Origin of the sequence: Mycoplasma sp. (ex Biomphalaria glabrata), assembly GCF_001484045.1 — a bacterium.
GTDB lineage: Bacteria > Bacillota_I > Bacilli_A > Mycoplasmatales.
Window position 1 is genome coordinate 281,625 of the sequence record NZ_CP013128.1, and the last position, 115,343, is coordinate 396,967.

Below are 115,343 nucleotides of genomic sequence, written 5' to 3' on the forward strand. Positions count from 1 at the left end.
CATTCATTGTACCTGATTATCAAGAGAATCTTCAAATCCGTGAACACTCATACGATTTTGCTTATTAATAATCATAATATTGTCATTTTCATAAATCACATCAACATTTTTTAAAGTAGTTGGTTTAACTAATCGCTCCGTATAATAGTTATGAGATTTCAATTCGTCGATTATTTCTAGTTGGTCATTTTCTTGAAGAAAATATTTTTGATCATTAATTTTTTTTCCATTAATAGTAATTTTCCCTTTACGTATTAATTTGTAAATTAAAGATAAACTAATTGTTTTTATCTTTTTTCTTAAAAATTTGTCTAAACGCTGGTTAGCATCATTCTTTGTTATTATCAATTTCATATTTATGTTGTGTAAGTATTCACTAATACCATTATATTTCATATCGAGTGGATAGGTATAGAATATAATGTATTTCTATTCCCAAGCATATAAGCGCCAATTAATGGAATAGCTGTTCCCATATAATCAATGATATATTTAAAATCACTTGAACCAACATGCATATTCGAAAAATATAGTAAGCTACACACTGCTCCAATTGTTCAATTTCAACTTTTCTTTTCATTTCCGAAAATAGCAAAAATTCCTTCACGAGTAGCTAATTCTTCCAAAACAGGAGCAACTAAAGTCGTCAACATAACCATCGGAATTGCTCCAGCTAACGAACCTTTTAATAATTTATCGATAGTATTCTGGTTAGTGTTACCTCCGTCATTAGAACTTAATTGAGTTATTCCGATTTTTCCAAACAAAATTGTAATTATGTATGCTGAAACAAAACCGCCACCCACAATCATTAGATAATAACCTATGTTTTTGGGATTTTTAAAACCAATAATAGTTTCTTTATATTGCTTACGAATATTATCGAATAAATAAAAACCAAGTATGGCTGCTCCAATTTCTCCCAACACTTGAACTCATATACTAATAATATTCGCATCATCATTACTAAAACCTAACATTCCGATTAGCAACATTATCATAAAAATAATTGGTCCCATAAATAATGAAAAAAAAGCAAAAAAAGTATAACCCGTCTTTAAAATAATATTCCCTTGCAAGATAACTAATGCAATAAAAGATAAAGAAGTTGTAATCATTGTCAAAACCATCGTAAATAAATCACGGTCATCAGGTGAAATATGTATTGCATATGAAAAAATAATGTTCACTAAAATTGGACAAAAAATTGTTAAAAAAATAAATATAATTCGACTAATTTTATGAAAACCATAATGATTTAATTTGCTTAATGTAATATTTAAATAATCATCGTTATTATGATTTAATTGTTCTATCATACTATTTCCAATCCTTTCTCTTTCAATTCATTTAATTTTTGTTTTGATAATTCGCTAGACAAACCAGCAATTAAATTTATGTTGGTGGTTACTTTATAACCAAAGTTTATTGCATCACTTATTGTTGAACTAACACAATAATCTGTAGCTACTCCAACTATTTCTAGTGTTTTAACTTTTTTACTTTGTAAATACTTGTTCAATCCTGTTTCATGAATTTTATCATTATCTAAAAAGGCACTAAATGAGTCTACATTTGGCAACAGGCCCTTATTAATAATTTTTGACCACGGTTTATCAATTAATAAAGGAACAATATCGGCCCCGATAGTATTTTGAACACAATGAATTGGTCACATAATGTGTCTAACACCATTTATTTCAATTTCCTGAAATAATTCATCCTTTGATCTAGCAAAACAAATGTGATTTATTGGGTGTCAATCACGTGTTGCAATAATTAGTTTTCCATTATTTAGGTACTCATCGATGCGGTTGGCAATTTTATTTATAATTGATTTTGCTTTCGGAACTCCTAGTGGACTTCCATCCATAAAATCATTTTGCATATCGACAACTATTAAGGCATCTTTTATCATATAAATCCTTAAAAAATGGAGCAGGTGAAGGGAATCGAACCCTCAACTACAGCATGGCAAGCTGTTGTTTTACCACTAAACTACACCTGCAAAAGAGACTTTGACGTGTGCGCAATGTCTCTATCATTATATTAAAATATTAAATTATTTCAAATAATGGTTCAGTACCTTCTGTTGAAATTTTTTTGTCAAACAAAAAGTTAATTTTTTTACCTTCTAAACCTTCATTCATTGCAATAATTGGCGTTTGAATAGAAGTTGCTTTTTTCTTTAAAAAATTTAAATCAATTTCAGCAATTTTGTCACCTTGCTGAACTTTTTGCCCTTCGGAGACTAAAATATTGAATCCTTCTCCATTTAATTTAACTGTGTCTATTCCAATGTGAATTAAAATTTGAACTTTCCCTGCTTGAATATTAATTGCGTGTTTTGTTTCAGCGACCATTGTTACCTCACCAGTAACTGGTGCTAAAATTTCCCCAGTCGATGGTGTGAAAATAATTCCATCTCCCACCATTTTTTCTTTAAACACTTCGTCAACACATTTCGTCACCAAATCAACTGTACCTTTACCTGGTGCAAAAACTTTAACCGTTGTTGGTGTTTTTTTAAAAAAACTAAATAACCCCATTTTATTAACTCCTTCTCCTAAATACTATCATAATAACTTTGATATTTAACCTTAATTATTGATGCTAAATTACCATAAATTATTTGAATTTCATTTTTTGAACGATTAACTCCAAAAGCACTTACTTTTGACGCTCAGTTACCTTGTTCGACTTTACTTGCATCAATAACTGTAATTCTTAATCTTGATGCACAATTTGATATTGCCTTAATGTTACTTTTTCCACCTAAGCATTTTGTTAAAACTTCAAATTTTGCTTTATCATCTTCTGCTGAACTAACTTTCTTTCCGGATTTAGTTGCTTGATATTCAGCTTTAGAAGCTAATTTTGCTCCTTCAGCTCTTCCTGGTGTTGGAATGTTTTTCTTTGTTATATAAAAATAAAAACAAAATAATAAATAACAGCGTATGGAATACCAATTACAAATACTCATCAGAAACCAGTATTTAGGTTTTGACCCGGAACAACAGAGTGATTAAACATCGGTAATACTCCATAAACTAATAAATCAACTGCTCCACCTGATAATGTCATTCCAATATTTGCACCCAATAAGTTCATTAGCATAAATGAAATACCTGCCATAATCGCATGAAAACCAAAGAAAAGTACTGGTGCTAATAACAAGAAAGTATATTCAATTGGTTCTGTAATACCTAATAAAAATGATGTAGAAGCAGCAGAGATAATCATTGTTCTTGCTTCAACTCTTTTTTCTTTAGGTGCAGCCATGATCATCGCATAAGCAGCTCCTGATAAACCAAATATCATAAATGGATATTTACCTTGCATAAAACGACCCAAATTAAAATTTAGTCTTTCACCGTTATGAGTAAAATAAAAATTATCTGCTGTTCTAAATGGAAAACCTAATTGTTGAAAAGTAAATCACATTTTACTATCACCTTGTCAATTATAATTTTTGTAATCCAATCCTAATGACTGAAGGTAAGCGGCAATAGTTCCTTCATCTTTTCCATTAATTCAAATATGATCAACATTCGGATCTAATGAACCACCAGCACCAGTTCATCATAATGGTGCATAAAATACGTGATGTAGCCCAAAAGGTACTAAACATCTTTCTAATATACCAAAAATCAGCGAGTCTAATCCTCCTGGTAATTTACCAGAATTTTCACCTACTCAATTTAAACCGATTGAAAATAGTGGTCAAACCAATAAGAAAGCTATTCCGATAAGCGCACAAACCGGAATAACAATGATTCCAACAAATCTTTCTCCCGAAAAGAATTGAATTAAAATTGGTAATTGTGTTGAGTTAAAACGGTTATATAACTTAGCGACCACCCCACCAATTACCATACCCCCAAACACACTCGTTTGAACTTGTGTAATTGAACCAACAAAATTAGAGGCAATTTGATTACTTAAATCTTTATAAAAGAAAATATTATAAAGTGTATCACTAGCTCCTGGAGTTACTGGTTTAATAAAAACAGATTGAGCATAAGCAAAAGCAAAGTAACCTAAAGCTGCTGCAAACGCTGCATAAGCTTTCTCATTAGCGAAACTCATCGCTATTCCGATCGCAAAAAATAATCCCAGTGAATCAAATAAAAATTGGCCCAGATTTTGGATTTCTGTTCCAATATCTGCGCCAACAGATCCCTTAGCGACATTATTAACGATTGTAGCACCAATTCCTAGGAATAACCCAGCCAATGGCATAATCGAAACGGTAACAAATAAGCCTCGAGAAAATTTATTTAGTATTTCACGAAAAGAAAAATTGCTGTTTTTTCAAAAAACTAATTTTTGAATTTTAGTATTCATAAAATCCCCTTATCACGAATAATTTTATTTTAGCACTAAATACATTAAATAATCATAATTTTTATAGAAAAGCATTAATTTATGCAGTTTTAAAAATTAGTTGTTAAAAAATTAGTTGTTTAATGAGTTTGCAACAGAAATACTACAACAGAACCAACTACAAAATAGAAAGCCAACATAATATATAAAGTTGGTTTATTTTTTTTATAAAACCCTCAAGTAGCTTTTTCTACTTGTGAAGATAATCTTTTAGCATTTGCTGCTTGTGTGTATTTGTAAGCAAATCAAATTCCTGTCATTAAGCAAAGAATTGCTGAACCTGTATATCATCCATTAAAACTGAAATTAGCCAAAATACTATTTAATATCACTCAAGAAATCCTTTACTAATTTTTCTACTTCAGAAGCTGAATCTAAAGTAATGGCTTTTTGTGCTAATTCAACACATTTTTTGTAATTTAATTTACGAATTAATGAACGTGTTTTCAAAACTAAACTAGTTGATACTGAAAATACATCTAATCCAAGTCCTAATAAAAGCGGGATTGCTAATCTTTCTCCACCCATCGATCCACAAACGCCTGCTTCACGATTTTGAGAATGAGCACCATCAATTGTCAATTTTAATAATTTAATAATAGATGGATTTAAAGGTTGGTATAAATACGAAACTTTTTCACTCATACGGTCAGCTGCCATAGTGTATTGAACTAAATCATTTGTTCCTACAGAAAAGAAATCTGCATGTTTTGCTAAATTAGATGAGTGAATAGCTGCTGCTGGAATTTCAATCATAATACCTAGTTCAACTTTTTCATTAAATAATTGTTTTTCACTCTTCAATTCTTGCTTACATTCTTCTAATAATGCTTTAGTTCCTTTGATTTCATCAACATTAGAAACCATTGGTAACATAATACGAATGTTTCCATAATGACTTGCTCTTAATAAAGCTCTTAACTGTGTTTTAAATATTTCTTTATTGTCTAAGCAAAATCTTAAAGCACGATATCCTAAAAATGGATTTTCCTCATGAGGGAATTGAAAATAATTCAAGTGTTTATCGCCACCTATATCCAATGTTCGGATAATAACTGGTTTCCCATTCGATATTTTTGCTACATCACGATAAACTTCAAATTGTTCATCTTCAGTTGGTCAATGTGTGTTGTCCATATATAAGAATTCGGTTCTAAATAATCCAACACCCTCAGCACCATTTTCATAACCGTTTTCAGCATCTTTAAAATTACCAATATTCGCTTCAACTTTTACTTTATGACCATCTAAAGTGATTGAAGGTTCATTTATTAATTTTTTTAACTCTTCTTTATCTTTTTTAGCTTGAGCTATTTTTGTTCGGAACTCACTAATAATTTCATCACTTGGATTAATAGTGATTTCACCGATTGTCGCATTTAAGGCAATCAATTCGCCATCCTTAATTTCCAAACTTGAATTTTTAGCACCAACAATAATTGGTATATCTAAACTTTGTGCAATAATAACAACATGAGATGTTTTTGAACCAACTTCATTAATAATTCCTTTAATGTATTTAGGATCAAAAGCAACAGTATCGCTCGGAGTAGATTCGTTAGCAACTAAAACTACTTCTTCATTAATTGATGAATAGTCTTTTAATTGTTTGCCTTGTAAAACCATTAATACTTGGTTAAAAACGTCTTTAACATCTAATGCTCTCTCTTGTAAATATTTATCGTCAATAGCCATTAGTAATTCTTGATGTTTTTTAGAGATTGAATCAATTGCTTTTTCAGCATTATAATGATGTTCTAAAATTAATTCATTTAAGTCTTCTTCTAAAGTCGGATCTTCAAGAACTTGTAAGTGACCTTGTAAGATTTCTGCTTTGTCTCCTAATTTATCCCTATTTGCTTCATATTTTGCCAAAATTATTTCTGAAACTTGTTTAATTGCCTTTTCAGCACGAGCGCGTTCACCCTTAGCATCCTGTTTTGCAATTTTTTTTTCGCTAATAATAATTTCTTCGTGCTTAATAACAAAAGCCTTAGCTAATGCTAAGCCTTGATAAGCACCTATACCTGTTATTTTCTTCATTAATTCCTCAACTAATTCTTAAATTAAATTATTTTGTTTTAAAGAAGCAACGATTCCTTCTAATGCTGCTTCAGCATCATCTCCGCTAGCTTCAATTTCTACAGTTTCGCCTGATTTAACTCCTAGTGTCATAACACTTAAGATTGATTTTAAGTTAGCTCTTTTTGATTTATAAATCATTTCAATTTTTGATTTGTATTGACCTGCTGCTTTAGCTACGATTGACGCTGGTCTAATATGTAAACCGCTTGGATCGATAATTACTACTGATTTTTTCATTCTAAATTCCTCCATAATGCAATATTTTAAGAATATAAAAAAAAACGCTCGTTTCCAAATAAAAATTTTAATACAAAGGTGATAAGATGCGAATTATCCATTTTCTTAAAAAACCTAAACGGAATAATATCAACTTTTCCTCGGTAATTTGAGAAGAACTACGCAGTAGTGTCTCAAATTTTTCAGATATTTCTTGGTTAACCTTCGAACTATAAAAAAACCCTGTCAATTCAAAATTTTGATAAAAACTTCTGTTATCAAAATTTAAACTTCCTAACAGCGAAAAATCTTTATCAATTATTATTATTTTACTATGGACAAAAAGATTTTGAGTTTCATAAATTTCAATTCCATATGGAATCAAAATTTTATAAGTTTCTCTCGTTGCATCAAGTATAATTTTTTTATCTGGTAATGATGGAGTTATCAAGCGAATTTTAACACCTCTCATTGATGCATTTTGTAATGCTCTTATAATTTCATCTGGACAAATTAAATAAGGAGTGCTTATATCTATTGAGCCGATTGCATTATTTATTAGTGACAATAATACTTCCATAATAATTGAATTTTTATAAATCGGTCCTGATGGAATAAAAGCTAAATAACCAGAATTTCCTTCATCATTACTCAATTTGGCCATCGATTTTATAGGAATTTTCGAAACTGAAGTTCAATCGTATATATAAATTTTTTCTAATTGATAAACTCCGTTACCAGTTATTTTTATAAAATAATCTTCTCAATAACCAAACTTAGAAGTAATTGAGGCATATTCATTTCCGAAATTTATTCCTCCAAAAAATCCCACTTGTCCATCAATAATAATAATTTTTCGGTGATATCGATAATTTAAGGTTGTACCTAACAAAAATTTACTTTTAAGAGTAAATTCGCAAACATCAATTCCGCTTCGACGCAATTTTATTAAATTAATTTGTGAAATATCTGAGTAACTACCAATTCCATCATATATTAGATAAACTTTCACATCTTCTTTAACTTTTTTTTCTAGAATATTTAGCAAAGTATCAAAAACTAAACCATCAGAAATAATGTAAGCTGATAAAAATATTTGTTTTTTTGCTTTCTCTAAAGATTGAAAAATTTCTAAATAAGCTTCATTACCATTCTTTAAAATTTCATAATCTTTTAATAATTGAAATGGTGAATCAGTTAAAGATGTAATATATTCAAATTGTCTTTTATAATAAGTGGATAAATTCTTGTGTTCAATCAAATTATCGTTTTGTTCTCATTCTTTAGCTCGTTGTTTGGTAAAAGAAGATTTTTGTTCTAAAAATCTTTTTTGATTAATGCGATAAGCGAATTTTCGTCCAAATAGGAAATAACTAATTGCTCCAAAAATTGGTACTGCAAAAATGATAATTGTTCAAGTAATTTTTGTATCATGTCTTCTGTCGGAACTTAAGATAATAAAACTTAGAATAATATTTAGTAAGTAGACAATTATAACAATATAAAATGGTGAATTAATGTAGCTATCAATAAAATAAACTAATAACATTAAAATAGTTATAAAAAAAGTTAACAACAATGATGTTATTAAAATCATTCGAAATTTTAACAAGCAATCGCCCCTATCATCTTTTATTTTAAATTGTTTTTATTGTTTAATTAAAAATAAAAAATGGCGGAACAGGTGAGATTCGAACTCACGCGCCGTTTAACCGACCTATTTTCTTAGCAGGAAAACCTCTTAACCACTTGAGTACTGTTCCACAATAAGCAACTTTATTGCTTTTAATATATTATAGTATTTCGAACGCTAATTCAATCATGGTGTTAAGTTTTGTTTCTCGTTCTTCTTTTGAAAATTCATTTCCTTTTGAAATCAAAGAATCGCTAACAGTTAACAAAGTGACTGCATTTCTATTCAAAAAAAACGCATTTGCTTGTAATGAGAAAGATTCCATTTCCACGACATCCGCATTTTTTAAATTTCTCGTAACTCCATCTAATGTATAAAAATTTTCTGAACAAAAAATGTCAACAAATTTTAAATTGGGTTTTTTACTTTTAATACATTCCAAATATTTCTTATCTACTACTATTTCATGAAGATCGAGATTTGCAAAATCCTTAGCGTAAGAGGAATTTGACATTGTTTTTTTTCCGATAACTACATCGCCTATTTTTACATCTTTATTAATTGTTCCGCATGTCCCTATGCGAATTATTTCTTCAACATCATAAAACTTAAATAGTTCATAACTATATATACCCATGCTCGGAATTCCCATACCACTAGCAATGACAGACACTTTTTTACCATTATATGTTCCTGTATAACCTAAAATATTTCTTGTTCTATTTATGCAAACAGGATTTTCTAAATATTTTTCAGCAATATATTTTGCACGAAGTGGATCACCTGGCATGATTACTTTTTTAGCAATGTCATCTTTTGTAAAATCTAAATGAAATGTCAAATTAACTCCTATACTCCTTGCAAGACATGGAATACGATCATTGAAATCGAAAAGAAAACGGCCGTACTAATGGCATCTGTTAAAGTCGTTAATAACGGTGCTGCCATTACGGCTGGGTCTTGCTTAATTTTATGAGCTAAAATTGGTAAAGAAGCTCCGACAAATTTAACGATTGAAACGATGACCATCAATGCTAATGTTGTTGAAAGCATACTTTTTCAAGCATCGACATCTATTCCTAAAAATCCATGATTAGGTGCTGGAGGATTATGTATTGAAAGAATGTAATAATAAGCTAGCATTCTTAAAAAATTAAAAAATGATAAAAAGATCCCAACAAAGATTGATGTCTTATATTCTTTAACAACTATTTTTCAATAATCTTTAATTGTTATTTCACCAAGCGCTAACGCTCGAAGAACAACTGTACTACTTTGACAACCAGCATTTCCAGCTGTTCCCGAAATAACTGGTAGAATTGGAACTAAAATAGCCGTAAAGATTGTGTCATGAAGAAACGAAATATTGCGCAGTACAGAGTCGCTTTGGTATACATTAGCAAATATTTGCAAAACAGTTTGACTCAGAGTTGCTGAAACCATTAAAAAAACTAATCATTTTAAACGAGATTTAGCCATGCTAAATGGACCAATTTGCAAATAATTTTTATCTGCTATCTCTGCTATCGGAGTAATACCAGCACCTTTTTCAAAGTCCTCAGTAACCTCTTCTTCCATAATTTCTCAAACATCATCGTAACTAATAATACCAACTAGTCTTTTCTTTTCATCAACAACTGGAATTTCATCTATTTCATATTTTTGGAACATATTTGAGACAACTTCGCGATCATCATTTGCAAAAACATATAATGGGTTTGGTTGCATGATTCCTTTAATTGACTCTTGTCTACTTGCAAAAAAAATATCTTTTAAATTAACAACCCCTACTAATTCTTCATTCTCATCAACAACATAATAAGAATTTAAAGCATGACAAAGTTCAGGTTCATTTTTGATTTTTTGAATTGCGTCACGTATTTTATCTTTTGTATTTAATGAGACAAATTTTACATGAGAATATGAACCTGCAGATTCCTTTGGGTATTTTAAAAATTCGCGTAAATGTTTTGCTGTTTTTGTATCACATGAATCAAGAATTTTACCTACTAGATTTTCTGGTAACGTTTCTAACATGCCAACAATGTCACTTGTTCTAATAGATGCAACCGTTAATTTAATTTCGTCACGTGTCAAGCAATCAATAATTTGTTGACGTAATTCGTCATTTAAATCCATAAAAATTTCAGCAGTAACTGATGGTTTCAATGAACGGAAAACAAATAAAATATCAATTAATTCAAAATCATTTAACACTTCTGAAACATCAACATAATTGTTATCTTCAACAAACGCTCTTAAGGCATTTATATCACGATTCTCAATTAAACCATGCAAAGATTTAGTTAATTCTTTTTTATTATTAATGTTCTGCATTTTTAGTCACTCTTAAATCGCTATCTGAATATCCAATATGACGATAAATCACGTTTACTAAATCCATAAAGTCATCAACAGCAATTAATGTTCCTTTAGTGGCGTAAGAAATTTGTCCTGTCGTTTCACTAACCACAATGGGTAAAGCATCATATTGTTCGCTCAAACCAATTGCTGCACGGTGACGAGAACCGTATTTTGAAGAGATTTTTTTATTTGTTGTTGGCAAGTACGAGCTTGCAGAAATTATTTTATCGCGATCAATAATGATTGCTCCATCATGCAACGGAGAATTTTTTTGAAAAATTGCCAATATCAATTGAACATTAACATCTGAATTAATAATTACTCCCAAGTTAACAAAGTTAGCTAGTGAATTTTGTTTTTGCACAACAATTAAAGCTCCTAATTTTTGAGCAGATAGCTCACGTGTTGATTCAGCGATTCTTAATGCTATTTGGCGTTTGATGCTAATATAATTTTTGCGAGATGATAAATTTTTTACTCTTGTTAAAATTCTATTTAAAGAATTTCCTATCAACATTACTACGAGAATGGAAAGCGTAACACTTGAAATAACTATAATAACAATTTCATTTGACATGCATTCCCCCAATAAATAATTACCATTTAACTACTTTATAATAAATAAAATACTTAAATGGTGGAGATGATGGGATTCGAACCCATTTCTACCTAGCAATTCATATAAAGCTCTACAGTTTAGTTTTATTTTTCAATTTAATTTTAAGAAGATATAAAAACTAACTTTTTAAAATATAGTCATAAATGTTTTGTAATTAGATGACGCTAATTACAATGATCCTATTAAAGACAGACCTAATAATTCTCATAGGCATAAAATTATTAGACCATTTCTTAATTTTTTAATTAAGCTGCGAATGCGCAAGCTTGGCTATTTCTAGCACTTAAGAAATTTACAAAATTAGATTTTGCAGTTATATTTTTTTTACCTTTAGGTTTGTAAGACCACTGCTCTTCATACTTCATGCTAAATATCAACTCCTAAAACATCCCCATTTAGCATACTCAGTTACTAACATTTATAAAATATATGCAAATAACCTATAATATATTATATAAAAAATGGTTACTTTCCAAAATTAATAGTGTATTTAATTTCGGTTTAAACGATCCAAATCGCGTTTTTTAATCGTTTCACGCTTATCATGTATTTTTTTTGGACGAGCTAGAGCGATTTCAATTTTTATAAGGGAATTTACAAAAAAAGCTTTTATTGGAATAATTTGAAGCTTCTTAACTTTTGCTTCATGCTCAAATTTCAATATCTCTTGTTTATTTAGTAATAATTGCCTTGTTTGGCGTGGTTCATGGTCAAAAAAACCTGATTGATAATGGGCAATGTGGGTGTTTAGTAAGAATGCTTCACCATTCCTAATAGTTACATAGGATTCACTTAAATCTATACCATTTTTTGCAATAGATTTAACTTCTGAACCTTTTAGAACTACGCCTGCATTTATAGATTCTAAGATTTCATAATTAAAATATGCATTTCTATTTTTTGCAATTAATCTCATTTTTTCTTGTTTTTATCAAAACTTCTTTTATTATCTCTTCTATCTGATTTTCCAAATTCACGACGTTCTCCGAAATTGCGTCTTGGACGATCACCAAATGGTTTTTCTCGATCAAAACTTCTTTCTGGACGATCACCAAATTCTCTTTTGTTTTCTAAATTTTGCTCTCCATTATTTGAAAAATTATTTGTTGAATCTAAATTATCACCAAATGGTTTTCTTGGATAATCATTGCGGTCTCTATATTGTCTTGGTCCGCGATTTCTATCACGTCTCTTAAAATCGTTATTATTATCACGATTAAATCTGTTGTTTTTGTTATTTGTCATTTTATTATGTAATTCGAGTTGTTCTGTTAAAACTAAATCGATTCTCCCTTGTTGTTTTATAATTTGTAAAATACTTACTTCTACTTCGTCACCAATTTTTAGTACTTTTCCATGTTTCTCACCAGTTAATTCCATCTTAGCTTCATTAAAAATATATCTATCGTCATGCATGTTTTTTAAACTTATTAAACCTTGCGCAATTCCGTTGATTTCAACAAAAAATCCAAATGCTGTAATTGTAGATATAAATCCTTTGCATGATTGGTGTTTAAATTTGTTCATGTATTCAGAAATTTTAATTTCTTTAGTTTTTCATTCGCACTCCATCGCTCTAGTTTCAGTTTTGTTACACTGTTCACAAATAGATAACATTAAGTCGCGATCGTTTGCAAAAATTCCAGTTTCTTTTTTTGTTAATGCATATTTTAGTAAACGGTGAACAATTAAATCTGGGTAACGACGAATTGGTGAAGTGAAATGAGTATAGTTTTTACTAGATAAACCGTAGTGACCTATGTTTTGAATGTCATAACGAGCTTTTTCCATGCATCGTAATATTAAATTGGCGAAAATATTATAATTTGGGCGATTATGAATTTTGTCACATAGCAATGTTATATCTTTTTGTGGGATGTGGTTACGTTCTTTTTTATTTTCCCCAATAATTTCGATTATTTGATTATAATTCTTAATTTTTTTAGCACTTGGTTCATCGTGAATACGATAAATTGAATTAAACTTACTTTTTGACAAAAAAGTAGCTGTTGCTTCATTGGCTAAAACCATGAATTGTTCAATCATTTTCTCAGCATCTTTTCTTACACGATTAACAACGTCAATTGTTCGTCCTGTCTGATCAAGAATAACTTTAGATTCGGCAGCTTCAAAACTAATCATGCCATTTTTTTCTTTATCAATTCTTACTTTTTCATAAAGTTCGCGAGCAACATTTAACATTTTTGTTAATTCCGGTGTATATAATTCTTGAATATTACCCTCGAACAATTCATTAACTTCATCATAATTTAAGCGATGATGAGAATAAATAAATGATTTATAAATTTTATAACTTTCCATTTTTCCATTTTCATCAACTATAATTTCAGCAGTCATAGTTAATTTTTTTGTATTCGGATTTAAACTACATAAATCATCACTTAATTCGTGAGGTAACATTGGCACAACTGAACCAGGAATATAAACACTTGTTCCGCGTGTTAGAGCATCACTATCAATAGCAGTACCTTCCTTTACGTAATGACTTACATCCGCTATTGAAACATTTAATAAATATTTTTCTCCCTGTTTTTCAATATAAATTGAATCATCTAAATCTTTAGCGTCTTTTCCATCAATAGTAACCAATAACTTATCTGTTAGATCAACGCGATCTTGTTCATCAGCTACATTGTATTTCAAATTCTTAGCATAATTAATGGTTTCATCTGAAAAATCCGTTGGAATATCTGATGCATATACAACACTAAATATGTCCACGCCTGGGTCATTTACATTACCTAAATCTCTAATAATGTCACATGTAATATTTTCATTATTAAATGAAACTGGGCGAACAATTATTTTGTTTTTTTCGCGAATTTTTTCAATTCCTTTTACTATCAATGGTAAAGGAATTTTTGCGTCATCTGCTTCAAAAATTTTATTGCCGTCTTTATCTTTTTTAACTATTCCTGCAATTAATCTAACATTACGGTTAATAATTTTAGTAATCTTAGCCGCTAATTCTTCTGGTTTTCTTTCATCTTTTATCAATACAGCTTCAACTATGTCTCCACTTCATGCACCATTTACATTCATTGGAGCAACAAAGAACACCTTATCACTATCTGGAGTTGAAATAAAACCAAACTTTCTTTCTTTTAATACAAAACTACCCGTTATTATATCGTCTACTTTGTACTCTTTATTATCTTTCATTTCTAACCTCTAAATCGAAATTATACTAAATGCTAAACAAATGGACACTATAAAAGTAAATAAAAGAAATAACACTCCTAAATAAAATGTAATTTGATTCGTTTTCTTTTCTGGAATACTTTCTTTGGAATTTTGGAAAAGGTTAGAATCTGATGTTCCTGTTAAAGTTCCACCTAATCCTTGAGCCTTTCCACCTTGTAATAAAACTATGATAACAATAATGATACTTATTATAATTAAGATAATTTGTACTAGTAGTCCTACTTGCATTTAACTTTCCTATTCTCAAACTTTCATATACATTTTAAACTATTTTTAACATTATTCCTATGAATAAATCTATTGACTTTTGTTATATATCTCATTTATCTTTCTTAAAGAGTAATTTACAACTTCCTTAGAAATGTTTTCGCCATATCTTTCATTGTATAAATTGGCAATTTCTTGATTAGATAATTGATTATTTTCAATTTTTAATTGAATAATTTTTTCATCTTTTTGACTAAAATGATTTTGTTTGTTTTTTGCAATAATTTGTTTTCACATTGAACTATACTTAACAGATGCTTGTATAGTTTTATTTTGGTTACTTATGTCTATATTATTTAATCGATTAACACTTGTATATAAATCTCTTTCTATACGTTTTTCCTCATATTTAAACATACATTCAAAACAACCTAGGAATTTTAAAAAATCTGAAATATCCTCTGCTCGCTTGATATAAATAATGTCTTTATTTTGGCGATTAAATTTTTTAAAATTGAAATTTTTCTTCATAATTTCTACATACTTTTCTGAGTCATTTAAGTTACTGATTTGAATTTCAAGATGATAAAATCGTGAAGATGGAGAATTGATACTTCCTCATGCTAAAAAAAATGCAATAGATCATTCATAAATTTCTCTTACTTCATTATTTTTTTATTTTTGATAGTAATGTTATTTAGTTTTTGTTCTAACGACTCAATGTTTAAAAGGTATAGCAAATAATTTTTGTGCTGTTTTACTCCTGTTGTTTCAATTAATAAGTCTTCAATGATGACTTCCGGAAAATATTTTTTTGTGGAAGCGTATAAAAGTTTTATTAATTTGTGCAAACTAGATTTTATGCAAATTTTCGTTTTTCCGTTTTCGATCACAATAGATGCAAAAGCTTTAACAATTTTTAGAAAAAATTCTACATTAAAATCTTTATCAATTTTTGATAATATTTCTTGTTTAACTTCTTGAGTAAAAGACAATTTATTGTTATTCATTTAATGAGTGAATTATTTCTTGTGCAGCAATTGCTCCATCAGCAACAGCTGTTGCTATTTGACGCAAACTTTTTTTAACTACATCTCCGCCAGAATATAATTTTTTAACATTAGTTTCCATTTTTTCATTTACAATTATGTAATTATTTTCATCCAAAATATTTAAATCCTTGAGAAAATTCGTAGCAGGAATAGAACCAATTAGCGGGAAAACAATTTCAATCGGAATTTCTTTTTCAATATTATCCAAAATATTTTTAACTTTAAGAGAAATTATTTCTTTACCATTTCCAACAAATTCGGTAACAATTGTGTTTGTTATCATTTCGATTTTATGGTGTTTCTTGACTTTTTCAACGACCATTTTATCAGCACGAAATTTATCTGTTCGATGGATTAAATAAACCTTTGTTGCAAAAGAGGTTAAATAAAGCGCCTCTTCTAATGCTGAATTACCTCCACCAACAACAATCATTTCTTTATTTTTATACAAAGCTGCATCACAAACTGCACAATATGAAATCCCTTTTCCGTAATATTCTTCCTCGCCCGGAACTCCCAATTTTCTCTCCGATGTTCCCGTTGCAATGAATATCGACTTAGTAATAATACTCTCACCTGTTGTTGATATTATAAAATTGTCATCTTTAGATTTTTCAATTTTTTCAACAAAATATGGTTGATAATCAACTTCCAACTCCTGAATTTGGTCAAACATTATCATAGATAACTCCGTACCATCAATTTTTTTGACACCAGGATAATTTTCCACTCATGAAGTTTTTACCATTTTGCCACCCGGTGCACTTCCTTCAATAATTGCTACTTTTAAATTTCCACGTAGTGCATATAGAGCACATGTCATTCCGGCTGGTCCAGCACCAATAATAGCTAAATCGTATAACAAACTATTCCCCTTTTAAAATCTTGTCTAAATTAACATTACCTATTTGATTATCTATGTCATTATTTGAACTTGTTTCAATGCCTGCGGTTGATTCAATTTTAGGTTTTAATTTTACTAATAAAATTTTACCTAAATCGATCTTAATTTTCATTTCTTTTCTATATGAAATATTAGAAATAATTCTTAAATTATATTTTTTAAATACATTTACAATAATAATTCCAATAATTCCGATAATTAAAAAAACACAACTTAAAAAAATTGAAATTGGAAATCCGCCAATTCTCATAATAAAATCAGAGTATCTAAAAGGTTCTAAAATTAATCTTGCACATCCGTATCAAGCAAAGTAAGCAAAGAATAAACTACCATTTACATTTTTAAATAATTTTATTTTCGGTAATATAAAAACTATAACAATAAACCCAATTAAATTTGTAGAACTTTCTATTAGGAATAATGGTACACGAACTATTCCTGATCCCTCTCATGGCAAATGTAAATAATTTTTAATAAATGGTGGCAATCATGACCAATAATGATTAGTATCTATTGGTCCCAAAATTTCCTGATTAAAGAAATTTCCTCATCTCCCCAAAGCTTGTCCTATTAAAACACCTGGCATTATAGCATCGGCATATTTTCAAATAGAAACTTCGTATTTTCTAGAGTAATGACGAAATCAAATAAATCCTGAAATTAATCCTCCAATTACTCCACCCTCAATAGCAATTCCTCCACGAGAAATATCTAGAACTTGCATAAAATTGCTATATTGTGATAAATCTCCTAGAACATATCATATTCTGGCAAAAATGATTGAAGTCGGTAAAAGCACATAGATAAAATTTTCTACAGGTTTAGTTGGAAGTTGTAAACGTTTTGTGCGTCAAATTGCAATTCCATAAGCAGTTATAAAAGCTAAAAAAATAAAAATTGAATATCAAGAAATATTCCATGAACCTATTGAAAATGCTATTTTTATATCACTTAGAAACATAATATGCATATTCTATATGTTTTTTAAAAAAAATAAAAATTAGTCTTCTAATTCTTCATTCATTAATTTGTTCAAATTATCAGTCAATTCTTGAACAGAATTATATCCTTCATCCTGAAATTTTTTATGCAAAACAGCAGCCTCGACAATAGCTCACATCAATCTACCTTCGGTGACTGGTAAGCGGTAATAAGCAATTTTTTCATCTAAAAGTTTTTTAGTTTCGTACTTATAATTAACTCGTTCAACTTCATTCAATTCAGTACTTTTAACAAGTTCAATAATAATATTGACATGCGTATCCTCAATAATTTTTTGCGAACCATACATTTTTTTTAAATTAATAATTCCTATACCACGAACTTCAATTAAATTAGCTATGCTTTTTGGAGCACGAGCAGATAAACCTTGAGTTCCGTAATAAACTATAGTTCTATCGTCGCTTACAAAATAATGACCACGATGTATTAATGATAGAGCCAACTCACTTTTCCCAATTCCGCTTTCACCTTGTATAATCACACCCTGATTAAAAATATTCATACATGTGCCATGAATTTCATCAGTTTGACCAATTCGTTCATTCAAAAAAGGGATCAATTTAAATGCTAATATATATGTTCTATCTGAATAATAAAAAACTGGTATATCGTATTTCTTAGCATGCTCTAAAACTAAATTTTCATATTTAAACCTCTTGCAACAAATAATGCAGGGGGGTTTTAAATTAAATAAATTTTCAAGCATTTTTTCTTGTGAAAATTTTCTATCAAAAATTCCGTGTTGAGATAATCTTTCAAGATATTCATTTTCAGTTTGACCTAAAACAACTACACTATCAATTGTTTTGTGTAAACTAACATTAACAAATTCCATTCCTATTCTCTTAACGTTCGTATAAATAATTTTATTTTTTTGATGATGCTCTGAATAAAAAAGTGGTTCAAATTGCATGTAATTTACTACATCTCGCAAGGGAACAAATTTTTTAGAAACAGTTTTATTGGTATTATTTTTTATCGATTTCATTACAATTAAATTTTATATAAGAATTATCGTTGTTTATTCAAAACACTCCTAATAAATTGACCAGTAATTGATTTCGGATTATCTGCAATTTCTTCAGGCGTTCCTTGGGCAACAACTATCCCACCTAATCTACCACCTTCAGGACCCATATCAATAACGTGGTCAACACATTTAATCACATCAAGATTGTGTTCAATAACGATAACGGAATCTCCGTGATCAACTATTCTTTGTAAGATTTTTAATAACTTGTTAATATCTTCAAAATGCAATCCTGTTGTTGGTTCATCTAGAACATAAACTGTTTTACCTGTTGCTTTTTTTAAAAGCTCAGATGCTAATTTAACTCTTTGGGCTTCCCCGCCTGATAATTCTGTAGCTGGTTGACCTAACTTTATATAACCTAAACCTACATCACATAATGTTTGAATACCATTTTTTAATTGAGGGTGGTTTTGAAAAAATTCTAATGCTTCTTCAACAGTTAGTTGTAAAACATCATATATATTTTTACCTCGATATTTAATTTTTAACGTTGCTTCATTAAATCTTTTCCCATGACATTCCTCACAAACCACATAAACATCAGGTAAAAAATGCATCGAAATTTTTAAAAATCCTTCTCCACAACATCTCTCACATCTACCACCAGCAACATTAAAAGAAAAACGACCTTTAACAAATCCTTGAGCTTTTGCTTCAACAGCATTAGCAAATAAATCTCGAATGTAAGTAAATAAATTAGTATATGTTGCTGGATTAGATCTTGGAGTTCTTCCTATTGGATCTTGCGAAATATTTATAATTTTATCTATTTGATCTAACCCTTTAACTGAACTATATTTTCCTATATTAGAAACTTTTAAGTGCAAACTTTTCTGGACAGCTTTTGTAAATATTTCATTAATTAATGTAGATTTCCCTGAACCGCTAACCCCTGTAACGGCAACAAATCTTTTTAGAGGGATTTTAACACTTATATTTTTTAAATTATTTTCTTGACATCCAATTAATTCTATATATCTAGTTGGTTCAATTCTTCTTTTATTAGGAATTTCGATTTTCTTTTTACCAGATAAATATTGACCAGTTATTGATTCATCACTATTCAATATTTCTTCATACGTCCCAGAGAATACTACTTTCCCACCATGAACTCCAGCACCTGGACCAATATCTATTACATGATCTGCTTCTAGCATCGTTTCTTCATCATGCTCAACAACAATAAGTGTATTCCCTAAGTCACGCATTTCCTTTAATGTTTTTATCAATTTACCGTTATCACGCTGATGAAGTCCAATTGATGGTTCATCAAGCACATATAAAACTCCTGAAAGTTGTGAACCTATTTGAGTTGCTAATCTAATTCTTTGTGATTCCCCGCCTGACAATGTCGAGGAATTACGACTTAATTCCAAGTATGTTAAACCTACATTATTTAAAAATAATAAACGTGATTCAATTTCTTTTAAAACTAAATTAGCAATTTGTTGTTCTGTTTCCTGTAATTTTAATTTTTGAAAAAAATTAAGACATTCTTCAATTGTTAAATTTGTTATTTCTCAAATATTAAGTTTATCAATTTTGATTGTTAATGCTGACTCGTTTAGTCTTTTTCCGTTACATTGTGGACAAATTTTTTCTGATAATAAATTAGTATAGTATTCTCTAGCTTGCTGAGAATTCGTTTCAAAGTATCTTCTTTCGATTTTCTTACCAATTCCTTCAATTAAACCAGTTCTTGAAACGCTTGAACGATTAGAAATTACTTGATAAGTAATTTCTTCGTTCGTACCCTCCATTATTATTATTCGTTCTTTTTCAGTTAATTCATTGTATGGTGTATCAAGAGATATGTTGTAATGATTACAAACTGCTGCACACATTTCATATTCATAACCAGTAATTAAATCTTTTTCATTTTTGATAAAAGGAATCGCTCCGCCCTTAATACTCTTATCCGGAAATTCAACAATTTTTTCCTCATCATATTGAAGAATTGCTCCAATACCATTGCATTTTTGGCAAGCACCAATTGGAGAATTAAAAGAAAACAAGCGAGGTTCAAGTTCGGGTAAAGAAAATCCGCAAACCTTACAGCTATGATGTTTTGAATAAAGTTTATCTTCTTTTGTATCAACATTCGAAACCAATAAATAACCTTTAGAGTATTGAAAACCGACTTCTAGCGCTTCAGATAAGCGAGCAATATTGTCATCTGTTTTGTCAAGAATAACACGATCAACCACAATTTCGATATCATGTGATTTATTTTTTTCTAAATTAATTTCGTCGTCAAGAGAATAAATATTTCCATTAATACGAACTCGTAAAAATCCATCTTTTCTTAGATTATCCAATTCTAATTTATGAGTCCCTTTTTGTTTTTTAATAATAGGTGACAAAATTAAAATACTTGTTCCGTTTTCGTAAGTCAAAATTTGTTGTAAAACTTCTTTAGATGTTTGTCGCTCAATTAAGCCGTGACCATGTGGACAATATGCTTTACCAACGCGAGCGAATAATAATCTCAAATAATCATAAATTTCTGTCGTTGTTCCGACAGTACTTCGGGGATTATGAGATGTTGTTTTTTGGTCAATCGAAATAGCTGGAGCTAAACCACCAATGTAATCCACATCTGGTTTATCTGCCATTCCTAAAAATTGACGTGCATAAGTACTTAATGATTCAACATAACGACGTTGACCTTCAGCATAAATGGTATCAAAAGCTAGTGAAGATTTTCCTGAACCACTTAAACCGGTAAAAACGATTATTTTATTTTTCGGGATAGTAATATCAACATTTTTAAGATTATGAGCACGAGCCCCTTTAATTGTGATAAAATTTTGATTATTTATTGCGTTTTGCTTCATCATATACAACCTTAGAAGCCATTATAATTCCTGTATTATAAATATCTTGTCATGTAGCTCCACGAGATAAATCACTAATTGGTCTTCTTAAACCTACAAGAACTGGTCCTAATGCTAAAAAACCACCCAACTGCTGAGCAATTTTGTAACCTATATTTCCAGCATTCAAATCTGGAAAAACAAAAATATTTATTTTTCCTTCCATTTTTGAAGTTGGGAATTTTTTCTTTCTTGTAGCAAGATCAAATGCGGCATCGAATTGCATTTCACCTTCGATGTTATCGGAAATTGATGTTTCTTTTAGTAAAGAAACTGCTTTTTGTACTTTTTCAACTTCTAGAGATTTTGCTGAACCGTTTGTTGAAAAACTTAATAAAGCTGCTTTTTTAGGGATATTAAATATTGAACCGAAATCAAAAATTTGCTGGGTAATTTCAACCAAATCTTCGGAAGTTGGATTAATATTTGCTGAAACATCACCAAAAACATATAACTGTTCATTTTTATTAAGAACCATGCAAGATGATGCTTTTTTAAAATTAGGGGTTGTTCTTGTGACTTGAAAAGAGGCACGGATAATATCACTTGAAGGATAAGATGATCCACCAACAAACGTGTCAGCTTCACCAATTTCAAGAAGCAACAAAGCAAAATATATTGGATTTTTCATTAATTTTTCTAATTCTTCGATTGTGTTTTTATTTTGACGAATTTCTTTAAATTTTTCCAACATTTCATTATGTTTTGAATAATTATTTGGATCAATAGTAATTAGTTTAGGATGCTTCTTACTTGTTATTAAAATTGGAAGATAAATGTTTTCATTCAACGCTAATTCGCAAGCTTTAATAACTCTATCGTCTTCTCCATCCGGAAAAACGACTTTTACTTGTCTCCTGCCTAAAATTTTTTCATTAATACTTCTATCTAGAAGTTGAATAAAATTCATAATACTCCCTTTATGTTAAAAATAGATACAACAATACAATTATATTATTTAATTTATTATTTGTTAATTACTTTTGGGACTGTATGTTGAGTTGGAATTGATGATAAAGCAATAGCTAATAAAAATACGAACATTAAGATTCCAATTAAAACAATATGTTCAATTATTGAGTTTGTAATAACTACATCAGAATGTAAATTAAAGATGTAAACAGTTAAAGCGATTAAAACAACTATTGGAATAATTAATAAAAGAATCATCGCTACTCAAAATGGCGTCTTTGTTAAGAAATACTTCATTAAAGAATAAGCTATTATTGATAAACCGATTGCTCCAATTGTTATTGCGATAGAAATTAAAAAAACATTTAATTGTAAACTTCCCATATCTGCCGTGAAATTTGTTGTTAAATTGCTAATTCAAACAAAAATAATCCCAGCAATCAAGAACAATGCAAGTGATATTTCAATAATTGGACCAGTTCTAAAAACACTTCGAATGTTTCCGAATAGTAAAAAATATTTTATTTTCCTAAAAATGTAAATTAGGAAAATATTTTGAAAAATTACTAAAATTAATAACAAATTACATATAATTCAGAAATTAATCTCATACATCAAAATAATTACTAAATTTGTAGCAAAAAAAGTTGACAAACCAAAAGTTAATAATAGGAATACAAGATAAGAAATTATTCGTTTTGATTGAAATTTTTCCCTTAAATTATCTAAAACACCGTGAAAAATAAATGAAATGACAAAAACTAATGCAACTATCAATGACGCTATAATACCTATAGCTATTATGCTAACTTTATGTAATGATGCAATCATATCTGGAAGTAAATAAAATCATATTGGTCCGTTTTGTGGATTGTATGCTTTATTTAAGTACGTTGAAATTGAATTAATTCCTAATTCCCCTGCTGTATGTCCAACAACTAAAGCGAACAACAATGAAGATAATAATCCAAAAAAAATAGCAAACAAGGAAATAATTACTGAAGTACAATTTACATCTTGGTTTTGGTTTGAAAACTTAGAAAAAGAAGTTATCGCACCAGTTCCTAAAATAAATGTTAGTAGCGATTGACTAAATGCATCTTGTCAAATGTCAAATTTTGTCAAGTTATCCCACTTAGAGGTAAAAAAATAATCTACTCCATTAATTGAGCCGTGCTGAATAAATAAAAAAGCGATTAATAAAACTGTTACTCCAAATAACAAAAACGCAAATAACGTTCCAATTCATTGTAATCCTTTTCTCATTCCAATTAAGGCAAACAAGAAAGTTAAAACAATAACACCAAGAACAGCAAAAATAGCAAATTCACTAATGTTATTAATAGTATCGCTATTTGTTGCAATATTAAAATAAGAGGTTTTTGAAATAAAATTATTTGAATCAAATGAATTAATAAAACCAACAACTGCTCATCCAACAACTCCAACCAAATAAATTCCAATTAATCATGATGTTAATGTTTGAATTCATCCAAGTATTTCAAAACGATTAGCTATCCTTTTGAAAGCTGTTGTGATAGACGATTGTTCTCTTTTACCAATATTAGTTTCTAAAATTACCATCGGAATAGTTATAAAAACTATACCCACTATAAATGGAATAAAAAAGACTACCCCATACTTTGCAATTAAATCAGGAAATCGAAATAATTCAATTCCCATTACTAAAACCATTAATGAACCTACAAGACCAAATTTCGTCATTTTTAATTTTGTCTTTACTTTTAGTAAATTATTAATAATTTGCATCATCTTCAATACCTTTTAAATTTGGTGAAATTTGTTCCAATCTTCGATCAACATCTTTTTTAATTTCTGTATAAAAATCATTTACTACCTGATCGTTTATTGGTTTTTTTGACATTTTATTATTTACAAATGCAACATAAAGCGCTATATAGGTACTTACAAGAATAAGTGTTATTCCCCCTAAAATAGTTAATCACAATAAAGCTTCTAATTTCATAATTCTTTTTCTATTATACTAATAAGTACTCTCTTTTTAATTTATTAAATTTAAGATTTTGAGTTTCTTTCACTTTCTAATTCTAAAATTACATCACGTAAATTAGCTGCTTCTTCAAATTTTAATTCTTTTGCTGCTTGTTTCATATCGTTTTTTAATGTTGCTATCAACTGATCGATCGACTTCGTTGAAATTTTCTCGTGAGTTAAATATTTTTTGATTGTTGCTGATTGAGATTGTTCAACATGTTCTAGTGTTGAAATTTTCTTAATGATAGTTCTAGGAACAATGCCGTTTTCAATATTATATTTCTCTTGAATTTTTCTACGGCGATTAGTTTCATTAATAGCATTAGACATCGATTCTGTCATTTTATCTGCATATAAAATGACAGTTCCATTGATATTTCTTGCAGCACGACCAATAGTTTGAATTAAGCTTTTTTCATTACGCAAAAAACCCTCTTTATCCGCATCAAAAATTAGAACCAAAGAAACTTCAGGTAAGTCAATCCCTTCGCGAATCAAATTTATACCAACAACACAATCGTACTTTCCTTTTCTTAAATCATTTAAAATAACCAATCTTTCTAAAGTTTTTAATTCACTATGAAGATAATGTGATTTAATTTTATTTGTAATTAAGTACTCACTTAATTCTTCTGCTAATTTTTTTGTTAGTGTTAGTAGGAAAACACGCTCATTTTTAGCTATTCTCGCTTTGATTTCTTTTAGAGCATCTTCTAACTGATTTCCTTTGTTTTTAACTTTAATAACTGGATCCAAAAGACCTGTTGGACGAATAATTTGTTCTACAAATTTATTATCAACCAAATTTAATTCATAATCACCTGGAGTTGCACTTACGCATATTAATTTTTTCAATACTCCCATAAATTCGTCAAAAGTCAAAGGTCTGTTGTGAGCTGCACTTGGCAAACGAAATCCGAAATCGATTAATGTTTTTTTACGGGACATATCGGTGTTTGACATTCCACGAATTTGCGGTAAAGACATATGTGATTCATCCACTACCATCAATCAATCTTCATCAAAATAATCAAATATTGTAAATGGTCTTTCACCTGGTTGTCTAAATTCCAAATGCATTGAATAATTTTCTACTCCATTGCAAAAACCAAATTCTCTTAAGTTTTCTATATCGAATTTCGTTCTTTTTAAAATACGTTCTGCTGCAACCAAATCATTTTTTTCACGATAATAGATAACACGTTCTTCTAATTCTTTTTCGATATTTTTTAAACTATCTTCAAGTGTTTTTTCGCTTGAAAGGTAATCCTTGGCCGGGAAAATTGTTGTTGAGTTTAACTTACGAATAACACTATTTGTAAAAACATCTACCATAGAAATATCTTCAATTTCATTACCAAATAAACTAATACGGATATTATGAAGATCAGTTCAAGATGGGAAAATTTCAATAACGTCGCCGCTTGAACGGAATAATCCTCGCTTTTTTTCAATATTATTTCTTTGATAACCCATTTTTACAAGGGATTTAAAAAAATCATTTTTATTAATGTGTTGATTTTTATTAATTATCTGAACATATTTGCTATATTCTTGAGGACTAGGAACAGAATAAATAGCGGCAACTGAAGCGATAACAATCACATCTTTTCGTCCTATTAATGAATTCATAGTACTTAAACGCAACATTTCAATTTCATCATTTTTTTGCATTGTTTTATCAATAAAAAGATCAATAGATGGTTTATACGCCTCTGGTTGATAATAATCAAAATAACTTACAAAATACTCTACTGCATTTTCAGGAAATAATTCCTTAAATTCCGAGTATAATTGCCCTGCGAGTGTTTTATTGTGTGCCAAAATTAGTGTTGGTTTTTGCAACTGTTGAATAACGTTAGCAATAGTAAAAGTTTTTCCGGTTCCCGTTGCTCCTAAGAGTACCTGCGCGTTGGTAATTTTTAAATTATCAACTAATTGTTGAATTGCTTGTGGTTGATCTCCGGAAGGTTGAAAATTAGTCTTTAACTTAAACATTACCCACCAATTTTTACAATACGTTGTGTTTCTTGTGTTGCGGTTGGTTCTGGTTCTGGAGTTCTAGCGCCTGGAGTTCCAAAATTAAATAAAGTTCTAATAATATCAATGGCCATGTCATAACGCATTTTGTTAAAAATTAATGTACTTTCTTCAATGTATTGTTGAAGTGGATTTTTTTGAGCATAACCACGTAAATAAATTCCATAACGCAGTTTAGTCATTTTATCTATATGATAAGTTCAAAATTTATCTAATGTTGAAATTAAAACTGATTTATGAAAGAAATTTAAAAAGTCTTCAGGTAAAGTTGCAATTCGATTATGATAAATATCCATTAATTGGTTGAAAATTATATTATTTAATCCAGTATAACTAGCATTTATAGCATCTTCCTCAGAAACGTAAAATTCTGGTAAAACTTCACGGAAAGAACTAATTAATTTGGTGTAATCAATTTTATCTCCTTCTTCCGTTCTAATGATAGACTCTTGCGACTTGTGAGAAATAATTAATTTCAACATTCTTTCTACTTTTGCATCCAAACTCTTACCAAGCAAAATTTGATCACGTTGGTCATAAATAACTTCTCTTTGTTTACTTAAAACATTATCATACTCTAACAAATTTTTTCTTGAGTCAAAATTTAAACCTTCAATACGTCTTTGAGCGTTTTCGATAGCTTTAGATAATAATTTACTACGAATCGGTTCATTTCCTAATTTTGCAAACAGTGCTTTAAAACGGTCACTACCAAATCGCATTAATAAATCATCTTCAACTGATAAATAAAAGCGACTTTCACCAACGTCACCTTGACGTCCACTACGACCTCTTAATTGATTATCAACTCTTCTTGATTCATGACGTTCCGAACCGATTACAAATAATCCGCCCAATTCTTTAACTCCTTCACCAAGTTTAATGTCTGTACCGCGACCAGCCATATTTGTTGAAATAGTAACTGTACCTTTTTTTCCGGCATTAGCAATAATTTCAGCTTCTGTCATGTGATTTTTAGCATTTAACACATTGTGCTGAATATTTTTTTCTGTTAACATTCTTGAGATTAATTCCGATACATCAACATTAGCCGTTCCAACAAGAACCGGTTGTCCTTTTGAATGTAACAATTCAATTCTTTTAATCATAGCCTCATATTTAGCCTTTAGATTTCCATAAATTAAATCATTACGATCCCTACGAATAATTGGGCGATTAGTTGGTACGCAAATTACACGCGTGTTGTAAATACTTCTTAATTCATCTTCTTCGGTTTTAGCTGTTCCAGTCATACCACAAATTTTCTTATATAAACGAAAATAGTTTTGATAGGTGATAGTTGCCATTGTTCTAGTTTCTGGTTGAATTTCCACATTTTCTTTGGCTTGAATAGCCTGTTGTAAACCATCACTATATGATCGCCCAATCATAATACGTCCTGTAAATAAATCAACTAGTAAAATTTCCCCATCGCGAACAATATATTCAACATCTTTTGTAAACACATAGTTTGCTCTCAAAGCATTGTGAATAAAATGCAATAATTCACTATTCTCAACATCATATAAATATTTCAAATTAAAAAAAGATTCAGCTTTTTCTTGACCAGAAGAAGTTAATGTTATTCCTTTAGATTCGTCATCTTTTCAGTAATCGCTACCTATTAAGGTTTTTGCAAATTTATCTGTTCTTTCATAATAATTAGCCGAAACTTTCGAACCACCTGAAATAATCAATGGTGTTCTTGCTTCGTCAATCAAAATAGAATCCGCTTCATCAATTAATGCAAAATTCAAGGGACGTTGTACTTTGTCTTCAAAATTTCTTACCATATTATCACGCAAATAATCGAATCCGACCTCGGAGTGAATTGAATATGTAACATCCTTGTGATAAGCTTCTTTTTTTTGTTCTTGCGTTAAAGATTGAGCATTAATTCCAACCGTTAATCCTAAAAATTCCAAAATTTTACCATACGTTGTCGCATCACGATCTGCTAAATATTCGTTAACTGTAATAACATGAACTCCACGACCCGATAAAGCATTTAGGTAGATTGGCATAATACTAGTTAAAGTTTTACCTTCACCAGTTTTCATCTCAGCAATATCACCATGATGCAATATTATAGCACCCATAACCTGTACTTTATAAGGGAATTCTCCCACTATTCTTTTTGAGCCTTCACGAGCAACAGCATATGCTCTTGGCAACATTTCGGATAAAGATTTACCAGATTCCGCTTCGCGACGAAATTTTTCAGTTTCATTCTTAAGAGCTTCATCAGAAAAACGACTATATTCTTCGCGATATGAATCCACTTTTTCATAGATCTCTGTTATTTCCTGAAGAATTTTTTTATCTTCATTAAAAAGTTTTTTAAAAAAAATCATAATCGCCTTTCTATCACTAATTATTATTGTATTATTTCTAAATTAAAAATAGTGAAATTATAAAAGACCCAGATAAATAAGCGAATGAAGTCGTAATAATTCCTAAAAATAAACCGTAGTGTCATGTTTTTGTTATTCTTAAAACTTTTTTTCAGTTAATCAATGTTGTTACAAATAAAACTAAAAAGAAACAAATAACATAAATAATTAACTTAGCAATTCCTTCTTGTGTAATATTAACAAAAGGCATTAGAATTTACCTTTTTTAACATTAATTTGGGAAGTAAAATACTTAATTTGAGAACGAATCAATATTTCATCTTCTTTATTTTTAATATCGTTTAATTTTCTTTGCTCTAATTCCAAAAGTTTTGAAGCGCGAAGTTCATCTACATCTTTTTCATAAACAATTTCATCTGTCAAAATACGGGCACTATTTGGTTCTAAATATAAAAAACCATTCGCAATAACTGCAACAAAAATCTTCTCTCCTTGAGAAAATTTTAAAACTGATGGTTCAATCGGAGCAATAATTGGAGCATGATTTGGTAGAATTCCCGAATACCCATCACTTGTTTTGACATTTAATGAAGTTACTTTTCCTTCGAAAAATATTCCCATTGGTGAAACTATTTTTAAACTAAATTCCATAAATTATTTTCCTAGTTTTGTAGCTTTTTCGATTGCATCTTGAATTGTTCCGCAATATAAAAATGCTTGCTCAGGAAGTTCATCGTGTTTTCCATCAAGTATTTCTTTGAATCCTTGAATTGTATCGTTAATTTGAACGTACTTTCCTTTATTTCCTGTAAATTTTTCCCCTACATGGAATGGTTGTGAAAAGAAGTTACGAATTCGTCTTGCTCGAATAACTGTTTTCTTGTCTTCTTCTGATAATTCATCAATACCAAGAATAGCAATAATATCCTGCAATTCTTTAAATCTCTGAAGAATTTCTTGCACCTTGTTACTTACATCGTAATGATCATCTCCGACAATTGTTGGATCTAGCATTCTTGATGTTGAACTTAATGGATCAACAGCAGGGTAAATTCCAAGTGAAGATAACCCGCGATCTAGAACCGTTCTTGCATCTAGATGTGTAAAGGTTGTTGCAGGAGCTGGGTCTGTTAAATCATCAGCTGGTACATATACAGCTTGAATTGATGTAATAGAACCATTTCTTGTTGATGTAATTCGTTCTTGTAGTTTACCCATTTCAATCGCTAAAGTTGGTTGATAACCTACAGCGGAAGGCATACGACCTAAAAGAGCTGAAACTTCCGAACCTGCTTGTGTAAAACGGAAAATATTATCAACAAACAATAAAACATCTTGATTAAATTTATCACGAAAGTGTTCTGCAATAGTTAAACCTGTTAAGGCAACACGCATTCTCGCACCGGGAGGTTCATTCATTTGTCCAAACACTAATGATGTTTTATCAATAACTCCACCTTCAATCATTTCGTGATATAAATCATTCCCTTCACGGGTTCTTTCACCTACTCCAGCAAAAACCGATAATCCTCCGTGCTCTGTCGCAATATTATGGATTAATTCTTGAATTAAAACGGTTTTTCCAACACCAGCTCCACCGAATAAACCAATTTTCCCACCTTTTGCATATGGACACATTAAATCAATAATTTTAATTCCTGTAACCAAGATTTCAGCACGTGTTGTTTGTTCTTCAAATGAAGGAGCTTCTCGATGAATTGGCATTCTTAATGCGTCTGCTGGAATAGGATTTTTTTCATCAATAGTTTCACCTAAAACGTTAAAGATTCTTCCAAGAGTAATTTTTCCAACAGGTACAGTAATTGGTTGTTGAGTATTTAGGACTTTCATTCCTCTAACCAAACCTTCGGTTGGACCCATAGAAATACATTTAACAATATCATCACCGACATGTTGAGCTACTTCTAAAACTATGTCAATAGAACTATCAATAATTCTTAGAGCATCGTTTAATGATGGCAATTGACCTTGTTCAAATTTAACATCTACAACCGGACCAAGTACTTGAATAATTGATCCATAAATTTTATTTTTTTAGTTTCTTTCATTTCTTACTCCTTATAGAGCTTCTGCTCCACCAACAATTTCCGAGATTTCTGTTGTGATTTTTGCTTGTCTTGCTCTATTATATTCAAGTTCTAATTTTTCTTTTATTTTATTAGCATTATCTGTTGCTGATTCCATAGATTGGCGACGAGACGCTTGTTCTGAGACTTCCGATTCTTTAACAAAACCGTAAATTGAACTATTTAAATAAATAGGCACCATTTTTTGAAGAATTAAACCAACATCCGGTTCAAACTCAAAAATCGTTCCTTCTTTTTGATTATTTTTAATATCTTTTTTTAAAGTTTCCTGATCAATTGGTAATATTTGAACAATTGTTGGTTCATATAAAATTGAATTAATAAACTTGGTGTAACAACAATGGACTTGGCCATATTCTCCCTTATAAATCAACGATAAAATGTTAACAGCTATGACACGAATTTCAGAAAAACTAATAGCATCAACTTTTAAATTAATATTTTCAATAATCTTGATATCGTTGTTTTTGCAAAACATTTTTGCTTTTTTTCCGATAGGAACAACTATATCTTTATCTTTATTAATAACTTTAAGAAGTTTTTTAAATAAATTATTGTTATATCCGCCGCAAAATCCTAGATTAGAAGAAACAATAATAAAAATTTTTTTATCATTTTCGGGTAGAAATAATTTTTTATTTAAACCCCTAACCTCATTAATTTTTACTTGTGAAAAAATCTTTTGAATAGTATCAAATGAAAAACTAAAATAATTTTTTTTGAATCTAGTTCACGTTTTAATTTTTGTAATTTGGCAGTCGAAACTAGTTCCATAGCTCTGGTGATTTTATTAATTGATTTAATCGAAGAAATTCGACGTTTAATCTCTAAACTGTTTGATGCCAAAATTTTCCTTTCCTATTTTTTTGTTATAGTTGCCGCTAATTTAGTTTCTTTTTTTAAGTCTTCAATTGATGGCAAGTTATAGTCTGAATAGTTTTTAATTTTTGAAATAAATTTCAAAGTTACTTTTTTGATTTCATTATGGAAAGCTACTTGTAGTTCCGGCGTGTATTCTTTTACTTTACGTAATTCATTAGTTAAAGAAGAATCATCAAATGAATTTAATAGTTCATCTTTGTAGCTTCCAATTTCATGAATTGGAATATATTTTACATATTTATACTTAACCGTAAATAATATAATTGATTGAAGAATTTGATCAATTGGACTATATTGTTTTTGTTTTAAAATTTCAATAACTCTTTGTCCATGTTCTAAAACTTCTTTCGTTGCTGAATCTACATCACTACCAAATTGAGCGAAAGCTTGTAATTCATTATATTGTGCTAATTCTAATTTTAATGATGAAGCGACTTGCTTCATACATTTTATTTGCGCAGTTGAACCAACCCTAGAAACAGAAATACCACTACTAATCGCTGGGCGAATTCCTGAATTAAAGAAGTCAGAAACTAGGAAAATTTGTCCATCAGTAATTGAAATAACATTAGTTGGAATGTATGCAGAAATATCACCTGCTTGCGTTTCAATGATTGGTAAGGCGGTAATTGAACCACCTCCATAATTTTCGTTTAAACGAGCTGCTCTTTCCAATAATCTTGAATGTAGATAGAATACATCTCCTGGGTAGGCTTCACGACCTGGAGGTCTTCTTAAAAGTAATGATACAGTACGATAAGCAACAGCATGTTTTGATAGGTCATCATAAATTATTAAAACATCTTTCCCATTCTTCATTCATTCTTCTGCAATTGTTATTCCAGTATATGGTGCTAAATATTGCAACGGAGCTGATTCTGAAGCAGTTGCTGAAACAATAGTTGTATATTCTAAAGCATTTTTTTCTTTAAGTTTTTGCACTATTTGAGCGATTGTTGAATTTTTTTGACCAATAGCAACATATACGCAATTAACATTTTTACCACGCTGATTGATAATAGCATCAATGGCAATAGCAGTTTTTCCTGTTTGACGATCTCCAATGATTAATTCTCTTTGTCCCTTACCAATAGGTACGATAGCATCGATTGCCATAATTCCGGTTTCCATTGGTTCATTAACTGATTTTCTTGTCATAACTCCAGGCGCAATTTTTTCAACTTGTGAATGTTTTGATGCTTTAATTAAACCCAAACCATCAATCGGTTCACCAATCGCATTAATAACTCTTCCTAATAATGAATCTCCAACCGGAATTTCAACAACCTTATTAGTTCTTTTAGCTATTTGACCTTCTTTTATTTTTGTATCATCTCCAATGATCATTACAGAAACTGTTGATTCTTCTAGATTAGCAACCATTCCATACACATCATTCCCAAGATCTAATAATTCCCCCATCATAGCTTTATCTAAGCCATAAATGGAAGCAATTCCGTCTCCAACACTAATGATTTTCCCTTGTTCTGACGTATCTACGTTATTTTTATATTGATTAATTTGTTCTTTTATAATCGCAACTATTGATTCTAATTCTTTCGCCATATTAATCCTTTCTTAATAATTCAGTATGGATTGAATTTATTTTATTTGAAATCGTGTAATCTAAAACTACATCCTTAATAACAACTCTAATTCCTCCGATTATTGATAAATCAATATGAGGAATTAAATGAATTTGTTTTCTAAAACGTTCTGAAACTGCTTTTTCAATTTCTTTTTGACGTTTTTCTGTTATTTCATATGCAACATACATGTGACCAACATAAACATCATTTGCTTCATAATATTCATGTAAAAAATGATTCAAAATTTCAGTTAAACACAAAAATTTATTACTTTTCATTAAAATTATTAAAAAATAATAAAAATCCTCGTCAATACGATTTTTAAACGCTTTTTCTAAAAATTTTTCTTTTTGTTCTTTTGATAAAAAGGAAGAGTTAATGAATTCTAAATAATTAGAGTCAATAATTTTTAATAAACTAACAATAGTTTTATAAAAAACTTTAGTCTTATTATTTTCGCGAGCAATTTCAAACAAAGCAAATCCATATGCCTTTGCAACTTGTTTAATCATTAATAATTCCCTCGTACTTCATTAATAAATGAATCAACCATTTTTTCATCAATTTTTATGTCAATATTTTGTGCAATAACTTTTTCAGCTATCAATTTAGCAACTTCAACAACTTCTTTTTTTGTTTCTTGTTGAAGTCGTAAGCGATTTCTTTGGATGTCGCTTTCTGTTTCATCCTTCAAACGTTCACAATGTTCATGAGTTTCTAAAATTAATTTATCTTTTAGTTTCATTGAAGAAATTCTTGCATCTTCAATAATTGATTTAGCTTCTTTTCTTGCGTCTTCAAGCAATATTTTGCGCTGATCCTCTAAGTTTTGAGCTTCTAATTTAGAATTCTCTGCATTTTTAATTGTTGAATCTATATATTCAGTGCGATCATTTAATGATTTTTTAAATGGTTTTCAAACTCATTTAACAACTGCTAGTAAAATCACTCCTGTCGCAATAATATGTGATATTAATGTAGTTAAATTCGGAAATAGATTATTACTAATATCTGGAATATCTATTAAAAAAAACATTACCTATCCTATTTTGAATTTGAACTTGGTCCATAAACGAACATTAAGATCAACGCTGTCAATAATGAGTAAATAGCACCAGATTCAGCAATAGCAGCACCAATAATCATAATCGTACGAACTTTTGGTGCAGCTTCTGGATTTCTACCAATAGCTTCTGATGCTTTACCAGCTGAGAATCCTTGTCCAATTCCAGCACCTAAACAACCAGTTGTAGCCATACCAGCACCCATACCAACTAATCCTCTATTATCAATGTTAATGTTGTCATTAAACACTATTGGTGCATTTGCAACAATGTCCCCCACATTTACTAAATTGATTAATGTATCTAACATTTTATCTCCTTTTTTCATTAAATATTAATAGTTTAACACTATTTGCTCCATTAAAAAAATATCTTATATTTTTCTAACCACATCAACCGATTCATCAATGATTTCAGACGATTTACGTTTAATTAAATTAAATCTACGTTTATGTTCTGATTTTTCTGAATCATGATGTTCTGCTTCTTGACCAATATATGATAAAGTTAAAATCATAAAAATATACGATTGGATCAACCCATCAAAAATATCAAAATAAAAGTGTAATGGTGGGGCTAATAGCCCCCCTAAAATATTGATTGTTAGATCTGTATCATATGGGTTTTTTGAGTCAGTGTTATTAATAAAATTATTATAGGTATTAATCGCTCAATTACTATTAATACGAATTCCTGCGTTTTGAGTCATTGCATAAAATAACGAAAGAATCGTTGCGCCAGCTGTTAAATTTCCAAAAATTCGAAATGTTATCGAAATTAAAGGAGCAAATTGAGTTAATAAATCTAATGGATTTTTTATAAATTTTGTAATAAAACCTAATTTTTGAAAACGTATTCCACAAACATAAATACCTACAAAAGTTACAATTCCTAAAGAGAAAATGATTGTATAATTTGTAGCAATACTATCAAATCCCAGTAAAGTTATTACATTACCTATTCCTAAATACAACACCAAATAAATAGCATACGGGGTAAATCAACGAAAACGAGTTCCCATTACTTCAATAACAGTTTTTTCCATTGATGAAGTAAAATTTTCCATTAATAAAGTAAAACCAGATGGTGCTTGATTTGGTTCTAATTTAGCTAAATTACTTTTATATTTTCAAGCCGCTGTCAATATAATTATTGTTGTGATAATTAATGTTAATAATTGTGGTTGTAAAACGGAAATACTTTGTAAAAAATTAGTCATATTCTTTTTCAGTTATACTTTCTTCGTCCTTGGTGTTCATGTGACCTATTTGAGAAAATTGTTCATCAAATATATAAAGCACAATAATTATTATAATAATGATACTAATTTCTATTAAAAAACCAAAAAGATTAAAATAGTCAGGTAATAAAACTATAGGTAGCAATAATAACCCGCAAAAAATTAAGTTAAAAAATACAAACATTCAATAAAAATGTTTTGCAGATTTTGGTCTTATTTTTGCTTCCTTAATAAAAATATCTATCACAAATCTACTTATTAATCCACGGATAATTCCGATTGCTCCACCTAATAACCCACCTAAAATTCAAGAATAATGAACAATATCGACCAATCATAAAATGAAAAAAATTAGTGTCACAACTGCAACACTAATTAAAACATATAAATTAATTTGTTTTTGAGTAAGTAATTTTTTATTTTCCATTATGAATTTAGAGGAAATTTTCTTGTTAATTCTTGCACTTCTGTTTTTAATTTTTTTAGAATTTCTTCATCGTTACCACAAGATAAAGCTCTGTCAATTATATCAACTACCTGAGAAAATTCCTTTTCTTTAAAACCACGAGTTGTCATAGCTGGAGAACCTACTCGAATTCCGCTAGTTTTCATTGGACGTTCTGTATCATTTGGCACAGAATTTTTATTACATGTAATATTAATCGAATGTAAAAGATTTTCTGCATCCTTACCTGTAATTCCATATTTTGATTTAACATCAATTAAAACTAAGTGATTTTGCGTTCCTTTACCAACAACACGGTAACCTCTATTAAGAAATTCATTAGCCATGATTTTTGCATTTTTAACAACTTGTTCTTGATAAATTTTGAATTCAGGTTTTAATGCCTCGACAAACGCAATAGCTTTACCAGCAATTAAATGCATTAATGGCCCTCCTTGGTTTCCAGGAAAAACAGCCGAATCTACCGCCTTCGCTAATTCGGCTTTACATAGTATAATTCCTCCTCTTGCACCTCTCAAAGTTTTGTGAGTAGTTGATGTAACTATATCTGCATAGGGAACAGGAGTTGGATGAACTCCTGCCGCTACTAAACCCGCTATATGAGCCATATCCACCATTAAATATGCTCCAACTTCATCCGCAATCTCACGGAATTTTTTAAAATCAATAATTAAAGGGTATGCGCTAGCTCCAGCAACTATAACACGTGGTTTATGTTCATGTGCTAATTTTCTAACTTGCTCATAGTCTATTTCATCTCTATCATTTAATCCATAGGCAATAGCATTGTATACTTTTCCACTAAAATTCAATGCAAAACCATGCGTTAGGTGACCACCAGCATCTAACGACATTCCTAATATTGTTTCTCCTGGTTTCAATATTGAGGCATATGCGCAAGCATTAGCCTGACTACCAGAATGTGGTTGAACATTTGCATGTTCACAACCGTAAATTTTTTTCAAAGCCTCAATTGCAAAAGATTCAACTTTGTCAACATATTCACAACCTCCATAATAACGACGGTTTGGATAACCTTCTGCATATTTATTAGTTAAAATGCTTCCACTCACTTTTAAAACGTCATTACTTACAAAATTTTCACTAGCAATTAATTCTATATGTGTTTCTTGTCGTGTTTTTTCTTCTTGAATGTATCCATATAATTCATTAATTGTAAAATTCATAATCCCTACCTTATTTGCTTTGTTGTTCCGTCTTCCTTCAATTCTAAAATAGTTGAAGGATTATTAAAAACAAAACCTATTTCATTATAAATTAGAAAATCAATTGATTCCTCGAAATTTTTCATTAGTTCATTAATATTATTTATTGGCTCTTCGCCAGATAAATTACAACTTGTTGATACTAACGGGCCCGTTCTTCTTAGAAAGTTTTGCAAAATTCTATTATCCGGAACTCGAACACAATCAATATCACCATTCCATTTTTTTAAGAGAAAGCTATATGGTCCTGGTCAAAAAGAATTCAATGTGGTAATTTGATGTTGATTTAAATCGAAATAAATAATTACTTCTTCAATCGAAGAAATTAAAATAATAAATTTCTTATTTTTGTCTCTATTTTTAATCTTGCAAATTTCTTGAAGTGATTTTTTATCATCTCACGAACATGAAAACCCAAAAATAGTATCTGATTGAAGAATAAATGGTTTATTTTTAATTAATTTGATATCAATGTCGATAATATTATATTTTTTCATACTAGTAAAAATCTACATTTCCCTAAGTCGTCTCTTAAGAAATTATAATTAAATTTTCTCCTAGTTAATAATTTTATTAAATCTCTTTCCTGATCATAACCTATTTCAAAAGCTATTAAAAATTTATCATTATTCATTACTCTTTTATAATTACGTAGAACTTCTTTATAAAAATGTAAATGATCGTTATTCTCAGGAACTAATGCGTAATATGGTTCATATTTAATCGTTTCTATACTAATTTCATTAGGATTTTTAATGTATGGTGGGTTGCAAACCAACACATCAAAATTATATCTTCCAACAAATTTCTCTAAAATGTCTGATTGAACAACACCTACATTTTTTTTTCTAACTAACGATTGAAGATTTTTATTAGCTACTTGTAAAACTTCATCATATTTATCGCTCAAAAAAACATCTCTACATTCCACTCTATTAGCGATTGAAATTCCGATGTTCCCGCAACCTGTGCACAAATCTAGAACTTGAGGTTTATGGAAGTTTTGTGCAATTAATTTAACTACTATGTGAACCAATTCTTCCGTTTCTGGGCGAGGAATTAATGTTTTTTCGTTAACATAAAAATAATCGCTGCAGAAAAAAACTTGGTTTGTGATGTATTCGATTGGGTAATTGACTTTTAGTTTTTGGAAAGAATTATTAAATAGGTCAATATTAAAATTAATTTTTTCTTCTCTTTTAATTCAAAATTCCTCTAAATTAATTTTTTGGAAATAGCAAATTAACTTCTTTAAGTTAGTTGTGTTTTGAATTTGGGGTTTTAGATCGTTATACAAATCTAAAAGATTTTTATATTCCAGATTTTTCAAGCATTTCTCTTTGGTCAAAAGCCATTAGTGAAGTTATTATCTCGTCAAGATTTCCTTCCATTACTATATCTAATTTATTTAATGTTAGGTTAATACGGTGATCAGTTAAACGATTTTGGGGATAATTATATGTTCTAATTTTTTCAGCTCGCATTCCTGAACCAACAGCTAATGTCCGAATATCATGAATTTTCTTCGCCTCTTCTGCCTTTTTGGTTTCATAAATTTTACTTCTAAGCATACGCATAGCTTTTTCTTTATTATCGTGTTGACTTCTTCCATCTTGACTTGAAACTACAACTCCTGTTGGCATATGTGTAATTCGTACCGCAGAATCTGTAACATTAATATGCTGTCCACCAGCTCCTGATGCGCGGTATGTATCAATTCTTAAATCTGAAGCATTTATTTTTACATCAACATCCGTTGCCTCAGGCAAAACGGCAACAGAAGCTGTAGAAGTGTGAACTCTTCCCTTGTTTTCTGTTGCTGGAACTCTTTGAACACGATGGACACCTGATTCATATTTTAATTTTTTGTAAACATTTTTACCTTTAATTAAGAAAGATATTTGACTAAACCCACCAGCAGGAGAATCATAAGCTTCTTGAACTTCGATTTTTCAATTTTGAGTAGCTGCATACTTAGAATACATATCGAATAAATCACTAGCAAAAATGTTTGCTTCGTCTCCACCTGCAGCGCCTCGAATTTCAACAATTACATTTTTATCGTCATCAAGATCTTTAGGTAATAGTGAAATTTTAATCTCTTCCTCTATTTCTTCTAATTTATGAGGTAATTCTTTTAATTCTTCTTTCGCTAGTATTGATAACTCTTCATCACCAAGTTCTAAAATTTCCTTGCATTCAGCAACATTTCGTTCAATATTTAAATATTTCTGAAAAAGAAGAGCGACTTCTTCAATTTCTTTAATTTTAATATTAATATCTTTTACTTTTGTGAAATCCGAAATTATAGATTCATTTTGTAAATCATTTTGGAAATGTAAATAATTTTGAAGGATAGTGTTTAATCTATTTTTTAAAGCGTTATTCATATTTAAGCTAATAAAATTCAACATAATACAAAAAAACAAGCATTTGCTTGTTATTTTGTATTATATTTTTTGTTAAATTTTTCTACTCTACCAGCGACATGGTTGTAAGTTCTTGCTCCTGTATAGAAAGGATGGCAATTTGAACAAATATCAATAGATAACTTGTTCTTAACTGATTTAACGTCATGACATTTTCCACATGTTGAACATGTTACTTTATGGTCGATAGTTTGTGGGTGAATATTTTTTTTCATTTTTACCTCCTGTGAATGCTAAAGAATATTGCTTTAAAACAATATACTATAAAAATTTAACATGTTTTACAAAAATTGTCAATTTCTAAACATCAAAGGTGTCCTTATTTTCGTGATGACCCAAAGTTTTTCCTGAACTAATTCTTTTAGTTTCGTATTGCTCATGAATTTTCATTCATGCGTAATAAAAAACAACAAGTGCAGCAAGTGTAAAAATTGTAAATGTCAATCAAGTAAAAAATGCAGGTTCGATGTTTTCTGATTTCGATCATGGATCGAGTGGAATGTTTTTATCGGTAAAAATATATTCATTCTTAATTTGCGAAAAAACAATAATTAATAAAGAATTAGTGTTGTAATATGGAGTTTTATCAGTAGTATCGTTAAAGTCACTTAGTCCTGAAATATATTGCTGAATTCTAGTTTTTTGCAATAATGCATATGCCCGGTCAGAATCCCCTAAATTGTCTAATAAAAAATATAAATAATTTATAGAAGTATCATTGTTGCTATTAATAATATTAAATAAATTATTAATAACATTGTCTGAAAATGTCGAAATGCGTTGTTCAGTTGATGTTATTTGGTCTAAATTAATTAACAATTTGCTAAACATTTCAGTTTGATTTGCCCGATAGTAGTTTTGTAGTGATGGTAAGAATGCAATCGAATTATTTGTTCATGAACTTGTTTGTGAAAAATCTAATTCACCTCTTGTCAAGAAATTAGCAAATTGAAAATCATTTAAATTTGATGCACTACTAGGATCATTAGATGGATTTATATTCATTTGTATATATTCATAAAATTCTGAGTTATTAGCTAATACACTTGGTCTAATAAAATTTTTAAAAGATGAATCAGGAAGTGGTCGTAGATATGCGTTATAAAAAAAAGCAGTTGTTGAATTTTTTTCTATTAAAACATTATTGTTTTTACTTAATTGTGATGATCAATAAAAAGCATTTTTTAGATTATTAAAAAAAGAATTAATATAATTTATTGTTTTTGTTTGATTATTATTTTTACTAAAATCTGAATTAATAGCAACATTCCCAAGCGAAGGATCAGTGTTTAACGTGTTAAATAATAATCATCACGATGGATAACTAGATAAATATGTATTGTTCGGTTGAACAAAAAAATTCACGATTGTTTGAAAATTAAATTGATTGTTATCGTTATAATTCGAGAAAGTATTAGGGGTAGTATTTTTAATACCCATTTCTTGACAAATTTTTTCTACACTACTTATTATTGACTTTGTATTATTACTTACATAATTGGCATCATTAACATTTGGACCTGATCCGTACAAACTACTAAAAACCGGTGTTCCAAAAAAATTAGCATCCCCGAATAAAGAATTTCATGCACTACCTGTATAAGTAATTATTCCCTTATTATCAACTTTAAAAGTAACTCCTGGTGCGCTAAATAAAGTTGTTTCTATTCCGATTCAATCTGTCAAAATATTCGCCTCCACCGAACCAGGGTTAGGGGTTGGATTATCTAAAATTTGAATAATTTCGTTTTTGAATCGATCATCTGCTGGTAAATATGCAAAATTAACAAAATTAATAAATCAATATTGCAAGATTTTCGCCATATTTAAATCTGTAGGAATATTTTTATTTATGAATGTTTGATAATCATTAAATGGATAATTAATGGATTGCGTTAAATTGTCTCTTTTTTCATTTTGATTAAGTTTGAAATTCATTAAGGATGATGACGTTAAAAAAATTAACGCTATTCCTAATAATTTTTTTGTAACCAAAAATTTTTTCATAATTAGATTTTATCTTTTTTTAAACAAAAAGTGCCTTAGGTACTTTGTATTTAATTAATTAAGCTTTGTTGTCTGAACCAAATAATTTGATTTTTTCAATTATAACTCTTTTTGTTTCTTTAATACCAAAACCTATAATTTTACGTGGGTCATAGCCTTTATCTGCTTGATCCATTTTATTAGCAAAATATTTATTTAAAGCATGAGCAAAAGCATCTTGACATTCCGTATTTACATTAATTTTTGACTGTCCTGATTTAATCGCTTTAACTATATCAGCATCTGGAATTCCACTTCCACCATGTAACACTAACGGAATATCTGCTTTAGAGGAAATGGTTACCATTTGCTCGAAACCTAATTTTGGAGCTCCATTATAATGACCATGAACACTTCCAAGAGTTGCAGCCAAGAAATCTATTCCACCTTCTTTAGCCATTCTAATACATTCATTTTCATCTGCGTAAGTAGCAGCACTTCCGCCGTGAACGCCATCTTCTTCTCCAGCAACTAAACCTACTTCACCTTCAACAGAAATCCCTTTTGGTTTGCACATTGCAACAACTTCTTTCGTGATTCTAATGTTTTCATCAATTGAGAAATGAGATCCATCAATCATTATTGAGCTAAATCCAGCATCTACTGCTTTTTTAGCAGATTCAATTGATGATCCGTGATCTAAATGAACAGCTACAGGAACAGTTATATTTAAATCGATCATTAAATTAGTAACAATTCCAACAACTGTATTATAACCTCCAAAATATTTAGCAGCTCCTTCACTAACACCTAAAATAATTGGAGAATTTGTTTCTTGTGCTGCTTCTAAAGCGGCTCTCGTTCACTCTAAGTTATTAATGTTAAATTGACCAACAGCATATTTTCCTAATTTTGCTTTTTTTACCATTTCAGCTGCACTTACGTAATTTTTAATTCCAAAATCTTTAAATTTTTTCATATTTTTCCTTTTTACTTAATTTCTTATAACTTTCTATATTGTATAATAGAAGCGCTAATTTTTATACTTCATTTTTAATGAAGCCTTTACTAAACCAATAAATAATGGATTTGGGTTAGTTAAATTATTTTTAAACTCAGGGTGATATTGTGATGCTATAAAAAATGGATGATTTTCTAACTCAACAATTTCACATAAATGATTGTCTGGATTTATTCCAGAAAAGATCATTCCATGTTTTTCAAATTCTTTAATGTATTTTGAATTAACTTCATAGCGATGTCTATGACGCTCTTGGATTATTTTCTGGCCATAACATTCATAGGCTAAGGAATTATTTTTTAATTCACAATTATAATTCCCTAATCTTAAAGTTCCACCTTTTTCATCTTGTTCAGATTTCCCCCTAATTATATGAACAATAGGGTGATCTGTTTCTGGATCGAATTCAGTAGAATTAGCAGTTTCATAGTTTAATATATTTCTAGCAAATTCCACTAAGGCTAATTGCATCCCTAAACATATTCCCAACATCGGAACATTGTTTTCACGAGTATATTTAATAGCTAAAATTTTACCTTCAACACCTTCATAACCAAATCCACCAGGAATGATTACACCATCAACATTTCTAAATTGTTCTTGAATGTTAGAATTATTCAATTTTCTTGCATTAATCATTTTTATTTTAACTTTTGCTAAGTTATGGAAACCGGCAATTTTGGCAGATTCAATGACAGATTTATAAGCATCTTCTAGTTCAATATATTTACCAACTAAACCAATTGTAATTTCTTTATTCAAATTCTCAATTTTATTTATTAATGAATACCAATTATCTAATTTAATTGGATTATTCAATAAACCTAATCTTTCAATAACACGTTGGTCAAATTCTTGATTATGTAAATAAATTGGAATTTTGTAAATGTTGTCCACATCAATAGCTTTCATCACACAATTTGTTTGAACATTACAAAACATAGAAATTTTTTCTAAAACCTCATTTTCCAAATCCTCTTCACATCTTAAGACCAAAATATCGGGTTGAATACCAATTCTTCCTAACTCTTTTACAGCAAATTGTGTTGGTTTTGTTTTAATTTCATTGTTAACACGAATTTTTGGAACTAAGGTTACAAAAATAAACATAACATTTTCGCGTCCCTTTTCTAAATAAATTTGACGTGCAACTTCAACGAATGGATAAATTTCAATATCTCCTACCGTTCCACCAAATTCAACTATCAAAACTTCTGATTTTGATTCCTCAGCTGTGCGATAAATATTATTTTTAATTTCATCTGTGATATGAGGAACAACTTGAATTGTTTTTCCTAAAAAAGTTCCTTTTCGTTCTTTAATTAAAACATCATAATATATCCTACCTGCTGTGATGTTAGAATTTTTGGTTAATTCAACAGATGTAAAACGTTCATAGTGTCCTAAGTCTAAATCTGTTTCTCCGCCATCTTTGGTTACAAAAACTTCCCCATGTTGATATGGGTTCATAGTTCCTGGATCGATATTTAAATATGGATCGCATTTCTTATTAAAAATAGAAATACCACGAGCTTTAAGTAATGCTCCCAAACAAGAACTAACTATTCCTTTTCCAAGAGAAGATACAACTCCCCCTATAACAAAAACGTATTTTTGATTTTGTTTACTATTCATCATCTTCGCCTGATGTTGTTGAATTATCTTCAAATCCATCTAGCATTTCAGATGCTGTTGTATCCGATAAGTCTTCATCGTCTATTTTATCTAAATCGTCATATTCACCAGATGAAACTACAACATCATCAAGAACATTGTTAATATTTTGGTCAATAGTTTCGTCTAAATCGTCTTCAAAAATAGTTGTTGTATCAATGTGGTCATAAATTGATGATATTTCCATTTTGACATCATCAAATTTATAATTTTTTCTTAAACCTCAATTGTTATTTCCGCGCATTACAAATCTTTTATCTAAAAGCAATGTCATATAAAAAGCATTAATTTCATCTGAGTTTTTTGGTAAACCTAATTCTCTAGATACCAATTCTCATAATTTATAAAACTCAATCGGAGTTTTCTCGCGTTCTAATAATTTATACGCTATATCTTCGTATCTACTCATTCTTTTTTCTCCCTACATTTCAATTTGTTTATTTAAACATAAAATTATAAAAATTTCATCTAATAACTTTTTAATTATATAAATAAAATTCAATTTTTTATTAGTCTTAATTAAATTATTTTCGTCAATAATTTTTGTATCTGAATAATATGAATGAAACATTTTTGAAAAATTACTCAAGTAATGAAATAGATAATGGGGGTCATTATCCTTTATACATTTGTCCAAAACTTGATTAAAATTAGACATTTCCAAAATAATTTCTTTTTCTTTTTGTAATTCTATTAAATATTCATTAGTGAAACTAAAGGAATTTATTTTTTTTAATAATTTCAAACAACGAACATATGCATAACAAAAATAATAATATGGATTTTCGTTACCTTTAGAAAAGGCAATATTCATATTAAAATCTATTTTAGATGTTAATGGTTGTGATATAATCATGCATTTTGTAACATCAGCGTTAACTTCACTAACTAAATCTCTAAAATACACGCTTGTTCCTTTTCTTTTTGACATTTTGTATTCAGAATCATCTTTAATTAATCTAACCAATTGCATTTCGCAAATTTCTAATTTGGCTGAATTATAACCCAGCATTTCTATACTAGCCTTTAATCTAGGAATGTAACCGTGATGATCTGCTCCAAAGATATTAATATATTTGTCAAAATTTTGACTAAATTTTCAATCATGTAGTGTTATGTCATTCACAAGATATGTGTATTCACCATTTGATTTTTTTAATACGCGATCTTTGTCATCACCGAAAATAGTAGTTTTTAAAATCAATGCATTATCATTTTCATAAGTAAATTTATTTTTGGATAGTTTTTGCAAAATTAATTTTGAATTTTTTTCTAATGATTTTTCCGAAATTCAATTTAAGTCATCAATAAAAAGACCAATACTTAATAAATCTTTTTTTATTTCCCTTAAAAAGAATCCATAACTAAAATCTAAAATTTGTTGGTGTATAGTTGCGGATAATCTATTTTTGTTTGCAAAATCGATATCCAATAAAGATTCATTGTACTTTTCAAAAAGTTTTTTTGCGCACTCACTAATTTCCTCACCTTTGTAATAATCTTTCATCGTTTCTTCATCAAGTGTTAGGTGATTATTACATTGTTCAATGGCATATTTTATATAAACGCTATTTACAAGATTATTCATTTGAGCGCCTGCATCATTAATGTAATAACATTTAGTAACGGAATAGCCTTTTGTTTCATAAAGTTTAGATAATATTAGCGAAATAACAGAGTTTCGCGCATGACCTATATGTAAATATCCTGTGGGATTTGCTGATACAACTTCAATCATCAATTTCTGATAATTTTCAATTTTGTTTATTTTGATGTTTTGATTTTTATCTAATATTGATTGCAAAAGTTCATTATAAAAACTATTTGTTAAAAAAAAATTTATAAAACCTGGTCCAGCAATTTCAATTTTTTCGAAACAATCACTTTTTTTTAGTTTTTCGACAATAATATTTGCAATTTCAATTGGCTTCTTATTGTTATCTTTGGCAATTAGTAAAGCTATATTTGATGATCAATCGCCCTGTGATGAAATTTTAGGAATGTCTAATTTAATTTTTGAAGGGATTGACTTTAAATTTGATTTTTCGCAAGCTTCTAAAATTAAAAATTCAATTTTATTTTTAGCCATATAACGCCTCATTATAGTAAAACATCATCTCAACTTTATCAGTTTCTGATTTTAATTGACCTAAAATTTTACTTTCCTCGTCAATTCTTTTAATGTCTTTCGTATTTGTCATAATCAAAATATTCTCTTTTTCAGAACAATAGTTTTTATAAAAGTTGATTTCGGGAATACCTTTTGTAATAAAATACTTATAATTATCGCCAAATTTTTCCTTTAATAATTTTGATTTTTCCGCATAAATTTTATGGTTAAATTTTTCAGCCACAAAGAAATTGTGTCTCTTGAAAGTAGAAACTAAAATTTTTAATACCTCATCATTTTCCTCTTCTAAATTATTTATGTAAGTAAAAAAAACAAAGTCATCTAATTTTAAATAGTTATTAAGTTCAATATCTTTTCCATTTAATAGCGGTTCTATTAAATGATAATCATTTTTCAATTTGAAACCTAAAGACACTATATCCTTTAGTCTTGTAATTATTTGCACAAAATGTTGTTCTGTGCGAAGAGATTTTGGATGAAAATATATTTGTTTATAAGCAAAGTATCTTGCAAGAAGATAGTTTTCAATTGATGGTATTCCTTTTTCGGTAATAAATAAGTCTGATTTTTCGTATTTCAAACATCGCAAAATCCACTCTAAATTCAATTCACCATAACCTGTATTAGTATAATAACTATCACGTAACAAGTAATCCAGTCGGTCAACATCAAGTTCAGAAGAAATTAACTTACAAAAAGCTTTATTTTCATACTCTTTATTAATTAATTTAATAATATCGTTTAAAAAGTCTGCCCCAAAATTTTTAACAATAACGTGATGAATTTCGGTGTCTTTTGAAAGAATTATTTTTTTAGTTCAATCTTCATGGTGTTGGTTAGAAATTAATTCAAAATTATGAGAAAGTGGTCCATGACCTATATCATGTAGTAGAGCCGTGCACATTAAAAGATTTTTTTCATAATCTGTTCAATCGTTGCCTATATACTCAGTCACAAGTTTTCGCATAATTTCGTAAGCGCCCAAAGAATGCGCAAAACGAGTGTGAGTAGCTGATGGATACAAAAAACTACCTAAACCTAGTTGTGTAATGCGACGTAATCTTTGAAATTCTATTGTATCTATAATATCTCGGATTTTTTTGTCAAAAATAATAATATTTTTGTGAATTGTACATCGGATAATATCACAATTATTAATTAACATTACTTAAACCCTTCAAATTATTAACGACTCTTTCTTTTCCCAATACAAAAATCGTTTTAGCTAGTTCTGGTCCGTGTTCCCTATTAGTTAATAATAATCTCACTGACATAAATAACGGTTTTCCTTTTAAATCTAAATTAGTTGAACATTCCTTGATCAAGGAAGAAATATTTATTTCATTTCAATCCATTTTTGATAAATTATTCTCTAAATAATCTTTAATTTCATTTCACTTTGGATTAACATCATTCAATAAATTTAAAATTTTATTTTTATCTACGATATTTTTTTCATCTTTATAAATTCACTCAGTCAATTTTTTCAAATCATTAAAGCAAGAAATTTCTCTTTTATACAATAATGCAATCGTAGGAGTTAATTCAATATCAGGCAAATATTTTAAAGACTCTGTGACATATTCAGCATCAGACATTTTTTTAATATACTCAGTATTAATTCAATTTAATTTTTGAACATCAAACTTTGAAGGTGATTTACTCAACCTTTTTTCGTTAAATTCATTAATAATTCTTGTACTTGTCATTATTTCTTGAGTATGTTCAGGAGATCATCCAAGTAGTGCTAAGAAATTAAAAATTGCAGATGGTAAATATCCGCTGTTTTTATATTGTTCAATAAATTGCATCAATGATTCATCGCGTTTTGAAAGTTTTTTACCTTCACTATTTGTTATTAATGTTAGATGACCAAATATTGGTGGTTGTCATTTCTTAATTTGGTAAATAGCCAATTGTTTGGGAGTATTGGCAATATGTTCTTCTCCGCGGAAAACATGAGTGATTTCCATTAAATGGTCATCAATGACTACAGCAAAATTATATGTTGGAATTCCATTACTTTTTATAATTACATAATCATCAATATCATTTGAATTAATCGAAATTCTACCTCTAACCACATCATTTCATACAAATTCCAAATCTTTTTGAATGTTTAGGCGAATTGTTGGTTTTATTCCGATTTTTTTTCTTTCTTTAATTTCCTCTGTAGATAATTTTAAACAAGCTTTATCATATCTAAATGAGAAGATGCCTTTTTTCTCAGCAATTTCTCTTTTCTTATCTAATTCTTCTTCAGTACAAAAACAATAATAAGCATGACCTTGTTCTATCAATTCTTCAGCGTATTTTAAATAAAGATCAAATCTCTCTGATTGAATGTAAGGACCATGAGATTGATTTTTTGTTCTAATAGATTCATCTGCAATTATTCCTAATCATTCCAAATTATCCAGCTGAGAGTCTATACCTGTTGCAACATTTCTTTTAACATCTGTATCTTCAATACGAATTAAAAAATCACCATCATAATGTTTAGCAAATAAATAATTAATTAATGCTGAGCGAGCTCCTCCGATGTGAAGTTGCCCTGTTGGACTTGGTGCATAACGAACTCTGATTTTTTTCATACGAATATTATTATAAAGGTTTTATTAAATATTTCATATCAACACAAAGTCTAGCAATAAATGATGCTAAATCAATATTTGAAATTAAAGGAACTCCATTAGCTATGGCAAATTGGCGCATTTCCTGTAAATTTTTTCTAGATTTGCTATTTGATGAAGGGGTATTAATAATAAAACTTAATTTTTCCTTACTAATTAAGTCAATAATGTTGTTATCTTTTCCTAATTTCTGCACTACAGTTGTTTTAATGCCATTATTTTTAAGATACGTATGTGTCCCAGGTGTTGCATATATTTTGTATTGCAATGAATCTCATAATTTAGCAGATTCTAGAATTTTTTCGTGATAAGAACTATGACAAGAAATTATTATTGAATGATGTTTTAATAAATCCTGTCCGGCACTTAATAGTGCTTTGTATAAAGCCTTACTAAAATCAATATCTATTCCGATAGATTCACCTGTTGATTTCATTTCTGGTCCTAGCAGTAAATCTGAAATTTTTCATAATTTGGCAAAACTAAATACCGGTCCTTTTATGTAAAAAACACTATGATCCTCGGGAGCTATATTTTTAATCATATTTTTAATTTTTTGTCCCGCCATTACTTTAGCTGCCATTTCAATAACATTAATTTTTCTAGCTTTACTTATAAAGGGAATTGTACGACTACTTCTTAAGTTAATTTCTAATAAATAAACTTTTCCGCCATCAACAATTAATTGAGCATTCATTAATCCAATGACATTTAATTCCTGACTTATCTTTTTCATATAATTTACAATTGTCGACTTATCTTTTTCTGAAATAGAAATAGTTGGATAAGTTGTTGTCGAATCCCCACTATGAACTCCCGCTCTTTCAATGTGTTCCATAATTCCAGGAATAAAGATATCCTTACCGTCAGATACAACGTCAACCTCTACTTCAATACCATTAATATATTTATCAATTAGGATTGTTAAATTTTTATTCGTTTTAGAAGGTTTAATATTATTTAGATATTCTAGATCTTCATCACTACGAAGAATTTCCATTGACTGCCCGCCTATAACGTAACTAGGTCTTGCCATGACTGGGTAACCAATTTTTTTAACAATTTTTTTAGCATCTTCAACACTTTTCGCATGTCCGTGCTCTGGCGACAAAATGTTCAATTTATCCAATACTTTAGCAAATTCTTCACGGTCTTCTGATTTGTCAATATTTTCTAATGATGTACCTAAAATTAAAACATCCTCATTTATTAAATATTTCGTTAAATTTAATGCGGTTTGACCACCAAATTGTAACACAACAGAGTTTGGTTTTTCTAATTGAATAATGTTCATCACATCTTCATAAGTAATAGGTTCAAAATATAATTTATCAGCGATAGTATAATCTGTCGACACTGTTTCAGGGTTATTATTAACGATAATAACCTCGTATCCTAACTTTTTAAAAGCTCATATGCTATGTACTGTTGAATAATCAAATTCAACTCCTTGACCTATTCTAATTGGTCCAGATCCGATAATTAAGATTTTTTTGTTTTTGGAAACTACTGATTCGTTTTCTAATCCATAAGTTGAATATAAATATGGTGTAGTTGCTTTAAATTCAGAAGCGCAAGTATCAATAATCTTGTAAACTGGTAAAATTTTGTTATTTTTTCTTAAATGAAAAATTTCCTTTTCCGTTGTTTCCCAAGAACATGCAATAAAATGGTCTGATATACCGTATTTTTTTGCCTCTTTTAATATTTCTAAATTATTCTTATTTCCTTCAACTAACTCTGTTAAATCCACAATTTTACGGAATTTATTTAAGAAATATTTTGTAATTTTAGTGTTTTGATAAATTTCCTCAACCGTTACACCTTTTTTTAAGGCAGCAAAAATTTGATAAATTCTATATCCATTAGGAATATTTATTTGTTTTAACAATTCTTCTTTTGATAATTGGAGAATTTTTGAATCTCATATAAAATCTTGTTCTATTTCCAGTCCGCGAATTGCCTTTAAAAAAGATTCTTCAAAGTTACGACCAATTGCCATTACTTCACCAGTTGCTTGCATTTGAGTTGAAATAATATTTTTTTCATTTCTAAATTTATCAAATGGGAATCTAGCTAACTTGGTAACAATGTAATCGATTGCTGGTTCTAATGATGCTTTAACGTTTTTATTTTTATCGTTATAAACTATTTCGTGGAGATTTTTTCCAATTGCAATTTTTGCTGAAATTTTAGCAATTGGATATCCTGTTGCTTTAGAAGCCAATGCACTACTTCTAGAAACACGTGGATTAATTTCAATAACATAAAATTTTTCACTATATGGGTCTAAAGCTATTTGAACGTTACAACCACCTTCAATTTTTAAATGTTTAACTATTTTTAAAGATGCATCTCTTAAAATTTGATATTGCTTATTAGTTAAAGTCAATGATGGAGCAACAACCATTGAATCACCTGTATGGATACCAACTGGATCAATATTTTCCATGTTACATACAATGATTGCGGTGTCATTTGAATCACGCATTACTTCGTATTCAATTTCTTTATAACCATAAATCGATTTCTCTACTAGACATTCACCAATTGGTGATAATCTTAATCCTCCACTCAAAATCTCATGTAGTTCTTCTTTTGTATTTGCAATTCCTCCGCCGGCTCCGCCCATTGTGTATGACGGCCTAATAACAACAGGTAAACCGATTTCTTCAATGAATTCCTCAGCTTCTTCTATACTCTTTACAACAGAAGATGGAGCTACGCTTATATTAATATCTTCCATTGTTTTTTTAAAAATTAAACGATCTTCTGCTGCTACGATTGCATCGATACTAGTTCCTAAAATTTTAACGTTATATTTTTCAAGAATTTTTTCTTTATGCAATTTAAATGTCAAATTTAAAGCAACTTGACCACCTAAAGTTGGCAAAATAGCATCTGGTCTTTCGCGTGAAATAATTCATTTAACGAAATCAACTTCTAATGGTTCCATGTAAACTTTAGAGGCAATTGTTGAATCTGTCATAATTGTGGCAGGATTGGGATTAACAAGAATCACTTCATAACCTTCTTCTTTTAAACTTAAACAAGCCTGTGTTCCACTATAATCGAATTCTGCGGCCTGTCCAATAATAATTGGTCCAGACCCAATAACAAGAATTTTTTTAATATTTTTTGTCATTATTTCATCTCCTTTATAAAGTTGATAAAATCATCAAAAATTACTCCGGCGTCATTTGGTCCTGGCGCTGATTCTGGATGAAATTGTGTACAATAAATTTTTTTAGTTTCTGAATATAATCCTTCAACTGAATCATCATTAACTGATGAATATAAAATTTTAATATCTTTTGGAAGCGTAGTTTCGTCAACTGCATAATTGTGATTTTGACTAGTTATAATTACTTTATTTGTTAAATTATTAATCACAGGATGATTAGAACTATGATGCCCATATTTCAATCGATAAGTTTTAGCGCCCAAACTCAAACCGATTAATTGATGCCCTAAACAAATTCCAATAACCGGTTTTTTCCCTAAAATGCTTTCAATTTTATTTACTCACTCTTTTAATTCTGCAGGATCTCCCGGTCCATTACTTAAAAAAACCCCATCAAATTCTGGATTCATTAACTCTTTTGCTGTGACATTTGGCGAAAAAATAGTAGTTTCCACGTTATGCTTGTGAAATTCTTGAACAATATTTTTCTTTGCCCCGAAATCTACAAAAGCAATTTTCAACAAAGTGTGTTTTGGTTTTTCCTCTTTTCAAGTTCTATTTGTTACTTTTGAAACGTGCGATGATGGATTAAATTTTTTAACTTCTTCTAAAATAGCATGAGTGTCAGCATCTATTTCGCAGATGCATCCTCTCATGCTACCTTTTTCACGAATAATTCTTGTCAAAGCTCTCGTATCAATACCTTCAATTCCAACAACATTATTATCTTCTAAAAATTTATCTAAGCATAAAATAGAATCAAAATTAGAATAATTCTTTTCTACTTCCTGAACAACAAATCCGGCTACCTGGATTTTTTCGGATTCCATGTCCTTTTTCGTTATTCCATAAATACCTAAAACAGGGAACGTCATTACTAATATTTCTTGGTTATAACTAGGATCAGTTAATGCTTCTTCGTATCCCACTAGTGATGTATTAAAAATAAAATCACCAAAAGTTATACCTTTTTTTCCAAAAAAGAAACCTTTCATTTCAGTTCCATTTTCCAATATAATTTTTGCATCATGTTTTCTCATTTGAAAACTCCTTGCCATGATTACTCTATTAAATATATCATTTTCGATGCTAATTTTTTATAAATTTTATTTGTTCATTGATAATCATTATTTCAGGAATACCAAAAAATGTTTTTTGCAAGAATGGAGTATTCTTTGATTTTGATTGAATAGTTCCTTCTGAAATTATTTGTGAATCGCTTAAATTTATTATTAATAAATCTGCTACTTCATTTAATTTTATTTTCCTTTCTTGATTAAAAAATAATTTTGAAGGTTTATTTGTTATATGCTCAATTAGACATTCCAACGAAATAATGTTTTTTAAAACCAACTCAGTGTAAATGGCTGAAAATAACCATTGAACACCGATTATCCCGTATGCAGAATTGCAAGGTTCTTTATCTTTATCAATATTAGTGTGAGGAGCATGATCTGTTACAATTGCATGAATATGTCCTTTTTTTAGAGATTCAATAATTTTTAGTCTTCAAGATTCTAAACCTAATGGTGGATTCATTTTAAAATTTGGATTTCATTCATTGATTTGACTTGCTGATAGTAATAGATGATGAGGCGTAACCTCCATCGTAACATTCATTCCCTTTTTACGATATTTGTTCACAATTTCAATCGTTTTACTTGTCGAGATATGCTGAATGTGTATATTAGCATTAATTTTTTCGTTTAATTTTAAATCTCTTTTTACTAATTTAGTTTCATATTCTTCCGTAAAAAATGGCAAATTGTTTTTAAGTGAATAAGGTGTTTGGTATGACCAAGCAGAATTTTGATTGCTCATCGATTCTTCATGTAATAACAATAGTACCCCATGTTTTTTTGCTTCACAAAGTGCTTGTTCCATTATTTCTTCATGATTGATAGGTTTACCGTCATCTGTAAAGAAATTAGTAAATTTTTTAAGTTTGCTAAAATCAACTAACTCTGTTCCTTTAAGTTCTTTTGTAATGTTGGCACACTGATGAATAATTACATCATTATTTCGCAGTGCCGAGTCCACAATTTTAAAATTTTCAACACTATCAGGAAAAGGTAATACATTACCCATAGCAATTACTTCTCTCACTCCACCGTGCAAACATGAATTTATAAAAGTTTCCAATGTTTCTTTATACTCCAAACCAGGGTTTCTAGTATGAACATGTCCGTCCACAAATGTTCTTGTGATTAATTTTTCTTCACAATTTATTATTTCTGGATTATCTTGAGGGATAATAATGTCTTCAATTTTTTGTATTTTCCCATTTATTATCAAAATATCCTTTTTCACAAGTTTTTCCTGATAATAAATAAGACCATTTTGTAAAAGTATTAATTTATTTTTTTTATTTGCATACTCTAAAATTGCAATTCTTGCAAAAACCCCATTTTCAACTTGATTTAGTATTCTACTTTGTTTTGAATACAAAATATCAGATTCAATTTCAACATCTCGATTAACAGGACCTGGATGAAGATAAATAGCATTTTCTTTCAAAAATTTTAATGAATTTTTATTCAAACCATATTTTTTGTTATATTCGTCAGTAGAATATTTTTCATCATGTCTCTCGTGTTGAACTCTCAAAAAAACGATGACATCAAAATTTTTCATTTGTTCTAAATTATCAATTTTTTCGTATAAATTTGATGTAAATTCTTCAGGACCAAATGTAGAAACACTCATTTTTAATTTTTTCATGACTTCATAGTTAGATTTAAAAACACGGGAATGCTTAATATCTCCTATAAAAAGAATTTTTAGAGATTCTAAATAACCAAAGTGTTCATATATAGTAACTACGTCTAATAATGATTGAGAAGGATGATTTCCGGTACCATCTCCAGCATTAATTAAAGAAATATCGTTAATTTTCAATAAACTGTTATATCACTCATTTTCTTGGCTGCGAATAATGAAATTGTTATACCCAATTTCCTTTAAATTTAACACAGTATCTTCGAGTGTTTCATTCTTTTGAAATGAAGAATTAGCAATCTGTAAATCAACCGAATACATACCTGTTTTATGCTCAGCCATTTTAAAAGATAAATGAGTTCGTGTAGATGGTTCTAAAAATATATTACAAGCTGTACTATTTTTCAAATTTGGAATTAAATCTTGATATTGTTTTAATTCTAATGAACGATTTATTAATCCTTGAATTTCCTTTAATGTTAAATCCTGTAATTTAAGAAAGTTCATATTAACCTTTTAAGTGAGTTAAGAAGTTGTAAACTTCTTCTACTTGGCTCTTACTAAAGTTTTTATTAGCTTTTAGCGACTCTACCAATATATCTGAATCCACTAATGAATAAGATTGTATATTTAATTCTTTAAAACAATTTCTTGATTTTAATAAGTTATATGTGAAAATTGATACAGCACCTATAACATTGTAGTTGTGCATGTTCATTTCTTCAACAACAATCTTAACACTCTTCCCTGTTGAAATTAAATCTTCTACAATAACTATTTTGTCATCATTTTCAATTTTTCCTTCAATCATATTCTTTTTACCGTGTTCTTTTTGACTTGTTCTTGAATATGCAAATGGTAACTCTAAAATGTCTGCAACTAATGCTCCATGGCCTATTCCAGCCGTCGCTACACCTACTATTTTTGTAACCTCAGGAAATTTTTCTTTAATTAAATTTGCCAATGAATTTTCAATAATATTTCTTTCTTTTGGGTAATTAAATATTAATCTATTATCTATATAAATTGGTGATAAAATACCACTAGTTCATCAGTATTTATTTTCTGTATTGATAGAAATTGCTCCAATATTTATAAGAATGTTAATTATTTCTGATTTATTTTTTATCATGTGCTGCTCCTATTGCTTCACTAATACTTTTAAAATTATACTTCACTAATACTTTTTCTAAATTAGAAATTATTTTTTTCATGCATAAAGGATCAATAAAATTGCATGTCCCGATTTGAACTAAACTAGCACCGGCCATTAAGTATTCTAAAACATCATATTCATTTTGGATTCCTCCAACACCAATTATTGGAATTTTGACATTTTCATAAACCTCATAAACATATCTTAATGCAATTGGTTTTATTCCGGGTCCACTATATCCGCCAAATTTATTAGCCAAAAATGGTTTTCTATTTGCTAAATCTATTCTCATTCCCTTAATTGTATTAATCAACGTTATACCGTTTGCTCCGTGTTTTTCAGCAATTTTAGCGAGTTCAACAACATCGAAACCTTCAGGGGAAATTTTAACAATTATTGGTTTTAGAGTTGCATTTCTACATAATTTAATTAGTTCAGAAAATATTTCTTCATTCGCCATATAACTTATTCCAGTTTCTACATTTGGACAACTTGCATTAATTTCATAGGCATCGATAAAATCGTACTTTTCTAATTTTTTAATAACTTCGGAAAATTCACTAATTTTTTTACCTGTAACATTAATAATAATGTTAGTGTTAATTGTTCTTAAAAAAGGTAAATCTTTATTAATAAAAAAATCAACTCCTGGATTTGCCAAACCAATAGCATTTAGCATTCCGAGTTCTGTATCACAAACTCTTGGATGAGCATTGCCTTTTCTTGGGTCAATAGTCACAGACTTAGTCATAACAGCTCCAAGCTCACTAATATCGTAAATTTTGTCAACTTCTTTGCCGCTATTAAACGTCCCGCTAGCAGGCATAATCGGGTTTTTGAATTCTATTCCGAAAACGTTACTACTTAATTTTTTATTCATACTAATAAATTACTTCTCCTATCTCAAAATTCAAATCTTCACAAACTTTTCTTTCGCCACTTTTTGTAGAAATATTGCAACCATTACAAATTCCAAAACCACACGCCATGTTGTTTTCAAACATCAACGTCCCTTGTTTTTCATACTTTAATAATAATTTATCAACCAATTCTGTAACTTTTTTCCCACCACAAAAATATACGTAATCAAAATTATTTATATTTTTTTCAAGAAACTCTAAAATATTGCCGATAAATGTTGCTTTTGGAGTTGTTTCATCGCATAAAATTTCAACATTTTTAGTAATTTCTTTAAAATCTTGAACAAATGCAATTTCATTTGGTTTTTTATAACCCAAAGCAACAGTTACATTATTATGTTCTTTTAATGATTTTGTTAATTCATAAATGGATGCTATTCCGACACCGGCACCAATAATAAAAACGCGCTTATCTTTAACCAAATTTGATGGTTTTCCAAGAGGTAATAAAACTTCTAATTCAGAATTTTTTTGAAATTTACTTACTATTTCCGATCCTCTACCAAAAATTTTAATCAATATTACAAATTTTGTTGGAGAAATTACTTGATAAAAAGCAAAAGGAATACCTAAAAAATGTCCCTTGCAAAATACACTTAAAAACTGTCCCGGGAAAGATTTAAATGGTTCGTTGGTTTGGATTTCAATTTTATAAAACCCATTTTCTTCGTTATTGCTAATTACTATTGCGGCTAATTTCTTAATCATTATTAAATTCCTTACTAATTGATAAATATTTGTAAAGTGGATTTGGATGCTGTGTAATCGGTCTTCCAACCACTATGTAATCTATATTTTGATCTCGTGCCTCAGATGGAGTCATTATTCTTTCTTGATCGTTTTGAGCATCTTCGATTTGGCGAATACCTGGACAAATTGTTTTTAAATTCGGATAATACCTTTTAATCATTTTCGATTCCTGAGGACTACAAACTATTCCGTATAACTTACTAATATCTGTATTTGTTAATTGGTGTGTTATCGAATTTTGAATATCTAATTTTGTTTGATAATAATTTATGTAATCCGCTTCTTTGATTGAAGTTAACACAGTTACAGCGATGACATTTAAATTTTGAGGATTAAATATTTTATTAGATATTAAAGAGGATAAATGAATAGTTAGTAAGTCTGGTTCGTAGTATGTTAATGCTTTAATTGCTTTATTAACAGTATTTGGTATATCATGCAACTTAAGGTCTAAAAAAATCTTATGTCCTTCATTTTTTAATTCTTGAATTAAATCAAGACCCTCGCTATATATTATTTCCATTCCTAATTTAAGAAAAACTTTTTCGTCACCCAATTTATTTAAAAAAAAATATAGTTCTTGTTTAGATGAAAAATCGCAACTAATTATCACATTTTTTCTATTATTAACCATCATTTTTAACTCCTTTATTGAGATGTTTTCTGTGTTGTAATTCTTTCGAAAGACTCGAAATCGTCACTTCCTGATTCCTTATTTGAAATATTTAATTTTCTATTATCAAAATGCATTTTAAATTCTAATTTCTTATAATACTTTATTTTCATTTTAGATTCAAAAAAACTAATTTGCATTTTACTTATTAATCTCATAAAAATGTTTTGATTTTTTAAAGAATTATTAAATTTTTTTGATAATTTTTGATAATTGATATTTTCATTCGCTGTAGCATGTTTTAAGGCTTCAATAGTAAGTTGTTTTTCATAGTCATTAAATGCCTTTTGAACCACTCGAATTAAACACACAACTGATAATAAATTAATTAAAAAACATAATGCAACTGCTGCATCAGCGAAGGTAAAAATATTTGGTGAAATTTTTTGAATCAAAGGCGATGTACCGATTGATATTAAAATAAATAATTTTAAAGTAATGCTCGCATATTTTTGATGAATATTTGATTTTTTTCTAAATAAAAAGGCAGTAGTTAATTCAGTAATTATTATTCCTCCCAAAGTTACTCCTAGGCCACATGTAAAGAATAGTAATGTAAATAATATCCCAAAGATACGATTAAATACTCTACCAATTTCTAAATTGTTAGAAAAAATATTATTAATACAATAATTAATAAAATTTTGTTGATTCTGTGTATTTGAACCATCAAAACCTAAATTACTTTGAATTCAGTTTGGACTTAATTGTAAATCTGTTTTTGCTTTCATAAATAAAATGCTAAAAAATATACCCATAATCCCACAAATTACAAAAGTATCAACAAATATCGCTAGAGCTTGTCCAAAACCCATTTTAACGGGATGATCTAATTTAGGAATTGCGGCTATTTGAGTTGTACTTCCTTGTCCTGCCTCGTGAGCAAACAAACCTCTAGAAATACCTTGCTGAATTGTGACACCGATAGCTGCAGCACAAAATGCTGAAGGATGATTTGGATTAAAAGCGGATTCGAACATATCTTCTATTGCAGATGTGAAATAACTAAAATTAGCAATAATCGTTGTAACAATAATGACTGCAGCGATAACTAAAACGATTGGTAACATTTTTGATAAAAAATCTAATGTATGTTTTATTTCTCCCTTGAAAATTATGAAGGCTACAATTAATAAATATATGATAACAATTATTCAGGGCATTAAACTTCCGATTAATGAATTATCTACATGGGCTGTTATACCATTTTGAGATGCTTCAATTTGATGGAAAAAAGTCAAATATAATTGGTTAGCGATAGTTCCTGTTGCAGAGGAAATGATGAAGAAACCTTTTGCTAAAAAAGAAGCTATAGCATAAGCTATGGCAAGAATTTTTCAATTCTTACCTAAACCTTTGATTATGTAATATGAAGTTCCTCCTCTAAATGTTTTTGGATTTGTTGGATCTTTTTCATGAAAAATTTGAGCAAGTGTACATTCTGCAAAAGATGTTGACATGGATAAAAATCCCACAATTATTATTCAAGGAATTGCACCAAATCCACCAATCATTAAAGCTATCCCAACGCCAATAACATTTCCTAATCCAAAACGAGAAGCCAGAGAAGAAATAAATACTTTAATCGGAGAAACTTTTTTTTCAAAATGATTTTCTGTGATTGAAAACGATTTGTACATTTGGCGCATTTTTGTAAATTGAAAAAACTTGAAAGTTATTGTTAACAACAATGACACACCTAAAATTATTCCGGCATAAATTCAACCGTTGGTAAATTTGGAAATTTCTATAAAAATATCTAAGGATAACTTATGAATAATCCACCCCAACGTTCTATATAATAAATTATATTATGTTTACTTCGCAAACGCCACAAAACATTTAATTTTGATTATTTTTTTTAATTAGCACAATCGCTTGTGCTTGGATAATTTTTGGGAAATTATCCTCTGTTGTGGTGAATTTTATGTTCACTCGTTCTATAGGAATATCTAAAGATCTAGCGATATTTTCAATCATTATTTCGCGATACTCAAATAATTTAATGGCATCTCATATTATTAATGAATCAATATTTAATATTTCATATTTTTCTATAAATAGCATTTCTCGTATTTTTGCAAGCATATCATATCCAATAATTTCATTTTCTGAAATAGTTCCATTAAAATGTGTTCCTAGATCACCCTTTCCAAGGGCTCCAATAATGCTTTCAACAATTGCATGAATTAATATATCTCCATCTGATTCAGCAATAATACTTTTCCCACATTGAAAAGTTACCATTCCTAGCTTTATTTCGCCATTTTCGTTATCAACTACATTATGAATATCGTGAGACTGACCTATTTTAAACATTATTTTTTAAAGTGAAAGTAACAAATGTCACCATCTTTTACTCTGTATTCCTTTCCCTCTATTTTTATTAATCCTTTTTCCTTAAGAAGTTTGGGATCATTATTTTCTATCAAATCTTTAGCGTTAAAAATTTCTCCCTTAATAAAACCTTTTTCAATGTCGGTATGAATTCTTCCTGCGCATTCCTTAGCAGTCATTCCTCTCGTGAATGTTCAAGCATGAACCTCTTGTTGTCCACATGTGTAGAAAGTTTGTAAATCGAGTAATTCAAATGCTTTTGCGGTTATTTTTGGAAAAGCACTTTCTTTCATTCCATATTCTTCCATAAACATCGCTTTATCTTCTTCCGATTCAATCGCAAGCAATTCGTGTTCAAATTTTAAGACGGCAGGAACATAACTAAAATTATTCGCCTTTAAATAGTTTGTTAATTCAACATATTCTTTCATGGATTCTAAATTAGTTCAATTGTCTTCATGAACATTTATTACAAAAAATTTCGGTTTATTAGTTAATAAACTTAATGATTTAATGTGCATTTCCTCCTCTTCTGAAAACTGGTTCCCTCAAATTAATTTTTCTTCTTCTAAAATTTTTCTCGCTTTTACAAATGCCTCGTATTTAGAAATCACTTCTTTATCAGCAGCATTTTTAGCTTTTCTTTCAATTTTTTGAATAGCATTATTAACAGTTTCCATATCAGATAAAATCAATTCAAATGAAATAATTTTCAAATCATCTAAAGGATTGATTCTTCCTTCAACGTGTAGAATATCTTTATTTTCAAAACATCTAACAACTTCACAAATCGCATCAACTTCGCGAATATTAGATAAAAATTTGTTTCCTAATCCTTTTCCTTCGCTAGCTCCTTTAACAAGTCCAGCAATATCTACAAATTTAATTCAATTAAAAATAACCTTCTTAGGTTTATAGATAGATTCTAAAAAAGCAATGCGGTCATCTTTAATTTCAATCACACCCACATTTGGTTCAATAGTTGCAAAAGGATAATTAGCTATTTCAACAGCTGATTTTGTTATTGCACTAAATAAGGTACTTTTACCTACATTCGGTAATCCGACAATTCCAATATTAATTCCCATAAAATTCTTCTAATAAGTTTAACTTTTTTAATAATTTATTCAAATTATCTTTATTGCGAAAATTTATTATTAATTGCTTATCAGTAATTTTAGTTTTAAATGATATTTTTTTAGAAATTGAACTTGATAAGAAATCATAATCATGATTAAGTTCTTGTTTTGGACTATTTTTTTTAGATTCTAATAATTTATAGCCTTGTACAATTTGTTCAACTTCGCGAACAGTTTGTTTTTTCTCTTTAGCATTGCGTGCAATTTTTATAGCTAATTCTTCATCAGAAATTGCCATAATTGGTTTGACATGACCCATCGTTAAATCACCCATTTCTACCATATTTTGAATTTCTAAGTGTAAATTTAAAATTCTTAAAGTGTTGGCAATGTGAACTCTGTGCTTTCCGACTGTTTTCGCCAATTCTTCTTGTGTTAAAATTAATTTTTCCATCATAGATTTATAGGCCTTAGCTTCTTCAATAATATTTAAATCTTGTCGTTGAATATTTTCAATTAAGGATATTTCCATCATTTTTTTGTCATCTATATCCAAAACAATAGCTGGAACTTCTTTTAAACCTACTTTTTTTGCAGCGCGAAATCTTCTTTCCCCTGCCACAATATAGTAAATGTCATTTAGTGTTTTTCTTAAAAGAATTGGTGTAAATATTCCATGTTCTCTTATGCTATTTGCCAATTCATCAATTTTTTCTTCATCAAAAAACTTTCTTGGTTGATAAGGATTTCGTTCTATTTTTTCAATACTCATTAATAATTTTTCATGTTTATTCACACGTTGAATTGTTTCAATAGTTTCTTCGATGTTTTGACCAAATAATTTATCTAGTCCTTTACCTAATTTAGTTGCTGTTGCCATTATTACTAATCACCTCTTCTGTAAATAAATCATACGCAATTGATGTTTTATTATTTATATCATGTTCAAAAATAGTTTTCCCGCCTGATTGTGCTTCACTGATGCGAATACTTCGCGGAATTTTCGTTTTATACACTTTTCCTTTAAAATATTTTTCAATTTCATTTATTATCTCATTAGAAAGGTTAGATCTTTGATCAAACATTGTAATTAATATTCCTTCAATTTTGATATTCTCATTTTCTAATCTTTTCACAATATTAATTGTTGAAAGTAATTGTGTTAAACCCTCCAATGCATAAAATTCTGGTTGCACAGGAATAATGACTGAATCACAAGCAGCTAACGCACTACGATTCAATATACCTAAACTTGGCGGACAATCTATAATAACGTAATCGTATTGATCTTTAACTTGATCAATTTTTTCTTTTAAAATTAGGCGATTTAATTGATTTTTTTCAGCCAAATAAATATCTACACCAGCTAAATTAATTGTTGAAGGAATTAATGATAAATTTTGACGTAAAAACGGCAACATAACAGATTTCATATCTAAGTCATCGACTATTAAATTAAAGGCACAATTTTTAATTTCCTCTTTATTAACTCCTAAACCTGTCGTTGCATTCGCTTGAGGATCTAAATCGATTAATAAAACTGAATGACCTTTTTTGCTTAAACTATGAGCCAGATTAATCGAAGTTGTGGTTTTTCCGACACCGCCCTTTTGATTAGTTATCGCAATTACTTTTCCCATATGTTCCCCTTTTTATTCTTCATATATAATTATAAATAAATAAAAAAAATACCTCTTTATTGAGGTATTAATTTATAAATTTTTTATTGCTATCGAAAAAACCTTTTATATATTCCTTCAAAAGCTGCTCCGTGTCTCTGCTCATCTTTTGAAATATCGTGAACACTATCGTGTAAAGCATCTAAATTATTTTGTTTAGCGTATGTAGCAATCTCTAAACGTATATAGCCAGCCCCTCTTTCCCCGTTTATAAAATTTTTTAAATTCGTTTTTGTCGAAGAACTAACTTTTTCGCCTAAAATTTCAGCAAATCTTGCTGCGTGACCAGCTTCTTCTGAGGCAATGTGATCCATTAATAAACCTATTTCTGGATATCCTTCTCTAAAAGCTTGTCTAGCTGCTGCTTTATATAGTCCAACTTCAGCTGTTTCAGCTAGAAAACAACCTCGTAGTTTTTCTAATATGTCTCCGCTAATTTTAGTTATATCGATTTCTGGAATTTGATGACTACATGCTCAGTCTGACTCCTCAATTTCAACAAATTTTGATCAATCTACATTACAAACTGGACATTTATCGATTTTATGATCTGTAATATAACCACAAACCGTACATTTTCATTTTTTATCAGTATTCATAAATAATTTCCCTTTTTTAATTTGCAAAAATGCAATATTTTCAATACTAGTTAACATAAAGCACAACTAGTATTATAAGTTAATTTTAACATCAAAATTATTTTAAAATTAATCTTGGTTTTGATAATTTGGTGCTTCCTTTGTAATTTGAATTCCGTGTGGATGACTTTCTTTTAAACCGGCATTAGTAATTTGCACGAAAATGGCACGTTTTTGCAATTCAACAATATCAGAAGCACCTATATAACCTAATCCCGATCTAATTCCTCCAGTTAATTGAAAAACAACATCCTCAAGTTTTCCTTTGAATGGAATTCTTCCCTCAATTCCTTCGGGTACTAATTTTTGGTTTTTTTCTTGAAAGTATCTATCTTTTGAACCACGTTCCATCGCTGCCAAACTCCCCATACCAGCGTATATTTTAAATTTTCTTCCATCTAAAATAATTTCCTCACCTGGTGATTCATGACATCCAGCAAAAATGCTTCCGAGCATAACGCATGATGCTCCAATAGCTAAAGCTTTTACAATATCTCCGCTATATTTAATCCCACCATCAGCAATTATTGGTATATTCCTTTCTTTACAATATTTAGCAACATTTTTAATAGCAGTAATTTGAGGGACCCCTACACCAGTAACAACTCTAGTTGTACATATACTTCCTGGTCCAATCCCCACCTTAACAGCATTAGCACCAGCTTCAACAAGTTCCTGTGCAGCTTCAGGAGTAACAATATTACCAGCGATGATATTTAATTTTGGAAATAATTTTCTTAATTTTTTAACAGTTTCAATAACATTAATGGAATGACCATGCGCTGAATCTACAACGATAACATCAACCCCAGCAACAACTAAAGATTCAGCTCTCAAAATTGCTTCTTCATTTGCACCTATTGCGGCTCCGACGCGCAATCTCCCTTTGTCATCTTTACAAGCATTTGGATATTGAATTGCTTTATCAATATCTTTTGAAGTAATTAAACCCTTAAGAATTCCATTCTCATCAATTAATGGTAATTTTTCAATTTTATATTTTTGAAGAATTTTTTTTGCATCTTCCAATTTTATTGATGTTTTGGCTGTTATTAATTTATCCAATGGTGTCATATACTTTTCGACAGGTTCAGAAAAATCCTCTACATACTTAATATCGCGATTAGTAATTATTCCTAATAGATACATTGAGTCACGAGAAACTATTGGCAAACCACTAATTTTGTAGTAACCCATAATTTCATCCGCTTCTTTTAAAGTTGTTCCTTTTTGTATGTATATAGGATTAGTAATCATACCACTTTCTGATCTCTTAACACGATCAACTTCCTTAACTTGTTCCTCTATTGAGTAGTTTTTATGAATAATTCCTATTCCGCCACATCTAGCCAAAGCTATGGCTAATGTTGAATTTGTAACTGTATCCATAGCTGAAGAAATAATAGGGATATTTAATAAAATATCACTTGTTAATTTTGTTTGTAACGATGTTGAAGATGGCATTATTGTTGATCCTTGCGGTACTAATAAAACATCGTCAAAAGTTAATCCTAATTCTATTTTTTTATTTTCCATATGTTATCCTATTCTCACTCTATTGTTCCTGGTGGTTTAGAGGTTATATCATAAACTACTCTATTTATTCCTTTAACCTCGTTAACTATTCTTGTTGATACTTTTGTTAAAAAATCAAATGGAAAATTAGTTATAGTTCCAGTCATAAAATCTACGGTGTTAATAGATCTGATAGCAATCACATTATCATACGTTCTATAGTCACCCATCACTCCAACAGATTTAATTGGTAAAAATACAGCAAATGCTTGTGATACTTTGTCATATAAATCGTGCTTCTGAAGTTCTTCAATAAAAATATGATCAGCTTTTTTCACTTTATTTAAAGCGTCTTCTGTGACTTCTCCTAAAATTCTTACCGTGAAGCCTGGTCCTGGAAAAGGATGGCGATTAACATATTTTTTTGGCAGACCAAGTGCTACGCCTAGTTCTCTCACTTCGTCTTTGAATAAGTCATTGACTGGCTCAATAATTTTTAGATGCATTTTTTCTGGAAGTCCTCCAACGTTGTGGTGAGATTTAATTGTTTTCGAAGTTTTCCCATGTCCTGAAGATTCAATTACATCGGAATAAATCGTTCCTTGAGCTAAATATTTTCCATTCAAAGTAATAGCTTCTTTTTCAAATACCTCTATAAATTTAGCCCCTATCGTTTTTCTTTTATCTTCTGGATCTATTTTTCCGGATAATGCTGATAAAAACAGTTGTTTTGCGTCAATTATGTCGATATTAATTTTTTCACAAGTTTTTAAATAATTAATTACCTCTAAGCATTCTTCATCCCTCAATAAACCATGGTTCACAAAAAAACATTTTAATTGTTTCCCGATTGCTCTTTGAAGTAATAGAGCAACAACTGATGAATCAACTCCGCCACTAAGAGCTAAAATTACTACATTATTTTTGACAGTTTCTCTTATTTTATTAATTTTATTTTCAATAAAATTATTGTTCATTCAGTTTTTTTCAGCCTCGCATATTTTAAAAATAAAGTTACTGATCATTACACTTCCAAATTCTGTGTGTGTTACTTCTGGATGAAATTGAACTCCGTAAATTTTTTTATTTTTATGTTTAATACTTGCAATAGAATTATGTGATTCTCCCGTTATTTCAAAATTTGAAGGCATCTTGGTTACGTGATCACTATGAGACATTCATACTTTCGATATTTTTGGTACATCTTCAAATAATTCATTATTAATTTTTATTTTTAATTCATTAGCTCCAAATTCACTCTTATCAGAACCAGTAACTTTTCCGCCAAACATGTCAGTGATCAATTGCATTCCGTAACAAATACCCAATATAGGAATATTTAAATCAAAAATTTTTTTATCAATTTTAAGACCATTTGAATCATAGACACTCTCTGGACCACCAGATAATATTATTCCTGTTGGTGTATTTGTTAATAATTCTTCCGCAGTAATCTTACAAGACACTATTAAACACGCAACGTGATTTCTTCTAATGTTTTTAGCAATTAATTGTGTGTATTGACTTCCAAAATCTAGGATTATAATTTTTTTCTGATGATTCATATTTTATATTAATTATATTATTTATATCAAAATAATATTAATGTTGTTTCAAATTTAAATTACTAATTATAGCGATCACATCTGATGGGGTAATCCCATCTATTCTTGAAACTTCACCTATTGTTTTCGGATTAATACGAGTTAATTTTTCCCTAGCTTCTAAAGAAAGGTTGTGAATTTTTGAATAATCAAAATTTTTCGGAATTTTTTTATTTTCCATTTTTTTTGCGTTCTCAATTAATTTTGTTTGTTTTTTCAAATACCCGTAGTACTTAATTTCAGTTTCGATAGTAATCTTATCTTCAAAATCTAATTTCGGTAATTCGATCGGAAATAAACTAAGTAAATTCCTTAATTCAACTTCAGGTCTCTTAAGTAATTCCTTAGCTGATATCCCTGTTTTCATGCTTTTTATACCAAAAATTTTCAATTTTTCAAGATTTTGCTCACTATTATGAATTTTATATGCATTTAACTTTTCTAACGATTGTTTTAATTTTTCTTTTCGCGCTAAGTATTGTTGATATTTTTCATTAGTTACGACGCCAATCTTATAACCAAGTTCAGTTAAACGAAGATCTGCGTTATCATTTCTCAAATATAGTCTGTGTTCGGCTCTTGATGTAAGCAATCGATAAGGTTCTTTTGTTCCCTTTAAAACTAAATCGTCTAGCATTACACCTATATAAGAATTTTCTCTACTCGGAATAAAAGGTTCTTTACCGTCTAAAAATAAGGCAGCATTTATTCCGGCAATAATACCTTGCCCGGCAGCTTCTTCGTATCCACTAGTTCCATTTATTTGACCCGCGCTAAATAAATTTTTAATTTTTTTTAAATGAAGAGATTTATCGAATTCAAAAGGATGTATAGAATCATATTCAATAGCGTATGCATATTTTAATATTTTGCTATTTTCTAAACCTTTTATCTTTTTAACCATTTCCTCTTGTAAATTTATAGGTAAACTTGTTGAAAATCCTTGCAAATAATATGAATTACCAAATTCCGTTTCTGGTTCAATAAATAATTGGTGGCGTTCTTTATCTGAAAATTTTACGACTTTATCTTCAATACTTGGGCAATATCTTGGACCTGTGGAAAATAATTTTTTATTATACATCGGACTTTGATCTAAATTTTTCAAAATTAATTCATGAATTTCTGAATTAGTATATGTTAGTCAACAACTTTTTTGTTCTGAAAACGGTTTAACAAAATTATTATAAAAAGAGAAATGAATTTTTTCATTTGTTCCTTTCTCTTCTTTCATAACAGAAAAATCTATAGAGAATTTATCGATTCTTGGAGGGGTTCCTGTTTTCAATCTTTGGAGAGTGACACCGTGTTTTTTTAACTGTTCACTAATCCCATTAGAAGTTATATCATTGTCTGGACCGGTTTTTTTAAAATCAAACCCTGAAAAAGTTAATGAATCCATATAAGTTCCTGTTGTTAAAACAACAGCATTAGCAAAAATTTTTTTATTGTCTACTTCAATGCCTTTACAAATATTTTTTTCAATTATTAATTTTTCTACGACACCTTCAATAATTTCTAGTTTTGAACTTTTTTCAAGAATTTTAACAGCTTCGAGTGAGTATTTTTCTTTATCAATTTGCGCTCTTAAGGCTTGCACACCAGGACCACGACTTAAATTCAAAATTTTCATTTGTAATGCACATTTGTCAGCTAGAACCGACATTGCTCCATTTAAGGCATCTATTTCTCGAACTACAATACCTTTTGCAGGTCCACCAATGGAAGGATTACATGGCGTGTTAGCAATCTTATTTTTATTAACCGTTATAAGAAGAGTTTTTTTATTCATTCTAGAAGAAGCAAGTGCTGCTTCCACTCCGGCATGTCCGCCACCAACAACTATAACATCAAAATCTTTCATTACTTTTCAAATCTCCTAAAAATTGGATTTGGTTTCTTTACTTCTTTTTCATCTAAACTATTTCAATTTATTAAATTAGATAGTGATTCGTTTTTTCAACCTATATATTTATTATATTCTAGATAACCATCAGTTAAAATAGCGCTTAAAAAGTGGAAAATCCAATTTATCGAAACAACAAGAGTTGTTAATATTCAATTTAATTTTTCTAAATCACTTCTTGTAAATAATTCTCATGGCTTTTCGTTTTCAATCAATTTATTTAAAAACTCACAAATTTCTTGAACTATATTGATAGCTTTATTCGAATTAAAGTTTTTAAATTCATTAAATGCTTCATTAATTTTAAATTCTATATCATCATTTAGTTTTTCTTTGTTTTTAAATTTAGGAACCATTCCAGAATTATATTTTTGAATCATATTAAAAGTTCTAGATACTAAGTTGCCTACATTATTAGCTAAATCACTATTTATTACAAAAATAAAATTTTCAATATCAAAAGAAAAATCATTACCTATTTTATTAGATTTCATTAAAAAATACCTTAGTGAATCTGCACCATATTTATCAATTAATTCTAGTGGATTAACGACATTCCCTAGTGATTTTGACATTTTTTCATTATTCACAGTTATTCATCCGTGTGCAATTATTTTTGATGGTAATTTTAACTCCAAACTGTGAAGTAAAATTGGTCAGTAAATACAATGAAATCTTGTGATTTCTTTTCCGATAATGTGAATTCTTTCAACATCATCGTTATCTCAATATTTCTTATATAAAGCATCATCATTTGTTAAAAAACCTAGTGCTGAAATGTAATTAAATAATGCATCTATTCAAACATACAATACATGATTACTTTCAACATTAATTCCTCATGTATAATTGTTTCTCGTTATAGATAAATTGGTGAATTGCCCTCCTAAAAAATTATTTAATAATTCGCTTTTTCGATTTTCTGGGAGAATAATAATTTCATTATTTTTAATCACATTTGTAATTCAATCCTCAAATGAACTCATTTTAAAGAAAAAAGATTCTAATTCTAAAAGTTGAGTTTCTTTCCCGCAAATAGGACAAAATTTTTCATTAATTAATTCTTTTTTTTGATAATAAGTTTCGCAAGGAATGCAGTAATTACCGCGATAAAAATCTTTATATATTAGTTCTTTATTTTTTAGTAATTCATAAACTTTAACCACAATATCCTTATGACGCTGAGAAGTTGTTCTAATAAATTGGTCGTAATTAATGTTTAATTTTTTTCATAAAATTTTAAAATTTTCGACATTTTTATCGACTAATTGTTGTGGCGTTAAATTTAGTAGTTGAGCTTGTTTTTCAATTTTTTGACCATGCTCGTCGCTTCCTGTCAAAAAATAAACGTCGTCCCCTGTATTGATGCGAAATCTTTTATATGAGTCAGCTATAACCGTAGAATAAGCATGACCTATGTGCAAAGTACTATTTGGATAATATATAGGCGTTGTTATATAAACTTTTTTCATGTAATTATAATATTAATTGATTTTTAAATAAAAATAAAACTACTTATTGTTAATAAGAACAACAATTTCGCCTTTTTTTATTCACTCTTTATCAATAAATTCCTTTACCGTTCCTATTAAAACCTCTTCAAATGTTTTAGAAATCTCTCTACATATACATATTTCGATATTTTCACCAAACACTCTATAAATAGCATCCAGAAATTTATCAATCTTATTAATACTTTCAAAAAATATTAATGTTGTTTTTATTTCTTTAAGATAGCTTAATTTGATTATTTTTTGTGTAATTTTGTTGTTTAAAAACCCACCAAAGTAAAAACTATCCGTTGGAAAACCACTTAAAACTAATGCTGGTAATATAGAGTTTGGTCCGTTAATAATTTTTATATATATATCTTTCTCTCTTAAAAATCTCACAACTTTAAAACCAGGATCAGAAACTAAAGGATATCCTGCGTCACTAACCATAGCAATTGTTTTTCCAGATAAACACTCTTGATATATCTTTTCCGAAATTGTTTGAGAATTTTCATTAAATTTATTTAAAAAAATAAATTTTTTTCCTTCAAAATTAATATCATTTTTCTTTAAAAGATCTTTCGTTCTTCTAGTATCTTCGCATATAATTAATGATGCATTTTTTAATATTTTTAATGATAAAAAAGATGATTCTTCATTATTGCCGATAGGTGTTGCAATTAAATAAATTTGTAATTCATTATTATTTTGATTATATATTTTCATTTTTAATCATTTTCTTAATTATTTTTTTTGCCTGTTCTAATAATTCACTTTCATTCAATAAAGGATCTAACGAAATAAAATTATTTGGATTATTATATTTTTTTATAATTTTTTTATAATTTTCATTAACTTCATGATAAAATTCAAAATCTTTTTCGTCCATGCGATTTTCTTTAACATGAGATTTTCTTTCCATGATTTTATATAAATCTTGATCACTTTTTGGAATGAGAAAAAAAGTTATATTAGGATAAACTAATTTAGGCTCATTAAATAACTCTAACGCTTTTACATTAATTTCATTAATAAAATCCGAAGTAATGTTTTTAGATGATTGATATGCAATAGTAGAAAAATAATAACGATCACAAAAAATAATTTTTTGATTTAAATTAGGTAATATCACATCTTTAACATGTTCTATTCTACTGGCTAAAAATAAAAATAGCTCAGTTACTATGCTTAAATTATCAAATTCAAAAATTAATGATCGAATTTTTTCAGCAGCCGGGCAATTTTTACCTCCCGGTTCTCTTGTTGTGAAAATATTTATATTCTCATTTTCACAAAAATATTTCTTTAAATTGTTGATTAAAGTTGTTTTCCCGGTTCCATCAATCCCCTCAAAAACTATAAACATTCTTCTTCCTTTCTGCGATTTCTGAACGATGTAATTAGTGTGTGTTTATCAACATAATTGATATTCGATCCTAACGATAAACCAATTGCTAATTTCGTAATTAGAATGTTTTGATTTTTAATGTTATTAATAATTAATTTAGAAAGAATTTCTCCTTCTAAAGTCGGATTTAAGGCAAGAATGACCTCGTCAACATTATTATCTTTAATTAAATTTAGTAATTGATTAAATTTTTGATTTTTTTTAGATTGAAAAAGTTCTTTGCGTAAATCCAAATCGTTATAAAAAATAAAATATTTTCCATTATATTGATTAGTAGTTTCAATAGCATTTAAATCTTCTGGTTTCTCTACTATACATAATTTAGTGCTATCTCTATTTTGGTTAATGCATATTTCACAAATTTCATTTTCTGAAATAGTATTACATACTTTACAACTTTTTAAGTTTAAAATTGCATCATTAAAAAGTTGAAAGTATGTTAAATTTTTACTTTTTTCTCTTTGCACCAAAAAAATCGCTAATTTTTGAGCAGTCTTCTTTCCAATACCTGGTCAAGTAGCAATTTCGTCTATTAATTTTTCTAAACTATTATTTTTCATTAAATAAGATTTTTTTGTCAAATTTCATTGATGATGATTTGAATTTCTCTATCGATATTCTCACTAGCGGCATTCATTGCATTTTTTAACATATCTAACAAGCTACTTTTGTTTTTTAATAAGGAATCACTAAAATCAATTTTCACTAATTTCTTATTTCCCATCATAGTTACAACAACCTCTCCACCATTAAATTCAAAAATAAATTCTCTGTTTTCTAGTTGTTTTTGTTTTATTGATAATTCTTTTTGGATTTCTTGAAATTTATCAAGCACTAAACTATCATTCATTGAAAGATTTTTTTCACTCATTTTTCCCTACTTATTCACTTAATCTTTATTAATTTTAACAAATTAATTACTTCTAATTTTTTTAAAAAAATCAGAAAGCATTGATTTTACATCATCGGCTAATAATCCTTTTTCAATTTCAACTGTATTATTTATTAAATCTTTACTAAATCGGTGTTCATTATTAGAATCTGCAGCATAGTAAATTTTTTTAATAAACGATTGTTTAATAGCACTATAGCACATTGAACATGGTTCTAAAGTTATGTATATGCGGCAATTCGATAACCGTCAATTTTTATTTTTTTTGTTGCCTTTGCAATAGCTATCATTTCTGCGTGTTTTAAAGGATTATTACTTTTTTCTTTTAAATTATGAGATTTTGCTAATATTCTATTTTTGTCATTGACAATAACACACCCAACTGGGACTTCTTTTTTTAAAAAGGCTTTTTTTGCTTCTTTTAAAGCAATATTCATAAAATATTCATTCGTCAATTCGTGTTTTTTCATAATTTAAAACAAAAACCACTACACATTTCAGTTCTCATTAAGGATGCTACCTTCCGGTCCTGACCTGGTTCTAAGGTTAAAATTGTAGTGGCACATTTATTTTATCAATATGTTGCAGGAATTAAAAATATTTTTTTAAAATAGTTGGAATATTAATGGTTCCATTAACCGTTTGATAATTTTCAATTATTGCAGCAATTGTTCGCTCTATTGGTAATGATGAACTATTAAATGTGTAAACATATTTTTTTTCACCTTTTGCGTTTTTGTACTTTGTATTAATTCTTCTCGCCTGAAAATCACCGCATCAAGAACATGACGAAATTTCTCTATAACATTCTTGACCTGGTAATCAAACCTCTATGTCATATGTTTTTTTACTTGAAAATCCTAAATCCCCTGTACATAGTTCAACAACACGATAATGTAGTTTTAATTTATCTAAAATTCTCGTTGCAGTTTTTAACATGTCTTTTAAAGTTCTTAATTCATTATCTTGAGTTGTCATTTGAACAATTTCTACTTTAGTAAATTCATGTAGTCTAATTAAACCTCTTGTATCGCGTCCTGCCGAACCTGCTTCTTTTCTAAAACATTGTGTAGCCGCTGTCAATTTAATCGGTAACATTTCTTCATCTAAAATATTATCCCTATATTTGTTAGTAATTTGAACTTCAGCTGTCGGACTTAAATATAATGAGTTCTCTTGATTAAATTCTTTAATTTTAAATAAATCATCTTCAAATTTCGGTAATTGCCCTGTTCCTTCTAATGGCTTTGCGTTCAATAAAATAGGAGGGTGAATTTCGCAATAATCATCTTTTGCATTATTATCTAAGAAAAAAGATATTAAAGCTCTACGCAATTTTGATAAAAATTCTTCATAATAAACAAATCTAGCTCCAGAAATAGTTTTAATGCTGTTTTCATCTAGTCAACAATTATTACTAATAATATCTCAATGATTTAATGGTTTAAAAGAAAAAATAGGTTTTGAATTTTTAATTTTAATGACTTTATTATTTTTTTCATTATTGCCTATAGGAATTGTTCCATGTGGAACATTTGGAATATTTTTTAATTTTTCAATGTAATTTTGTTCTAAATCACGAACTATTATCGATAATTCGTTTTGTTCATGAGAAATTTTTTTGGCTTTTTCAATTTCTTTTAAGAATAAATTTTTATCGTTTTTCAGCAACTTTGCTTGTTCTGCTGATTGATTCTTTAAATAATTTAAATGTTCATATTTTGTTAAGTTGGCCTTATAAGAAAGAAAAGTTTTAATAACATCATTTATTAAATCTGTAAAATCTGTTCCCCTTTTATTTAACTCTTTAATAACTTTTAATTTATTATCGATAATATAATTAATATCTAACATGATTTCCCTATCACAGTTGTTGAAATAATTTTATCGTCATCTTTTAAATTCATGATAATTACACCTTTAGATGATTTTGATTTTGTAACTCTTATATCGTTAATATTAATTCTATTAGAAATACCTTTTTCTGTAACTAATAATATTTCATCATTTTCATTTACAGAAAGGGAATAGACGATTCTATCATTATTACTCTTTGAAATTAGATTATAACCTTGTGTTCCACGACCTTTAATTCTAAAACCTTCATCTAATAAATTTAATTTACCCATTCCTTTTTCTGTAATTATTAATAAATATTTACTATTACTATCATTAGCTGCTGAAACAACATAAGAATTATCTAATAATTTTATAGCTTTTACACCTTGCGAGGATCTTCCAATATCTCTAATTAAACTTGCATCAAAACGTAATCCTTTACCATTTGATGTGACAACTATACACTTAGTTTCTTTAGTTGTTTTCAATACATTAACTATTTCATCATTTTCTCGTAAAGAAATAGCAATTTTCCCATTTACGTTTATTCTAGCGTAGTGGAGAATAGAAGTTTTTTTTATTAAACCGGTTTTAGTTATAAAAGATAGGGAAGTGTTGGCATTATAATCTTCCTTAGAAACATTAATTATCTCTTTAATATCATCATCTTTTTCTAATGTTTTAAGGAGATTTATAATCGGAATTCCTTTAGATTGTTTTGATTTCGAGAAAATTTTATATCCTTTAATACGATAAACAAATCCTTTTTTAGTAAAAAACATATAGTCGTCATGGGTACTTCCTGAGGTAACTAATTTTGTTACATCATCTTCATAAAAACTTAAACTTTTTGTTCCAACTCCGCCTCTATTTTGTAATTTATATTCTTCTACAGGAATTCTTTTTATGTAATTACTTTGCGTCATTAAAACAACAATATCTTCACGCTTTATTAAATCTTCATCTTCAATGTTTGAATAATCCTCAGTAATTTCTGAACGTCTTTCGTCCCCAAATTTTTCTTTTATTTTTAAAAAAGAATTTTTGATAATTTCTAATTGTTTATTTTTACATTCTAAAATTTCAAGAGATTTATTAATAAAAGATGTTAATTCGTCGACTTCATTATCAAGTTTTTCTTTTTCTAAACCAACTAATCTTTGCATCTTCATGTCTAAAATAGCTTTTGCTTGAACTTGTGTTATTTCTAATTGATCACAAAGATTGCTAATAGCGTCACTTGATGTACGAGATTCTTTTAAAATACGAACAGTTTTGTCAATATCTTCAACAGCCTTTTTAATTCCTAATAATAAATGAATTCTTTGTTCTGCTGCTTTTAATTCAAAACGAGTTTTTTTAACAAGAATTTCAACCTGAAAATTAATTATTTCCTCTAAAATTTCTTTTAAATTAAATGTTTTTGGTTGACCATCTAATAATGCTAAAAAATGGCAACTAAAATGTGTTCTTAAAGAAGTGTGTTTAAATAAATTATTTAAAACAACCTCCGATTCAAATCCTTTTTTGTATTTAATAACAATACGAATACCTTCATAATTAGATTCATCCTTAATATCAGAAATACCTTCAATAATTTTGTCATTAACTAATTCAGCTATTCTTTCAATAATGCGGGCTTTATTTGTTTGATAAGGAATTTCTTTAACAATCAATATTCTTTCTTCTTCAAGAACATCTACCTTTGCTTGAATAGTAACTGATCCAGAACCATCACGATAAATCTTGCGGATATTTGAAGGAGAACTTACATAGCCTCCAGTTGGAAAGTCAGGTCCTTGGATGGCATCAATTAATTTTTCAATATCTACAGAATCATCATTAATTTGTAAAATCAACGCGTCGATTACATTATTTAAATTATGAGGAGGAATATTAGTTGCCATCCCGACAGCAATACCTGATGAACCATTTAATAATAAATTAGGAATTAAAGATGGTAATACTGAAGGTTCTTTTTCGGTTTCATCATAATTATCAACAAATCTTACTGTGTCTTTTTCAATTCATGACAACATTTCACTAGACATTTCTTTCATTCTTATTTCTGTATAACGCATAGCAGCTGCACTATCGCCATCTATAGAACCAAAATTTCCGTGTCCGTCGATTAATAAATAACGCATATTAAAATCTTGAGCCATTCTAACAATTGCATCATAAACTGAAGAATCACCATGTGGATGATACTTACCAATCACATCCCCGACTATTCTAGCGGATTTTTTGTATGATGAATTATGAAAATTTTTTATATTAAACATAGAATATAAAATTCTTCTATGAACTGGTTTTAAGCCATCACGAAGATCAGGTAATGCACGACTAACAATTACGCTCATCGAATAATTTAAAAATGAATTTCTAATTTCATTCGATACAGATTTAAGTATTAAATTTTTATTTTCTTCCATAATCCCTCTTTAAACATCTAAATTTTTAATAAATTTAGCATTTTCTTTAATAAATTTACGTCTCGGTTCTACATCTGATCCCATTAACATAGAGAAAGTTTCATCAGCTAAAACTACATCATCTATAGTAATTTTAATTAATTGTCGGAGTTCTGGATTCATTGTAGTTTCTCATAATTGTTGAGGATTCATTTCTCCTAATCCTTTATATCTTTGAATTGAAAAACCTTTTGTATCATTTTCTTCACGATATTTATTTAGTTCATTATCATTATAAAAATATAAAATTTGTTTTTTGTTTTCTAATTTATATAAAGGTGGTTGTGCTAAATAAACATAACCATTTTCAACTAAAGGTTTCATATATCTAAAAAAGAAAGTCAACAATAAGGTTCTAATATGAGAACCATCTACGTCAGCATCCGTCATAATAATAATTTTATGATATTTCAAACCTGCAATATCAAAACTCTCTTGAATACCGCAACCAATACTTTTTATTAAGTTCCCAATTTCTTGATTATTCATTATTTTTTGAATAAGGTTTTTTTCAACATTAATTACTTTTCCTTTTAATGGTAAAATAGCTTGAATTTCTCGATTTCTACCTAATTTAGCACTACCACCAGCAGAGTCTCCCTCAACTAAAAATAATTCACATTCTTTTGGATTTCTAGATGAACAATCTGCTAATTTACCAGGAAGAGTAGAAATTTCTAAAACACCTTTTCTTTTAACAAATTCACGAGCTTTTTTAGCGGCGATTCTTGCTCGTTGTGCTTCTAATCCTTTTTCAATAATTTTATTAGCAACTTCTGGATTTTCTAATAAAAATTTTTCAAAATTCACATCAAATAAATCATTTACAGCTTTTCTTGCATCGGAATTTGATAATTTACCTTTTGTTTGACCTTCGTATTGTGGTTCAGGATGCTTAATAGAAATTAAACACGTTAATCCTTCACGAATATCCTCACCTTGTAAATTAATTTTATCCTTACTTTTTTTAAAATTTGTGGTTAAGTAATTATTAATAACTCTAGTAAAAGCCATTTTAAAACCTTCTTCATGAGTTCCACCTTCATGAGTACTAATATTATTACAAAACGAAGCAACAACATAATCTTCAGTGTCTACATGTTGTAAAGCTAATTCAACGTTTATATCGTTAACTGTATCATCAAAATAAAATATTTCATTATAATTTTTTTCTTTATTTTTATTTAATTCTTGTAAATATTCTTGAATTCCACCTTGATAAAAAAAAGTGTAATCAGTTTCATTTCTTTTATCAGAAAATTTAAGTCTTAAACCTTTATTTAAAAATGCTAATTGTTTTATTCGATCTACTAACGTTTGATGGTTAAAAGTATTAACTTCTTTAAAAATAGTTTGATCAGGTTTAAATTTTACTCAAGTTCCTGTTTTTGATGATGAACCTATAATTTTTAATTCTTGATCTTTTTTGCCACCATTATTAAAAGAAATTTCATAAGTATTCCCATTTCTAAAAACTTTTACGATTAAATATTCACTTAAAGCATTAACAACACTAGCACCAACTCCATGTAATCCACCAGATACTTTGTATGTTGAATTATCAAATTTTCCGCCAGCATGCAAATTACAAAAAACCGTTTCTACTGTTGACATATTTGTTTTAGGATGTATATCTACAGGAATCCCGCGCCCATTATCTTCAATAATAATTTCGTTATTTTTTGTAACTGTTATATTAATTTCATTACAAAATCCAGCTAAAGCTTCATCTATAGAATTATCTAAAATTTCTCAAACTAAATGGTGATAACCTTTCTCATTAGTGTTACCTATATACATACCTGGACGTTTACGTACAGCTTCTAAACCTTCTAAAATTTTAATACTACTTGAAGTATATTCCATTTATTAATCTCCGAATTCTTATTTAATTACAAAAACTATATTTTTTATAAATAAAGCACTTAAAAATTATAATTCTATTTTTATTAAAAGTAAAATTTGTTAATAATAATAATTTTATATTTCTTTAATATATATAAATTTATTTTAATAAATATATATTTAATTATTTATTATAATAAATTATAGTAATTTATGATAATAAATTTATTTATTTAAATAAAACAATAATAAAAATAATAATAAAAATAATAATATCTAAATGAATACATAACTTTTTATTAATAAATACTATTTGAAATTAAGTTCCATTTAATATAAAATACTTTTATTCATTGTGAAGGGTAAAAAATATGAAAAGAACTTGACAACCTAATAAATCTAAAACAAAAAAAACACACGGGTTTTTAAAAAGAATGTCTACTAAAAAAGGGAAATTGGTTTTAAAAAGAAGAAGACAAAAAGGAAGAAAAGAATTAACAGTTTAATTTTTAAATAAAATGAGTAAACTTAATTCTTTAAAAAAAATGAAGATTTTAAAATAGTTTTTAACAATAATAAAAAAAACTAGATAATAATTTGATTATTTTTTATAAGAAGAATAACCTTGATCATTTAAGATTAGGTTTAGCGATTTCTAAAAAAATAATTAAAAAAGCTGTTGAACGAAATAAAATTAAAAGAATAATCAGAGAAATTTTAAGAAAACAAGATATAAAAATTAATTATGATTTAGTAATTATCTTATCTAAAAATTTTTCTGTTAAGAATATTTATTATAAAAAAATAGAGGAAAGTATTATTTTTTTATTAAGTAAAATATATAAGGACACTAATGAAAAAAACCACAACTAATAGTCCGTTAATTAATTTGATTAATCAATATAATAGCGGAGTAGGAGCTAAACCAAATAAATGAAAAAATATTTTTACTTGATGTAAAAGAATAGTTTTCTTATTTTTGATGACATTCACTTTATGGGGCTGTGTTCAATTAATGTTTGATAATTCAATAATGACAACAAATCAAATTGGTTCAGGTTTTGAAATTATTACTTCACCTCAAGATGCTTATAATCACCATAACACAGATGGAAATAATGGAGAATTAGCGTTTAATCCTATTTCGAATTGATCGCAAGCTTGATCTCATGGACCATTTTATGGTTTATTTGTTTGACCAGTAGCTACTTTAGCTATTGAATTAATTAAAATTTTTGGTGGAGGAGAAGCTTGATGAGGGATAGTTTTAACTATTTTAATTCTTGTTATTTTCTTTAGAACAATAACATTATTTTTTACGTTACCACAATTAAAACTTCAAGCGAATATGCAAAAATCTCAAATTAAAATTTCAGAAATTAGAGCTAAGTATGAAGGAAGAAAAGATTTAAGTAGCAAGCAACAAATGCAAGCGGAAATAATGTCTTTTTACAAAAAAAATAACATCAAACCAATGGCGTTAATCACTTCTTCTTTGATAACATTGCCGTTCTTTTTTGCTGTTTATAGATCATTTAGTGCATTAAGAGTGATTAAAGAGGCGCACATTGGGAATATAATTGATTTTAATACAACAATTTTACCATCAATTTTTTCAGCACACGAATGACAATATTTAATAATTGCCGTCTTTTTAATAGCTTCACAAGTTCTTTCATTTAAGTTACAAGCAATATTAAATCGCGAGAAAACAAAAAAAATGGATGAAAAAACAAGGAAACAATATAAAAAACAAAACTTAATTCAAAATATTATGATGGTTGTAATTATAATTTTTATTCTTAATATTCAGGTTTCCCTAGCTTTTTATATGTTTTTTTCATCAATTTTTACAGCATGTCAAACTTATGGATTACACATTTATCAAAAACGCAGAAAAGATTTAAGATTAAAATAATTTATGTTAGAAAAAATAATATCTCTTTCTAGTGCTCCATTTAAAGGTGCTATTGCTATTATAAGAATGAGTGGAGATGATTGTATAAATACTTTTCAATATTTCTTTTCTAATAAAGAAAAATTAGAACACGGAAGATTTTATTATGGGAAAATTATAAACAATCAAGAAATTGTTGACGAAGTTATTGCTCTAATTTATAAAAAACCTAATTCATTCACTGGTGAAGAAATGGTTGAAATTAATTGTCACGGAAGTTTGTATGTTGTTGATCAAATAATTTCGTTATTTATACAAAATGGATTTAGGCAAGCAAATAAAGGCGAGTTCACACTACGAGCATTTTTAAATAATAAAATAAATTTAATTCAAGCTGAATCAATTAATGATCTTGTTAATAGCAGAAATGAAATTTCAAGGAAAATTTCTATAAATAATTTAGTTAACAGAGCTGATAATAAAATAAAAATAATTAAAGAAAAAATTTTAAATTTAATAACTGATATAGAAGTGAAAATTGATTACCCAGAATATTATGACATTATTGAAAAACTACACGAGGAATTGAAAAATAATTTATTAATTATAATTAAAGAATTGCAAGTAATAGAATCAAAATCTATTTTATCTCAACCTTTACTAAATGGTATAAAAACAGCTATTATAGGAAAACCTAATGTTGGAAAATCTAGTTTATTAAACTGTTTAATAAAAGAAGACAAAGCTATAGTTTCTCATATTCCAGGAACAACAAGAGATTATGTTGAGGGTGAAGTTCTAATAAATGATATTTTATTAAAAATAATTGATACTGCAGGAATCAGAAAAACAAAAAATTTATTAGAAAAACAAGGTATTGAAAGATCAATAAAAATTGCTCAACACGCTGATATTGTTATATTTTTGATAGATTCAGAATTAGAAAAAATTTCTTCTGAGGAAAAAAAATAATTAGTAACATAGATAAAAACAAAATCATTTTTGTTCGAAATAAAAAAGATTTATTAAGCGTTAGAGAAGATTTTAACACACCATTTATTTCTACAAAAAATAATGACATTGAAGAATTAGTAAATATTTTAGTTAAAAAATTTAAAAATTTTCAAATTAATTCAAGCGATCTAGTATTAACGAATGTTCGTCAAATTAGTTACATAAAATCTTTATCTAAATCTTTAAAATTAATTAATAAAATGTTGGATGGAAAACAAAATTTGGAATTAATTTCATTAGAATTACAAAAAACATTGTTATTTATAAATGAATTATTAGGTGAAGATTATTCAGAGGAAATTATTACAAATTTATTTAAGAATTATTGTTTAGGTAAATAAGATAAAATAAAAGTAAGGAAATTATGAACGGTTATATCGATACACATTGTCACCTTAATAGTGAGTTATATGAAAATGAAAATGTTCCAATTGATGAATTAATATCACAAGCAACAACTAATGAAATAATTTCGTTAGTTAATGTTGGAACTACTATTGAAGATAGTAAAAAAGTTGTTGAAACGGCAACTGTGAAAAAAAACATTTATGCTGCTATAGGTGTTCATCCAAATTATGTTTTGGATAATAAAATTAGCCCTAATGATATTGAAATTTTAAATGAGTTATCTAAAAATAAAAAAGTAATTGCGATCGGTGAAATTGGTTTGGATTATCATTACGCACGTTCTATTGAACAGAGAAAAAATCAATTAATTACTTTCACTAAACAAATAGAATTATCACTAGATAAAAAATTACCCGTAATAATTCATTGTCGCGATGCATGAAGTGATTTAGTAAATGTTTTAAGAAAATATAAAAATAAAGGAATAAAAGGAATAGTACATTGTTATTCAGGTGATTTATCAGTAGCAAAAGAATTAGTACAAATGGGTTTCTATATATCATTTTCAGGAATTATCACATTTAAGAATGCTGTTGAAATAAGAGAAGTTGTTGATTGATGTCCTATTCAAAATTTACTTATTGAAACAGATTCTCCTTATTTATCGCCAGAACCATATAGGGGAAAATTGAATCGTCCGGAATATGTTGTCTTTGTAGCTAAAAAGATTGCTGAGATTAAAAAAATAACATTAGATCAATTAAGCTTGCAATTGATCGATAATGTTGCAAATATTTTAGGAATTTAATGAATCACCACTTTTTTAAAAAAAAATGAGGACAAAACTTTCTAAGAAATAATCACATTATAGAAAAAATTATTGATCAAATAGATAATGATTCTTATGTAATAGAGGTTGGTCCAGGAGATGGTGCACTAACGAAAAGAATACTTTCTAAAGTTAAAAAACTTGTGGCAATAGAAATCGATAGTGATTTAATTGAGAAATTAAATAATGAAATTAAAGATGAAAAATTTAAACTAATTAATTATGATGTAATGAAAATAGATTTTAATTCTTTTATTAATGAACATTTTCAAAGTGCAAAAAAAATTACATTAGTTTCGAATTTACCTTATAACATTAGTTCTCAAGTTTTATTTAAAATATATGAAAATTATGATTTATTTGATAAAGCTATATTAATGTTGCAAAAAGAAGTCGCTGACAAATTAAATGCTAACCCATCAGACGAAAATTATAGTAATATTACTGTTGCTACAAAAACTATTTGCAGTTATCAAGAAATTGCTTTTGTTGGAAGAAACAATTTTTTTCCAGTACCAAATGTCGACAGTAAAGTTTTTAAATTAACATTTAATAAAAATTTAGACGGGATAGATTTAAATAAATTTTTAAATTATTTAAAGAAAATTTTTTTGCATCGAAGAAAAACATTAAAAAATAATTTAAAAAACTTTCATATAAACGATGAAAAAATAGATAATTTGCTAAATATAAAAAAATTAAATAAAACTATTAGACCTGAAGAATTGAACGAAAAAAATCATCTTTCATTGTTTTTTTTATTAAATGATTTTAACTTGATTAAATCAAACGCCAAAATAACTTTGGCTTTGTCTGTTGGAAAGAAAATAAATGATTATCATGAAATTTTAGGTATATATTATCCTATTTTTAATTTATATGATGAAATCTTTATTAAAGAATCAAATACAAATAAAGTAAATTTTTACCCATCACAAATATATAATTCCACTATTGATAAAATTTTAAAGAAAAATTTAACTGAAAAAAAATACGAGATTTTTGTGATAAAAAACATTCCGCTAGGTTCAGGAATGGCAGGCGGCAGTTCTAATGCATGATTTTTTTTAGATTATATTAACAATAAAAATTCTTTAAATTTAAGTAAAAATGAAATTGAAAATATACTTAAACCTATTTCAACTGATTCATTATTTTTTATTAATAATAGTTTGTCGTTAGTTTCCGGTAATGGTGAAATTCTTGAAGAAATAGACACAAAATTAAAGCTAGATGTTGAATTATTTTTTAGTGAAATTAATTCCTCCACCAAAAAAGTCTATGAAGAATTTGATCGAATAACTAATGATCCGAAAATTAATAATGACAAAATTAATTTAATTGTAAATTCACTTAAAAATGATGATTTAAAAAATGTTAAAAATCATTTATTTAATGACCTATCACTAGCATTTAAAAATCTTTATAATTTAAATATAAATTGAAAGGATAAAAAACTAACAGGTAGTGGTTCAACGCTGTTCGTTGTTAAATAATATGCAAAATAATCAACAAATCATTTTCGGTCTATCAAGATCTTTAGAATTAGCTAAGAAAGTTTCAAAACAGGCATCAATTTTATTAGGTGAAGTGGAAAAATTAGAATTTAAAGACGGGGAAATTCTTGTAAAACCCGTCAATACAGTTAGAGGTAAGGATGTTTTTATTATTCAAAGTACTTCTAAACCGGTTAATGATTCAATAATGGAATTGTTAATTTTTATAGATGCATGCACACGCGCTTCAGCTAGGAGTATAAGTTTAGTTATTCCTTATTTTGGTTATGCTAGACAAGATAGAAAAAGTAAAGTACATGAACCGATTACTTCAAAATTAATAGCTAAATTAATAAGTACATTGAAAGTCGAACGTGTAATTACATTTGATTTGCATTGTCCACAAATAGAGGGTTTTTTTGATGTTCCTGTTGATAATTTGAATGCATTACCAACTCTTTGCAATCATATTGTTAATAAGCAACTTAAAAACCTTGTGGTAGTTTCTCCAGATCAAGGTGGTGTTGTTAGAGCTAGAAAACTAGCAGAATCATTAGATACTTCATTGGCGATTATTGATAAAAGAAGACATATAGCTAATAAATCTGAGGTTATGAATATTCTTGGAGATGTGGAAAATAAAAATTGTCTTTTAATAGATGATATGATTGATACCGGAGGAACAATTATTAATGCCGCTAATGCTTTAAAAAGTAAAGGAGCTAATAAAATTTATGTAGCATGTACGCACGGTTTATTTAATGGAGATGCTGTAGAAAAATTTAATAATGCATCGTCTATTGACAATATAATTACAACAGACACAATAACTTTAGATAAAAAAATTACTAAATTAGAAGTTATCACGATATCAGATTTCTTGGCTGATGTAATTAAGGCTATTATTGAATCAAAACCAATTGGTAGTGTTTACAAAGAACATACAAAAGTTTTACCAACATCATGAAATTAATTGTAGGATTGGGTAATCCGGGAAAAGAATACGAAAAAACAAGACACAATGTTGGTTTTTTAGCTATTGATCATTACATAGAAACAAATAATCTTGGAAATTATTCAAAACATCAATTTGGTGAGTATATTAAATGTCAAGAAAAAGGTGCTATTTTTGCAAAACCAACAACTTATATGAATTTAAGTGGGACATTTGTTTGTTATTTAGCTGGTTATTTTAAAATTAATGTAAGTGATATATTCGTGATTTATGACGATATTTCATTTGAAATAGGTAAATTTAAATTAAAGCAAAACGGAACATCTGGCGGGCACAACGGAATAGATGACATTATTAAAAATTTTAAAACAACAGAAATTAAAAGACTAAAAATAGGTATTTATTCACCTCACCAATCATCAATGAAACATTTTGTTCTTTCAAAATTTAGGAATGACGAGTTAGAGAAATTACAAAAATTATTTGAAACAACAGATAGGATAATAGAAAGTTTTTTAGCAAAAGATTTTACAAAAATACAAAATGAATTTAACTCAAAGTAATTATAACAATTTAGAAGATGTTTATTTAGTCGGGATCAGTGGTGGTCCAGATAGTGTATATTTACTACATTACTTATTAAACAAAGGATACAAAAAACTAATTCTAGTCCATATTAACTACAATAAACGTCCAACAAGTAATCGGGACGAAGAAATTGTTAATCAATTAGCTAATAAGTTCTTTCTTCCTTTTGAAACACTTAATGTTACTGAAGAATTGCAAGGTAATTTTCAAAATTGAGCAAGAAAAATAAGATTATCATTTTTTAAAAAAAATATTAATAAATATAAGGCAAAGGGTGTTTTTTTAGGACACAATTTAAATGATCAAGTGGAAACATTTTTAATTAAAAAACATCAACGTAAAACCTTAAATTTTTCTGGAATAAAGAATATTCAATTAGTTAACGATATTTATTTATTTAGACCTATTCTAGAAATTTCTAGACAGCAAATTATCGAATTTTTAGACAGCAATAAAATTAATTATGGAATTGATGAAACTAATGATTCTGAAATTTATTTAAGAAATAGCATTAGAAAAAATATTAAAAATTATGAGCATCACGAAATTTTACAAAAAATTAAAGAAAATAAGATAAAAGAAGAACAAATCGTTAATCTAATTAAAAAAAATTCTAGTAATTTATTTTATATAACTAATTTTCTTTCCCTAAATAAGGAAGAAAAATTTTTTTTCTTCAAAATATGAACTAATTATTCATTATCATTAAAAAATATTGAAAACATAACTTGTTTTCTTGCAAAGAAAACAAATCCTAATGGCATTTTTGAATTAAAACAAATTAAAATTACAAAACAATATGATCAATTTTTTTTACAAGAATTAGAGCAAAAAAACATTAGCAAATATGAAGTTATTATTGAAAATAAAAACTTTTCTTTTCAAAATGAATATTTATCTATTAGTTCTTCATTTAAAATTGATCACAAATACTGAGAATTTTGCGGAAATTTTCCATTAAAAATCAGAAATTACGAATCTCTAGATAAAATTAATGAAAAAAAAATTAGTAAATTATTTATTAAGAACAAAATTCCTCTAAACTACAGGAAAAAATGACCAGTTATCGTTGATTTGAACGAACAAGTAATTTCGGTTATTGGTATTAAAAACATTAATTCAAATGAATGTTTAAAAAAATTATCTATATATTATAAAATAATATAGATTATGAAAAAATTAATAACAAAAGAACAATTGCACGCAAGAAATATCGAGATAGCGAAAGAAATTAGTAATATTTATGGTGATGAAGAATTAACTTGCATTGTTCTTTTGAGGGGGGCTTTCTTCTTTGGTTCAGATTTATGTAAATTATTAAATAACATTAAAATTGATTTCTTAATTTCAACATCGTATGAAGGTCAAAAAAGTAAAACGAATCTTGGATATAATTTGATTTCAGATATTAGAGAAGATATTGTAGGTAAAAATGTGCTAATTATCGAAGATATTATTGATTCTGGTGATAGCATGATTGATACAATTAATATAATTAGATTAAAAAAACCAAAATCAATTACAGTGGTTTCTTGTTTAAAAAGAAAAAAAATGATTAAGTTCATTCCGTCAGATCATTTTATTTATGGTTTTGAAGTAGGAGAAGGATTTCTTGTGGGTTATGGACTTGATCATAATCAAAAACAGCGTGAATTAGAAGATATTTATACAATTGAATAAAATTTGTAATGGAAAAGTTAATAAATTATAATAATTTTATCTTTTGCGAAAGTGAGAATTAATGGATAAAAATAAGAAACCTCAAAATAATACTGAAAAAAATAACAATATAAGAAAAATCATTATATGATGTACAGCTTTAGCAATAATAGGTGTTATTGTTTACTTCTTATTTTTCTATTCTCCTTATGGCGAAATAAGCATATACGACTTAATTAACCATTTAGGTAATGGTTGAAAAATTAGTAAAGGAACACTATATTTTGATTCGGCCGTGTATACAGGTTATTTTGATTTAATTGATCCTAGTGGTAAACATCATCTTGTAGAAGTTTCCTTTTTAAATGCGGCTTTTCCTGGTGGCACTGAAACATTTTTAGATAAACTTTTAAATCTAGATGGAGGACATGTCATTCAAATTCATAAGAATGAAGGTCCAAGTTTTTGAGAGTCACTTTTAAGTAGTTTAATTCCGGTTTTATTAATCGGAGCTTTAATGTTTTTCCTATTCAAAAATATTGCTAAATCAGGAAAAATGGACATGGGTTTTGATAGCAAATCAAAAGCTAAAATTTCAACATCTAATTTAACATTTAATGATGTTGCTGGTTATAAAGAAGAGAAGGAAGAACTACAAGAAATTGTGTCATTTTTAACATCTCCTGAGAAATTTAATGCGATGGGTGTTAGATTACCGCGCGGAGTATTGTTGGTAGGTCCCGCTGGAACTGGAAAAACATTATTAGCTAAAGCTGTTGCTGGTGAAGCGAATGTACCTTTCTTTTCGGTATCAGGATCAGATTTTGTAGAAATGTTTGTAGGTTTAGGAGCTTCAAGAGTAAGAGATTTATTTAAAACGGCTCGTAAAATGTCTCCTTGTATAATTTTCTTTGATGAAATTGATGCTGTTGGTCGAAGTAGAGGAATTGGTATCGGTGGCGGAAACGATGAAAGAGAACAAACTTTAAACCAAATTCTTGTTGAATTGGACGGATTTAATACTTCTAGTGGAATAGTTGTTATGGCTGCAACAAATCGCGCAGAAGTTTTAGATCCCGCATTATTAAGACCAGGTCGTTTTGATAGAAAGGTAAATTTTCATCTACCTAACTTACAAGAACGTATGCAAATTTTAAAAATTCATGCAAAAAATAAAAATTTTGATGTCACTGTAGATTTTGAATTAATAGGAAGAAAGACGGCTGGTTTTAGTGGTGCTGAATTAGAAAATTTAATCAATGAAGCTGCCATTTTAGCTGTTCGTTTCGGTAAAACGATAGTAACTAATGATGAAATTAACGAATCATTCGATAGAATTATTGCAGGTTTATCTAAAGTTTCGAAAGTTTACACAAAACATGAAAAAGAATTAATTGCTTATCATGAAGCAGGGCATGCATTAATTGGTTTAAAAATGGAAACAGGTGATAAAGTTACTAAAGTTTCGATAGTTCCTAGAGGAAACGCTGGAGGATATACTTTATCAACTCCAGAAGAAGATAATTCTTTAATGCCTAAAAAACAATTAGTTTCAAAAATAATTACTTTCCTTGGAGGAAGGGCATCAGAAGAATTAATTTTCGGTAAAGATAACATAACAACCGGAGCTGTTAATGATTTTGAGGTTTCATCAGACATAATTCGTAGAATGGTAACTGTATTTGGAATGAGTGAATTAGGCATGGTAAACTACGCAATTGTTACATCAAATAATTCCTCAGGTTATGCCATCCCAAGAGAAGTAACAATCTCGGATAAAAAATTAAATCAAATAGATGAAATTGTAGAAAAAACAATGATTGAATGTTACGATCAATCTAAAAAAATATTAAAAAAATATCGTAAGGAATTAGATTTAATAGCACAAGGATTGCTAAAATATGAAACTTTGGATGAAGAAGATTTGAAACAAATACTTGAAACTCATACAATTCCTGAAAAAAATGTTGAAGATTTAGCACACAATAAGTTAAGAAAAGTAAATTTAAATAAGATAGAAGATATAAAGAAAGTAAAAAAAGTTTATACTAACAATCCAGCGGTTAGTGTAAAAAGTTTAGAAAAAGACACTGATACTGATAAAAAAGATTAGTTCAAAAAGGGGAACACATGTCTAAAACAGAAGTAACACAAGAAGAAAAAAAAGAGATATCTAAGCAAAAACGCGAAGATAAAATAAAATTTAAGGAAGCAAAAAAAATTCAGAAGCAACTTTTAAAACAGGCGGCTATGACAAGAAAGAAATATTCTACACGCATTATTCGTGGAGATGTTATTGCAACAACTGGTATCAAACCAGATCTAGAGCAACACATTATTGAAGTTTCACAAGTCCGTAAATCATACACACAAGGAGCTAATAGTTTTCAAGTTTTGAAAAATATTGATTTGAAAATAAAGCGTGGTGATTTTGTCGTTATTTTAGGGCCTTCAGGTTCAGGAAAAACAACGTTACTTAATGTAATTAGTGGACTAGATACTATTGACAGTGGTGATATTTTAGTTGATGGTTATAACATTGCATTATTGAAAGATAAGCATTTAACTGAGTTTAGAAGAAACAAAATAGGTTTTGTTTTCCAACAATACAATTTACTTCCTCATTTAACTGCAAAAGAAAATGCTGAAGTTGGAGCTAACCTAAATAGAAACAAGAAAAGTGAATTAAAAATAGATAAAATTTTTAAAATGATTTGATTAGAAGATCATATGCATAAATTTCCTTATCAATTATCTGGTGGTCAACAACAGCGTGTAAGTATCGCTAGAGCTTTGGCAAAAGAACCTTCAATATTGTTTTGTGATGAACCAACCGGAGCACTAGATGAAGCCACAGGAAGAATTGTCCTTGAAGTTTTAGTTAATATTAATAAAAAAAATAAAACAACTATTATTCTTGTTACGCATAATCCAAATATTGCTGAAATTGCTAATTCAGTTATTACCATTGTGAATGGTGGAATCCAGTCTTATAAAACAATTAAGGATCCAAAATCTCCAAAAGAAATTAATTGAGCGTAGTAGATGATTCTATTAATTAAAAATGGGTTTGTTGAAATAAGAAAATACTTTTTCCAATTTTTATGTTGTATATTATTAATTTTTTCAGGAATCACTATTTTTACAACACTAAATTTATCAGGTAAAGCAATTTCAGATAGTTTTTATTATTATTCAAAAGCAACAAAGCTTTATAATTTTAATACTCCAGATAACAATACAAGTTCATTTGACTGAAATCCAAGTGATCCTGTAATTAAACAACAATGTAAAAACTATGTTGATTTTTCAAATCAACAAAATAGTTATGAATGCGAATTAAATCTAATAAATTATTATTCTAGCTCATCACAATTTGACTATGATTGAGACATTGCTCAAAAAGTTTCTACACAAATATTCTTAAATAATCAAGTTCAGCAAATTACAGTTGAACCATTAGAAAATAATATGAATTATATGATTCCTTATTTTCAAAATGCTAATTATATGGAGTCTAATTATTTACAAGATGGAAATTGTATTGTAAATCCAGATTGAGCAAAATTAAATAATTATCATATTGGTGATATGATTAATCCATTTAATTTACAGCCTTTAAAAATCACAGGATTTGGAGTATTGCCTTATTATGTAAACGAACAAGTTTCACCATTTTTTAACAACGGAGCTATGGCATACATTGTTACAAATCCTTTTACTTTTCAAAATATTGCAAAAACTTATCAAGTTAATTCAAAAAGTATAGATTTTCGATTTAATACAGATTTTCATACAGTTGATCAAGTCAATGCTAAGGTTAGTGACTTAGATAACTTATTGCAATCAAAACTAGTTATAAAAAACCCAAAATTTCATTTTTTTAATTTTGCTTATAAATCAGGACTTGATTTTGATAATACAAATAGAAGAATTTCAATAATTTCAACATCATTATTTTTGAACGCCCAAATTGCTAACATTTTCTTGGTTATATTGTTAAGTAATGCCGGAATAATTACATTTATAGTTGTTAGAAGAAGAATTTCAGATTCACAAAAACAAATCGGTTTATTAAAATCACTTGGTTACACTAATCTTGAAATTGCTGCTTGGTTTTTACCTTTTTCCTTTGTTGCTTGTTTGATAGGATCTGTATTAGGATCGCTAACGGGATTTTTATTGCAATCATTTATTAACGAACTCTACCACATGTATTATCCGTTAAATATATTTGATTACTCATGACAAACTTTCTTTTTTTCTTTAGTCATTCCAATTATTTTAATTTCGGGAACAAATTTATTTTTCTCTGTTCGCTTAATATCAAAAAACACAGCATCCTTAATGAGGGGAGCAACATCGGATAAAGTTACTTTCATATTTAGTTTATTGCGTGTATGAACGTCTAATTTATCATTTAAATTTCGTTTCACTTTTGCTTTGTTTTTAAAATCTATTGGCAAAATGACAATTGTGGCTGTAAGTACACTAATTTCAGGATTTCTAGCACTATTTAGTGTGTCAGCATCATCAACTGTGGAGGTATTATCAAGAAATGCCTTAGCCACATCACATTATAATTACATGTATAAATTTAATGAAAATTATTTACTAAATAATAACTATAAAATGTTTCAAGAAAAATGTATTAACGGAGAGCAACGAATTCCTGAATGTTTATGGGCCAAAGGGCAGGCAGGTAATCCTGATCAATACATAAGTCCTTTAGATTCAACCTCTCTTTTTAAAGCTATTGAAGATAGTATTAACAAAGGTTCTTTTGATTTGGTAGCATTATCTGGAAAATATTATTTATTAACAGATGATAATAAAAATTATTTGAAAGTAACTATAATTCCTTTCATAACGAACATTATCAACACCACTTCTAACCAACAATTAAGAACAGAATTGGGTGTTTTGTTGATTTACCTAAGTGAAGTTATTAATTCATCAAAACCATATGTAACTTTTGGTTATTTAGTGCAAGGTCAAAATGACGTTAGCGGTTTGAATTTTCAGGATAAGATTGATCCCAATCAACAAAACAATTTGCAAACAACATCGATTATTTCATGATATGGGGATTATAAAAATTTATCTAAATTTATGACATATTATACTAATTCTTTTCAGCAAGCATTAGAACAAAAAATAAGTAATTACACTCCGATTGCTGTTTCGACATTTTTAGCCCAACAAGATTCCTTAAAAGTTGGATCAACAATGGAGTTGGGTAATACAAAATGTGAAATTGTTGATATTTATGATAATAGAGTAATGAGTGAAATAACCATGTCACCAACAAATATGTACAAATATTTGTTAGATGAGCAAAAAATTTCAATAGTTACATATAATAAATTAATTTCAGAATCACTATCGGAACAAGAGCATTTTAGTAACATGTTATTATCTAATGAAACAATGCAAGAATACCCTTTTAATTATCTTCCGATAAATGTTTCTAAGGTTTCTAATTCAACTTTTTTATCTTGATATTTTAATTTAAATCAATTAAAGGAATTTATATCAGGGCAAATTAATAAATTAAATATCATGATTACTTTATTAATAATTGCTAGCGCAATAATTTCATTAATTATCATATTAGTTATTGCAAATGTAATTATCAATGAAAATAAAATAATCATATCTATTATGAAAGTTCTTGGTTATCGAACAAATCAAATTAATAGAATGTTTCTTGGAATGTATTTACCTGTAATGTTAGCTGCATTCTTGTTATCAATAGGTTTTGTTAATGTTTTACTAAATTATTTAACAAACACTATTTCTTCTAACGCTAATGTTTTAGTGGATTTCTCATTAAACATCTTTGATATTTTGATTTCATTATCAATTATAATTATTTTGTATGCATTATCAGTTTTATCGGGGTATCGCTTAATCAAAAAAATTGGATTTTTAAAAGCAATTCAAGCCGAGTAGGAAAATTATGAACAAAATTCTTAAAAATATGTATAAAGGGATCTTTTCACACAAAACACAGTTAATAGCTTTAATTGTTTTAGTTTGTATAGGTGTCAGTTTTGCAATTGGCGTAAGTTCATCGATTCAAGTTATTAGTAAAAAATACGATGAAATGGTTAAAGAATCAACACCACATCAATTTATTATGGATATTTCTAATCTTTCTGATGTCAGTGATGAAAATGATAAAAATCATCAAATTCACGACGAAAGTCATTTATTAAAAAATATCGAAACTTATTTGAATCCTTTTTTTACAAGTAGTAATGTACAAGAACAATATACAGTTAAAGATATTCACGAATTATATACTGGATCGGTATCTGGAGATAAGGGTGCAAATTCAGTATTTAAAGTTGAACCATATCAAGCGACCGGTGTAGATAAAACTATTATTGTTAAAACGATGATTGATCCGAGTAAAATGCAAGCTGATGAAATTTACATTTCACCATTTTATGCTCAAGCAAGACATATCAATTTAGGAGATTCAATAACGGTAGGGCAAGATAAACCTTATAAAGTTGTTGGTTATGCAGTTAGTTATGATTTTTTATTTATGCAAGTTGATAAATTAAATCAAATTCCTGATGGTCAAAACGAGGCAATGGTTTATTGTAGTCCTAATGCCTTTTATTACAATCCAACAGATTTAGCTGATGGAAGTCGATTTGCAACAACATCTAATCAAGACCGCGAAATTTATATTATGGGAGCAACGAATCAAAAAAATTTCGATTTTCGAAATTTTTTACAAAATAAAATAAAAAACCCAGCATTCAACAACTCAACCGGAATTTTAAATGTAACTGGAAGTGGTTTTAATTATTCCTTCAATATATATAACGGGAATGACCCAAAATTTTTATTTAATAACCGCTCAAATACTTTTGGTAATATAATTGATGACACAAAGAGTATTATGATCGTTTTGATGATTATTTTAACGATAGTTACATGATTCATCATTACCATCATTAGCAAGAAGCGTCTAGATCAAGATAGTCAACATATTGGTATTTTCATTGCCAATGGTTATCGAAAACTAGAAATTATTTTAAGTTATGTAGGTTATTCGTTTATTAGCACGATTGTTTCATCAGTTTTGGCTATTTTTGTCTCAATTGGAGTTTATTATTTTATTACTCAATTATTTTTAAGTTTATTTAATTTACCAATTTTTGGGACACCATGAGATTTCGGAGAAATTGCAATATATTCTGTTATTTCCGCGATAATAGCTATCATAATTACTTGTTCAATAACATTCTTATTCTTGTGATTTAAATTAAGAAATGTGACGACTATTGAATTAGTGAAAAGGGAGGTTTAAAGTGAAAAAAGAACCTAATTTCTTTAAAAATATTTTAGAGAATAATAAATTTTATCGTCGCCATTTACGTAATAAAACTCTAAAAAAAGAATTATCAGAACAAGAATGACAAGAAAAAAAATATCGCGATTATCAATACATTCGCAATTTACGTAGTATGCAATGATCAATTGCTACTAGATACATTTCTCGTATTGCAACTGTTGCAATAATTATGTTTACTTCATCAACTTTAATTTTGATTTCTATTTTATTACCTAATGCCTTAGGTGTTTTTAAATCAGGAGCTATTAATGGATTCGGAAATTACCAATCCTATAGTGAATATCACGATACAGCTATTAATATTCCGGTTACAAAAGGTAATTCAGAACAAAGTTTTGATCAACAAGTTGATACAACAGATCCATATTTATCACCAGTTGGAGGACCTTTTTCACCATTCAATGGCGAAAAAGGAGTAGATAATCGTTATAGTGTTTTTGATGAAAATGATGATTACCAAACAAGTTATGCACCAAATTACACAAGTTCACCTTTAAACCTATCATTATTTAGTTATTTAGGTGGGTTTGTAATTAGTACAAAATGGGTTCAAAACTTAGACAATAGTGGAATTAGTGCTCCGGCTTTCAAGAATACAATTTGTAGTGCTTTGGGTATAGATCCAAACGGACCAGGAATAAAAACAGGAGTAGATTGTATTACCCAAGTAATTAGGCAAAATGCTCCAGCATATATTAACCAAAAATTATTTGGAACTGGTGCTCAACCGAACATTTATTTGACAGCTGCAGATATAGAATATAGTTATTTAACAGACACACTATACACTCACATAAATGGTAATATCGAAGATAAAAATATTAAGTCAGAAATATGAGGTTTAAATCCCAATAGTAGTTTTAATTTAACAGACGGACAAACAGATTTATTTAGTAAATTAAATAGTTCTTTATTGCAATATGCTGGGAAAAATGTTTTCCCGTGTTTTGTCAATAAAACACTAGAGAACGATTTGAAGGTTAATAATGCCATTGATAGTAATGGGGATTTTATGTATCAATCAAACTATCAAGTCGGATTTTATCAGGACCCAACAGATCCAAATAAATGGTTGGCGATTAATCCAAATAATTACTATTGATCATTGAATAATGGGTTATCAGTTTTTTTTGATCCGCTAAATAGTCCAGGAAGTTCAACAGATGCCTTTCTAAATGCTGAATCAACATTTGATCCGTCGCAAGCACGTCCAACTCAAGACAAAGTCGTGGATGTTAATAATAGTGTTGATGCTTTGGTTGCTAAAGGGAAATTTAAAATAGAAACAATTCCTTACACAGTTAAAATGCATAGTATTGGTGTTGCAAATGATTTTGGTGATGCAAGAATTTTTACAACACACTCATTAGCTAACGAAATCGCTGGATATTATGCACCAACAACAAATGATCATTTTATTTACAATTTACAAGCAAAATCACCTTTCGATTTAACATCATCAACGATTAGTGAATTATCTAAACCCACTTACTATAACTCTAATTCACCGATTGCTCAAGCTTTAACGCCGGTTAGTTTAGATGACATTGAAAATTATTTATCAAAAACGCCTAATGCTCATTTAGCTTCAGATGGTCACCCTTATCAAGATAAAATTTGAGCTCCTTTACTGCAAGGAGATATTAAAAACGATAAATATAGTTTATCTGGTGGATACACATTGTATTCATTTAAGGACGATCAAAGTGATATTTATTTTAACGGCCGACTATCAACGCAATTAGAAAATGCTGATTTATCGATATTTTCAATTTGAACACCATACGGAAATTATGATCGTTTTGGAATGTCAGACACTTCTGATAAAAATTGAGACCCGACTCAATTTGCAAATGGATATAAATGTAGTGGACCCGCCGACCCTACATGTATAGGTTCTGCAAATCAATCTTCAATATCGGTACAAAATGCTTATTCAAAGAAAGAAGTTGTAGATGCTATCGATAAAATTGTTCAACTAATTACAATTGTTTTATATGGAACGCTATTATTCTTTTTGGTTGTATCGTTAATAATTATTCTAGTTTCAACAAACATTGTTATTGATGATAACAAAAAAAATATTTCTGCTTTTAAAATTATGGGTTACCGTAATTCTGAAGTAATAAAAATTATCACTCAACCGTATTTTATGACAGTTATTTTGGCATTCCTTCTAGCAATTCCTGTTGTTATTGGTATTTTCAGCGTTTTATTAGACGTTATCGGTTCGGTTACTGGTTTAAATTTAGCTCAATCGGGTATTTCAATATGAGAGTTTGCTCAATGATGACATTTCGCAATCGGTCTAGTAATAATTGTTTTTATTTATACCTTAAATATATTTCTAAATAGAAAAGCATTAGATAGAATTAAACCAATTGATGTTTTAAAAGGATAGACATGGAATACAATAGAAAATTTTCTGAACAGGAACAAATTCGTCGTGACAAAAAGAAAAATTAAAAAATTTAGGATTTGAAAATTATTCATCAAAAAAAGAAACTAATACTTCAATTGAAGAATTATTTATTAGATATAATGAATTATCAAAAGAGGAACTTGAAAACAAAAATAATTACACCTATCAAGTAATGGGTCGCGTAATGGCTAAACGTGATCAGGGAAAAACAATTTTCTTTAATATTAAAGAAGTTCTAAAATCAATTCAATGTTATGCTAGACAAGATGCCTTAACTGAAAATGAATTTGCAGGGCTAGGTTTAATGGATATAGGGGATATTGTTTATGTTACTGGAACGATTATGAAAACCAAACTTGGTGAATTAACCTTAAAAATTAAATCTTGAGAAAATGTCACAAAAAGTTTGAAGGTTTTACCTGAAAAATATCATGGTTTGAATGATATAGAAGAAAAATATCGTCACCGTTATGTAGATTTAATTACAAGTGATGAAACAAAACAAGTTTTTATTGATAGAACTAAAATTATTAAATCAATTAGAAATTTTTTGGATGATCAAAATATTTTAGAGGTTGACACTCCAATGCTTCATGCAATTCTTGGTGGAGCAGCAGCTGAACCGTTTGTTACACATCACAACCAATTAGACAGAGATTTTTATTTACGTGTTGCCCCAGAATTATTTTTAAAAAGACTAATTGTTGGTGGTTATAGAGGTGTTTATGAGATGGGAAAAAATTTCCGTAATGAAGGCATTTCTATAAAACATAATCCCGAATTTACTGCCATTGAAATTTATATCGCAAATCAAGACCTTCGAGATATGATGAAGTTGACTGAAGATTTAATTAAGCATGCTGCATCAAAAATTATGACTAGTATGAAAATAAATTATGATGGCAACGACATCGATTTAAATGAATTTAGTAGAATTTCGATGATAGATAGCATCAAAAAAGAAACTAATATCAACTTTTTAGCGAAAAATTATTCAATAGATGATTTGCTAAAGATATGTAAAGAACATAACATACATGTTGAAAATCATCAAAAAACCTTTGGACATGTAGTTAATTTATTTTTTGAACATTTTGTAGAGAAAACACTTATAAATCCGACATTTATTTATGATTATCCAATTGAAATATCGCCATTTGCTCAAAAATTGAAAGAAGATGAACGTTTTACGGATAGATTTGAATTATTTATTGGGGGAAGAGAATACGCTAATGCTTTTACGGAATTAAATGACCCAGATGATCAAATGGAACGCTTGGAAAACCAATTAAAAGAGAAAGAGAAAGGAAATAAGGAAGCGAATGAAATAGATATAGATTTCATTGAGGCTTTGGAATACGGAATGCCGCCTACAGGGGGGTTAGGCATCGGAATTGATCGTCTAATTATGTTGCTAACAAATAGAAGAAATATTCGCGACGTAATTTTATTTCCAACATTAAAAACAAAATAATGGTAGAAAATCAAAAAAATGTTTTATTTATTTAAAAATAATTTTAAAAGTATTTCTAAGAATAAGATTAGTTTCATATCGATTCTTTTTATTTCTTTATTAAATTCCTTATTGTTTGTTGTTTTTGCTTTTTCATTAGATAATTATGAAACATCTTTTGCAAAATACGAAAATCAAACTTATTTGCATTACTATTCGCTAGATAAAAACAAAGTATCTTTAAAAGATGGTTCACCGATTACTAATGATAATTTTAATAATTGATTTAACAAACCTTTCGGAAGTAAAGGTTTAGAGTGAACTGAAAATTACGAAATTACTTCAATTACAAATTTTAGAGGAGTTTTGAGTTATTTTTCTTTTTTAAATTTTAATGGAACAAATGATCATCCTTTTACATTTAATAATGCCAAGGTAGATTTACCTGATATTACAAAAATGAATAATCAATTTAATATAAACGATGAGAATCCAGACATTAATTCCGAAATAAAAACCGGATTACCTGTCTTAGCTAGTCAACCATGGGCAGAAAATTGAAATATTCACATCGGTGATAGTGTGAGTATTTTTGGATTGACATTACTAATTACAGGATTTGCCAAACCTGCCAATTTAGTTTCTCCAGTTATTGGAGATAACATTTCAACAAAAGGTACTAATTCTGGATTCTTTATTATTAATTTTGGAGCGGAAAGGACTATAACAGATTTAAATGATGTTGAAAATCGAGTAAATAATTTTAATAGTCATGTATCAACAAACACTTCAACGCTGAAATCTACATTTGTAATGAGGGATAATTCGCAAATTTTTTCAAATAATTTTGTTACCCAACAATTATATTCAAAATACAAAACATCTTTTGATGACGATTTTAAATGAATAGAACAACGAGACCAAGATTCAAAAATAAATATTCTTCAGAATTCTTGAGTGGATGATTTTAGAATTAGTCGTTTTCTTAAAACAATGGAATCAATAGTTTTTTTTCGAAATTTTTTTGGGATATCGTTGACACTTATCGTTTCTCTAATTACAGCCATTACTCTTAAAAGATTAATTCATAATTCTAAAACTGAAATAGGTATTTTAAAATCTCTAGGTTATTCGCCAGCAAGTATTGCTATTAGTTATTCGACATTATTAGGATTTATTGGAATTTTAGCAGGTTTGTTTGGAGCGCTTACTGGATTTTTATTACAAGCAATTGTTACCTCCTTGTCATCAGACGTTTTCTTAATAACAATACCTTTATCCGCATTTTTTGTGGTACCATGACTGATTGGTTTATTTTTCCCGGTAGTGTTATTGGTTTGTTTAGGTTTTATTTTTAATATGCAGTACACGACTAAAAAAATATTAGTTCTTACGCGACCAATTGTTATGACTAATTTATATTTTTTATCATCATTAAATGGATTATTAGATAGACTTCCTTTTTGAACAAAATTTTCAACAAACACTGCTTTAAAATCAATGTCAAAATTAGCAACTTTGCTTTTAGGAATTATGTTCTCAACAACATTACTATTTACAGCTTTTTCTATGAATGGTTTGATTTCGAGAAATTTGCAGGAAAGTTTGAAACCTTTGAATTACAATTTTGAAATTACTTATAACCGTCAACAAATTATAGATAACAAAAATATTTTAATAAATAGTCCAGATCCAGAAGTTAACTTAAATGGAAGCTATTATGGCAAAACCACAACCGACGTTTTAACACCAAAAAATGGTTCTTATTCTCTAGTTCCTGAACAGGACGGAGCAAGTAGAAACATTAATGAAGAATGAACTAAAAATCTTCAAAAATTAAGTACACCAGATATTGAAAAATTATTTACATTTATGATGAATAACGGGATGGGCGGTTATTATTTTACAGTCCAAGAAATTAATCAGCAGGCTGGAGGAATTGATAAAAGTACACTACCAGATGTTGCTAGAGTTTTAAGTAATATTGCTAGCATTTTACCTTCAGGAAATATTAAAACATTTGTAAATAGTTTAATAAATAGTGTAAACGAATTAGAAGCAAATTTTAGCGGATTACCGACCACGAATAAAAATTTTTATATTAATTCTGGTTTTTCTTTATATGATTCTGAACACGATTATCGTTATGCAGATTCATCTACAATTATTAAAGTTCCGACTGGTGAGAATGTTGATTTCGATGTTAAGGGCATGAATGATTTATATAATAACTTACCGATTTCTAATTTTGTAAATACTATTAACTATACAGAAATAAACAATTTACAACAAGATCAAAATTTACCTGGAGTAATGGTGAATCAAAATGCTAGTGATAATTATGGAATTAAAATCGGGGATATTATAAATATAAACGGACAAAACTGTTTAGTTCAGAAAATTTTTTCCGGTTATTTTAAGAACATTATTATTACCTCGGATAAAAACTTTTCAACTATTTTTTTTCCACATCAAACTATTCTAGATGATAAATTAAATAATGCTGTAATTTATAATAAATATTTTAATAATAATTTAAGTATTAGTGATTACCTATCGACACGTTTTTCTTTTGTTTTACAAACATCACCAGATAATCCAAATGTATTTAGCGCTTCAACCAATTTTTCATCATTTTATTCAGTAAAAGATGTTTTAGATGCTGTTAATTTAATTGTTTCAACGGTTCAAATTTTTATCGCTATTACCGTTTTTGTTTTTATTGCTATTGCTATAATCATTATTATGTCGGTTATCGTGTTAATTGTTTATGAAAATTCATTATTTATGTCAATTATGAAAGTTCTAGGATATTCATCAGGTCAAATTAATAAGTTGTTTATGTCTATATATATGCCGTCCATTTTTATTGGACTTGGGCTTGGTGTTCCTCTTTCAGTTTTTGCTGTAAATTATTTATCAAATCAATTGACAACAGTGTTAACAATCGGGATTAGCCCGCATACTGATATTTGAGACCTATTAGCATCTATTAGTGTTGTTGTACTGATCGTATTAATTGCTGCATTATTTAGTAAATCTCTTATTAATAAAATTGAAATGAATCAAGCTTTAAAATCTTTAAATTAAAAATATATGCACATTAGTTGCTCTAATTGGGTTTAGATAATTAAAAATTTTTTTATAAAAAATATTGTTAAATATTATGTATCATAATATTTACCAAGGGGGGAAAATGTTTTTAGAAGAAACAAAAACCGAAAAATTATTAGTGCCTAAATGTGATGAAGGGATGAAAAAAATGTACTCAAAATCATACATAAAATCATTAAATGACGACATAGAGAGATGTTTTGGATGGGTTTATCCTATTGAAGACCATTATAAAATTACTAATCAAGGAATTTCTAGATTGGTTATGCTGGATAGGTATAGTCAAAAAGATAAAAATCAGGAAACCTTAAAAAAAGGCGATTTAGTTGTTGTTATTTTAAGAGAGGATCCGCTATTTCCATCTCGTGGAATTGGTAATATCATCGAACTAAATAATAGTAATGTAAAAGTGAAAGTAGAAGAACAATATTTATCAAATTTATCGCAAGATGAACAGGCAAATGATGGTATTATTGTTAGAAATTGTGGCCAAATAGAAAAACCTCTTGAAATTTTTTGAGAGCAAATTGCTAAGAGAGTAGCTCATAATTTATCTGAACAAGAATTGACAGATGGATCAAAAAAACGTTACGAAATGGAATTTTTTAATGAAATTAGTAATTATCGTTTTATACCTGCAGGTAGAGTTCTATATGGTGCAGGGAGTGATAGTAAAGTAACTTATTTTAACTGTTTCGTTTTGCCGTTTATTAAAGACTCTCGTTCTGGTATTTCAGACCACAGAAAAATGGCAATGGAAATTATGTCAAGAGGTGGTGGTGTTGGAACTAACGGAAGTACTTTAAGACCGAAACACGCTGTTGCTAAAGCTGTGGGAGGTAGATCATCAGGAGCAGTTTCTTGATTAAACGACATTTCGAATTTAACACACTTAGTTGAACAAGGTGGAAGTCGTCGTGGAGCTCAAATGATTATGCTTTCTGATTGACACCCCGATATTATCGAATTCATCATTTCTAAAATGCAACGCCCCGATGTTATTTTGTGATTAAAAGAAAATTCAAATGATCCATTAATTAGAGAAGAAGCTGCTAAGAAAATAAAATTTATTCCGATATCAAATAGTGATAGAGAAATGTATGAAAGTATTTTAAGAAATAAAAAAGATTTTAAACCAAATATCGTTCAACATGCCACTGATTCTTTAAGAGCTGGCGGAAAATGAGAAGTATTGAATCCAGAATTTTTAACTGGTGCAAATATTTCAATCACTTTATCAGATGAATTCATGAATGCTGTTGAAAATGATAGTACATGAGATTTACGTTTTCCTGATTTAGAAAATTTTTCACCTGAAGAAAAACAGATTTATGAAAATGAATGATCATCATGTGGAGATATCAGTGAATGAGAAAACAAAGGATATAAAACTAAGATTTATCGTCGTATGAAAGCTAAAGATTTATACCACTTAGTTACTTTTTGTGCCACATATTCAGCTGAGCCAGGAGTGTTCTTTATTGATGTTGCAAATAAGATGACAAACGCAAAAGCATACGGGCAAAAAGTTGTTGCCACAAATCCTTGCGGGGAACAACCATTAGCTCCGTTTTCAGTTTGTAACTTAGGAGCTTTGAATTTAGCTAAGTTTGTGGATAAAAATTCTGGAAAAATTTTATATGAAGAATTAAAATCTTCAGTAGCTATTGCTGTTAGAATGTTGGATAACGTTATCGATTCAACTCCTTATTTTTTAGAGGAAAATCGTGAACAAGCTTATAAAGAAAGACGTATTGGACTAGGAATTATGGGTTTACATGATTTACTAATTTGAAACAAAAAAGCATATGGTTCTGAAGAAGGAAATGTTGTTGTCGAAAAAGTTATGGAAACTATATGTGTTACCGCTTATAAAACAAGTATCGAAATAGCAAAACAAAAAGGTTCATTCCCTTATTTAACAAACCGTGAAGCATTTATTGAAACAGGTTTTATGAAAAAAATGCCAGAGGATGTAAGACGCGATATTTTAGATTATGGAATTAGAAATTCACATTTATTAACGATTGCCCCAACCGGAAGTACAGGAACTTTAGTTGGAGGATCAACAGGTTTAGAACCATATTTTGCTTTCAAATATTTTAGATCAGGTCGTTTAGGAAAAGATATGGAAATAGAATCTGATATCGTAAAAGAATGAAAATCAGTTAATAAGTATGACCAAGAAGAATTACCAAATTATTTTATTTCTGCTATGGAATTAACGCCTGAACAACATACACAAGTTCAAGTAATTATTCAAAGATGAGTAGATTCTTCTATTTCAAAAACGGTTAATGCACCAGCAGGTTACTCAGTTGAAAATGTAGAAAAAATTTACACTATGCTTTATAAAAATGGTGCTAAAGGTGGAACTGTTTATGTAAATGGTTCAAGAACGGCACAAGTATTATCTCTTGAAAAAGAAGCAAAAGAAGAACCGTCTCAAGATTTAATTAACATGAAGGAAAAATTACGTGGAGATCGACAAGATCGTGAAATCGGAAACGAAGTCGACAATATTTGTCCACTATGTAATGAAGGTATTGTAAAAGAAATAGGTGGTTGCAATACTTGCACTAACTGTGGTGCTCAATTGAAATGTGGTTTATAATTAAATAATGAATAACGTTACTTTTATTGTTTTATGTTCTGGAAATTCTAAACGTTTTGGTAGTCAGAATAAGATTTTTTCCAACATCAACGGTAAAAAAGTTATTGAAATTTTGTTAGAAAGAATTATTGAATTTTCTTTTGCCGAAATTATTATTTCTATTAAAAAAATAGATTTACCAAAATTAGGAGAAATTTTAAATCAAGATAAATTTATTAACTGCAATTTTAAAATTTCGTATGGCGGAAGAACTCGCCAAATTAGCTCTGAGAATGCTGTTGCGAAGGCTAATTTTCCGTTTGTGATGATTCATGATGGTGCACGACCCTTTTTACAAAAAAAAGTAATTCAAGAAATTTTAAATTACATTCCTAAATATGATGCTATTATTCCAGTTTTAAAATTAAATGATACCCTTAAAATGGTAAATAAAGAATTTGTGCAAAAAACATTAGATCGAAAAAAATTTGTTTTAGTTCAAACTCCTCAATGCTTTAAAAAAAGCTTAATTCAAACTGCTTTTTTGTCAGCAAATAAAGCTGGTGACTTTGATAATTATGATGATTCAGTATTAATAGAAAAATATACAAAAAAAAGAGTTAAGACAATAGATGGGTCTTATTTAACTGAAAAAATTACGGTCCCATTGGATATTGAAAGGATTAGTAGATATGAATAAGGATTTTCAATTCATTCGTATAACGGAATTAGCTGCCATTTCATCGTATCCAATTATCGGAAGTCATAATAAAAATTTAATAGATGAATATGCCGTAAAAAAGATGCGAAAATTATTGAATGATACGGATGCTAAAATATATGTCAAAGTAGGTGAAGGTACCTTAGATGAGGCTCCTATGCTATATGTTGATGAAGTGCTAGGTAAAAAGAATAGTAAGTATAAATTTGATATAGTTGTTGATCCGATTGAAGGAACATCTAATGCTGCTAAAAATTCGGGTCCTAGTGGGTGCGTTATCGCTATTTCGAGATGAAATAAAATTAAAGCTTTACCTGATATGTATATGGAGAAATTCTTTTGTAAGCAAATGTTTGCAAAATCTATTTCACTTAAAAAAACTTTAGAACAAAATGTTATTGGAATGCAGAAAATAAAACAAAATTTGAAATGTTTAATCCTAAACAAACCACGTCACAAATTTGCGATAGAAATTTTAAAGAAAATGAATGTAGATGTAAAAACAATTGATGATGGTGATATTTTAGCTGCAATTTTGGTTGTTTCTAAGGACTACGATTTTATTTATGGTATTGGTGGAGCTCCCGAGGGTTCAGCAATGGCGGCTTTAGCCATTTCTACATTTTGTCATTTTGAAGGAAGATTATATCCTTATGAAAAAATATGAGGAAAAGATGAACACAGCGCTAGAGAAAGCATCATTATGAATGAAAAAAAACTGAATTATAAAAAAATTTATAAGTCAGATGATTTAATTAAAGATAAAAAAGTTCGTTTTATTACCACATTTTTAACCGATTTAGAACACCTTAAAGGAATTAAAAAAATTAATGATAATTACGAAGTTAATACTTTTTTTGCTTCACACGGAGTGTATCGTAAAATCGATAGTTTTTATAACACAGAAACAATTAAACAATTAAAGCCAAACTTATTTAATTAAATTCTTCTAAAGAATATACCCATTGATAAAACTAACATTTATATATATAATTGTTTATGTCAAATTTGTCATCTCTTATCACTTAGTGATCAGATGTCCAGAAGGGAGAATAAATATGGAAAAATATGAATTAATGTTTATAGTTAGTTCTAACGTGACTGAAGAAGGTTTACATGAAGTTGAACAAAAAGTTTCTTCTTACTTTAATGAAGTCATCAATTTAGACAAATGAGGAATGAAAGACTTTGAATATCCAATTAAAAAAGAGTTAAGAGGATATTATTATATTCTTGTTGGAAAGATTGATAACAAGAACAATAAAGAATTAAAGCACTACTTTCAATTTTCAAAAGAAGTACTAAGACATTTATTAATTAATGTTAATAAAGAAATTAATCATCCACTAAAAGAAGCGAAATAAGGAGGATTAATGTTTAATAAAGTAATTTTAATTGGAAGAGTTACTAAAAAACCTATTGCTACTGATTCAAGTGCTGGTAAAATTGCGAGATTTTATTTAGCAACAGATCGTGGAATAGGTAGTCAAAAGAAAACAGATTTTATTCCGTGCGTAGCTTTTGCTAAGACAGCGGAAACCGCCATTAATTATTTAGATAAAGGAACTTTAATTGCAATTGAAGGTAGATTGAATGTTTCTAATTATGTAAAAGATGGTGTAAATCAAACACAAACAACTGTTTTAATAACAACTTTTCAATTTTTAGAAAAAAAATCCACTTCACAGAAATCAAACTCAACCCAAATTGATCCAATGATTTCTGAAATGAAAGAATCTTTTGAAACAAGTTATAGTTCAAATGACGATTTTTCGTTTGATGAAGAAATTAAAACAGAAAGTAAAGACATAATAGACTGGGAGTTATAGAATGTTAAAGAGAAAATCAAAAAAAAATAGTGGGAAAATCATTAAAAAGAGAGATTCTTACTTAAAAAAGAATAATATTACATTTATCGATTACAAAGATGTAGATCTATTAAAAAAATTTATCGCAAGTAACGGAAAAATTTTACCAAGTAAAATTACAAGCGTTACAGCTAAACAACAAAGACTATTAGCTAATGCTATTAAAAGAGCAAGATTAATGAGTCTTTTATCGTATAACAAAAGATAATTATTCTAATTTATAAATCATAAATTATATACTTAAATTGTGAATACAATTTTAAACGTCTGAAAAAAAATAACACTACTATCAATTCTATTTATCATAATAGAAGCATCATCGATAGTAGTTTTTATTGCAATTGGTGAAATTCAAGATATTCTATTATCTTCAATAATTTTTGGGATTAACTTGATCTTTTTTACACTATTTTTGTGAATAAATTATTACTTAACTAGAACAAAACTAATTTCTTCTCAACAAGTTATTAATTATGTTGATAAGGTAGGTTACGATATTGCTGGCTTGGGTATTTGTATTTATGATTTAAACAAGAATATTTCGTGAATTAATTCCTTTATTGAGGAAAGAGAATCGACAAATATTATTGGAAAAAATATTGCTGAATGAATTCCTGAAATTTACAAATTGTTAGCAAATCCTGAATACAAACTTCAAATCAAGAAAAATTCTAGGTTTTATGAAATTAGAGTTCTAAAAGATAATAATATTATCTTTTTGAAAGATGTTACAGAGTATAAAAATTCTATTGATTTGTACAATAAAGAACAATTAGTTTTTGGAATTGTTTATATCGATAATTTAAAAAATATTATTTCCTCAAAAGGATCAAAATTTGAATATGAAGTTATTTCTACTATTTCTCAAATTTTGAATTCATGAGCTTCAAAACACAATATTTTTATTTATTCGACAGATATTGATAGATATATTTTCCTTTCAAAACGAGATATTTTAGAAGATGTAATGGCAAACGAAAAATTTAGTTTTATTCAAGAAATGACAAGCATTCATTGAGCAAACAAAGAGGGAGTTTCAATTAATATAGGTGTGGGTTATGGAAATAATGATCCAAACTTGCTTTATGAAATTGCTCTTGATAATCTAAAAAGAGCTCAATCTCGAGGTGGAGATCAAGCTATTATTAGAAATTATGGTGAAGTGGACCGAATAATTTTTGGTGGCAAAAATACATTAAAAGAAAAAAACATAAGAAATGAAATTAAGTTTTTTGCTCTAAAGGTAAGAGAAAAAATTCGTGAAGCAGATTCAGTTTTAGTAACTGGTCACCAATGAGGCGATTATGATTGTATTGGTGCAGGTTTAGGGATGTATGAATTGTGTCGTGCCTTAGGTAAAAAAACTAAAATTGCTATTAATTTTAATTATCTTGATAAAAATGCTCATGATAATATAGATAAACTTATCCCTTCTCATGATTTAAAAAGTATTTACATTTCCCCTAAAAATGTAGACAAATTTGTTGATGAAAAAACACTAGTAATCGTTGTAGACACTCATATTAAATATCGTACAGAAGTTCCAAATATTTTTGATGAATCTCGTAATGTAATCGTTATTGATCACCACATCTTAAATGAAAAAGGAAATATCGAAACCGAGGATAAATATATTGAACCTAAGGCTTCTAGTTCGAGTGAAATTATTACTTTTATTTTGAATGAGTTGATACCTAATACTAAAATAACACAATACATTCTAGATTTAATGTTAACTGGAATGGTTCTTGACACAAATTATTTTCATAACAGAACTTCTCAAAAAACCTTTGAAGCGGCAGCCATTTTAAAAAGTTGAGGAGCAGATGCAAAAGTTGCTGAAAATTTATTAAAAGATCCTTTCGAAATAGTTGCTTTAAAACAACAAATTATTAAAAATACGACTGAAATCATGCCTGGTTTCTTATTGGCTATGGGGAATAAGGAATATAAAATACCAAGAAGTATTATTGCTCAAATAGCTCAAGAATTAACTGAAATTAAAGGAATTAAGGCGGCTTTCGTTATAGCAAATGATCAAAATGGTGTTTCTAGCATGAGTGCCAGAAGCAATGGTTTTGTTAATGTCCAATTAATTGCTGAGAAAATGAATGGTGGTGGTCATTTTAATGCGGCCGCTACTCAAAACGAATCATTAACAAATGAACAAATGAGTAATCAATTAATAAATGTCTTAAAAGAGAACGCAAAAAGTATTATCCTTAAAAGTGCAGGAGATGATGATGAAAGTTATTTTGATTAAAGATGTTTTAAAAGTAGGGAAGAAAAATTCCATAGTAGAGGTTAGTGAAGGTTATGCTAATAATTTTCTATTTGCTAAAGGGTTAGCTATTGCTTATAATGATGCAAATAAGATTAAATTGGAAAAAGAATTAGATCTTAAAAAACAAAAAGACAATGAAGAAATTCAACTATTGAAAAAAAATTCTGATTATTTATCTACAAAACAATTCATTTTTTATTTACAATCAAACAATAAAAAAGCTATAGGTGGGATAAATACTGGAACAATTGCAAAAAAAATTCGTGATGAACATAATGTTGAAATTCCGAAGAATGCATTTCCAAATAATTTTAAAACTATCCATGCTTTTGGTGAGTTTCAAATAGATTTGAATCTTGGGAAAGGTATTAAATCAACAATTAAAGTGTTGGTAAAAGAGAAGAATGATAGATAAAAATGCCATACTAGCTATTGAAGAATCGATCATAGGATCGATATTAGATGATGATGATAATAGATTATTAGCTATCAGAAAAATCTCACATAGCGATTTTTTCAATTCAGAAACGAGACAATTATTTAAATTGATTGTTGATTTGAGCGCAAAAAAATCAACAATCAATTTGGACACTATTCTTTTAGAGCTTCAAAAGCAAAATATTTTTGAAACAATTGGTGGTCAAAGAAAAATTAATCATATTATTTCTAAATCAACAGCTTTTGCTACTTTAGAAAATCACCTTGACACCTTGAAGGAAGCATCATTAATCAAAAAAATTGGTAAAGAAACAGAACAAATTAATTCTCTTATTAACCAAAACAAAAGTGTTGAAGAAATTCTTTATCACATTGAGAAAAATATTATTAATTATTCATCTGAACAAAGTCAACGAGAAAATGAAAAAATGATCGGTGAAATTGCTCAGGAAGTTTATAAAAAAATAGAAAAAATGTCTTTAACTGATGAAACAATGAATGGAATTTCATCGGGTTTAAAAAGTTTAGATAAGGTTACAAATGGTTTTCAAAAAGGAGACTTAGTAATTTTAGCTGCTAGACCAAGTATGGGTAAAACATCGTTAGCTTTAAAATTTTTATTTGAGGCAACAAATAAATTAAGACCTGATGAATATTGCGTTTTCTTTTCGTTGGAAATGAACAATGAACAGATCGTCCAAAGAATAATGTCAATGGCATCAAACGTTCCTAGCGAAAAAATTCGAAATTATAAGTCATTATCTGATACTGACAAACTAAATTTACAAACCATTGCTGATAAATTTAGTCGTTTAAGAATGATTATTAACGATTCTCCAAATATTCACATCAACGATATTCAATCCTCATTGAGAAAAATAAGTATTTCTAAAAAAATATCATTAGTTGTAATTGATTATCTACAATTAATTTCATCCACAAATAATTCTTTAAGTACACAAGAAAAAATGTCCGAAATATCTAGAAAAGTTAAGCAAATTGCTCGTCAATTTGATGTTCCTGTTATTGCCTTGTCTCAATTATCAAGAACACCTGAAAAGCGCGAAGATAAACGACCAATTATGAGTGACTTACGTGATAGTGGTGCTATTGAACAAGATGCTGATATTGTAATGTTTTTGTACAGAGATGATTATTACAATAAAAAGGGTGATGCGAATATGATGTCACCAACTGAATTAATCATTAAAAAACATAGAAATGGTCCAACAGGAACAGTTAATATTGCATATTGACCATCAACAACTTTATTTACCGATAATTAAATAGTATAATTTAAGACATGAAAATAAAAAATCGTGGGAAAAAAATAGTTTTAGGAACTTTTTTAGTTGGAACGGCGGCATTGTTAACAGCTTGTTCTATTGACAAGACAAATTTCAATTTCAACATTAAGAATATTGATTCTAATCAAATTATAGGAATGGTTCAAAGTGCACTAAATGATCAACAACCATCTAATTCGTTCTTAAAAATTGATAATAACAAAGGTATTAAATGCAACGATATTAGTAACAAAACATTTAACTATATGTGTTCAGAAGGTCATTATGATTACAAGCAAATTAAAGGTATTTATTGAACTAATGACACAACCTCTAATTCAGGACAAGATAGCAAGTATGACTCTATTTATCATTTTGATCAAAAAGTTGATGCAAGTACTTTAGATATGTCATCTAATCAAGAACAAACATCAAACACTTTTAATGGAACACAATTTGACTATACTTCTTTTATTGGAACTCAATCTGGCACAAAAGATTTAAAAAACCCATTTTTTTGAGGATCAACTCTGCAACAAAAATCTACTGTTTCGCCACTTAGATTATTGCTGTGATTTACATTTATCGGTAAAGATGATAAATTCCACTATATTGCTGCTATGACTTCTTTTCACTATAATACTATCGACAAAGATAAGAACGAAGGATTAATTCAATTATCATTTGATTTTTTTCCAGCAACTTAATTTAGTTTATTTTTGAAAAATAATATAATGTAAATGTAATTATAAATACACACATATATAGAAAGGGGTTTATATGCCAAAAACAATATACACAGCCGGAACTAATCCGGGTAAAGGCACTTATCAATGTATAGCATGTCCTTACATCGTTGAATTAGAAGATGGAGAACCACTAGAAATTTGTCCAATTTGTGGTGTTCCAGAATACATTAAAATAGCTTAGTGCTTCCGATTAATATAAACACAGAGTGAAAATATTTTTTAGAAGAAGAAACCAATAAGGAATATTTTCAAAAAATAATATTATTTCTCGATTGTGAATACAAAAATAAGAAAATTTACCCTAAAAAGGAAGATATTTTTAGGGCTTTTTCTTTTTTTAACCCATTGGAATTAAAAGTTGTGATAATCGGACAGGACCCATATCCTTCAGAACATGCAGATGGATTAGCTTTTAGTTCACAAATTAGCAATAAAACCCCAGCGTCATTGCGAAATATTAATAGGGAAATATTTTCTCAATTTAAAAAAGAGAGAAAAAATAATAATTTAATTGATCTTGCAGAACAAGGAATTTTGTTGATAAATTCTAGATTAACGGTTGAGGAAAAAATACCACTTTCGCATAAAAATATCGGATGAGAAAAATTTTTAGAAAATTTATTAATATATATAAATTCTTTTAACAGTAATATTGTTTTTTTGCTTTGAGGAACTGAAAGTATAAAATGTAAGAAATATTTAAGTAATTCTAAATTTTTAATTTTAGAATCACCTCATCCTAGCCCATTAAGTTGTTATCGTGGCTTTTTTGGAAATAATCATTTTCAAATAACTAATAATTATTTAAAATTAAAAAATACAAATGAAATAAGGTGATGAAGTGTTTAGCACAAGAAAAATAACTTATTTAGCTACATTAACAACGGCTAGTGTTGCTATTATTATTGTTCTTTCATCATTGACTCCAATCGCAATTTATCCTGATATTAGAATTTCTTTTGAAGGAGTTCTAATCAAATTAACGGGATATTTATTTGGTCCGATTTTTGGAGTTATCTCGGCTTCATTAGCTGAATTTTTACTATTATTATTTAGACCAGGAATTGTTCATTGAATTTACACATTAGCAATTATTTTATATGGTTTATTTGGGGGTTTAGCATACTTAATTAAAAATAAAACTAAAAATCCTGTCTTATGTTCAGCTTTGTTTAATTCAACTATGTCTATTGGGATAATATTTTTTGCAATTCTATCTATGTCACATATTATTAGTATAATAAACACCGATTCAATAGAATTTTTTAGTTTATTTCATGTTCCAACATTATTGTTGTGAATATTTATGCTTATCGTTGGTGTTGGTATTATCGCATATTCAGTTTGATCATTAATATACTCAAAAATTACTAAAAAAGAAACGACTATTTCGATATTAAATAATGTCGGACCAATTATCTTTCTATGTATTTTAACCGAGATTCAGTCTGTATTACTTGTAAGTTACGGAAATAGTATTGCTTTAACGCAAAAATCATCATATATAAGTTGATTAACATTATCTTTAGCTGAGATGCCTATTAGAATTATTTTCAACGTTATTATTATTTTCTCAGGATGAAAAATATTGAGTCCACTAATAAAAATTGAAAGATCTTCTGCAGAAAAACATTTAAAACATCAATCATCTCATAAGAGAAAAAAGGTTATCTTTTTAAAATGGAAAAAAAAGTCATAAATAGTTCGTTAGTCGAAAATTATTTATATAGTTTAAAACCTAATACCGCCGATTTATTACACCAAAAAATGATTGATTGCTTAAAGAAGATGCAATTATTTGATAAATGCAATCTAATAAAAAAAATTATTGTTGCCGGAACTAATGGAAAAGGATCGACAACAATCATTCTATCGAAAGTTTTGAATGAAAAATTTAAAAAAGTCGGTACTTTTATTAGTCCACATTTAATGTCTATAACAGAAAGAATTTCAATAAACGGGAAAGACATCGATTATAATGATTTTGCAAGAATTTTTCATTCCAATAAAGAAAATATTGAAAAAAATGAATTTTGTTTTTTTGAAGCTATTTTTTTAATTGCCATTGTGTATTTTATGGAACAAGATTGTGATTACTTGGTATTAGAAGCCGGCATTGGAGCAATGTATGATGTTGTATCTATATTTAATAGCGAATACGGTATCGTTACTTCAATTAGTAAAGACCATTGTGATATTTTAGGTAATACAATAATGGAAATTGCTCGAAACAAAGCGCATGTGTTTAATATAGCGAAAGTCGGATTATACAATTCAGTTCCAAAAAGAATTTCAGAATATTGAAATAAAGAATTTTCGCAATTGGTGAATTTATCCGGATTATATGAATTTAAAAATCACGAATTAATATTTCAAAATAAAAAATATTATCTAAATAATAGCAATTTTTCTTATTGTGAAAATTTTTGCTTTGGATTGTATATTGCAGAACTTGAAAATATAGTTTTGGATTATGATTTTTTTAAAGATTTTAAAATTCCTGGAAGATTTGAGTATTTAAATGAAAATATTATAATTGACGTTTCGCATAATCCAGAAGCAATTAATCATCTAATAAAAAATATTAAGAAAATTTATAATAAAACATACAATATAGAGTTATTTTTTTGTTGCATGAAAGATAAAAAGCCAAATTTATTAGTTAAAAAAATTTTGCAAAAATTTAACACCAACCAATTACACATAACATCAATAGATTATTACAGATCTGCTAAAAAACATGACTACAATAAAAATTACCAAGATTTATT

The 115,343-nt window shown here is 28.3% G+C and carries 107 protein-coding genes, 2 tRNA genes, 2 other RNA genes and 1 pseudogene (2 of these 112 cut by a window edge); 32 read left to right on the forward strand and 80 right to left on the reverse strand.

Translation table 4 applies throughout. The annotated features are described in order from the left end of the window. From ASO20_RS01185 to gyrB, 80 genes are all read right to left on the reverse strand, one after another. Positions 1–354, reverse strand: partial view of a pseudouridine synthase gene (locus ASO20_RS01185; protein WP_198140249.1) — the beginning only. The gene continues 579 nt to the left of window position 1, outside the view; 354 of the gene's 933 nt are visible here — the first part of the coding sequence; it begins with the start codon at positions 352–354; its stop codon lies beyond the left edge, outside the window. A gap of 2 nt (positions 355–356) precedes the next feature. Beyond that, positions 357–1,319, reverse strand: coding sequence for a CPBP family glutamic-type intramembrane protease (locus ASO20_RS01190; RefSeq protein WP_085056120.1), 963 nt, complete (start codon positions 1,317–1,319; stop codon positions 357–359). Beyond that, on the reverse strand, positions 1,313–1,918 hold the full coding sequence (gene pncA / locus ASO20_RS01195) for a bifunctional nicotinamidase/pyrazinamidase (protein ID WP_085056121.1): 606 nt from the start codon (positions 1,916–1,918) through the stop codon (positions 1,313–1,315). Before pncA ends, ASO20_RS01190 begins: the two co-directional genes overlap by 7 nt. Before the next feature lie 16 nt (positions 1,919–1,934). Further along, positions 1,935–2,008 (reverse strand) — tRNA-Gly (locus tag ASO20_RS01200). Positions 2,009–2,057: 49 nt separating this feature from the next. After that, entirely contained in the window at positions 2,058–2,549 is a 492-nt protein-coding gene (locus ASO20_RS01205) for a PTS sugar transporter subunit IIA (RefSeq protein ID WP_085056122.1), read from the reverse strand. A gap of 17 nt (positions 2,550–2,566) precedes the next feature. After that, a complete protein-coding gene (locus ASO20_RS01210; RefSeq protein ID WP_085056124.1) occupies positions 2,567–2,983 on the reverse strand; it encodes a glucose PTS transporter subunit EIIB in 417 nt (138 codons plus the stop codon). Further along, the gene (locus ASO20_RS01215; RefSeq protein ID WP_085056125.1) at positions 2,920–4,347 is read right to left on the reverse strand and encodes a PTS transporter subunit EIIC; all 1,428 of its coding nucleotides are present in this window, start codon (positions 4,345–4,347) and stop codon (positions 2,920–2,922) included. The genes ASO20_RS01210 and ASO20_RS01215 overlap by 64 nt, the downstream gene beginning before the upstream one ends. 119 nt (positions 4,348–4,466) lie before the next feature. Further along, positions 4,467–4,718 (reverse strand): hypothetical protein, encoded by a 252-nt coding sequence (locus ASO20_RS01220; protein WP_085056127.1) that lies wholly within the window; start codon positions 4,716–4,718, stop codon positions 4,467–4,469. After that, positions 4,705–6,429 carry a phosphoenolpyruvate--protein phosphotransferase gene (gene ptsP / locus ASO20_RS01225; RefSeq protein WP_085056129.1) on the reverse strand — a complete coding sequence of 575 codons (1,725 nt, stop codon included), beginning with the start codon at positions 6,427–6,429 and terminating at the stop codon, positions 4,705–4,707. The genes ASO20_RS01220 and ptsP overlap by 14 nt, the downstream gene beginning before the upstream one ends. An 18-nt stretch (positions 6,430–6,447) precedes the next feature. Continuing rightward, positions 6,448–6,708, reverse strand: coding sequence for an HPr family phosphocarrier protein (locus tag ASO20_RS01230; RefSeq protein ID WP_232297039.1), 261 nt, complete (start codon positions 6,706–6,708; stop codon positions 6,448–6,450). A 67-nt stretch (positions 6,709–6,775) separates the two neighbouring features. After that, a complete protein-coding gene (cls, locus tag ASO20_RS01235; RefSeq protein WP_085056132.1) occupies positions 6,776–8,284 on the reverse strand; it encodes a cardiolipin synthase in 1,509 nt (502 codons plus the stop codon). 76 nt (positions 8,285–8,360) lie between these two features. After that, positions 8,361–8,450: transfer RNA gene (locus ASO20_RS01240), tRNA-Ser, on the reverse strand. A gap of 30 nt (positions 8,451–8,480) precedes the next feature. Beyond that, on the reverse strand, positions 8,481–9,161 hold the full coding sequence (locus tag ASO20_RS01245) for a purine-nucleoside phosphorylase (RefSeq protein ID WP_085056134.1): 681 nt from the start codon (positions 9,159–9,161) through the stop codon (positions 8,481–8,483). 8 nt (positions 9,162–9,169) lie between these two features. Next, on the reverse strand, positions 9,170–10,657 hold the full coding sequence (gene mgtE / locus ASO20_RS01250; protein WP_085056135.1) for a magnesium transporter: 1,488 nt from the start codon (positions 10,655–10,657) through the stop codon (positions 9,170–9,172). Continuing rightward, positions 10,644–11,261 carry a diadenylate cyclase gene (locus ASO20_RS01255; protein ID WP_085056137.1) on the reverse strand — a complete coding sequence of 206 codons (618 nt, stop codon included), beginning with the start codon at positions 11,259–11,261 and terminating at the stop codon, positions 10,644–10,646. Before ASO20_RS01255 ends, mgtE begins: the two co-directional genes overlap by 14 nt. Positions 11,262–11,319: 58 nt before the next feature. After that, positions 11,320–11,696: a transfer-messenger RNA gene (ssrA, locus tag ASO20_RS01260) on the reverse strand. 97 nt (positions 11,697–11,793) lie between these two features. Continuing rightward, positions 11,794–12,219: an SsrA-binding protein SmpB gene (gene smpB / locus ASO20_RS01265; protein ID WP_085056139.1), complete on the reverse strand. Its 426-nt coding sequence runs from the start codon at positions 12,217–12,219 to the stop codon at positions 11,794–11,796. Next, positions 12,210–14,486, reverse strand: a complete 2,277-nt coding sequence (gene rnr, locus ASO20_RS01270) for a ribonuclease R (protein ID WP_085056140.1) — start codon at positions 14,484–14,486, stop codon at positions 12,210–12,212. The genes smpB and rnr overlap by 10 nt, the downstream gene beginning before the upstream one ends. A gap of 9 nt (positions 14,487–14,495) precedes the next feature. Next, positions 14,496–14,756: a preprotein translocase subunit SecG gene (gene secG, locus ASO20_RS01275; RefSeq protein WP_085056142.1), complete on the reverse strand. Its 261-nt coding sequence runs from the start codon at positions 14,754–14,756 to the stop codon at positions 14,496–14,498. Between the two features lie 69 nt (positions 14,757–14,825). Next, the gene (gene whiA, locus ASO20_RS01280) at positions 14,826–15,389 is read right to left on the reverse strand and encodes a DNA-binding protein WhiA (protein WP_335338221.1); all 564 of its coding nucleotides are present in this window, start codon (positions 15,387–15,389) and stop codon (positions 14,826–14,828) included. Between the two features lie 5 nt (positions 15,390–15,394). Beyond that, positions 15,395–15,745, reverse strand: a complete 351-nt coding sequence (locus ASO20_RS01285) for a hypothetical protein (RefSeq protein WP_085056145.1) — start codon at positions 15,743–15,745, stop codon at positions 15,395–15,397. Continuing rightward, positions 15,738–16,652 (reverse strand): thioredoxin-disulfide reductase, encoded by a 915-nt coding sequence (gene trxB, locus ASO20_RS01290; protein ID WP_232297040.1) that lies wholly within the window; start codon positions 16,650–16,652, stop codon positions 15,738–15,740. The genes ASO20_RS01285 and trxB overlap by 8 nt, the downstream gene beginning before the upstream one ends. A 1-nt stretch (position 16,653) precedes the next feature. After that, on the reverse strand, positions 16,654–17,652 hold the full coding sequence (gene lgt, locus ASO20_RS01295; RefSeq protein WP_085056147.1) for a prolipoprotein diacylglyceryl transferase: 999 nt from the start codon (positions 17,650–17,652) through the stop codon (positions 16,654–16,656). A 39-nt stretch (positions 17,653–17,691) separates the two neighbouring features. Further along, positions 17,692–18,681 (reverse strand): HPr(Ser) kinase/phosphatase, encoded by a 990-nt coding sequence (gene hprK, locus ASO20_RS01300; protein ID WP_085056149.1) that lies wholly within the window; start codon positions 18,679–18,681, stop codon positions 17,692–17,694. 23 nt (positions 18,682–18,704) lie between these two features. Then, positions 18,705–21,566, reverse strand: a complete 2,862-nt coding sequence (uvrA, locus tag ASO20_RS01305) for an excinuclease ABC subunit UvrA (protein WP_232297041.1) — start codon at positions 21,564–21,566, stop codon at positions 18,705–18,707. Continuing rightward, positions 21,541–22,512, reverse strand: coding sequence for a phosphotransacetylase (locus tag ASO20_RS01310; RefSeq protein WP_085056150.1), 972 nt, complete (start codon positions 22,510–22,512; stop codon positions 21,541–21,543). Before ASO20_RS01310 ends, uvrA begins: the two co-directional genes overlap by 26 nt. 56 nt (positions 22,513–22,568) lie before the next feature. After that, a complete protein-coding gene (locus ASO20_RS01315) occupies positions 22,569–24,287 on the reverse strand; it encodes a hypothetical protein (RefSeq protein ID WP_085056152.1) in 1,719 nt (572 codons plus the stop codon). Further along, positions 24,271–24,501 (reverse strand): hypothetical protein, encoded by a 231-nt coding sequence (locus ASO20_RS01320; protein ID WP_085056154.1) that lies wholly within the window; start codon positions 24,499–24,501, stop codon positions 24,271–24,273. The genes ASO20_RS01315 and ASO20_RS01320 overlap by 17 nt, the downstream gene beginning before the upstream one ends. Before the next feature lie 50 nt (positions 24,502–24,551). Beyond that, positions 24,552–26,528, reverse strand: a complete 1,977-nt coding sequence (gene uvrB / locus ASO20_RS01325; RefSeq protein ID WP_085056155.1) for an excinuclease ABC subunit UvrB — start codon at positions 26,526–26,528, stop codon at positions 24,552–24,554. Then, on the reverse strand, positions 26,528–28,924 hold the full coding sequence (gene secA, locus ASO20_RS01330; RefSeq protein WP_085056156.1) for a preprotein translocase subunit SecA: 2,397 nt from the start codon (positions 28,922–28,924) through the stop codon (positions 26,528–26,530). The genes uvrB and secA overlap by 1 nt, the downstream gene beginning before the upstream one ends. Before the next feature lie 37 nt (positions 28,925–28,961). Next, entirely contained in the window at positions 28,962–29,174 is a 213-nt protein-coding gene (locus ASO20_RS01335) for a hypothetical protein (protein ID WP_085056158.1), read from the reverse strand. After that, positions 29,174–29,575 carry an ATP synthase F1 subunit epsilon gene (gene atpC / locus ASO20_RS01340; protein ID WP_085056160.1) on the reverse strand — a complete coding sequence of 134 codons (402 nt, stop codon included), beginning with the start codon at positions 29,573–29,575 and terminating at the stop codon, positions 29,174–29,176. Before atpC ends, ASO20_RS01335 begins: the two co-directional genes overlap by 1 nt. A 3-nt stretch (positions 29,576–29,578) precedes the next feature. Beyond that, entirely contained in the window at positions 29,579–30,970 is a 1,392-nt protein-coding gene (atpD, locus tag ASO20_RS01345; RefSeq protein WP_085056161.1) for a F0F1 ATP synthase subunit beta, read from the reverse strand. 33 nt (positions 30,971–31,003) lie between these two features. After that, positions 31,004–31,783, reverse strand: a complete 780-nt coding sequence (gene atpG, locus ASO20_RS01350) for an ATP synthase F1 subunit gamma (RefSeq protein WP_085056163.1) — start codon at positions 31,781–31,783, stop codon at positions 31,004–31,006. Continuing rightward, positions 31,696–31,878 carry a F0F1 ATP synthase subunit gamma gene (locus tag ASO20_RS03150; RefSeq protein WP_198140252.1) on the reverse strand — a complete coding sequence of 61 codons (183 nt, stop codon included), beginning with the start codon at positions 31,876–31,878 and terminating at the stop codon, positions 31,696–31,698. Before ASO20_RS03150 ends, atpG begins: the two co-directional genes overlap by 88 nt. Positions 31,879–31,890: 12 nt before the next feature. Continuing rightward, positions 31,891–33,480, reverse strand: coding sequence for a F0F1 ATP synthase subunit alpha (atpA, locus tag ASO20_RS01360; RefSeq protein ID WP_085056166.1), 1,590 nt, complete (start codon positions 33,478–33,480; stop codon positions 31,891–31,893). Position 33,481: 1 nt separating this feature from the next. Beyond that, positions 33,482–34,015: an ATP synthase F1 subunit delta gene (gene atpH / locus ASO20_RS01365; RefSeq protein WP_085056168.1), complete on the reverse strand. Its 534-nt coding sequence runs from the start codon at positions 34,013–34,015 to the stop codon at positions 33,482–33,484. Then, positions 34,015–34,539, reverse strand: a complete 525-nt coding sequence (gene atpF, locus ASO20_RS01370) for a F0F1 ATP synthase subunit B (RefSeq protein ID WP_085056170.1) — start codon at positions 34,537–34,539, stop codon at positions 34,015–34,017. The genes atpH and atpF overlap by 1 nt, the downstream gene beginning before the upstream one ends. A gap of 8 nt (positions 34,540–34,547) precedes the next feature. Next, positions 34,548–34,877, reverse strand: a complete 330-nt coding sequence (gene atpE / locus ASO20_RS01375; protein WP_085056171.1) for an ATP synthase F0 subunit C — start codon at positions 34,875–34,877, stop codon at positions 34,548–34,550. 63 nt (positions 34,878–34,940) lie between these two features. Beyond that, positions 34,941–35,786, reverse strand: a complete 846-nt coding sequence (locus ASO20_RS01380) for a FoF1 ATP synthase subunit A (RefSeq protein WP_085056173.1) — start codon at positions 35,784–35,786, stop codon at positions 34,941–34,943. Further along, positions 35,779–36,234, reverse strand: coding sequence for a hypothetical protein (locus ASO20_RS01385; protein WP_085056175.1), 456 nt, complete (start codon positions 36,232–36,234; stop codon positions 35,779–35,781). Before ASO20_RS01385 ends, ASO20_RS01380 begins: the two co-directional genes overlap by 8 nt. Beyond that, positions 36,234–37,460 (reverse strand): serine hydroxymethyltransferase, encoded by a 1,227-nt coding sequence (gene glyA / locus ASO20_RS01390; protein ID WP_085056176.1) that lies wholly within the window; start codon positions 37,458–37,460, stop codon positions 36,234–36,236. Before glyA ends, ASO20_RS01385 begins: the two co-directional genes overlap by 1 nt. Before the next feature lie 5 nt (positions 37,461–37,465). Beyond that, entirely contained in the window at positions 37,466–37,996 is a 531-nt protein-coding gene (locus tag ASO20_RS01395; protein WP_085056178.1) for an L-threonylcarbamoyladenylate synthase, read from the reverse strand. Next, complete coding sequence (locus ASO20_RS01400; protein ID WP_198140253.1) at positions 37,957–38,829, reverse strand: HemK/PrmC family methyltransferase; 873 nt, start codon at positions 38,827–38,829, stop codon at positions 37,957–37,959. The genes ASO20_RS01395 and ASO20_RS01400 overlap by 40 nt, the downstream gene beginning before the upstream one ends. Then, positions 38,810–39,889, reverse strand: coding sequence for a peptide chain release factor 1 (gene prfA, locus ASO20_RS01405; RefSeq protein ID WP_085056493.1), 1,080 nt, complete (start codon positions 39,887–39,889; stop codon positions 38,810–38,812). Before prfA ends, ASO20_RS01400 begins: the two co-directional genes overlap by 20 nt. 50 nt (positions 39,890–39,939) lie before the next feature. Next, on the reverse strand, positions 39,940–40,143 hold the full coding sequence (gene rpmE / locus ASO20_RS01410; protein WP_085056182.1) for a 50S ribosomal protein L31: 204 nt from the start codon (positions 40,141–40,143) through the stop codon (positions 39,940–39,942). 85 nt (positions 40,144–40,228) lie between these two features. Next, complete coding sequence (locus ASO20_RS01415; protein WP_085056183.1) at positions 40,229–41,935, reverse strand: hypothetical protein; 1,707 nt, start codon at positions 41,933–41,935, stop codon at positions 40,229–40,231. 58 nt (positions 41,936–41,993) lie between these two features. Further along, positions 41,994–42,893, reverse strand: a complete 900-nt coding sequence (gene fba / locus ASO20_RS01420; RefSeq protein ID WP_085056185.1) for a class II fructose-1,6-bisphosphate aldolase — start codon at positions 42,891–42,893, stop codon at positions 41,994–41,996. Between the two features lie 54 nt (positions 42,894–42,947). Continuing rightward, positions 42,948–44,573: a CTP synthase gene (locus tag ASO20_RS01425; protein ID WP_237076056.1), complete on the reverse strand. Its 1,626-nt coding sequence runs from the start codon at positions 44,571–44,573 to the stop codon at positions 42,948–42,950. After that, positions 44,563–45,018, reverse strand: a complete 456-nt coding sequence (gene rpoE, locus ASO20_RS01430) for a DNA-directed RNA polymerase subunit delta (protein WP_085056188.1) — start codon at positions 45,016–45,018, stop codon at positions 44,563–44,565. The genes ASO20_RS01425 and rpoE overlap by 11 nt, the downstream gene beginning before the upstream one ends. A 12-nt stretch (positions 45,019–45,030) precedes the next feature. After that, positions 45,031–46,698 (reverse strand): arginine--tRNA ligase, encoded by a 1,668-nt coding sequence (gene argS / locus ASO20_RS01435; RefSeq protein ID WP_198140211.1) that lies wholly within the window; start codon positions 46,696–46,698, stop codon positions 45,031–45,033. Further along, on the reverse strand, positions 46,691–47,905 hold the full coding sequence (locus ASO20_RS01440) for an HD domain-containing protein (protein ID WP_085056191.1): 1,215 nt from the start codon (positions 47,903–47,905) through the stop codon (positions 46,691–46,693). Before ASO20_RS01440 ends, argS begins: the two co-directional genes overlap by 8 nt. After that, the gene (gene gltX / locus ASO20_RS01445) at positions 47,895–49,334 is read right to left on the reverse strand and encodes a glutamate--tRNA ligase (RefSeq protein ID WP_085056192.1); all 1,440 of its coding nucleotides are present in this window, start codon (positions 49,332–49,334) and stop codon (positions 47,895–47,897) included. Before gltX ends, ASO20_RS01440 begins: the two co-directional genes overlap by 11 nt. Before the next feature lie 10 nt (positions 49,335–49,344). Then, positions 49,345–52,518: a carbamoyl-phosphate synthase large subunit gene (gene carB / locus ASO20_RS01450; RefSeq protein ID WP_085056194.1), complete on the reverse strand. Its 3,174-nt coding sequence runs from the start codon at positions 52,516–52,518 to the stop codon at positions 49,345–49,347. Beyond that, a complete protein-coding gene (carA, locus tag ASO20_RS01455) occupies positions 52,518–53,615 on the reverse strand; it encodes a glutamine-hydrolyzing carbamoyl-phosphate synthase small subunit (protein WP_085056196.1) in 1,098 nt (365 codons plus the stop codon). The genes carB and carA overlap by 1 nt, the downstream gene beginning before the upstream one ends. A gap of 31 nt (positions 53,616–53,646) precedes the next feature. Next, a complete protein-coding gene (locus tag ASO20_RS01460) occupies positions 53,647–55,782 on the reverse strand; it encodes an aspartate carbamoyltransferase catalytic subunit (RefSeq protein ID WP_085056197.1) in 2,136 nt (711 codons plus the stop codon). A 1-nt stretch (position 55,783) separates the two neighbouring features. Continuing rightward, entirely contained in the window at positions 55,784–56,407 is a 624-nt protein-coding gene (gene pyrE, locus ASO20_RS01465) for an orotate phosphoribosyltransferase (protein WP_085056200.1), read from the reverse strand. Next, entirely contained in the window at positions 56,394–57,311 is a 918-nt protein-coding gene (locus ASO20_RS01470) for a dihydroorotate dehydrogenase (protein ID WP_085056201.1), read from the reverse strand. Before ASO20_RS01470 ends, pyrE begins: the two co-directional genes overlap by 14 nt. A gap of 1 nt (position 57,312) precedes the next feature. Next, positions 57,313–58,059 carry an iron-sulfur cluster-binding protein gene (locus ASO20_RS01475; protein ID WP_085056203.1) on the reverse strand — a complete coding sequence of 249 codons (747 nt, stop codon included), beginning with the start codon at positions 58,057–58,059 and terminating at the stop codon, positions 57,313–57,315. Then, positions 58,052–58,738: an orotidine-5'-phosphate decarboxylase gene (pyrF, locus tag ASO20_RS01480; RefSeq protein WP_085056205.1), complete on the reverse strand. Its 687-nt coding sequence runs from the start codon at positions 58,736–58,738 to the stop codon at positions 58,052–58,054. The genes ASO20_RS01475 and pyrF overlap by 8 nt, the downstream gene beginning before the upstream one ends. Positions 58,739–58,749: 11 nt before the next feature. Beyond that, complete coding sequence (locus ASO20_RS01485; protein WP_157061699.1) at positions 58,750–60,564, reverse strand: alanine:cation symporter family protein; 1,815 nt, start codon at positions 60,562–60,564, stop codon at positions 58,750–58,752. Positions 60,565–60,616: 52 nt separating this feature from the next. Continuing rightward, on the reverse strand, positions 60,617–61,093 hold the full coding sequence (locus tag ASO20_RS01490; protein WP_085056207.1) for a 2-C-methyl-D-erythritol 2,4-cyclodiphosphate synthase: 477 nt from the start codon (positions 61,091–61,093) through the stop codon (positions 60,617–60,619). Continuing rightward, on the reverse strand, positions 61,093–62,199 hold the full coding sequence (gene ychF / locus ASO20_RS01495) for a redox-regulated ATPase YchF (RefSeq protein WP_085056208.1): 1,107 nt from the start codon (positions 62,197–62,199) through the stop codon (positions 61,093–61,095). The genes ASO20_RS01490 and ychF overlap by 1 nt, the downstream gene beginning before the upstream one ends. After that, entirely contained in the window at positions 62,189–63,070 is an 882-nt protein-coding gene (locus ASO20_RS01500) for a ParB/RepB/Spo0J family partition protein (RefSeq protein WP_085056209.1), read from the reverse strand. Before ASO20_RS01500 ends, ychF begins: the two co-directional genes overlap by 11 nt. Beyond that, positions 63,054–63,830 carry a ParA family protein gene (locus tag ASO20_RS01505; RefSeq protein WP_085056210.1) on the reverse strand — a complete coding sequence of 259 codons (777 nt, stop codon included), beginning with the start codon at positions 63,828–63,830 and terminating at the stop codon, positions 63,054–63,056. Before ASO20_RS01505 ends, ASO20_RS01500 begins: the two co-directional genes overlap by 17 nt. A gap of 89 nt (positions 63,831–63,919) precedes the next feature. Beyond that, on the reverse strand, positions 63,920–64,525 hold the full coding sequence (locus ASO20_RS01510; RefSeq protein WP_232297023.1) for a ferritin family protein: 606 nt from the start codon (positions 64,523–64,525) through the stop codon (positions 63,920–63,922). 51 nt (positions 64,526–64,576) lie between these two features. Continuing rightward, positions 64,577–66,043, reverse strand: coding sequence for an IMP dehydrogenase (guaB, locus tag ASO20_RS01515; protein WP_085056211.1), 1,467 nt, complete (start codon positions 66,041–66,043; stop codon positions 64,577–64,579). A gap of 8 nt (positions 66,044–66,051) precedes the next feature. Continuing rightward, on the reverse strand, positions 66,052–67,587 hold the full coding sequence (guaA, locus tag ASO20_RS01520) for a glutamine-hydrolyzing GMP synthase (protein WP_085056212.1): 1,536 nt from the start codon (positions 67,585–67,587) through the stop codon (positions 66,052–66,054). 37 nt (positions 67,588–67,624) lie between these two features. Then, positions 67,625–69,490 (reverse strand): tRNA uridine-5-carboxymethylaminomethyl(34) synthesis enzyme MnmG, encoded by a 1,866-nt coding sequence (mnmG, locus tag ASO20_RS01525; RefSeq protein WP_085056213.1) that lies wholly within the window; start codon positions 69,488–69,490, stop codon positions 67,625–67,627. Beyond that, on the reverse strand, positions 69,490–71,004 hold the full coding sequence (metG, locus tag ASO20_RS01530; protein ID WP_085056214.1) for a methionine--tRNA ligase: 1,515 nt from the start codon (positions 71,002–71,004) through the stop codon (positions 69,490–69,492). The genes mnmG and metG overlap by 1 nt, the downstream gene beginning before the upstream one ends. A 39-nt stretch (positions 71,005–71,043) precedes the next feature. Beyond that, the gene (rsmI, locus tag ASO20_RS01535) at positions 71,044–71,751 is read right to left on the reverse strand and encodes a 16S rRNA (cytidine(1402)-2'-O)-methyltransferase (RefSeq protein ID WP_085056215.1); all 708 of its coding nucleotides are present in this window, start codon (positions 71,749–71,751) and stop codon (positions 71,044–71,046) included. Beyond that, positions 71,738–72,391: a dTMP kinase gene (gene tmk / locus ASO20_RS01540; RefSeq protein ID WP_085056216.1), complete on the reverse strand. Its 654-nt coding sequence runs from the start codon at positions 72,389–72,391 to the stop codon at positions 71,738–71,740. Before tmk ends, rsmI begins: the two co-directional genes overlap by 14 nt. After that, positions 72,382–72,993: a recombination mediator RecR gene (recR, locus tag ASO20_RS01545; RefSeq protein ID WP_157061700.1), complete on the reverse strand. Its 612-nt coding sequence runs from the start codon at positions 72,991–72,993 to the stop codon at positions 72,382–72,384. The genes tmk and recR overlap by 10 nt, the downstream gene beginning before the upstream one ends. Then, complete coding sequence (locus ASO20_RS01550) at positions 72,993–73,304, reverse strand: YbaB/EbfC family nucleoid-associated protein (protein ID WP_085056218.1); 312 nt, start codon at positions 73,302–73,304, stop codon at positions 72,993–72,995. The genes recR and ASO20_RS01550 overlap by 1 nt, the downstream gene beginning before the upstream one ends. Positions 73,305–73,346: 42 nt before the next feature. Continuing rightward, on the reverse strand, positions 73,347–73,529 hold the full coding sequence (locus ASO20_RS03120; RefSeq protein ID WP_085056219.1) for a hypothetical protein: 183 nt from the start codon (positions 73,527–73,529) through the stop codon (positions 73,347–73,349). Positions 73,530–73,546: 17 nt separating this feature from the next. Beyond that, the gene (locus tag ASO20_RS03125) at positions 73,547–73,795 is read right to left on the reverse strand and encodes a deaminase (protein WP_085056220.1); all 249 of its coding nucleotides are present in this window, start codon (positions 73,793–73,795) and stop codon (positions 73,547–73,549) included. Between the two features lie 2 nt (positions 73,796–73,797). Next, positions 73,798–73,894: signal recognition particle sRNA small type (gene ffs, locus ASO20_RS01565), an RNA gene on the reverse strand. 22 nt (positions 73,895–73,916) lie between these two features. Further along, a complete protein-coding gene (gene serS, locus ASO20_RS01570; protein WP_085056221.1) occupies positions 73,917–75,179 on the reverse strand; it encodes a serine--tRNA ligase in 1,263 nt (420 codons plus the stop codon). Further along, the gene (gene gyrA / locus ASO20_RS01575; RefSeq protein WP_085056222.1) at positions 75,173–77,599 is read right to left on the reverse strand and encodes a DNA gyrase subunit A; all 2,427 of its coding nucleotides are present in this window, start codon (positions 77,597–77,599) and stop codon (positions 75,173–75,175) included. The genes serS and gyrA overlap by 7 nt, the downstream gene beginning before the upstream one ends. A 9-nt stretch (positions 77,600–77,608) precedes the next feature. Beyond that, positions 77,609–79,504 (reverse strand): DNA topoisomerase (ATP-hydrolyzing) subunit B, encoded by a 1,896-nt coding sequence (gene gyrB, locus ASO20_RS01580; protein WP_085056223.1) that lies wholly within the window; start codon positions 79,502–79,504, stop codon positions 77,609–77,611. 350 nt (positions 79,505–79,854) lie between these two features. Between gyrB and rpmH the strand changes: the two genes are divergently transcribed. From rpmH to ASO20_RS01735, 32 genes and pseudogenes are all read left to right on the forward strand, one after another. Beyond that, positions 79,855–79,989, forward strand: coding sequence for a 50S ribosomal protein L34 (gene rpmH, locus ASO20_RS01585; protein WP_085056224.1), 135 nt, complete (start codon positions 79,855–79,857; stop codon positions 79,987–79,989). 88 nt (positions 79,990–80,077) lie between these two features. Beyond that, a pseudogene (rnpA, locus tag ASO20_RS01590) lies at positions 80,078–80,356 on the forward strand (ribonuclease P protein component); the annotation flags it as partial. Then, entirely contained in the window at positions 80,337–81,401 is a 1,065-nt protein-coding gene (gene yidC, locus ASO20_RS01595; protein WP_085056226.1) for a membrane protein insertase YidC, read from the forward strand. The pseudogene rnpA and the gene yidC, both read left to right, overlap by 20 nt. 3 nt (positions 81,402–81,404) lie before the next feature. Further along, positions 81,405–82,352, forward strand: a complete 948-nt coding sequence (gene mnmE / locus ASO20_RS01600) for a tRNA uridine-5-carboxymethylaminomethyl(34) synthesis GTPase MnmE (protein ID WP_085056227.1) — start codon at positions 81,405–81,407, stop codon at positions 82,350–82,352. Between the two features lie 53 nt (positions 82,353–82,405). After that, positions 82,406–82,735, forward strand: coding sequence for a hypothetical protein (locus ASO20_RS03105; protein ID WP_257720219.1), 330 nt, complete (start codon positions 82,406–82,408; stop codon positions 82,733–82,735). Positions 82,736–82,758: 23 nt separating this feature from the next. Beyond that, positions 82,759–83,550 (forward strand): TatD family hydrolase, encoded by a 792-nt coding sequence (locus ASO20_RS01610; protein ID WP_085056229.1) that lies wholly within the window; start codon positions 82,759–82,761, stop codon positions 83,548–83,550. Beyond that, positions 83,550–85,067, forward strand: a complete 1,518-nt coding sequence (gene rsmA / locus ASO20_RS01615; protein ID WP_085056230.1) for a 16S rRNA (adenine(1518)-N(6)/adenine(1519)-N(6))-dimethyltransferase RsmA — start codon at positions 83,550–83,552, stop codon at positions 85,065–85,067. Before ASO20_RS01610 ends, rsmA begins: the two co-directional genes overlap by 1 nt. 1 nt (position 85,068) lies before the next feature. After that, complete coding sequence (locus ASO20_RS01620) at positions 85,069–86,040, forward strand: ribose-phosphate diphosphokinase (protein ID WP_085056495.1); 972 nt, start codon at positions 85,069–85,071, stop codon at positions 86,038–86,040. Beyond that, positions 86,031–86,585: an aminoacyl-tRNA hydrolase gene (gene pth / locus ASO20_RS01625; RefSeq protein WP_085056231.1), complete on the forward strand. Its 555-nt coding sequence runs from the start codon at positions 86,031–86,033 to the stop codon at positions 86,583–86,585. Before ASO20_RS01620 ends, pth begins: the two co-directional genes overlap by 10 nt. After that, positions 86,566–87,777 (forward strand): tRNA lysidine(34) synthetase TilS, encoded by a 1,212-nt coding sequence (gene tilS, locus ASO20_RS01630; RefSeq protein WP_085056232.1) that lies wholly within the window; start codon positions 86,566–86,568, stop codon positions 87,775–87,777. Before pth ends, tilS begins: the two co-directional genes overlap by 20 nt. A gap of 3 nt (positions 87,778–87,780) precedes the next feature. Next, positions 87,781–88,290, forward strand: a complete 510-nt coding sequence (locus ASO20_RS01635) for a phosphoribosyltransferase (RefSeq protein WP_085056233.1) — start codon at positions 87,781–87,783, stop codon at positions 88,288–88,290. A 61-nt stretch (positions 88,291–88,351) separates the two neighbouring features. Beyond that, on the forward strand, positions 88,352–90,382 hold the full coding sequence (ftsH, locus tag ASO20_RS01640) for an ATP-dependent zinc metalloprotease FtsH (protein ID WP_085056234.1): 2,031 nt from the start codon (positions 88,352–88,354) through the stop codon (positions 90,380–90,382). 17 nt (positions 90,383–90,399) lie between these two features. Next, complete coding sequence (locus ASO20_RS01645; protein WP_085056235.1) at positions 90,400–91,311, forward strand: ABC transporter ATP-binding protein; 912 nt, start codon at positions 90,400–90,402, stop codon at positions 91,309–91,311. 3 nt (positions 91,312–91,314) lie between these two features. Then, positions 91,315–94,224, forward strand: coding sequence for an ABC transporter permease (locus ASO20_RS01650; RefSeq protein WP_085056236.1), 2,910 nt, complete (start codon positions 91,315–91,317; stop codon positions 94,222–94,224). A 7-nt stretch (positions 94,225–94,231) separates the two neighbouring features. Then, a complete protein-coding gene (locus tag ASO20_RS01655; protein WP_085056237.1) occupies positions 94,232–95,599 on the forward strand; it encodes an ABC transporter permease in 1,368 nt (455 codons plus the stop codon). 1 nt (position 95,600) lies between these two features. Further along, complete coding sequence (locus ASO20_RS01660) at positions 95,601–98,045, forward strand: ABC transporter permease (RefSeq protein ID WP_085056238.1); 2,445 nt, start codon at positions 95,601–95,603, stop codon at positions 98,043–98,045. A 115-nt stretch (positions 98,046–98,160) separates the two neighbouring features. Then, positions 98,161–99,540, forward strand: coding sequence for a lysine--tRNA ligase (gene lysS / locus ASO20_RS01665; RefSeq protein ID WP_335338222.1), 1,380 nt, complete (start codon positions 98,161–98,163; stop codon positions 99,538–99,540). An 18-nt stretch (positions 99,541–99,558) separates the two neighbouring features. Further along, positions 99,559–102,609: an FtsX-like permease family protein gene (locus tag ASO20_RS01670; protein WP_085056239.1), complete on the forward strand. Its 3,051-nt coding sequence runs from the start codon at positions 99,559–99,561 to the stop codon at positions 102,607–102,609. A gap of 106 nt (positions 102,610–102,715) precedes the next feature. Next, positions 102,716–105,247: a vitamin B12-dependent ribonucleotide reductase gene (locus ASO20_RS01675; RefSeq protein ID WP_198140213.1), complete on the forward strand. Its 2,532-nt coding sequence runs from the start codon at positions 102,716–102,718 to the stop codon at positions 105,245–105,247. 7 nt (positions 105,248–105,254) lie between these two features. Next, a complete protein-coding gene (locus ASO20_RS01680) occupies positions 105,255–105,926 on the forward strand; it encodes a 2-C-methyl-D-erythritol 4-phosphate cytidylyltransferase (protein WP_085056240.1) in 672 nt (223 codons plus the stop codon). Then, positions 105,919–106,890 carry a fructose-bisphosphatase class II gene (locus tag ASO20_RS01685; protein ID WP_085056241.1) on the forward strand — a complete coding sequence of 324 codons (972 nt, stop codon included), beginning with the start codon at positions 105,919–105,921 and terminating at the stop codon, positions 106,888–106,890. Before ASO20_RS01680 ends, ASO20_RS01685 begins: the two co-directional genes overlap by 8 nt. A 115-nt stretch (positions 106,891–107,005) precedes the next feature. Next, complete coding sequence (rpsF, locus tag ASO20_RS01690; RefSeq protein ID WP_085056242.1) at positions 107,006–107,311, forward strand: 30S ribosomal protein S6; 306 nt, start codon at positions 107,006–107,008, stop codon at positions 107,309–107,311. Between the two features lie 9 nt (positions 107,312–107,320). Next, the gene (locus ASO20_RS01695) at positions 107,321–107,776 is read left to right on the forward strand and encodes a single-stranded DNA-binding protein (RefSeq protein ID WP_085056243.1); all 456 of its coding nucleotides are present in this window, start codon (positions 107,321–107,323) and stop codon (positions 107,774–107,776) included. Position 107,777: 1 nt separating this feature from the next. After that, positions 107,778–108,023 carry a 30S ribosomal protein S18 gene (rpsR, locus tag ASO20_RS01700; protein WP_085056244.1) on the forward strand — a complete coding sequence of 82 codons (246 nt, stop codon included), beginning with the start codon at positions 107,778–107,780 and terminating at the stop codon, positions 108,021–108,023. 39 nt (positions 108,024–108,062) lie between these two features. Then, on the forward strand, positions 108,063–110,078 hold the full coding sequence (locus ASO20_RS01705; RefSeq protein ID WP_085056245.1) for a DHH family phosphoesterase: 2,016 nt from the start codon (positions 108,063–108,065) through the stop codon (positions 110,076–110,078). Continuing rightward, complete coding sequence (gene rplI / locus ASO20_RS01710; protein WP_232297025.1) at positions 110,056–110,514, forward strand: 50S ribosomal protein L9; 459 nt, start codon at positions 110,056–110,058, stop codon at positions 110,512–110,514. The genes ASO20_RS01705 and rplI overlap by 23 nt, the downstream gene beginning before the upstream one ends. Continuing rightward, complete coding sequence (dnaB, locus tag ASO20_RS01715) at positions 110,504–111,823, forward strand: replicative DNA helicase (RefSeq protein ID WP_085056247.1); 1,320 nt, start codon at positions 110,504–110,506, stop codon at positions 111,821–111,823. Before rplI ends, dnaB begins: the two co-directional genes overlap by 11 nt. A gap of 17 nt (positions 111,824–111,840) precedes the next feature. Continuing rightward, the gene (locus ASO20_RS01720) at positions 111,841–112,530 is read left to right on the forward strand and encodes a hypothetical protein (protein WP_085056248.1); all 690 of its coding nucleotides are present in this window, start codon (positions 111,841–111,843) and stop codon (positions 112,528–112,530) included. Positions 112,531–112,603: 73 nt separating this feature from the next. Further along, positions 112,604–112,753, forward strand: coding sequence for a hypothetical protein (locus ASO20_RS03040; RefSeq protein WP_157061703.1), 150 nt, complete (start codon positions 112,604–112,606; stop codon positions 112,751–112,753). Beyond that, a complete protein-coding gene (locus tag ASO20_RS01725) occupies positions 112,753–113,421 on the forward strand; it encodes a uracil-DNA glycosylase (RefSeq protein WP_198140215.1) in 669 nt (222 codons plus the stop codon). The genes ASO20_RS03040 and ASO20_RS01725 overlap by 1 nt, the downstream gene beginning before the upstream one ends. Then, entirely contained in the window at positions 113,414–114,271 is an 858-nt protein-coding gene (locus ASO20_RS01730; protein ID WP_085056250.1) for a hypothetical protein, read from the forward strand. The genes ASO20_RS01725 and ASO20_RS01730 overlap by 8 nt, the downstream gene beginning before the upstream one ends. Next, positions 114,253–115,343, forward strand: partial view of a Mur ligase family protein gene (locus ASO20_RS01735; protein WP_085056251.1) — the 5' portion only. 127 nt of this gene lie beyond the right edge of the window; 1,091 of the gene's 1,218 nt are visible here — the first part of the coding sequence; it begins with the start codon at positions 114,253–114,255; its stop codon lies off the right edge, out of view. Before ASO20_RS01730 ends, ASO20_RS01735 begins: the two co-directional genes overlap by 19 nt.